We start from the raw sequence: 112,635 nt of genomic DNA, 5'->3' as shown, positions 1-112,635 counted from the left end.
ACGCATGGGGGAGCCGGCGGAGGAGTCCCGCGAGGCGTATGTCCGCAACCGCATCGACGGCGATGTCAGCGGGACGGTGGGACAGTTCGGAGACGTGCACGGAAACGTCTACCTGCCGGGCGTCAGCGACGCCCAGTTGTCCCGCCTCGCTCAGGAGATCGCTCACTCCTATGTCGCTGCCGAGGAGGCCAGAGCCTCCCAGGAGGCCGCGGAGGCCGCACGCAGGAGACGCAACGCCCAGCGAGCCGAATGGGAAGCGGCGCAGGAGGCCGAGAAGCAGAGGCGGGAGAAAAGGAGCGCCGCGGCCAAGACGGCCGGCAGTCTGCTGCTGGTCCCCGCCTACCTCGTCCTCTGCATCGTCAGCCAGGTGAATGCCCTCGTGACGTTCGTGGGCCTCGTTGCGGTTCTCGTCCTGCTCGTCGCGGTGGGGCGGCGCTGACCTGCGCCATCGTGCCAGTGGGGGATGTGTCGGAGTACTCAGCGGCGGGCTCGGGACCCGCGGAGCCGCGCTGCGTACCATGGCGGGGTCGGCGCGCACCTCGCTGAGGGCGCGACCCTCTCTCTCAGGAGCGTGACGCTGTGCTGCGCACGATGTTCAAGTCCAAGATCCATCGGGCCACGGTGACCGAGGCCGATCTGCACTACGTGGGGTCGGTGACCGTCGACGCCGCGCTGATGGAAGCCGCCGACCTGTTGCCCGGCGAGCTGGTCCATATCGTCGACATCGACAACGGGGCCCGCCTGGAGACGTATGTCATCGAGGGCGAGCGGGGCTCGGGTGTCATCGGTATCAACGGGGCGGCGGCGCATCTGGTGCACCCGGGGGATCTGGTCATCCTGATCAGCTATGCCCAGGTGGACGATGCGGAGGCCCGGGCGCTGCGTCCGAAGGTCGTACATGTCGATGCGGACAACCGGATCGTTGCCCTGGGCGATGACGCCTCCGAGCCGGTGCCCGGCAGCGGTACGTCGCGCAGCCCGAGGGCCGTGGTGGGCTGAGGCACCTGAGGCCGGCCCCGGGCCCTGGGGCCTGTCACCGGACCCACCGCGGACTACGTCAAGGAGGTCAAGGTCGAAAGCGGCGACACCCTCACGCTGGACGGCAACACCAGCACCGCGACCGTGAAGGACCCCGAGCACGGCGTTACGGGTGCCATGAACGTGAACAAGCTCGGCCCGGTGCAGAGCCGGATGGACCCGAACGGGACGTACACCCTCGTCCTGCCGAAGCCGGCGGCGCAGGCCGACGCCACGCCCAAGGTCGTCTACAAGCACGACGGCAAAACGGTGCAGACCTTCGCTCTCCCGCACGGCCCCGGCTGACGGCGGCCGACCGTCCCGGAACACCGGCGGCCCCCGGCTCCGCTCCGCGGCCGGGGGCCGCCTCGCCGTAGGGGCGGCCATATGCCGCGGCCGCCCCGTGCCCGTTGGCTATCGCGTCGACCGACCGAAGAACTCCAGCTCGGCGATGGCCACTTGCCGCTTGTCCGTGGCGCCGTACGCGGTGCGCAGCACCAGCCGTACGGTCATCGCATCCCGTACGGCCACGTCGATCTTCTGTACCCCGCCGTCATTGATCCGGGCGTGCGAGACGTGCTGCTCGCCCGCGGAGTCGGTCACGATCAGGTCGAACTCGCGCGGACGGGACGGGTCGGTGGCCTGCGGGGTGCGTGCGGAGGCCCCAGGGGTGATCAGAATGTTCAGCAGGTCGGTGGGCTGGCCGAAGCCGGCCTCCAGGTACTGGCCGTCGGAGTTGCCCGAATAGCCCGATCCCCACCAGGTGTTGGAGTAGCTGTCGAACGCCCGCTTCACCTCGTGCTTGGGGCCGGAGTGCGATGCCTTCCAGGTGGCGGCGGGTATGGGGACGCGCTTGGCGAAGTGGTCCTGTACGGCTCGCGCGGCCGGCGGCCCTCCGATGACTCCCCCGACCACGACGGCCGCGATCACCGCCGCCACCACCGCCCGCGCGATCCACCGGGTGCGGTCGCGGTTCAGCCGCGGCCGCTCTCCGGCGTACGGGCCTTCTGCGGTCTGGGGCGCGGTGTCGGTGAGGAGGCTGGCGCAGCTCCGGCAGAAGTGCCGGCGCGGCCCGTTGAGTGCTCCGCAGGCCGGGCACGGTGCCCCTTGCTCGGGGGTCGCCTGCGGGGTACGGACCTGGGGCCTGGCCACGTCGGGATGGCCCGGGAGCACGCTGCCGGGCGCCTCGGGAGGCGGGGTGGGGGAGGAGCCCGGAACGGGGACCAGAAGGGCGCGGATGCCGGTTTCGGAGACGCCCCCGGCGCCGGCCGGACGAGGGGCGGCCGGGCCGCCCTGGCTGTCCGGGCCGACCGGGGGCCGGCCCGCGTCCCCGTTGCTCGCGGCGGCCGGCGGGAGCGGGACGGTCGGGGCCGCGTCGGCGCCCCGCTGCGGCGCGGCGACCGAGTGGGCACCGCCCCCGGTTCCCGGAGCCGGAGCATGCGGAGGAGCAGGGGGAGCAGGGGGAGCAGGAGGGGCGGGGGGCTGCGCCGCGGGCCTGGCGGTGTCGGACGGCGCGGGGTGGGCCGGGGCGTTCGCGGCGGCAGGGCCCGTGGGAGTCGGCGGGCCCGCGGCGGGCGGGCGTCCCGGATCCGCCGTGGGCGACGGCGAGGACGGACGGTCCCAGCGCAGGAAGGCCCCGCAGGAGTCGCAGAAGGACTGGCCTGTCTGGGGGGCGGGGGCGCCGCAGTCGGGGCAGAGGGTGTGGTCGGTCGGCATGGGTCAGGTTCCTTCAGGGGTGGGCAGATGGGTCACCTCGGCCGCGAACGGGAGGTGTGCGGGGCGGGCCGCTGCGACGACGGCGTGCAGACGGTGCGGGTCGACGGTCGAGGGGTCATGGACCCGCAGGGTGACGCGCAGACCGGGGTGCGGTGAGCCCGGGAACGGGCCGAGGGGACGCCGGGACCAGGTCGCCCCGCCGCTCTCGATGATCTCCGGGCGCACGCCGAAGGCCAGGTGGACGGCCTCCGACAGACCGCGCCGGGTGCCGCGCACGCGGTGCAGCGAGACGGCCGTGGCCACCGCGCGGCGGCGGGTGGCGAGGGGTTCGGTCCCGTCGAGTTCGGTGCCGACCCAGGTGGTGAGCCAGTCGACGAAGTCCTCGGGTGCGAGGGCGGGCGTGAAGTAGCTCTCCAGGCAGTCCAGGACGTTGAAGAGAGGGGCCAGCACGACATCGAGGCCCTCGACGAAGCGCTGGGCGAAGTCGTCGTCGGCGTAGACCGCGGGGAGCTGCCCGCCCAGTGGGTGCGGGGAGGCCATCCCCGCGGGTGTGCCCCTCATCGGGCCTCGATCACGCGGACGCGGTGGTCGAAGGGGAACAGCAGCGCGGAACGGGCGAGTTCGATGCGGTCGGTGGCGTCCCCGCGGCGGCCGGTGAGCGGGTCGGCGGGGTGCAGCAGGACCTCGTCGACGAGCTCCACTCCGGGTACGCGCTGCAGGGCCGCGAAGATCTCCCCCGAGCGCAGCGGGCGGCCGAAGGGCCAGCCGTCGCCGTGGGCCCCGCCGGTCAGCGGGTCGAGGTAGGCGTAGAGCGCGTCCAGCGCCTCGGCGCGGACGCGATCGGCCTTCGCCGCCCGGAAGGAGTGCAGTGTCGCGACGACGGTGACGCCCTGGTAGAAGGGCGGGCCGACCGCGAGGCGGGTGCCCACCGGCCGACGCTCGTCGAGGAACTGCGTGACCCGGCCGAGGAGTTCCTCACCGGGCACCAGCTGCTCGAAGCGGAGCCGGCCGCCGAGGTCGGGGACGGCCTGGGGGACGACCAGGACCCGGACGGCGTTCTCGCCGGTCCGGTCGGTCCCCCCGGTCTGGCCGGTCTGGGCGCCCGCCGGGCTCACGGCGGCCGCGGCGGCCGTCGAGCGCTCGGCGGGATCGACCGCGAGGCAGGCGATCCGGGCCGCCTCGGGGGCCGCGCGCCGCGCCAGTTCCTCGTAGTCGCGGGCGGTCACGGCCCGTTCCTGCGCCCGGAGGGTGATCGGCGCGCGGACCTTCGCCTCCTGCACCGTCTCGCCGTCGACCCCGCCGCGCGCCGCCTCGCGGTTCTCCACCCGCGCCACGTACGGGATCGAGCTGCGCAGCGCCTGGATCGCACCGCGCGCGACATTGCCCGACCGGCCACCTCCGGTGCGGTAGTACGGGGCCCGGATCACCGAGCCCTTGGCCGGTACGGCCCCGAACTGCCGTACTGAACCGTCGGGTTGGCGCACCGACGGGCCGAAGGAGATCTCGCCGGTCGCCTCCTCCAGCGTGATGTGGCGGTCGTGCGGGCCGGAGGACGCGAAGTCGGGGACGACCTGCCACTCCTGCCAGCCGTCCCCGTCCGAGACCTGCAGCCGCAGCGGCGGGCGGTCGGCGACGACGGGCGCGTGCGCCAGCCGCATCCGCTGGCCGGGCACGCCCGCGGACTCGCCGAGCGGCTCGTCCTGGATCACGGTGGCGTGCACGACCCGCGTCGTTCCCCCGATGGTGAAGGCGGAGGCGGACCGTACGGTCGGTGAGGCGCTGTAGAACGGCTGGCCGGGTGCGGCCTCGACGACCCGGCAGCGCAGCCACGCGGCGTCCGTCCTGCCGACGCGGGAGACCGTGTGTCCGGCCGGGACGTGCAGTACGACCTCGCCGGGCCGGTTGAGGCCGCCGGTGGAGTCCTCCGAGACCTCGCACTCCGCCCATCCGTCGGCGGTCCATGCCTCCCAGCGCAGCGGCGGTTGGCGCGGGTCGACGCCGACGCCGTCCACCCGGCTGTCCAGCAGCAGTACGGCCGCACACCGCGGTACCGCCGCCGACAGCCCGAACAGCAGGGTGTCGCCCGGCTGCGGGGCGGCCGCGAAGACGGCCACATCGCTGCCGGCGAAGACGTCCTGGCTGCGGTCCTCGGGCGTGGTCCCGGCCTCCTGCCGCAGTACGGCGGTCAGTTCGCAGGGCACCACGGTCAGATCGTCCTCGGTGGCGAAGACCACCGACTCCTCCGTTTCGGTCCGGCCGGTGGCCACCTCCGTCCCGGCCGGCAGCACGACCGGCTCGGGCTGCGCGGCGGAGAGCCAGAAGGTGACGTCGGCGCGGGCGGCGGAGGGCGGGAAGAGGGTGACGCCCAGCAGGTCGAGGAAGGCCAGATGGTTCTTCTCCGGCACCCGGTTGAGCCGGTAGACGATCTGGTCGGCCATGTGCGCGACGGCCTCGATGAGGGTCACCCCAGGGTCCGAGACATTGTGGTCGGTCCACTCGGGGCAGCGCTGCTGGATATAGCGCTTGGCGTCGTCGACGAACTGCTGAAAGCGGCGGTCGTCGAGATGGGGTGCGGGCAGGGCCATCAGATTTCGCTCTCCGGGCTCTCCGTGGACGGGATCACATAGAAGGGGAAGACGAGGCTGCGCGGATTGTTGGTGCCGCGCACGCTGTAGCGCACGTCGATGAACAGCACGGACGGATCGTCGGGCGCCGGGCTGACCTCGACGTCCTGGACCTCGATACGGGGCTCCCAACGGTCCAGCGAGGACCGCACCTCGTAGCGGATGCGCCCGGCCGTCGCCTCGTTGACCGGAGCGAACACCATGTCGTGGACGGCACAGCCGAACTCCGGCCGCATCGGCCGCTCGCCGGGCGCGGTGGCGAGAACGAGCCGGATCGACTCCTCGACCTCGCGTTCGCGGCGGGCCAGCGCGATCCCGCCGCCCGCGTCGGTACGCAGCGGAAAGGCCCAGCCCGCGCCGACGAACTGTTCACTCATCTCCGGTGACCCCCTTGAAATGCATGTCCCTCAACTCCCTCAAGCCCCTAGAAAGGAATGCCGTTGCGCAGGACGGCCGGTGCGTTCAGGGTGACCGTGGCCGGCGAGTTGATGGCCGCCGCGGCGCCCGCGTTGACGGCCACCGCGCCGACCGCGCTGACGGAGACCGCGCCGACCGAGTTGACGGCCACCGCACCGGCCGACTTGAGGCTGATGGCGCCGGTCGCGTTGATGTCCGCCACGGCGCCCGCCGTGACGCCGAACTTCGCGCCGGCCTTGATGTCGACCATCCCGCCCGCGCTCATCGTCAGCGAACCCCCCGCGGTGAGCGACAGATTGCCGCCCGCCCTGATGCTCACGTTCCGGGTCCCGGTGATGGAGACGGAGCCGTCGCTGCGGATGGTGACCTGGGTGCGCGTCTGATCCATGTGGACGGTGAGCTTGCCGTTGCCGGTCTGCAGCCTGATGCCGCTCTTCATACGGGACTTGGCGTCGACGAGCTCGACGGTGTGACCGCTGCGCGAGGCGAGGGAGCGCCAGTTGACCCGGCCGCTGGTCGGGTCCACCGGCTGCAGCCCGTCCGTGTTGGGCGTCGGCTTGTCGATGCCGTTGTACAGCCCGGCCAGGACGTACGGATGCTCCAGCGAGCCCCGGTCGAAGGCGCACAGCACCTCGTCGCCGACCTCGGGCAGGATCAGCCCGCCACCGCGTACGCCGCCCAGCTGCGCGACCCGGCACCAGTCGCTCTCGTACGTGTCCGACAGCCAGGGGAAGCGAAGCCGGACCCGGCCCAGCTTCAGCGGGTCCTTGGCATTGCTGACCAGTGCCATCGCCACGCCCGGCATCGGCGGCGCCGGATCCACACCGCCGGACGCGAGCCCGTACAGCGACCGGAACTGCCGCCCCGAGACGGTCAGCCAGGTGGTGAACTGCCGCCCGGACTCGAAGACATGGCGGACGCCGGTCGCGGTGTACTTCCCCTCGAAGGGGAAGCCGGCGCCCTTGAGCGCGACGGGCCGGCCCGGCTTCAGCTGGGGATTGCCGGTCACCGCCACCTCCAGCTCCGCGAAGGAGCCCGCCACATCGTCGGCCAGCGCACGGGCGGCATGGGTGACCTGGGCCTGGGTGGTGAACGGCGTGTCGGTGGCGGTCAGTTCGGCCGCCCCGAAGGGCTTGCTGAGCGCCCCGGGCGCGATGTCCGCGACGATGTCCTTGCTCGCCGTGGCCGGGGACCGCGCGGACAGCGCACGCTTGGCCCGCATGTCCCAGCCGCGCGCGCCCGCCTTGTCGACCTGCCCGGCGGCGGTGACGGCGATCCGGCTGTGCAGCGCGTTGTGGCCGAACTCCAGGACGTACGGGCTCTGCGCGGCCGGTGTGGTGTCGGCGGGCGCCGAAGCGGCCGGGGCGAGCTTGCCGAACTGCAGCTTGCCCTTGGGGTCGAAGGAGAGATGGGCGTCGTTCTCCTGCGCAAGGCGGAGCAGAAAGTCCCAGTCGGTGATGTTGGGCTGGGTGGCCAGCTCATAGACGGTGCTGGTGGACTCCACCTTGCCGAGGGAGAGCTTGTTGAGGCCGGCCAGCCGGCGCACGATGTCGCTGGCGGTCATGTTGGGGTAGCCCGCGACGCGGCGGTTGCGCAGCAGCCGGTGCCCCGGGTCGTACCCCCGCACGACCAGCGACTTGCCGCTCGCGTCCGCGTCCACCTCAAGGGCGGTGACCTCGCCGGTCACCATCGGCGTACCGCGCTGCCCGTCCGTGAACGGCGACAGCACCGCCTTCGCGCCGACCTTCAGCTGCGGGAAGGTCTTGAGGATGTCCGACCCCGTGTCGCTGAAGGTGAGCTGGAAGGCGGACGGCACATTGACGCTCGCGTCCACCCAGCACGCGGTGAGCAGGGCGGCGAGCTTGTCGGGCAGAGGTGCGCCGCCGATCTCGGCGTGCACGACGCTGGTGTACGTCTTCTCACTCATCGTTCTCACTCATCGCAGGTTCTGGCTGATCATCGGGCGGCCTCGTGGGGTGTGGAGTTACCGGTGGGACCGTGTGCGGGACCGCTTGGGGGCGGTTCATCGGGGTGGCCTTCGTCGGCGGCGGGCAGCAGCAGCTCCGTGCCCGGCCGCAGCCGCATCGGATCGTCGATGTCGTTGGCCTCCGCGATCAGCCGCCAACGGGTGGCGTCCCCGTACTCCCGCCAGGCCAGCGAGGCGAGCGAGTCACCCGCGACCGTGCGGTGGATACGCCGTGCGGAGAGCGCGCCGGAGGTGGGGTTCTGCCCCTTGGTGGGCATGGCCACTTCGGTGAGGGACAGCGTGCAGGTGGCGCGGATCGGCTCGCCGGTGGGGTTGAAGAGCGTGTACGTGGCGCTGACGCTGGTCACATACGCCACGAACTGCACCGTGTTGAACGACCCCCAGGAGAACCGCACCCAAGGCGGCGACGGCCGCTTGGAGTTGACGCTCTGCGCCGTCACCTCGCAGCAGGACAGCAGCAGTTCGATCTGCTTCTGCACCTTGCCGGAATTCGGCGTCCCGGAGGCGTCCAGGAACACCTCCAGCTGGAGCGTGGCGGGCCGGGTGCCGGTGAACTTGGGCGGTGCGCCCCGCATATAGGCGACCGCGGCCTGGGTGTGCCACTCCGCCTCCCGCCCGAGTTGCAACTGGGTCGGATTGAACTGGAACTCCACCTCACCGATGCGGCCGCCGATGGAGCCGCCGAGGTCGGTGGGCGGCTGGTGGATCGCGAGGGCGGCCCGTACGAGGCTCGCGCCCGCCTTCCCGCCGGTCGGGGCGGCCACCTCAGGCACCTCCGGCGTCGGTGAATCCGTGGTGCGCGATCTCCAGCGTCTCGGTCGCCACGCCCGGGCTGGCCGGGTCCAGGCTCGGCCCCTGCCAGCGCACGGGCAGCACCTCCACCAGCCCCCACTGCGCGACGATCGAGCCGTCGGCGCGAAGGGCGGCGATCTGCGCGGTGGGCCTGCTGATGCCGGTGGCGAGGGACGAGATCCAGGCGGCCACCCGGGCGGTGTCGGCGGTGAGGGGGCGGGTGAGCCGGATCGTGGAGAACGTCACACGGGTGGGCAACTGCCAGACGAAGCCGTTGTTGCCGCCCTCCTGCCACTGCTCCACCTGCACCTCGGAGGCCAGGCCGTCGCAGCCGTTGAACAGGCCGAGGTCCTGGCCGTCGATGGTCAGCTTGAAGAAGACGGTGGAGCCGGGGTCCTGGGCCTGGGGCATGGTGGGTGGTCTTTCGGGTGAGGTGGTCGGGGTCTGCGTGGTCTGCGTGGTCTGCGGGTCGCCTGGGGGCCGGCGGGGGCGGACGGGTCAGCGGCCGTGATCGCGCAACCGGCCGATGCGCTCCCGGTCGCCGCGCAACTCGGCACGGAGCAGCCGCGAAAGCGGGGCGACCAGCCGGCGGGCGAGGGCGTCCAGCGCGGCGGGGTCGGTGGGGTGGTCGGCGGTGCGGTCGGTGGGGGTGGCGGTCGGGGTGGGCGTGGTGGGTGTGGGTGGGTTGGTTGGGGTGATGGGGGCTGTGGGGCGCGTTGAGGCCATTGGAGGAGTTGGGGTAGGCGGGGTACGCGGGGCGGGCTTTGGGGTGGCTCCTGCGGGCGTCGGGGGTGTGGAGGCGGTTGCGGGAGAAGTGGCTGCGCGCTGGACCGGGCGGGGGGCTCCCGTTCCTGTTGGGGTCGGCCCGGCGGGTGTGCCTGGTAGCGAATGCCTGGGCAGGCCGGCCGACGCGAGGGGCTGCGGGACGGCTGAGGCCGGGCCCGGGGTCGGGCCCGGGGTCGGGCCAGGGGCTGGGGCACCGGGAGCAGTGGGCGCATGCCGGACCACGGGCATGCCGGGGGTGGCCGGTGGGGCCTGGACGGTACGAGCCGGTGCGGTGTGGACGGTATGAGCCGGTGCGGTGGGGACCGTATGAGCCGGTGATGTCTGGACCGTACGAACCGGAGTGCGCGAGGGGTTCGGTGTCCGTGCCGGAGCCGAGCCGGGCTTGTGCAGGGCGACGGCCGGCACGCTCCCCGCTCGCCGGGCCACCGGCCCCGACGTGCCGGCCGTGTTCGCAGCGTCGGCCACGCTCGTGGTGCCGGCCGTGCTCCCAGCGCCGGCCGTGCTCGTGGTGCCGGCCGTGCTCGCCACTGGGCGGAGAGGTACGGCGGGTGCGGGGCCGTCGGCCTGCACGCTTGAGCGCTGCACCGCTGTCGGGCCGACGGGCTCCGGCCCCTGCTGCCCGGCGGGCCGCTGCCGGGCGCCCGGGGCCAGCGCACGTGCCGACGCGAGCGGCGCTCGGCGGGCGGCGCGGGGAGCGACGGGCGGAGGGAAGGCGGCGCTGGACGTCAGCACTCGGGTCGGCGGCGTAGGGGATTCCCCCGTGTGAGCTTCCGCTGTGCGGGGTGTCGGCGTGTGGCTCTCTGATGGGGCTGTGACCGGGACCGGGACCGGGACCGGGACCGGTCCCGGAGTCGGCGTCGGAGTCGGCGTCGGTGTTGGTGTCGGTGTTGGCGTTGGCGTCGGTGTCGGTATCGCTATGGGGGTATGTGCCGGCGCAGCATCCTGGCTACGGATCGCGGTGGACTCGGTAGGTGCGCCGATCAGCGGCTTCCGTTGGACCGCAGGTGGCGAGGGCCGCACGGGGCTCGGCGTACGGACGTCGTCAGTCGAAGGCCGGACCGGCTGTGCGTCGGCCGCAACGTCCTTGAGCGGGTGTGCGGCGCCCGCACCGGGCGACAGCGGAGCACCAAGTCCCAGACGCTGCCCACCCGTTCCACCCTTTCCGGCTGCTCTGCCTGTTCCACCCGTTCCTGTGGTCCGCCGCACGGGCCGGTCGGTAGCTCGTGCAGCTGCTCGCTGGACCGGCCGACGCGTTCGGTCGCCGTCGCTCGCGGCAGGGCTCGCGCTCGTTGCCGTGCCGGGAGCCGGCGGAGTCGCGTCAGCACTCGGCGCCGGGTCGGCACCAGCTGCCGCGTCCGTGCTCGGGGCGGCCTCCGGCGCGCTGTTCTGTTGCGGGGCGATCGGCTGGCGCGGGCCGGCCGCCCGCCGCTGTACGACCCGCTGGGGGAGGTCAGGCCGTACAGCGGCAGCGGCAGCGGCAGCGGCAGCGGCGGCAGAGGCTGGGGCCGGTGCCGACCTCTCGCTCGCCGTTTCGGCGGCAGGAGTGCGGGGTGGTGAGGGAGGAGAGACAGGAGGGCCAGGGATGCCAGTGGGGATAGCAGGGAGTGAAGGGAGTGAAGGTGTTAAAGGGGTTGAAGGGATCAAAGGGGTACGGGAGTCAGGGGACGCCGCTGCCGTATCCGTCGCTGCCGGATCCGCCGTGGCCGTGGACGACGCTGATGCTTCCGTGCGTTGCACAGGTGTGTCCGCGGGGGAGGGTGCGGTGTCGCTGCTCCGCGCACGCGATGAGGCCGCTGTCCGCAGCTGACGCGGCGGTATAGCGACCCTGCCGGCCGAGGTGAGCGGGGAGCGCGCGCCGACGGCCTTCCGCACCGGCCTGGCTACGGGCAGGGCTGAGGGACTGGGCGCGTCCTCGGCATCGGGCACGACCGCGCCGCCCGCACGCGCACCGTCAGCGGGCTGAAGAGGAGCGCCCAAGGCAGTCGTCGGGGTACGCGTCGCACCAGGTGCCGCCGCCCGCTGTACCGAGGCCGCACCTCGGGTGTCATTCCGTGCGGCGGCTCGGGCCTCGGCAGGAGCCGCACTCCGGTTCTCGGTACGCGCCCCCTCCCGGTTCTCGGTACGCGCCGCACCCCGGGTCTCCGTGCGCGCCCCCTCCCGGTTCTTGGTACGTGCGGCTCCCACCGCACCCGGACTCGCACCCGCGCTCACCTGCCGCGCGGCACCGAATGCGGAGGCCGACCGCGCGCCCGCGCTCTCGACCGCCGGCTCTTCCACCCGTCCCACGACGGGAAGCCGCAGGACCGGTAGCCCGAGGTCGACGGGGCGGCCGGCGAGGGGCACCAGCGCATCGCGCAGCACACCACCGGGTGCCGTGGCAAGGATGTCATGCCCCAGTTCCCCTCCGAAGGAGGGGCTGCGGTGTGCGCTCAGCGACGCGGCGAAGCCGGCCTCCGCGACGGTGCGCGGCGCTCCCAGGACCCGCTGGATGGGGGGCACGGCGGCCCAACCGCCCCCGCCCCCACCGTCCGCGCTCCCAGGAGAGGCAGCCGCAGTCGCGCCGACCTCAGACGCGTCGGCACGCTGCGTGCCCTGGGCATTGCGCGACCCCCGCCGCCACCTGAACAACCCCATCCTCAGTCACTGCTCCCGTTCAGCCCGCTCCACCAGGGCGGCGATCTGTGACACGTACGCGCGCCGGTCGGCGTGTTCGAGGTCGAGGATGTCGTCGACGCCCCAGTGGAAGTGGTAGGCGAGATAGGCGACTTCCTCCTCGATACGCCCGGTCGCGTACGTCACGATTCCCCCAGGCGGCTCCCGGCCAGTTCCACTTCGAAGGGCTCCTCGCAGTGCGGGCAGGACACCGCGGCGCGCGTGTGTCCCTCCGCGTTGATCTGCCGATAGAAGTCCTGCAGAAAGGCCAGATCGGAGGCGAACATGTTCTCCACCGTCCCGTCGTGCACGGATGCGAGCGTCCCGAGCCGTGTGATGACCCGGCCCAGCAGCACGACCGACAGATACGCCGGGTTCTCGCGCACACGCACATCCCGCAGCGGGATCAGTTCGTCGCGGGCCGTCGCGAGCCGCATCGCGCCGTTTCGGTGCACCGTCCCGGACTCGTCCACGAATCCGCGCGGCAACTCGAACTCGAATTCCGTACGCAGTGGCTCGCGTTGCTGCTGCGCCCCCGCCGGACCGTCGCGTCGCATTACTCGATGACCAGCTCTTCGAAGACGATGGTGACCTGCTCGGTCAGTGCGGCGGCGTCGCCTGCCTTGACCCCGCTGGTCTCGACCTTGCTGCACCAGGCATTGCGCATGTTGTAACGCTTCACCGGGTTGTTCTGGTAGTCCATCATCATGATCGTGGCGTTCTTGCGGGCCGAACCCATATCGCCCGCAATGGACTTGTTGATCCACTCGCTGAACGCACCGCTCTGCGTCATACCGCGGGTGACCGTGCATTCGCCGGCCTTCTTCGTGCCGGGCATCTTCTTCACGACGGGCTTTCCGTCCGCCGAGACCTGCTGGTACTCGATGACGTCCTGCTCCATGGTCAGACCGCTGACCTCCTGGAGGTATTCGACCATCACGCCGTCGATCTGCAGGCCGAAATTGTGTGAGGTGAGGGCATCACCGGGCTGAAGAGACAAGGTGGTTCACTCCTGTGAGAAGAATGGTGACGAGGAAGAGGAATGTAGGATGGGGGAGCGGCCGGAAAGGCCGGGAGGCGATGGGCCCGGAAATGCGACTGCCGGCTACTCCTCCAACTCCCCGCCGCCGCCCGAGAACTGGGCCAGCCGGAAGACCACGAATTCGGCGGGCTTGACGGGCGCGATACCGATTTCGCATACGACCCGTCCCACGTCGACGGACTCGACGGGGTTGGTCTCCGCGTCACACTTCACGTAGAACGCGTCCTCGGGCCGCTGCCCGAACAATGCGCCGGAGCGCCACTCGTTCACCAGGAACGCCGAGATGTTGCGTCGGATCCTGGCCCACAGCGCCTGGTCGTTCGGCTCGAACACCACCCACTGGGTGCCGATGAGAATCGACTCCTCCAGGTAGTTGAAGTAGCGCCGTACGTTCAGGTAGCGCCAGGCCGGATCGGAGGCCATGGTCCGCGCGCCCCACACCCGGATTCCGCGTCCGGGGAAGGCCCGGATGCAGTTCACGCCGATCGGGTTGAGCAGATCCTGCTCGCCGCGGGTGATCTGCAGCTCCAAGTCGACCGCCCCGCGGACGATCTCATTGGCCGGGGCCTTGTGGACACCGCGTTCGGTGTCGTTACGGGCCCACACACCGGCCATGTGTCCGGACGGCGGAATGGTGCGGGTCTGACCCGTGGCCGGGTCGAATGCCTTGATCCACGGGTAGTAGAGCGCGGCGTAGCGGGAGTCGTAGCCCGCGATCTCCTGGCGCCACTTGCGGATGTCGCGGGCGTTGAGCGCCGGCGGCGGGTCCAGGACCGCCATCCGGTCGCCCATCAGCTCGCAGTGCGCGATCAGGCCCAGCTGGACGGCCTTGACCTGTTCCAGGTCGATCAGTCCCTGCTGGTAGGCGGCCATCAGATCGGGTACGGCCACCATGTTGACCTCGTCGAGCGCCTCCAGCCCGCCGAAGCCGGTGCGGTCGGCGGAGTCGCCGACGAACTGGCCGGAGGCGAGCCGCTCGACGGGGCCGTTCCCGTTGGAGGCCGCGGGCGCCGGAGCGGGCGGGGCCAGCGTGACGGTCTGCGCGTCCGGCTTCGCCACCTGCCCGGCCGGGACGGCCTCCTCGATGGCTATCGCCTTGGAGCGCTGCTTCACCTGCGCCACGACATAGTTCCGCGAGCTCTTCTTCGCGCTGACGTCGAAGCTCTCGACAACCCTGTCGCCGTCCCTGACGACCAGCTTGAACCGGTCGGCGTTGCCCTCGCCCTCGACGTCCTGCACCTCGACGGTGAGCGCCCCGCCGTTGGCGGAGCCGGCCGCGATCGCCGAGACCTTGAAGGCCCCGAGCGCGGTCGGCTCCCCGGCCGTCAGCGCCCTCGGCGCCTCAGTGGCCACGGCGGCCCGGGACTCCGCATCGCCGGAACCGCCGACCCGCACGACATACGCGGCCGTGCCCCCGTTGTTGAAGAACCCGTACACGGAGTGCGCGAGGTAGTACCCCTCCGTGAACTCCCCGAAGGCGGCCACGTACTGGGACCAGTTCGTCACCAGCGTCGGCTCGTTGAGCGGACCGGTGGGAGCGAGCCCCACAAAGGCCGCCACCGACGTCCCGACCCCTTCGATGGGCCGCGATCCACTGGCGACTTCCTCGACATAGACGCCGGGGGAGAGATAGGTGGGCATGGACGTGCTCTCTTCCTGATGTGGAGGTTGATCCGCTGGTTGCGCAGAGAACTGAGACGTGCGGGGACGTCACCTTGATGAGAAAAGGCGGTCCGAATAGTTCTGTTCGGTGCCGGACTGAATGCCGAAGAGGTAGTCGTAGTAGTCGTACTCCATCCGGTCCACCACGCTGGAGATGGTGGCTCCGAATTCCCCCTCCATGACCGGCGTCGACCCGTGAGTCAACACAAGCCTGATGCTCTGTGCGACCCAGGTGTATCCGCTGTTTCCCTGGTACAGCTCCGCCCGCGCCACCAGCTCGGCTGGGTTGTCAGCGGTCACGTTGGCTTCGCAGTACTTCGCTATCCGGTTCTCCATCATGGTCATCTGGGTGTTCGAGTCGTACGTACCGGCGACCAGGTTTCCCAGTCGGTTGGCTCCGCCGAGCGCGCTGCCGACCAGGTGCAGCCACTCCCAGGTGGTCGTGTCGGCACCGGGGACTCCCACCGCCTTCGCGTAGTTGAGTGCCGAATGGCCACCCATGGCGGCCGACTGCGAAGGTGTGCGCGACCCCTTGATGCAGGGGCCTGTCATGGCGACGCGGGATTCGATGACCGGTGTGGCCGGGGGAGGCGGCAGGGGCCTTCCCGAGGGGGCCGCCGGATGGGGGCGTGGCCCCCGCATCGGCGCGGGCGGACCGTAATAGGTGAGATTCTCGTCCGCGAAGAGTTGGCCCCAGCCCTCATCCCGGAACATCTGCCGGAGGTCGGCCAGGAACGGCTCCTCCTGCGCCTGGGCGTGGGGCCGTGCCGGGAAAAGCTGGGCCCGCACATCCATTCCCCAGGCACGCAGGCCATGCCGTGCCGCCAATTTCTGGATGTCGTGATTGTCCGTGAAGACCACACCGCCACGGACGTCGGCCGCGCGGTGCCGCACATTGAAGCTGTTCGTCGGCCGGTTGGTCAGAACATTCAGGCGGTTCGTGGCGATCGCCAGCGCGTCTTCTCTGGTATGGCCGTTGAGTTCAACGGTGCAATCGTGGAGGCCGCCGTCGTGCAGGGCTTCCAGGTGCTGCATGACCCGCTCAAGTTGACCCTCTTCGTTGCACTCGCTGATGGCGATGCCGGGGGAGCGCGTACTGCTCTGGCCGAGTTTGAACGTGGGCGCCGCGGTGGGCCCCGCCGACGCTGTCGACGGGGCCATGCGCTGAACAGCCGGGCCGGCCGACGGCTGGGTGCCCCGCCGCTCCGAGTCGCCCCGCCGTTGCACGGGCGGTCCCGACACGGCCTGGCGAGCGGTCGCCTCCGCCTCCCTCTCGAACCGGTCGGACGGATGGCTCACCTTCGTCCCGTCGCCGCGGTCCGTGCCCGCGACCGGGCCGTTGCGCTGCTGGATGACGTGGGTCAGTTCGTGCGCGAGCATATGGCGGCCCGCCGCGGAGGAGGTGTCGTAGCGGCCGCGCTGGAAGACGATATGCGAACCGGACGTGTACGCATGGGCGTTGACGGACTCGGCCGATTCATGCGCGGAGTGGTCGGTGTGCACGCGCACATCGGAGAAGTCCGCGCCGAGGCGGGTCTCCATGTCGGTACGGACCGGCTCGTCGAGTGGGCGGCCCGGTGTGCGCAGGACATCTTGGACGGGCGAGCGCTGCACGGTGGGGGGCGCGGTGTGTCCGCAGCCGGCGCCGTGCCGGTGCTGCTCACCGCCGGCGAGGGCGGCGGAGAACGCGGCGTTGCCCACGGACCGTTGGAGGAGCGCGGCCGCCTCGGGGGTGAGGCGCTCCGCCTCGCCGGCCGCGGCCTGGCGGGCGGCATCGGAAGCAGGGGAGGACGCCGTACGGCCGGTGTGCGCCGCCCCCGAGCGGCCGCTCCCCGCGCCGGACGAGCCGGACTGCCGGTCCTGTGCCCGCACGATGTTCCTCCCCCGTCACCACTGCTGTTGCTGCTCCCTACGCTTTCGACCTTGGCGGACGGGCGGACCGGGCAGTAGAGACGAACGGGCCCCGCCGGGGGCAGCGCGCGCTGCCCGTTCGGTCACGTCGCCGACGCCGAGCGCTCCGCGTAGGCCAGGTTCTGGGCCCGGATGGCCGTGTCGAAGGACTGGTCGGTCCCGGCCCGGCCGTACAGCGCGAAGTAGCCGAGGGACTTGCCGTTCTGAAGCGCGCTACCGCGGTCGGCGGCCGCCTCGTACGTGAGGCTGTCGGGACCGTCGCGCAGGATGACGGCGGCAAAGTGGTTCGCCCAGCCGTCCGCAGCCGCCCCGGTCAGATCGACGAAGTGGTTCTCACCGACCGCGGGTGCGTCACGTCGCACGCTGAGGCCACCGTCCGGCGGGGTGCCGATGAGCTGGGCGGCCGCTGCCTTGCAGTCATTGGGGAGCGTGATCAGCAGCTCCTGCACCTGCGCCTCCTGGTTCTCGACGGCGGGGAGCCCGGCGAGGAAGTCGGCGGTCAGGCCCGGCATGATGGCGGCGAGGTCGGTCAGTCCCTCCCGGCCGGGGCGTTCGGGGTAGGGGAACCGTGCGGCGATCCAGCCACCGCCCATCGTGGCCATCGCCAGCTTCATGGCTTCGGACCGCAGGCCGTCGACCGCGGAGCTCCGTGGTTCGGCCCGCGCCTGGAGCGCTGTGACGATGCGCCCGGTGAGCGCGACGAGCTGCCGGACCTCCGGCGGGTCGGTCAGGGACCGCAGATAGGCGGCACGCTTGTCGCCGCGCTGTGCCGCACTGTCCCCGCGCAGGGGCTCGTGACCGGCCCCCTCCGGGCTCCGGCCGGCGGCGCGTACGGCGGCCGCCGCCCTGGCCGCGTCCTTGTACACCGGCAGCACCCGGTACAGGGTGCGCTCACCGACCTGCACCGCGGCCCCGCGTTCCAGGGTGATCGGCACCTGCTCCTGGGCGTCGAGGCGGTGCGCGGCGGTGGTGATCAGGTCGGCGTCGGCGTACGCCTCGTAGCGGCCCCGGAGGGCGACACCGCCGTGTGTGGAGACCTTGTCGAAGCCGTGGGCGGCCGCTCCCTCCGCGTACCGCTGAAGGGGCCGCGGGTCCTTGGCGTGCTCCGGCGCCGGGGCCAGCGCGCGGGCGACCGCGGCGTTGCCCGCTGTCCGCTGGAGGGTGCGCAGCGCCTCCGACCGGTGCGTGGACAGGCCCGAGGCGGGGGTGCGGGGGCGTTCGGGATCGCGGGGCGCGGTCCGTGGCGCCGATTCCCCTCCTCCGGCCTGCCGTTCGTGTGCGTGCACCATGGCTCCGTTCTGGCGGCCGGTGGTTCGTTGGTCCGTGGTCCGTCCTGGGCGGCCCCACCGCCGATTTTCGGCCGCAACGGGGAGCGCATCCAGAGGCGGAAGGGGAGCCGAACGGGCAGGACGGTTGCCCCGCCGAACACCGGTGCGCGTCTGCGAGCACCGGCTCAGCGCCCGCGTGAACGGGTGAGAAGCCCTGATGGCCGGAGAAATCGGCAGGATCCGGCGTTGGCCCACTATTGGACGTTTTCGGGGAATCGGTATCGGTGCGCTGAGTTACGTTCGATAGAGCTGGGGTATCGACGCAGGTCCGAAGGGACGGCGTGGCAGATCGACAGGGGCGGGGGAGCGGGCGGACAGTGCGCGGCGACGCGGACGGACCGGACGAGCTTGAGGGCGCGCAGGAGCCGAGCGGCCTTGACGGGGGCGACCGGCTGCGGTTTCAGGTGCTCGGTCCGGTGCGTGCCTGGCGGGGGGACCGTCCGCTGGACCTCGGCCCGCCACAGCAGCGCGCCATGCTGGGGGTGCTGCTTCTGCACGCCGGCCGTCCCGTGTCCGTACCGCAGTTGGTGGACGCGCTGTGGGGCGAGCGGCCGCCGCGGCGAGCGGTGGGCACCCTGCGGACGTACGCCTCTCGGCTGCGCGGCCTCCTGGAGCCGGAACGCAAGCCGCGGCAGCACGCCCGGCTGCTGGTGTCCTGCGGCAGCGGCTACGCCCTACGGGTGCCCGCCGCGGCACTGGACGCCGCCGGCTTCGAGGAACGGCTGATCAGGGCGCGCCGGTTGCGCGAGGAAGGCGACAGTGCGGGCGCGTACGAGCAGCTGAGGAGTGCGCTCGCGCTCCCGGAGGGTGTGGCACTGGCCGGGCTGCCCGGACCGTACGCACAGCGGCAGCGCGACCGGCTCACCGAACTGTGCGTCACCGCTCGGGAGGAGCTCTACGACTGCGCACTGAGATCGGGCGGGCACCCCGGCCCGATCTCCGACGCGATCGCCGGACTGCGCGCCTTCGCCGCCGAACATCCGCTGCGCGAACGGGCACAGGCCCTGCTGATGCTGGCCCTGCACCGCGCGGGCCGCCAGGCGGAGGCCCTTGAGGTGTACGCGACCACCCGCCGCACCCTCGACGCCGAACTCGGCATCGAGCCGGGCGGGGAACTCCGCGCCCTGTATGGGCAGTTGCGGGCCGGTTCGGGGGCCCGGCGGCCGGCTTCCGGCCCAGGGTCCCGGACCGGTGTCGGCCAAGCCGGTGACCGCATCCGCCCCGGCCGTGCCCCGGACCGCGACCGTGCGGGTGAGGGCCGCGACGGCCGTAACCCCTGGCCTCGCCCGCCCCGCCGTGCCCGGGACACCTCGGGCCTCGGCGCGTCACGGCCCGTACCGGCTCAGCTCCCGCGCGACCTCGCCGACTTCGTGGGGCGCGCCGAGACCGTCGCGCACCTGGCCGCGGCGCTGCGCGGGGCGGCCGGCGGACGGGCACCGGTGATGGCCACGCTCAACGGGCTCGGCGGGGTCGGCAAGACGGCGCTGGCTGTACATGTCGCGCAGTCCGTACGGGCCCATTTCCCCGACGGACAGCTGTATGTGGACCTCAAGGGCACCGGCCCGGCTCCGGTCGACAGCGGCGCCGTGCTGGCCCAGTTCCTGCGTGCCCTCGGCGTCGCGGAGAGCGCCGTACCGGACGGGGTGGAGCAGAAGGCCGCCCTGTACCGCTCGCTGATCGCCGACCGCGGGATCCTCGTACTGCTCGACAACGCCCGCGACAGCGCCCAGGTGCGGCCGCTGCTGCCCGGGGCACCGGGGTGCGCGGTGCTGGTCACCACCCGGGGGCGGACCCTCGCGCTGCCCGGCGCCCACCGAGTCGACGTGGAGATGATGGCCGAGGAGGACGCACTGGGGCTGCTCGGCGCGGTCGTGGGGGCGGAGCGGATGGCCGCCGAGCCGGATGCCGCGCGCGAACTGGTCGCCGCCTGCGGTGGATTGCCGCTCGCCGTGCGCATCGCGGCCGCCCGCCTGGCCTCCCGGCCGGGCCGGGCGCTGGCCGACCTCGTGGCCCGGCTGACCGATGAGCGGCGGCTCGATGAGCTGCGGGTGGGTGACCTGGGAGTGGAGGCGGCCTTCCGGGCCGACTACGAAGCACTGCGGCCCGACCTCGCCCACGCCTTCCGGGCCCTCGCCCTGTGCGGCCTGCCGACCTTCTGCCGCAGCACCGCGGCCGCGGTGCTGGACACCACCGAGGACGAGGCGGAGGCGGCGGTCGAGGCGCTGGTCGACGCCGGACTCGTGGAGCTGCACGGCGACGACCACTACCGGTATCACGATCTGGTCGGCCTCTTCGCTCGGCGGCTGGGCGAGCGGCAGGACAGCCCGGGGGAGCGGGAGGCGGCGCAGCATCGTTTCCTCGACCGTCTGCTGGCCACCGTCCAGAGCGTGGTGCGGCTGATCGGACCGCACGGCGCCCGGCCCGATCAGCCGGGCCGCCCGGACTCCCAGGGCCGGACGCCCGCCGATGTCGACACCGCGCGGGAGTGGCTGCACCTCGCGCACCCGCGGCTGTACGCGGCCGTGGAACGGGCCCTGGACGCGGCGCCCGGGCTGCTGGGGTCCGCTGTGGATCTCCTCACCGCGTGGTCGTACGCGCTCGGCGGCACCACGCGCCACCGCGACCTCGAACCACTCGTGCACCGCGCCGTGGACAGCGCCCGGCGGCACGGCGACGGCGAGGCCGCGGCACGCGCCCTGCACCTCCTGCCGGCACGGCGGCCCGCGCCGATGCGACGGAGCAGGCCGGGCCGCTGCGGAACGTCGCGCAGGCGCCGTTCCCGGATCCGCCCCCGCTCCGGACCGGGCCGCCGTGACGGTGGATCCCGTCCCCCGCGCCGCCGCCCGGAGGCCCGTGCCGCCGCGCCGGCCGCTCGTGCGGGCCCACGGGGCCGTCAGGAGCCTTATGGAGCCGTAAGGACATCAGGCTCTGCCCCCGGCTCTGCCCTTGCGCACGCTGACCGGGGCCCGGCGCCGGCGGTTGACTGCCCCGGTGAGCATGTGGACTTCACTGGAACCGGCCGCGATCACCGTCGACCCCGGTTCCGTCGCGAGGGTAAGGCTGCGGGTACGCAACACGGGCGACACCGTCGAGGAGTACCGGCTGCAACCGGTAGGCGCCGCGGCGGGCTGGGCACGGGTGGAGCCGAACGTGCTGCGGCTGTATCCCGGGGCCGAGGGCACGGCGGAGGTGGAATTCGCGCCCCCGCGCACGTCGGACGCCGTAGCCGGCCCCACGCCCTTCGGTATACGTGTCGAGCCGGCCGAGCACCCCGAGATCCGCGATGTGGTCGAGGGGCAGCTCACGGTGGGGCCGTTCACCGAACTCCGCTGTGAGCTGGTGCCCTTGGCCGTACGCGGCCGCTGGCGCGCCAAGGCGGCGGTCGCCGTCGACAACCTCGGCAACCAGCCGCTGACGGTCTCCCTCTCCGGCCGTGAGAACGGCGACGCCCTCACCGTCGAGCCCGAGCCGACATCGGTCCAGGTCGCGCCGGGCCGCGCGGGCTTCACCCAGCTCACCATCCGGCCCGGAACGGTGAGTTGGGTCGGCGGAACGAACAAGCACCCCTTCACCGTCTCCGTACTGCGAGCCGGAGCCCCGGAGCCGACCGAGCTGCGCGGCACCTACCTCCAGCCGTCCGTGCTGCCGCGCTGGGCGATGGCGGTGTGCTCACTGCTGCTCGTGGCGGTGCTGGCCTTCGTGGCGCTGTGGTTCAAGGCAGAGCCCAATGTGACCACGAGCGCACGGGAGAAGGCCGGCGTGGCCCGCAAACTCCCGGACAACCAGCCGAAGCCGCCCTCGCCACCGCCGCCACCGCCGTCCAAGGCCCCGGAGGAGGAGAAGAAGCCCGCGGAGCCTCAACCGGATCCCCCCAAGGAGGAGGGCCCGAAGGCGCAGACCATCCGGTCCAACGCCAACGGTGGCTGGTACCTCCAGGCCAACGGGGGCAGCCAGGTGGACGGTACGCAGATCGGCCAGAGCGCCAAGTGGACGGATGACCAGTTCGGCCGCAACCAGTGGTGGATCATCCACCACTACCCCGAGGACAACACGGTTTCCCTGGAGTCGGGCAGCGCCCCGGGCAGCGTGGCCCAGCTGAAGGAGAACACCAACGAGGTCGAGCTCTGGAAGGCCGACCCCGGACAGCTCAAGTCGGGCCAGCTGCCGCCACAGCAGAAGTGGCGGCTGGTGGACGCGGGCAACGGCCGCACCCGCATCGTGAACATGCGCAACCAGGAATGCCTGACCGACACGCAGAACGACAAGGGCGCGCTGTCCTGGCAGTGCTCCGAGGGGCCCAACGACGCGCAGGACTGGAAGATCGCCGAAGGGCCGTGAGGCCGACCGGGGCCGGTCGAGGAGATTCGATCGGCCCCGGACACATCAGGAGCTTCAGTCCCACAACGGCGACGCGTCCGGCACCAGCCGCCCCATCTTGCGGTACTCGCGCCGCGCCCCGGCCCGTACGTCCGCCGCCGTCACCGGCCCGCCGCGGCCCGCCGCGAGATAGCCGGCGGTCACCGCGGCCGAGCGGATCGCGCCGCCGGACAGCTCGAACTCGTCGGCGCAGCCATCGAGGTCGAGGTCCTTCGCGCAAGGCGTGGCGGCGAGGCAGGAACGCCACAAGGCGGTCCGCTGCCCGGCGTCCGGGAACGGGAAGTCGACCACCAGGTCCAACCGCCGGGTGAAGGCGTCGTCGATGTTGGCGCGCAGATTGGTGGTCAGTACGGCGATCCCGTCGAACGCCTCCAGCCGCTGGAGCAGATACGCGCTCTCCAGGTTCGCGTACCGGTCGTGCGAGCTCTTGACCTCGGAGCGTTTGCCGAAGACGGCGTCGGCCTCGTCGAAGAGCAGCACCGCGTCCGTGCGGTCGGCCTCGGAGAAGATCCGCTCCAGGTTCTTCTCCGTCTCCCCGATGTACTTGTCGACCACCGCCGACAGCTCCACCACATAGAGATCCAGCCCGAGTTCGCCGGCCACGGCCTCGGCGGACAGTGTCTTTCCGGTACCGGACTCCCCGGCGAACAGGGCCACCACGCCCCTGCCGCGCCCACCGCCGGTGCGCAGCCGCCACTCGCCCAGCACCTTCTCCCGATGCCGCGCCCGCTGCACCAGTTCGTGCAGCAGCGCCAGCGGTTCGGGCGGCAGGACCAGACCGTCGAAGCCGACGGCCGGCCGTACCCGCCGGGCGTGCCGGTCCAGCAGCGGCGCGGACTGCTGACGCGCGCTGTGCTGGATATGGGCCGCGGTCACCGGCGTCCCGTCGAAGGCGGCGAGGGCGGTGGCCGCACGGGCCGCCCGGTGGATCTGAGCGGCGCCCAGCCGGTACGGCGCAATGGCCTCGGCGAGGTCGAAGCGAGCGTCCACGGAGCCGAGTTCGTGGCTCCAGACCTCGCCCGCCGCCGCCCCGTCGTCCGGCGCGTCCAGCGCGAACAGCCCCGAATCCGGGGCCCAGCCCGGGTCGTACGGCTCGCTTCCGAAGCAGACCACCGGCACGTCCCCGCGCGCCAGCGACCTGACGAGCGCGCCGGGCCGCTCCGGCAGCGGCCCCACGACGACCGCGGCCCGCCGCAGCCGTGCCTCCCGCAACAGCGCACCCGCCGGGCCCGTACCGTCACCGCGCTCGCCATCCGGGCGATACCGCAGCACGGGCAGACCGGCGCGCCGCAGCCCGTCGGTCACCGCTTCGGCGGCGGTACCGGGCCGGTGCTCCCGCAGATATACGGCGAGCGGCCGCTCGCTCGCGAGCACGGCGAGCCGCCCGGCGAATGCCTGGGCCCCGGTGCGGCCCTCGCCGCCCGTATGGCCCGCGGATGGCTGCCCCGCTTCCAGCAACTCCACGTCACCGCCGCTGAGTTCGGGATCCAGGCCGTCGTCCCCCAGCAGATGGGCCACCACCCGTTCCGGCACCCGCAGCGCCCGTCCCGGCAGCGGCCGGTCCTCGTCCTCGACGACGAGCAGCCCACCGGAGCGCAGCGGCGCCGAAGGGTGGAAGCGGGCGCGGGCCGCGGGCTCGTACGGGCCGGTGCCCGCGAGGTCCAGCGCCAGAGAGACCGTGGCACGGCGACGCCCGACATCGTCGTTGAGGTAGCCGTAGAGCGGCTCGAAGCTCCGGTCCACATCCGGCGCGAGCGCGGCCAGGAGGACCTGTGTGTCCAGGCCCGACAACCCGAACCGCTCGGCCAGCGCGACCGCCCGATCCGATGGGTCCCAGGGGCCCGAGCCGTCACCCTCCAGTCCGTCCACGTAGGCCCCGCGTCCATGCGCCTCGCCCACGCCCTCCGACGGCGACCGCGCGGCCAGCCTTCTGGCCGTATCCGGGGTCACATACAGCCCGCGCAGCGGGTCGGCAGCCGTCGGATCGTCGGCGCTGCGCCGCTCGACCAGTCCGGCCACCCGCTCCCGCAGCGCCGCCAGCCGGCCGATCAGCGCACCACTGGAACTCTCGGTCACCGCACTGCCGCTCACCGCTCCTCCTCGCTGCCCCTTGCGGACGGCGGGGCACCTGGAGCGGACCGGAGCATCCGGGGCTCGGAGTCGCCGGGGACGCCATCGATGCCGCGGACGACCGCGACCGCGCCCTCCGTGACCGGCGGCGCCACCTCGTACGCGGGCGAGACCGGGAAGGGCACGGTGATCACCACGTCCAGGGACGGCTTGAGCTCGCCGCCCAGCGCCGACCAGATATCGGCGATCGAGCGGGATTCGGCGGGCGGCACCGCAACCGTGAGCGGGATGCTCACCTCCAGCGCGCGGAGCGCGTTCGGCAGCGCGGCCGCCGGCAGGATCTCGTGCGAGAGCAGGCACCCCAGCGCGGCGGAGAGCAGCCGGTGCTCGTCCTCCGGACGGGTGGTCCACGCCGTGACCAGGTACGACAGCCGGAACCAGCGCGGCGGCTGACGTCTGCGCACGACCACGCCATCGGCGCCGCGTTCCGCTATCGCGCCGCGCTCACGGCGTGCCACCTCCTCGCGGATGTCGTACAGATACGCATTGAGCGTGGGCGCGTTGCGCCGCGCCGCCCAGTCGCGGGTCGGCGCCTCGAACGCGACGTCCCCGGCGCCGTCCGGCAGCACTCCGCCGCGCAGCACGGACCGCATCGCCTCATCGACCTCGTGCATCACGCCCGTACTCCCGCCCGATGGCCCGCCACTGCCTGAACTTCTTCCACCCACTCCGTCACCGCTGCTTCGCCATCGGCTCTCGCATCGCTGCCTGTCTTTGCGCCCGCACCCGTTTGCGGGTCGGCTGCCGCCCCCCTCAATTGCCCCATCAGATGTATCCCTCTCGCAGCGCGTACGCGACGGCGTGCGCGCGGTTGTGCAACTGCAGTCGCGTCATCAGGGCATGCAGAATGTTCTTGACGGTGCGTTCGGAGTAGGCGAGCTTCTGGGAGATCTGCCGGGTGTCCATCCCCTCGGCGACCAGCCGCAGCACATCGACCTCGCGCGGCGCCATACCGAGCGTCGGTACGAGCCCGGCGGGGGTGGACGCCTCCATCGACCGCTGCAACTGCCCCACCTGTGTGAGCAGCCTGCTGATCAGGTCCGGCGGGAGGTCTCCCTCACCGCGCGCCGCGCTCTGCACCGCCCGCAACAGCCGCTGCGGGGTGGTCTGATGACGCCAGAGGATGGCCCGCACGGCCGTACTCCACCACCGCCATCAGGTCCGGCTCGCGCAGATCCCGGGCGATCAGCACCACCCGCTGCTCACCACCCCGTACGAGTCGTCTCAGCTCGGCCGCGGCGATCTCGTCGAACTGGTCGATGGGCATGATCGCGACGCTCCCGACCGCCTTCCCGCCGCCTTGCTTCTCCGGCCCCCGTACCGCCTGTTCCGCCCGCCCGGCCGCCGCGCCGCCCTGATCCTGGACGATCTCGACGGTGGGCTGGTGCTGTAAGTGACTGACGACCCCGGCCCGACTGAGCGGGTCGGCGGCGTGCACTGACACCGTGACACGTGTATCCAGCACTTATGTTCCTCGTCTCGCCCCCGTTGTACCGACTGCCGAAGAATGCGCGAAGGCAATCAACAGACGCTTACCGGGTGATCAACGCGAGTCCGAGCGGCCGTGCCCCCGCTTGTCGAAGGCCACGCACCGCAGGCCCCGTTCGGACAGCGGGAGCATCTGGAACTCCCATGAGCTGCTCCCGAGCCAGGCACCGGTCACGAACACCACCGGCCTGCCCTGCCCCCAGTCGGTGTAGAACAGGCTGGTCCCGCCGGAGCCCTCGAAGTCCGGCATGAGGGAGTCCTACCTAGTGCCGCATCAGACACCGTTCGCCCTGTCGACTACCTCGATCGAGTAGCGAGGTACCTCTGAGGATGATCCGCAGCAGGCGCCGTGCCTCGTCGTCATCGATATCGCGGAGCCTGCCGGGAGCACACCACCGCGCTACGGATGCCTCACTGCTCGCGCGTCGCGCGCATCTCCTGGAACAACTCGAACTCGCCATCGGGGGTGGCACTGAACCCCTGCCAGTGGAAAGAGGTCGGCGTGACGTCGGTGAACGTCCACCGCGAGCGCCTGCCGTCGGAGTCGGTTCCCTCCTGGATCATTCCACCGTCACCGTCAGGCCGACCGACCTGAGAGAAGTACGAAGGAAGCTTCGGTGAGATCCACGTAATCTGCCACAGCCCGGTCGTGACGTCGTACATGCGGACGGTGGTGCCGGGGAACCGGCCATGGAACTCCGGGCAAAAGAGCACATCCTGCACCACTCGCCCACCCAAGGCCCAGCCGAAACGCCACTCGCCCGCAGCGGCACGCCACTGCCCATCGGGGTACCGGTACCGGTTGCTGATGTTCCACGTTCCGACCAGACGGCCGTAGAGCATCATGGCCTCGACGTGGTCCGGATCCGGGCCGTCCGCTGAGAGCAGCTCCAACATCGAGTCACGAGACGACACATTCATCAGGGCCTCAAACCTCCGACTGACAGAACGCGGTTGACCGGCCAGAGGATAGCTCTCCGCCCGAGAGGGCGAACGTTGCCCTAGCTGGGTGACGAGGCGTCGTGTGGTGCAGCACTCTCGTCCAGGAGGCCAGGAGGCCAGGAGGCCAGGGGGTCAGCCGGTCAGGCCGAGGGACTTCTTGGCCAGGTCGAACGCCGGGAGCATCGCCTTGTGCTCGTCCGCGTCGAGCCCTCCGAGGTGGAGGACCACGCCACCGCGCTTGGTCATCACCGCCAGCGCGCGTTCGGGCCTGACCTCGCCGGCCGCCAGGTCGGTGACGGTGTAGTCGGCCTCGGTGGCGGACAGGCCACCGGCCTCGGCCTTGCGGAACGCGACGTGGCTCGCGAAGTGCTCAGCGGCGACGAACTCCTTCATCAGGGCGCGGGAAGTGCCACCGGGCGCGGCGGCGCCCTTGGTGCCGGACCACACGGTGAGGAAACCGATGTGCCCGGCGGGCTTGGCGTCGAGCTCGCAGGCCGGGGTGAGCGACCCCTGATGGCCGAGCGGGCCCATCTGCTCCACCGTCGCCCGCGTGATGGCCTCGGCCTTCCAGGACGTCGCGAGGGTGAAGTGCACCGGCAGTTCGCATGCCGTGCCCTTGTCGCCCAGCTTCTTCTCGGCGACCTTCTTCTTGCCGCCCTCGTCCTCGCCCCAGCCGAACGAGCAGCCGCTGAGCACGCTCATCGCGACCACCGCCCCCATCACGGCCTGCGATGCCTTGCGCATTCCGTACATCCCCCGCCCTTGAGCATGAAGTCTTCAAAAATCGCCGCAGCCTATACGACACGTTCGATCTCGGACCAGAGCTTTTCGCCTTCGCTCCTGACGCCCGGACACGAACGGCGTCAGGCCGGTGAACCGTCGTCCGGACCGCGGAGGGCCCGGATCACGGACCAGGCGACCGAGACCATGGGGACCGCCACGACAGCGCCGATGACCCCGGCGACGATGCTGCCGGCGATGACGCAGATGGCGACGACCACCGGATGGAGCCGCACCGCCCAGCTCAGTACGAGCGGGTGCAACACATGGCCTTCGAGCTGGCCGATGACGACGATGAGCGACAGTACGACCAGGGCGATGAACGGGCCGCGACCTGCCAGAGCCACCATGGTGGCCACCGCCAGCGCAATGGGCGAGCCGATCAGCGGGATGAAGGCGGCGAAGAATTCGAGCAGGGCCAGCGGCAGGGCCAGCGGCACCCGCAGCAGGAACAGCGCGAGTCCGACGAGCAGGGCGTTGGTGCCGGCCACGATGATGATGCCGCGGGTGTATCCGGCGAAGGTGTGCCACGCGGCCTGGCCGGCGCCGCGCCACCGGGAACGGGCGGTCTTCGGCAGCTGTGCGCAGGTCCATAGCCACAGTTGTTCGCCTGAGTAGACGAAGAACACCGAGCAGAAGAGAGCCAGCGCGCCCCCGGTGACCAGCTCGATGGCCCGGCCGGCCCCGCTCAGCGCGCCGCTGATCAGGGTGGCGCGGTGCGAGGCCAGGAACGAGGCGATCTTTCCCTGCAGGTCTGCCAGCGCACTGTGGCTGATGTGGAACGGGGAGCCTTCCAGCCATTGCTTCATCCGGCTGATGCCCCCGCCGAGCTCCTTCGCGAGCGGGCGCCATTCCCCGGCCACCGCGTCGCCCACCAGGGCCAGCAGGGCCGACACCACCAGGATGCTGCCCAGCACGGATACCACTACCGCCACCGCCCGAGGCAGTCGACGGCTCATCAGATCGGTCAGCGGCCGCAGCACCGAGGTGATCACCAGGGCGACGAACACCGCGACGGCGACGAGCTGGAAGCGCCCCAGCACCGTGAACGCCGCGTAGACCACTGCCCCGACGACCAGCACCCGCCAAGCAAAGGCGGCGGCCACCCGCAGCCCGGACGGGACCGAAGCGCCGACTGCGCGCGCCCGGGCGCCGGGTACGGCGGACAGCGATCGGGGCCGGCCCACCGCACCCGCCCGCCGGCTGCCCAGGACCACGTGCCGCGGCCGGCCGGGCCGCGGGCCACGCCTGTTGGGCCGCTGGGCAGGGCGGCCATACCTGTCGCTCACCTGGGCACTTCCTCCCGCGTCCCAGTGCGGTTCGCGCTGCTGGAGAGACGCCCGCCCGGGCAGATCGACATGAGCCAGCAAATGATCATTTATCCCGGAAGGTCCGAAGGGAAACCACCGCCGGCCCGTCCCGTTCGTGCCCCGCCAGGCGACGTGACGGACCTGGGAGAGGCTCGTCTCGACGAGGGTGTCGCCCGCGTACTGGTACTCCGCCCCCCTCCGGGCATCCGGGGCGAAGGGGCGGTCCCGCCGGCGCCGCGGTGCCGGTGAGCCGTTCGGTTACCCCGGGGCGCATCCGGCCTAATCGGGGAGGAACGGGCATGAGCGGTTCGGCCCGGCGGGAATCGGTCTGGGGGCGCCCGCAGCCCGCCACCGCGTCCCCCTTGGTGGACAGCCGTATCCACCCGGCTCGGACGCGACACCACAGGAGAAAGGAACGACACCCTATGCAGATCGCCTTTCTGGTAGCGCCCGAAGGTGTGGAGCAGATCGAACTGACCGAACCCTGGCAAGCGGTCCTGGACTCGGGTGATGTTCCACAGCTGGTGTCCACCAAGAGCGGACGGATTCAGGCGTTCCACCACTTGGACAAGGCCGATACCTTCCCCGTGGACCGTACGGTCGACGTGGCGGAAGTGACGGACTACGGCGGCCTGGTTCTGCCCGGCGGCGTCGCCAATCCCGATGCCCTGCGCATGAACAAAGACGCCGTCGCTTTCGTCAGGGGCTTCTTCGAGCGGGGCAGGCCGGTGGCGGCCATCTGCCACGCGCCGTGGACGCTGATCGAGGCCGACGTGGTGCGGGGGCGCACGCTCACTTCTTGGCCCAGCCTCCGGACCGATATCCGCAATGCCGGAGGCACCTGGGTGGACGAGCCGGTCAAGGTGTGCACCGCGGGCCACAACACGCTGATCACCAGCCGGAAGCCGGGGGATCTGAAGGCGTTCTGCGCGACCTTCGCCGCGGAGTTCGCCCAGGCGGGAAGGACGGCCTGACGGGGCGGCCAGGAAACGGGAACCGCCACCGAGCCCGCCACCTAGGGGGTGTCCGGCGGATCATGTGACTGTCGGATTGCTGGTTCGTTGATCCCGGCATGGGGCGGGGCGATCTGACGAATGCCGAGTGGGGCCGGTTGGTGCTGTACTTGCCGGCGTCCGGGCAGCGTGGCGGCCGGTGGAGCGATCACCGCAGAGTGATCAACGGGATCCTGTTCCGGGTGCGAACGGGCATACCGTGGCGGGACCTTCCGGAGCGTTTCGGCAGCTGGAAGACCGTCTACGAGCGGCACCGGCGTTGGTCCGCGGACGGCACGTGGGACCGGATCCTGCGTGCCGTCCAGGCGGACGCCGACCTTGCGGGCCGGATCGACTGGAGCATGGTCAGCGTCGATTCGACGTCCTGCCGTGCCCATCAGCATGCGGCCGGGGCCCGCAAGCGGAAGCCACGCATCCCGAAAAAGGACAACGCCCCGGCACCACCGCCCCGACGAAGGACTCGGACGGTCCCGGGGCGGTCTGACCTGCAAGATCCATCTCGCTGGTGAAGGCGGATGCCGGCCCATGGCCTTCCTGGTCACGCCTGGCCAGTGGGGCGACGCCCCGCAGATGATCGAGGTCCTCGAACGCATCGCCGTTCCCCGACCGGGGGGCGGACGGCCGCGCACCCGGCCCGACCACATCGGCGGCGATAAGGCGTACAGCTCACGCCGCAACCGCCACTACTTGCGAAGACGCCAGATCAAGCACACCATCGCCGAACCGAAGGACCAGCGCGCCAACCGCACAAGACGCGGAAGCGAGGGCGGCCGGCCCACCGGTTTCGACAGCAAGATCTACAAACGCCGCAACGAGGTCGAGCGCACGATCAACCGGCTCAAGAACTCCCGGGCCGTCGCCACCCGCTACGACAAGCGCGCCTACGTCTTCCACGGCACCGTCACCGTCGCCGCAATACGGCTCTGGCTCTGCCTGTGAGATACGCCCAGAACCTGGTCACGCCCAGAACTCCTTATCCGCCCGGAGCGTCGTCCCGTACAGTGCGGAAGGCATGACGGCACTTTCATCTTTCACCTTCGTGCGCCACATCGACGGGCTCCGCTACCACTTCGAACGCGCCGGCGAGTGCAACGGCCGCCCCGCCTACCGCCGAACGGACGGGAACGTGTGGTGTGTCTGGTCGCCGACCGACGGCTGGCACTGCGAGATCTCTGACGGCCTCGTAACCGCCCATCCCCTCAACAGCCACGCCGATGAACCCGAACCCCCGGCCACCGTCTGGCGCAGCTTCAAAAAGGACCGCTCCTACCTCTACGACCTCCGGCCCCTCGACCCCGAAGCATGATCCGCCGGACAGTGCCTAGCCCGTTCTCCGCCGGCGGAGACCGGCCGCTCCGAGTCGACGCCTCCCCGGCCGTCCAGTGGGCCTCAGGAGGCCCGGGTGTGGTGGTCCAGCAAGCGGGTGAGCAACTGCACGAACTGGTCGCGTTCGGCCGGGTCCAGCGGCGCGAGAAGCTCGTCGTGCAGCTCGTCCAGGACTTTGTCGACGCGCCGCAGTTGGCGGCGGCCTCGGGCGGAGATCGTGATGATGTTGCGGCGCCGGTCGTCGGGGTCCGGCGCCCGCTCGACGAGGTCACGCTCGGTCAGTTCATTGAGCACGCCGACCATGTCGCTGCGGTAGATGCCGGTGCGCGTGCTCAACGCGGCTTGGCTGCCCGGCCCGAAATCCTGCAGTGAGGCGAGCACGGCGTAGTGCCACTTGCGGGCGTCGACCCGGGCCAGCCCCTCGTTGATCAGCCGGTCCGACCGCGCGGTCAGCTGCGACAGCAGTCGGCTCGCCCGTCGGCGCAGCCTGTCGGGCGTCTTGGGCGCGCCGTCGTCGGGCAGGTCGGCGGCCTCGGCTCTGATCATGGCGCCCATTCTACCCATTGCGTTAGTGAGACTAACGATGTACGTTCACTCGCGCCGAGAACGTTAGTGAAACAAACGTTTCCTCGGCGAACTCCAAGGAAGGAAGACCCGACATTCCCACCGAGATCCAGTCGCTGCAGATTCCCACCCCCGACGGTCAGGCCGATGCCTTCGCCGCTTTCCCCGACGACGGCGAGCGGCACCCGGGGGTGCTGATGTACGCGGACGCCTTCGGCATCCGCCCCGTCGTGCGGGAGATGGCCCGCGAACTGGCCGGGCACGGCTACTACGTGCTCGTTCCCAACTTCCTCTACCGGCACGGCCCGACACCGGTGATCGAGCTTCCCGAGTTCATCGGAGAAGAGGCCCGGCCCGCGGTCATCGCCCAGGTGATGCCCCTGATCGAGGCGCACACCGCCGAACGTGTCCAGCGTGATGCCGACGCCTACCTCGCGTTCCTCACCACCCGGCCCGAGGTCGGCGCCGGACCGGTCGCGGTGACCGGCTACTGCATAGGCGGCCTCCTGGCCATGCGCACCGCCGCGGCCCACCCCGGCCAGGTGGCCGCCGTCGCCGCATTCCACGCGCCCGTGGGCGTCGACGGGCCGGACAGCTTCGCCAAGCTCACCGCCCAGGTCCACTTCGGCCACGCCGAAACCGACCTGACGCCCGAGGCCCTCGGCGAGCTCAACCAGGCCCTGGACGCCGCGGGTGTCGACCACACCTCCGAGATCTACCCCGGCACCGTCCACGGCTTCACCATGTCCGACACCGACGCTTTCAGCGCCTCCGGACTGAAGCTCCACTGGGACCGCCTGCTCCCGCTCCTGGACCGCACCCTGATCGACAGCTGAGGACCCGGCCCGGAAACCCAACCGCTCGGGGGTGGCAGGCGGCCGCCCCCGAGCGGTCGGCGGCAGCAGGCCGGATCCCGCCGACCGTGTGAGCCAAGCGTGGTCCATGTGGTTGAGCCGGCGGGAGATCGGTTAGTCATAGCCTCCGCGCAGGCGGCCGGACGAACGGCTGTCGGCCGCCTCGGCCGGAGGGCGCCCGGGCACGGCGTGACGTCACGGCGACCGCTGCGACGTCAGTCGGTCCGTTGTTCGGGAACCCGTGGCTACGTCAGTTCCCTGCAAACTACCGAGCCGAGGGCCGCCGGGGCGCGGCCCGGAGCTGTGTGGAGAGCAGGCGGGCCGCCGTGGACGCTGGAGGGCAAGAGGTACGTATGGCACGTCGACAGGCCGGGGGTACAGGGGCCGAGCAAGCGTCGAACGCCTTTCACCACTCGCGGATCGGGGCCCTGCGCAGGGCGCTGCAGGAATTCGGGGCGCCGGTGCTCTCGCGTGGCGGCGGGACCAGCCTCGCGGGTCGGTGCACCAACACCGCCGTGGTCATCGACTGGACGAAGTACTGCCACCGCCTGGTCTCGGTCGATTCCCTCGCGGCCCTGCCCGAGGGCGACAGCTGGCTGCTGGTGCAGTTCAGCGGCGACAGCCGGCGGGAGGTCGACGACAAGTGCCACGATCCGCTGCGGGCGCTGGGCCGGAGCGAGCGCGAGCGGACCGTGGCGTTCTCCGAACAAGGACGTCGCCTCCGACTTCTGCGAGATGGTGACCGTCCGCGAGCAGCTGCCGAACGCCATCGACCGGGCGATCCGTACCGCCTACGGCCGTCCCGGCCTGGTCGCCGGTGCGCTCTCGGCCGTCGACATCGCGCTGTGGGACCTCAAGGCACGGTTGCTGGAAGTGCCGCTCGTAGGGCTGCTCGGGGCGAGCGGCGCGGAGGTGCCCGTATACGGCAGCGGCGGTTTCCCTGCGTACGACGACCGGCAGCAAGACCGGCAGCTGCGCACCTGGGTCGAGGACCAGGGCATTGCGCGCGTGAAGATCAAGATCGGCGAGTCCTGGGGAACCGCGGAACAACACGACCGGCGGCGCATCGCGCTCGCTCGCCAGAGCATCGGCGACGCCACCGAGCTCTACGTCGACGCCAACGGCGCCTTCGCCCGCAAACAGGCCATCCGGCTCGGGCCACACCTCGACGCGCACGGCGTCACATGGTTCGAGGACCCGGTCTCCGCCGACGACCGGGCCGGTCCGGTGCAGGTCCTGGGCGGCTACGCGCTCCTCGCGGACGGCGAGCGCGGCGCCCTGGTCGGCCCGCGTGGCGAGATCTGCTGGTGGTGCGTGCCGCGCTGGCACGACGACGCCGTGTTCGCCGCGCTCATCGGGGGCGGCGGGCTGTATGCCGTCACCCCGGCGGAACGGTTCGTGCCGGGCGGCGCGTACGAGGACGGATCGCTGATCTGGCGCAGCCGGTGGGTGACGCGGAGCGGCATCGTCGAGTGCCGCGATGCGCTGGCCTTCCCCGGGGAGGCCGGACGGCTGGTGCTGCTGCGCCGCTTCGTGGCCCGCGAGGGGCCGGCCCGGGTGCGCGTGGTGCTCCATCCGATGGCGGGTTACCGGCGTGAGCCGATGCGCGAGGTGCGGCGCGGCGCGGCGGGCGAGCGGCGGCGCGATCTGGTGCTGGAGTTGGGCACCGGCCCCCTGCGGACGTCGGCAGTCGGAAGTGCCGCGGCCACCCCTCCCGACACCCAGGGGACCGCGGCGCGTCCTGACGACGCGAACAACGAATCGCTACCGGTCCGACACCGCCGGGAGGTACGTAAATGGAGCCCCACTCACAGCAGCCCGCACACGGCCGCCACGAGTCCGCGGAGGAGCGGGCCGATCGCCGGTGGTCGGAACTCCTCCAGGAAGTCCGGGTCACCCAGACCGGTGTGCAGATTCTGTTCGGCTTTCTCCTCACCGTTGTCTTCACACCGAAATTCGCCACCCTCTCCGAAACCGATCGAATGATCTACGTGGTGACCGCCCTGTTGGGAGCCGCCACCACCGGGTTGCTCATCGGGCCGGTGACCTTCCACCGGTTCGTCACCGGCCGCCACATCAAACCCGAGACGGTGATCTGGGCCTCGCGGTTGACCGTGCTGGGGGCCGTGTTCCTCCTGGCCACTGTCGCCTCCGCCCTGCTGCTCATCCTGCGGGTCGCCATGAAGGACAGCGTGGTGCCCTGGTTGGTCGGAGGACTGGTGGTGTGGTTCGCGCTGTGCTGGTTCGCGCTCCCTCTGTGGGCGCGCCACCACTACTACACCCGGAAGTAACACTCCCGTTCTGCTGACCCCCACGGCCTCTGGCCCAGGCTCAGCCGCAGGTGCGATGCCGTCCGCCGCGCGGCACAGTGAGAGAGGCGGCATCCGGAGAAAGGCGGGTGGGCCCGTGGGGAGCAGGAACGTATGCGCGGAGTGGGCCTGCGACGGCATGCGGCGCTGTCCGCGGTTCCGCGGGCTCCGCGCCGACAAGCGCCCCGAGGCCGTCGCTCGCGAACGCCCGGCGCCGGGCTGAACAAGAGCCTCGTCATGTCCGCCACCGCCCTCATCGTGATCGACATGGTCAACTCCTACGAGCACGAGGACGCCGAACTGCTGCTGCCCTCGGTGCGCACGGTCCTCCCGCACCTCACCTCTCTCATAGACCGGGCTCGGCGGAGCGATACCGAGGTCATCTACGTCAATGACAATTTCGGGCTGTGGCGCTCACACCATGACGAACTGCTGGAAACCGTGCTCAGCGGCCCCCACGCGGACCTTGTGGAGCCCGTCCGCCCGGACGATGATTCACTGTTCGTGATCAAGGCGCGACACTCGATCTTCTACCAGACGCCCCTGGAATATCTGCTGCGCCAGCACGGTATCGACAGGATCGTGCTCTGCGGTCAGGTCACCGAACAATGCGTGCTCTACTCGGCCCTCGACGCCCATATCCGGCATATCGGGGTCACCGTCGTCGAGGACGCCTGCGCGCATATCCACCAGGACCTCGCGGCGGCCGCCCTGCGCATGATGGAACGCAATATGCAGGCCCGTATCGTCAGATCCACCGCCGAGGAACTCTTCTGAACGGGCGGGTCGGCTCCGCTGCCGAGCGGCAGGACTCGTTCCTGCTCACCGCGTGGAACCGGCCACGGACTCATCGACCCGGAGTTGACGAGCCGCACGACCCGGAGTTGACAGGCCGCACGAGCCGCTCAGGGGTTCTTCGGATCCACACCGGTCTGCGCGTCGTCGTCCCGCGTTCCACTCGGCCGGCGCGACCGACCCTTGGGACCCGCCGACCGATCCGCATCCGGGTGGGGCGAAACCGAACAGCGCGCAACCCCGCCAGCGCGAGCATGCGCTACCGAAAGCACCGTGGTGATTGCTGTGCGTGCCGGGCAGACGAACAAGTCCTGCGCGCGCGAACCGAAGTCCGCCGCAGCGCGGCGGTATCCCGTCACTGCGTGTCCGGCCCAGTAGCTTTTCGTGTACAGGTCGAAATCTCTGGGCCGGAAAGCCGCTCGCCCGGCCTGCGGGGCCTGCTTTTCCGGGTCCCGGTGCTCGGAACGCCGTCCCTTACTCGGTGAGCAGGCGGTTGAAGAAGGCACGGTAATGACGCAGGGCCATGCGGAGGCCCTCGGTATCCACTTGCTCGCCGCGATTCCACTGCTTTTCCAGTTCCTGCTTGTGGTCGGCAAACGTCGTGGCAAGGCTCTGCATGACCTCTGCGACCAACTCATCAGCCCCTTGCACCGCTTCGCGCGGGTCGTCGACAAACCTGCTCTGGATCTCCTGCCAGCGGCCGCGGAACGCATCGGCATCCTCTGCCGAAAGGAGCTGCGGAGCCTCCTGCTCGTCATTGGGCGCTTGCTCAGCGCGCGGTGCCGTGGTCTGTGTTGCTACAGGGGCGGCTTCGCCAGGGCGGGTGGGCGCTTCGGCGGCGGGTTCCTCGTCCGGAGAAGTCTCGTCGGGCTTGGGCTGAGCCAGGTCTTCGGTGCTCAGGCCCCTCTGTGTGAGGCCGGAGTCGGGTGCTGGGTCGGGTTGCATGGTCGCGTCCCTCGGATGCGGTGAATGGCGTGGTCGCTCAGGCGGGGGCGTGTCGGGCCTGGCCGCCGTCGGAGAGCAGTTCGTCGAACAGGGCGCGGTAGTGCACCATGGCGCCCCGAAGCTGCTCGGTCGTGGCCTTGTGCTGGGTACCTAGAGCATCGACTTCGTGGGCGGCGCGGTAGTGCTCCAACGTACGGCCGTGCTCGACGGACAGGTCCCTGAGCTGCTGCTCGTAGTCTTCGGTTGGGTAGCCCCGCTCGTGCATCAGCGACGTCACCAGACGGTCCGCATCATGCACCGCCACCTCGGGGCGGTCGACGAACTCCTCCTGCACACCGGCCCAGTCGCGGCTGTAACGCTCTCGGCTGCTGCTCGGCAGGGGCTTGATCTCCAGCGAATCGTGGCGCCGCTCGCGTGATCTCAGTTCCCGCTCGCCGGCCAGCCGGCTGTTGGCGTCTGCAACGGTGCGTTCGTACTCCGGCCCGAAGCGTTGCCGCAAGCGGCGCCGCCGGCCTACGAAGAGTGTGATCCCGACGGCAAGTAGGCCAACTACCACCACGACGGGAATGATGATCGCCAGAAGGGTCCCTGTGGACATCGGGTGAACCTCCTTACAAAGGCTCTCTTCTCAGATTAGAACCCGGGTATTTGGTTGACAGGGCAACTGCGCTTCTCGGGCGGGCTGCCGCGCCTCCGGTGATGCTCAACCCGGCCTGAAATGCAGATGGCTCGGACCGCCCGCAGCCTCTGATGCCCGCCGGTCACGGACCAGTCATGTGCAGGACGAGGAGATCAACCTCTTCCCCCAGCTGCGCGCGGCCTGCTCCGCGGAGGCACTGGACACACTCGGTGACAAGATCCGTACGGCGAAGAAGGTGGCTCCCACCCGCCCGCACCCCTCAGCTCCCGTCACGCCGCCGGCGAACAAGATCCTCGCGCCGGGGGCCGGGCTGGCACCCGCCGCGCACAGCCCCGCCAGGCCGAGGGCCTTGCCCCGCACCGTACGGCCCCGCCCGCGTTGCACCCACGACCCCGTGTACAGGCCGACCGCCACCGCGGTCGACACGGCGTGCACCAGGCCGGTACGCAGCTGATCCTCGTGCCTGCCATCGTGCGGTCCCTCGTGCGCGCTCTGGCGGAGCCGGAGCCGGGACCTGCGAGCGACTCCTGCTCCCGCCGTACGACCAGTGGTGTCCCTCCGCGCGCCGACGGGTTAAGGGCTCTCCGTGTGCGGGAACCCGTGGTGCGGGCGCCGGGCCGGTCGGCCGCCCACCGCGGCAAGGAGGGATCACGTGAGCGGGCGAGGCCGGTGAGGCCGCCGAGGGCCGGACGCGGCGACGACTCCGACGGGCAGAAGGACGGCCCACACGACGGGAAGCAGTACGACGCCACCCCCTACCTGCCGCGGCGCGGCGGACTCGCGGCTCATCGGCGTGCGGCAGCGGACTGCCAGGGCTGTCCGCTGTTCCAGGGCGCGTCGGGGACCGTGTTCGGAGCGGGCAGTGCCTCGGCTCCCCTCATGCTCGTCGGCGAGCAGCCGGGCGATCAGGAGGACCGCCGGGGAGAACCGTTCGTCGGGCCGGCCGGCGGCCTTCTGCGGAAGGCGATGCGGGAAGCCGGCCTGGAGGAGGAGCAGAGTTACTTCACCAACGCGGTGAAGCACTTCAAGTTCACCACCGCGGCGAAGGGCAAGCGCCGGATCCACAAGCCCCCCAGTCTGCGGGAGATGACGGCTTGCCGCCCCTGGCTGACCGCCGAACTGCGCCTGGTCGATCCGGAGGTGGTGGTGGCACTCGGCGCGACCGCGGGCAAGGCCCTGCTGGGGCCTTCATTCCGCGTGACGCACGACCGGGGCACCCTCATCAGCGCGCCGGAAGAGGGGGCTCCCGGCGCGGCCGCCGGCGCCAGAGGCGTCATCGTCGCGACCCTCCACCCGGCAGCGATTCTGCGGGCCGAAGACCGCGAGGCACCCTACGCGGGACTCGTCTCGGACCTACGGGTCGCGGCCCGGGCCCTGAACGGAGGGCCGTAGAACCCAAGAAGGAGATCCGGAGGGAGCACCGTTCAGGACTGGCAGTGCGGGCACCAGACGGTGCGGCGTCCGGCGGTGCGACCGGAGCTGAGGGGACGTCCGCAGCGGGGGCACAGCGGCTCGCCGTCGTCGCGCCGGCCCGTGAGCCAGGAACGCCGCGGCGGTACGCGCCCGGCGCGCACGGCGGTGCCGAGCACCCGGCCCATCGCCGCGTGGAGGTCCCGGTACGTCCTTTCACTCAGGTCCCGCGCCGGAGTCCGCGGGGCGACCCGGGCCCGCCAGAGGATCTCGTCGCACAGCAGATTCCCCAGACCCGCGATGACGGACTGGTCCATCAGCGCACTCTTGACCGCACCTCGCCGCCCGGACAGCAGTTCCGTGAACTCCCTTCGGCTCACGACGAGGGCGTCGGGCCCGAGCCGGTCCAGGATCCGGTCGACGGCCTCCTCGTCGGCCAACTGCACGCCCTGGAGCTTGCGTTGATCGCGGTAGCGCAGGCTATGGGCATCGCCGAGGGTCAGCACAAGGCGGTCGTGTGCGGCGAGCGGTTCGTGGGGGGAGCAGCACCACAGCGATCCCGTCATGCCGAAATGAAAGACGACGGTGGGCCCACCGTCAGTGGGCGCGAACAACCACTTGCCGTGCCGCCACGCCTTCCCGAGTCGCCTTCCCCCGCACTCCTCGCGCAGCCGCTTCCCGGTGACACCCCGCAGCACCCCCGCGTCGCGTACCTCGATCTCCGTGATGATTTGCCGGCCACAGGAGGTCAGCACCCGACGGAATCCTTCGACATCCGGCAGTTCGGGCATCATCCCTCCGTGGCTCTGGGGCTCCGCGGCTCCGCGTCGTGCGGCCGGTCACGCCGGCACCGGCGTCAGGCCGCCTTCCGACGTCGTCGGCGCGTACGTGCGGCAAGCGATGCGATGAGCTCGTCGCGGTTCATCGAGGAACGTCCGCGGATACCGGCCTCCGCGGCACGCTCGTACAACTCGGACTTGCTCAGGCTTTCCAAGTCGCTCTTCCTGGTCGCAGTCCGGCTTTTCCCTCTACCGGGCCTGCGCTTCCCGCCTCCGCTCCGAGCGGATTCGACGCTTTCCTGTAGCAGGCTCATCAGATCCACGACATTGGTGGACTCGGGAGGTTCTTCCGCTTTTTCCACTCCCTCGCCTTTGCTCTTTGCCGCCACCAGCCGACGGACGCGTTCCTGATACTCGTCGTGGAAATCCTCCGGTGACCAGCGAGTGGTCAGCGCGTCGATGAGTTGTGTTGCGGTATGTACTTCCTTCTTCGTGACCTTGGTCTTACCGGGCAGGTCGCGCACCTCGCGGTGCGGGTCGCGGACCTCGTCGGCCCAGTGAAAGGTGCGCAGGGCCAGCACCTCCTCCTCGGCCTCACCGCGACGAGGTATTCACGGTTGCGCATCACGAACGTTGCCATGCCGGCCCAAGATAGTACTTCTGGTCGGGGACCTCTTTCCCCGTGCGCTCACTGATGCGCTTGATGCGGATCCGGTCGGCCGTCCCGCGCTGGAGCTGATGGAATCGGACGGTGTGGCTGTCGGTTGCCGAGTACATCCGTACGGGCAGGGTTATCTAGATCTGGATTGCGGGCGTGAGGTACGTGAGGTCAGGGCTCATTCGTCTGTGTGGCTGATGGGTATCTGAGAGGTCGCTGGGGTGTTTGGCCCGTTAGTCCATACGTGATCTATCGAGCTGAGAAGGCTGAAGTACCGGAGTCCTCAAGAGTCGCCTGGGTGGTCGTCGACGGGGTCTTCCGGCTGCATCGTGAGGCGACCGCGTTTTTGGACCAGGTTCGTGGTCTGGGCCGGTCGGTGAACACTGAGCGGAATTACGCGAGCCGGGTGGCTCTGTACCTGACCTGGTGTGACGAGCGTGGGCTGCGGTGGTCGGAGCCGGGTTTCGAGAACCTGCTGTGCTTCCGGGAGTGGCTGGTGAGCGTCCCTCTCCCGCCGCGGGGCCGCAAGAACCAGTCGGTGATCCGCTTCCGGCAGGACGGCAGTGCCAATGCGGTTCTGGGAACGATGACGCAGTTCCTGCTGTTCGGTGTCGGGCCTGGCTGGGTCTCCGAGCAGGTCGCCATGTCCTTGACCAAGCCGAAGTTCCTGCGATTCTTGCCGGACGGGGCCGCAGGCGAGGGCGGTGGCGCCAGGGTCGTTGCAGAGCGGACCCTGAAGTTCGCCACGACCGACCCGGGCATCGAGTACCTCACACCGGAGCAAGTCGACTTGATGATCCGGATGGCCCGGAATGCCCGTGACCGCTTCCTGATCGTGCTGATGAGGGCCACCGGCATGCGGATCGGCGAGACGTTGGGCATGCGGCGCGCTGACGTCCATCTCCTGGCCGACTCGCGTGATCTGGGCTGCCACGTCAGTGGCCCTCACGTGCATGTTCACCGGCGGCGCGACAATGCCAACAACGCGCTGGCGAAGTCCCGGAAGTCTCGGACGATTCCGGTGACCGCGGATGTCGCCGGCTACTACCGGGACTACCAGTGGGAGCGAGAGGCCGTCCCGGAGGCCGCCGACAGCGACATGGTGTTCGTGAACCTGTTCCGGGCACCGCTGGGGCGGGCGATGAGCTACCCGAATGCGAAGCAACTCTTCGACCGCCTGGCCAAGTGGGCCCAGATCGTGGCCCGGCCGCACATGCTCCGTCACACCGCCGCCACCGAGTGGATCAGGGCAGGGGTTCCCCGGGACGTGGTCCAGGAGTTGCTCGGGCACGAGTGGCCCGGGTCGCTCAAGCCCTATCTGCACACCACCGACCGGGATCGACGCGAGGCCGTCGAGCGAGTCGCGGCAGGTGTCCGATGACGACGCCTATCGTTCCGGCCGAGCGGACGGTCACGCCGATTGGTATCGACTGGGCAGGCTGGCAGAACTGGCTTGGTGAACACGTCGATCCGGCCTGGCGGCCGGGCGAGTGGGACCAGGATTGCTGGCTTTTCACGGGCGACCTGGACAGCCCGCGCACAGCGGCGGTGGGATGCGCAACCCCCGGTTGCCGGGCCATCCTCGCTTCCCGAGGCCGTTGCCGCACCTGCATGCGGGCACGGGAGATGCGAGGTCTGACCTGGGAGGAGTTCGATGTTCAGTTCGTTCCGTCCGCTCGTCCACGCGGGAGCGACCCAGCGCTATGTGCAGTTGTCCGCGGCTCGGTGAGATGCGGCCGGGTGGGCATCGGGGTGAAGCTCTGCCAGGGCCACGTCCGCAGCTGGCGGCGGCATTGCCGCCAGCAAGGTCGGCGGCTCCCCATCGACGAGTGGGTCGCCGCATTCAACGTCAAGCCGTTCCCCCAGCCTCCTGAGTGCTCGGTCGGCGGATGCCGGAACCGGCGCATCAGCGACAAGAGCCCGATCTGCGTCTACCACCAACGTCGATGGCTTGCAGCCGGCCACAAGGGCACCGCCAACACCCCACAACTCCGGCGCTGGGCGGCGGAACAGCCTCCACTGCTGACTGCGGCTCAGTTCTCCCTCGTGCAACTTCCGCTACCGCTTCGGCTGGAGCTGGCCTACGGAACCCAGCAGCGAGATGTGCTGGGATCGACCATGCAGCCCTTCGCCATGCGGGCAATCGTCAGTGCGGCACTGGGCACAGGGACGAGCCTGCTCCTGGCGACCGACACGCTGCAGAAAAGGATTCGGACCAGCAACGAGAGATCGGTCCTGCGTCAGCTGACCTGGTCGATTCAGCAGGGACATATCGCCTTCAGCGGGCACGATCCGCGGGGCGAGGATCACTTCGACCTGCGGGCGGCAGGGCTGAAGGGCGCCACCCGCTCCGGCCGACGCAAGCTGATTGGCAGCGTCGACCTGACGATCATCCCCCAGCCGTGGTTGCGCCGGATTCTCAAGCGTCGGGCCGAAGCCGAAAAACCCACCGGCCCTGCGTTCAGAAGGTGGTTGAAATCCTGCGTTATCGCAGGTCAGGGCATGAATCGTCTGCCCGGCGGAGGCATCGACACGGCCGCCTTGGATTTCGCGCACATGCAGGCTGCGTTTGACGAGATCGCCACCGCTGTCGACCAGGGCGGACACCTCTACGGCGCCGGATACCGCATTGATCTTTAGACCGCGTTCAGCCAGACAATCGACTTCGGGCGCCTGGCCGGCCTGCTCGACGCCCCTGGGTCCTTCATCCGCCGCCCCTCCCAGCGCATCCCGGACGAGGACACCAACGAGGACGAACTCGGCAAGGCGATCCCCGAGCACGTCATCCGCCAGCTCGACGCCCAGCTCGCCTCGCTCGGCACCAGTGTCACCTACGGGCCGATGGACCCCGCACACGTCAAAGCCATGTTCCAAACCGCCTACGTCGTCCTGCGAGACTCCGGCCGCCGCCCGCTGGAAGTCGTCTCCCTGCCCCGCAACTGCCTCGAACGCGAACGCGACGAAGTGTCCTTGATCTGGAACAACCACAAAGGCCGCCGCATGCGGCGACGTCTGCCCATCACCTCATCCACGGTCGCGGCGATCGAGAAGTGGCAGAATCTCCGCGACACCCTGCCTGACGCCCCGAGCGTCAGCGAGCCCTACCTGTTCCCGGCGATCACCTCCGCCGGAGGATCAGACCACCTCATGAGCAACAACTTCGGTGCCGGCATGCAGACCTGGGTGAACAACCTCGACACCCTGGGCAGTGACGCCATGGACTCCGAGGGCAACGTGATCCCCTTCGACCGGTCCCTGATCTATCCCTACGCCTTCCGGCACTCCTTCGCCCAACGGCATGCCGACGCGGGCACCCCACTTGACGTGCTCCGAGACCTCATGGACCACGATGATCCAAAAACGACCATGGGCTACTACCGGGTCTCTCTGGAACGCAAGCGCAAGGCCGTCAAGACCCTGAGCCTGATGGTCGCCGACCGACACGGGACCGCGACACCCTGCTCGCCGACTGCCTACGAACAGCGCTCAGTGGGCGTTCCGTTCGGCGGTTGCACCGAACCCACCAACGTCAAGGCCGGCGGACACGCATGCCCGATCCGCTTCCAATGCTCAGGCTGCGGCTTCTACCGTCCCGACCCGTCCTACCTGCCCGCGATCGAGGACCACGCCAACAGCCTACGAGCTGACCGCGAGAAGGCTCGGGCGATGGACGCAGCCGGCTTCGTCATCGACAACCTCACCGCTCAGATCAACTCCTACGAAGAAGTCGCGGCGACGATGCGCGAACGGATGGCAGCCCTGCCCAAGGACGATAGGGCCGAGTTGGAGGAGGCCGCCGCTGTCCTTCGCCGGGTCCGGGCCGGCGGCGACCACAAGCTCCTCCCCCTGACCGTCGCCGCCAAGAATGGCGCGTGAGATGACTACCCGAACCCCCGCTGACGTCCTCGCCGAATCCCGGCGACAGACCAGCCTCCTCAAACGCCAACGCGTGCTCGACGCCATTCGGCGCATGCTGGACGACGGCGAGCCGATCTCCTTCGCCGCCGTCGCCCGCACTGCGAAAGTGTCAACCTGGCTCGTCTACGCCGAAGGCATCCGCGAACACGTCCAAGCAGCCATCCAGCGGCAGGAACAGGCTCCCGTCACCGAAGCGGCCCAAGGCCGCCGGGCAAGCCCCGCCAGCCTCCACACCGACCTGGCCATGGCCCGCGAGGAGATCAAAGAACTCCGCACGGAACGTAATCAGCTCCGAGCCGCTATGCGGCAGCACCTCGGACATCAGCTCGATCAGATCAGCAATCGGAAGCTGACTGAGCGGATCACCGAACTTACGGAAGCCAACAGGAAGCTCGAACACGAGCTGGCCCAGCTCCGGCCACTAGCCGATCACGCCATGAGCTTCAGCAGGACCTTGCCGCGGCCCGCACGAGCCTCCGACAGATGATCCGGGACGGCAATCAGCACGAGCCAACCTGAGTGGGTGCTTTCGACCGCGGGGTGAATGGGCAATCCCGAAGGACCTGCTTGATCATTTGAGCGTCACCCCACGCGGCAGATGCATTCGGTTGCGGCGGGGCGTCGCGAAATGTCGGTGAGAAGTGACACCACCGGAGCCGCACTCGCGGGCGGGGTTGTGGCCTTCCAAGGGGCGGTCAGGGATGCACTCGCCCTTCCACACCGGGCTGGCCACCAGCACGGTGAACACGGTGCCCGAGGCGCCGCGCGAGCCCTGCCCTTCCTGTAAAGCAAGCTTGACAACCACTGAGGGGTGACAAGTAAGCTTTACACATGCGAAACAGCGTCAGGGAGCTGCGGTCGTCACGAGGACTCTCCCAGGGCCAGCTAGGCACAGCGCTCGGGGTCTCACGGCAAACGATCAACGCAATCGAGACCGAGCGGTACACACCTTCCCTGCCGCTCGCTTTGTCCATGGCCAGGTTCTTCGAGGTCAGCGTTGAGGAGATGTTCCATGTCGAAGAGAGCCCAGCAGATGACCAGTAACAGAGCCGGGCGGTCCGTCCCCGGCTTCTTCCTCGCCGTCGGAGGCGCCTGCCTCGTGGCCGCGACTTTCGGCGGCCGCCTCGCTCTCGGCCTGGTGACGTTCGGGATCCTGGCGGTCTGCAGTCTTGCCTTAGTGCTGCTGGGACGCCGGAGCGAGACCTATCAGGGCCTCACCGAGAAGGCTCCCGACGAGCGCTTCGCCCGGATCGGAGGGCGAGCCTGGGCTGGCACGGGCGTGGTGCTTACCGTGGCGAATCTCTACGCCTTCATCGGTGAACTGGCATCCGGAAGAAGCGGCGATCCGTACTTCTGGTTCGTGGCAACCGCCGCCATCGCCTACATCGCGTTCGTCGCCTTCTGGTCTCGGCATACCTGAGAAGCCATCGCCTCGAACGGCTCGCCAACGTAGGTCCGACCAGGCAACGCGATCAACCTGGTCACCTCGACCGCACCGCACTTGGCCACCAGCCGGTCGAAGATCCGCTTGATGCCGCTGCTTGCACGGCGCGTCCAGGTCCGAACTGGTCCTGCCGCTCGCCGACGTGCAGGGCACCTTCCTCGTCGGCGGGCTGCTGACCGTCGGAGCCTGCGCGGCCCTGCTCGGCGGGCGGCTACTGCCTGGGGCCCCTTCACGCTCCTGCGGCCAGCTCTCGGTTGACCGCCTGCGTTGACGAGACTGACCGTACGTCCCTCAGCCATTCACACTCATCTGACCTGGGCAGATAGGCACACGGTCTAGATAAGCAGCGTGACCAGTCCGAAGGTCAGGGCTCCGTTCCACACAGGTCGTGCCACGCCGAGACCACCTCCTTCCTTTTCATGACACCTTCGGGGCGCAGAGATCGCATGCCGTGGCCTGTTGCCGTGTTGCCCCCGGGACAGAGGCGGATCACAGTGTGAGTAGGGCGGCATCGCGGGACCGGTAGCTATGCGGATCAGGCGGGAGGGAAAAACCGTGACCAGAGTCCTTGATGACAGCGAGATCGAAGACCGGATGTCCGGCGCCGAAATGAGGGAATGGCGGCGCGACGGCAATGTGTTGCGACGCACCATCGAGGCACACGACTTCCCCACGGTCGTCCGCATGCTGGAGAGGATCGTGGTCGACACGCAGCGGCTGGACCGCCGTCCCGATATCGACATCCGTGGCGGCGTCGTGCAGTTCACGCTCCACAGCGCTACGGGGCTCACCGACGTCGACGTCGAATTGGCACACCGGATCGAGTTGGGCGCCGGGGCCTTCGTGCGTGGGCACGCCTGACCCTCTCCGTCCGCTGCCCAGGGCCGGTCCCCGCGTCCGGTTCGGCGGGCGCACGGCACTGCGCGCCGCCGCTGGGCCACGCACCGTGCCCCCCGTGTCCGCGAGGGAGAGCTGACGACCGAGGCACGCAAGAACAAGCGTCGGGGGCGGCTCTATCTGGACACGCAGCGCAATGCGTACACCCAGACCTCGGTGGCCCCTTACGCGGTCCGAGCCCGGCCTCATGCCCCGGTGGCCACGCCGCGGTACTGCTCCAGGGGCCCCGTGCTCTTGCCGGACACCATCGATGGCTCCCCTCGAATGAGGGCGGACAAATGCCGGATGTTCTCCCAACAGACGGTCCGCGGTCGAGTAAGGCCGCCTACTTGCACGATAGACACGTCCCCGTGGGAGCGCGCGGGAAGCCGCTCGACGCTCGATCCGCGGGAACCGAATCTTGTGATGCGGCGGTGCCCTGCGTGTTCTCGTGGCGGTGCGGTCTTCGGTGCGCAACCATACGGACGCCGACCCGGGCTCGATCACCGGCGTCGTGCGTGAGGGACGGTTCTCGCTGGCCGCTGGCCCGCGCCGAGTGCCGCGGAGCGAGCAGCCGGCTGAAGGAACACCGAGAGAGAAAGAAGGACGGAATATGTCCGGCAGTGAAAGCGAGAACCCAGTAATCGACTCCCCGGCCCCCTCTCCGACTCGGCCCAAGACGAACCGGGACTGGTGGCCCAATCAGCTGGACCTGCAGATTCTCCACCAGCACTCGTCGCGGTCCAATCCGATGGACAGGGACTTCTCCTACGCGGACGAGTTCGCGACCCTCGATGTCGACGCGCTGAAGCGGGACGTCTTCGAGGTCATGACGAATTCACAGGACTGGTGGCCGGCCGACTACGGACACTATGGGCCGCTTTTCATCCGGATGAGTTGGCATGCCGCGGGCACGTACCGCATCGACGACGGCCGGGGTGGTGGCGGCGCCGGCGCTCAGCGCTTCGCCCCCCTCAACAGTTGGCCGGACAACGCGAGTCTCGACAAGGCACGCCGGCTGCTCTGGCCGGTCAAGCAGAAGTACGGCCGGAAGATCTCCTGGGCCGATCTGCTGATCTTCGCGGGTAACTGCGCGATGGAATCCATGGGGTTCAAGACGTTCGGGTTCGGCTTCGGTCGAGAGGACATCTGGGAGCCCGAGGAGATCTTCTGGGGGCCAGAGGACACCTGGCTCGGAGACGAGCGCTACAGCGGCGACCGGGATCTCGCCACCCCTTTCGGCGCCGTGCAGATGGGACTGATCTACGTCAATCCGGAGGGGCCCAACGGAAACCCGGATCCGATGGCCGCCGCCAGGGACATCCGCGAGACCTTCGGGCGCATGGCGATGAACGACGAGGAGACCGTTGCGCTCATCATCGGCGGCCACACCTTCGGCAAGTGCCATGGCGCGGTCGATCCCTCGTACATCGGCCCGGAGCCCGAGGCGGCTCCCCTGGAGCAGCAGGGCCTCGGCTGGCGGAACACGTACGGCAGCGGCAAGGGCTCCGACGCGCTCACCAGCGGACTTGAGGGCGCATGGACGGCCGAGCCGACGAAGTGGGACCACGGCTACCTGGACAACCTGTTCAGGTACGACTGGGAGCTGACGACGAGCCCCGCCGGCGCGAAGCAGTGGACTCCCAAGGATCCGTCGGCCCAGGGCACCGTGCCCGATGCTCATGACCCCTCGAAGCGGCACGCTCCCATGATGCTGACGACGGACCTCGCGCTGAAGCTGGATCCGATCTACGGGCCGATCTCGAAGAGCTTCCACGAGAACCCGGACAAGCTCGCGGTGGCCTTCGCCAAGGCGTGGTACAAGCTGCTGCACCGCGACATGGGGCCCCTCTCGCGCTACCTCGGCCCGTGGGTCGCCGAGCCGCAGCTGTGGCAGGACCCCGTCCCCGAGGTCGATCACGACCTGGTCGCGGACGGGGACATCGCCGACCTCAAGGCCAGGATCCTTGCCTCGAAGCTGTCCGTCTCCCAGCTGGCCGGCACCGCCTGGGCCGCGGCGGCCAGCTTCCGCGGCACCGACAAGCGCGGCGGGGCCAACGGGGCACGGATCCGGCTGGCGCCGCAACGGGACTGGGAGGTCAACGCCCTGCCCGAGATCGCCGAGGTGGTGGAGACCCTCGACCGGATCCGGCAGGACTTCAACGGCTCGCAGACCGGCGGAACGAAGGTCTCGCTCGCCGACCTGATCGTCCTGGGCGGGTGCGCGGCCGTCGAGCAGGCCGCGAGGAACGCCGGACACGACATCACGGTCCCGTTCGCACCGGGGCGCACGGACGCCTCGCAGGAGCAGACCGACGTGGAGTCGTTCGGCGTGCTCGAACCCAGGGCCGACGGGTTCCGCAACTACCTCCGGGCGGGCGAGAAGTTGTCGCCGGAGACCCTCCTGCTGGACCGCGCCAACCTGCTGACGCTGACCGCTCCCGAGATGACGGTGCTGATCGGCGGGATGCGGGCCCTGAACACCAACTTCAAGGGCTCCCCGCACGGCGTCTTCACTCAGCGGCCGGAGACACTGACCAACGACTTCTTCGTCAACCTGCTCGACATGGGCACGGAGTGGAAGGCGTCGGCCTCCGCCGAGAACGTGTTCGACGGCTGCGATCGCACGACGGGCGAGGTCAAGTGGACCGCCACCGCCGTCGATCTCCTCTTCGGTTCGCACTCCCAGCTCCGAGCCGTCTCGGAGGTCTACGCGTCCGAGGACGCGACAGAGAAGTTCGTGCGCGACTTCGTGGCGGCGTGGGGCAAGGTGATGAATCTCGACCGGTTCGACCTGGCCTGAGCCCGACGGGGAGGCGTCCCCCAGGGGCGGCACCGGGAGGGTGCCGCCCCGCTCATCCGCCCGCAGGCAGCGTCTGCTCGCACCAGATGACCTTGCCGTGGGTGGTCTGCCGGGTACCCCAGCGCTCGGCGAGCTGTGCGACGAGCAGCAGGCCCCGGCCGCCCTCGTCGAACACGCGGGCCCGGCGCAGGTGGGGTGCGGTGTTGCTGCCGTCGGACACCTCGCAGATCAGCGCGCGGTCGCGGATCAGCCGCAGCCGGATCGGAGCGGCGCCGTACCGGACGGCGTTGGTGACGAGCTCGCTGACGACCAGTTCGGTGACGAAGGCGATGTCCTCCAAACCCCAGGCCGACAGCCGGCGGACGGCGTCCGCACGGACGCCGGCCACCGCCGCGGGGTCGGCGGGCACGTCCCAGGTCGCGACCCGCTCGGTGTCGAGGCGTTGGACACGGGCCAGCAGCAGGGCGGCGTCATCGGCGGGGCGGTCCGGAAGCAGGGTTTCCACGACTTTGTCGCACAGGGCGTCCAGCGAGCGGCCCGGAGCCGTCAGCGCCCGCTGCAGCGCGTCGAGCCCTGCGTCCATCCCACGCTCCCGGGACTCGACCAGGCCATCTGTGTAGAGGGCGAGCAGGCTCCCTTCGGGCAGTTCCGTCTCCATCGCTTCGAAGGGCAGCCCACCCAGCCCGAGCGGGGGCCCGGCCGGCAGGTCCAAGAGGGCGGCGGTGTCGTCCGGACGGGTCACCGCGGGTGCCGGGTGCCCGGCGCGGGCGAGGCAGCAGCGGCCCGACACCGGGTCGTAGACGGCATACAGGCAGGTGGCGCCGACGTCTCCCGGGGCGGCGAACTCCCCGTCGGACTCGGATTCGGCGGTCAGCCTGATGACGAGGTCGTCGAGCTGGGTGAGCAGCTCGTCGGGAGCCAGATCGACATCGGCGAGGGTCCGTACGGCGGAGCGCAGTCGGCCCATGGTCGCGGAGGCGTGAATACCGTGTCCGACCACATCACCGACGACGAGTGCCACCCGTGCGCCGGACAACGGGATCACGTCGAACCAGTCGCCGCCCACCCCCATCCGGGGATCGGCCGGAAGATACCGGAAGGCCGCCTCCACGGCCGACTGCTCCGGCAGCCGCCGTGGCAGCAGGCTGTGCTGCAAGGTGAGCGCCGCCGTGCGCTCGCGGTTGAAGCGCCAGGCGTTGTCCAGACAGACGGCGGTGCGGGCGACCAGCTCCTCGGCGAGGGCCAGATCGTCGGCCTCGAACGGCTCGGGGTGCCGGGACCGGGCGAAGTCCACCACTCCCAGCGTCGTACCCCGCGCGATCAACGGCACCTCGATCCACGAGTGGAATCCGTATGCGCGGCCTTTGGCCAAACGCGCGGGGTCCGCTGCCAGCCAGGCGTCGATGGCCGGATCCGCCACGCGATGCAGCTCCGACTGCCCGGTCGCCAGGCAGCGCGTCTGCGGTGAGTCCTCGGGGTAGAAGACGACGTCGCCCACCTCGACCAGGGCCTCCGGTGTGCCCTCCAGAACGGACCGGTGCGCCACCCGGCGCAGCTCGGCGCCGGTGATCGGTCCCGGGGGCAGCTCGTCTCCGGTCAGCAGGGTCTCCAACAGGTTGACGCTGACGAAGTCGGCGAGCCGGGGTACCGCCACGTCGGCCAGTTCCTGCGACGTGCGCCCCAGGTCGAGGGTGCTGCCGATGCGGGTGCTGCCCTCGTTCAGCAGCTTCAGCCGCTCCCGGGCCTCCTCGGCCCGGCCGGCCAGCGCACTCAGCTCGGTGGTGTCGCGCAGCGTGGCGACCCATCCGTCGGACCCGCCGTGCACGGCCGTGGGCCGGAGGTTGACGGCCAGCAGGCGGCTCCCGGACGGATGGACCTCGTCGGTCACGGTGCGCCCGGACCCCAGCAGCGCGGCCATCTCCGGGACCAGGCCCAGTGCGTCCAGAGGCAGCCCCTCCGCGCTCGCGCGCATGCCGAGCAGCTGCCGGGCCTCGTCGTTGGCCAGTATCAGCCGCTTCTCCGCGTCCAGGATCAGCACACCTTCCCGGACGGAGTGCAGGACGGCGTCGTGGTGCTCGTACATCCGGGTCATCTCGACGGGGCCCAGGCCGTGCGTCTGACGTTGCAGCCGCCTGCTGACCAGCGCCGCCCCGCCCGCGGCGAGGACCAGCGAGCCCGCCGCGACACCCACGAGGAGCGGCAACTGGCGGCTGACCGTGGCGCCGACATCCACGGTCTGCACGCCCGCGCTGACGATTCCGATCACCGTGCCGTCGGCGTCCGTGACGGGCACGAGGGCCCGGACCGCGCTCTGCGGCCTGCCCTTGAAGAGTTCGGTGAACGATCCGCCGGCCGCGGCACGGCCGATGTCGCCCTGGGCGCGTTGGCCGATCAGGCCGGGTGCGGGGTCGGTGTAGCGGATCCCGCTCTTGCTGAGCACGGAGACGAAACCCACGCCGGAACCCTTCCGGGCGGCCTCTGCGAGCGGCTGGAGTGCCGCCGTGGGATCGGGCGACTTCAGCGCCTGCACGACACCGGGGGAGTGGGCGAAGCCCTCCGCGACGGCGAGGGAGCGGTGGCGGGCATCGCCCTGGGCGTCGTTGGTGGTCTTGACCACCAGGGTCACCATCGCGGTGGCCGCGATCAGGATCAGGACCGTCAGCTGCCATACGAACGCCTGGCCGGCGACGGTCCGCAGGCTGCAGAGCGAGGTCAGGAACGCCTTCCAGGAACGGTCGGCGGCGCGACGCGCCACCGGGCCGGCTTCTGCGGCGTCGCGCCCAGGGCCGGGGGTCCGGTGACCTCGCTGGTGGCCTCGGCGTCTGTCGGCCCACAGGCGGCGCGGTGCGCGCCGGAGCGGACGCCCCAGTGCCGAGAGCCAGCCGAACCCGCGCATAGCACCATTTTCCATCACCCTCTGCCGGGGCGAGCGAACCCGGGCGCGCGAGGGGACGAACCGGCAGGATCTCGCCGCGGTGGCCGCCGACCGGGCCTGGAGCGGGCCGTACCGGGAGCGGGCCGTACCGGGAGCGGGCCGGGCCCGGCTACCTGCTTCTCGGTGCGGGGGTGCCGGTCACCGAGCGCGGCGGCCAGGACTGCGGGACGAGGATGCCGAGGGCGTAGGCGCGGGCGACCAGTGCGCATCTGTTGGGGGCGCCCAGGAGGTCCCGGAGGCGGCTGAGGTGGTAGTCGACGGTCTGGCGGGAGAGGTGCAGCGAGATGGCGATGTCCGCGTTGCTGCGGCCGACCGCCAGGAGCGACAGAATGCGTTCCTGACTTGCCGTCAGGGCCGGGTGGGACTCATGGGCGATGCCCTGGTGGGTGACGACCGCCCAGACGCTGGTGGCGCGGGCCGTGCCCCGGCCCACCGTCGTCAGGTGCAGCCGGGCCCGGCGCTGCCGGCCGTGGGCGTCGACGAGCACAGCGGAGGTCTGGATCCGCCGGCTGCGGCGGACTATCAGATCGCGCCAGCCGCGCCACAGCCCGGCTGATTCCGAGGCGGGTGCCAGCACGCTGTCGGCCCGGCGGCCGACCAGGTCGGACAGCCGGATCTGCAGTAGTTCGGCGGCCGCCGCGCTCGCCTGCTGGATCCGGCCGCCCGCGGAGATCAGTGCGCACGGCAGCCCACTGTGGTCGCGCAGCGCGCACAGGCTCTCCTCGGCCTCCCGACGCTGGTGGAGCGCGCGGGTGTAGTCGCTGATGTCGATGTAGATGCCGGCCACACAGGTCTCGGTGCCCTCCTGTACGGGGAAGCGGTGGCCGGCCGCCTGCCCGCTGCTGCCGTCCGGGCGGTGGTAGGTGAGGGTGTGCCGCACCGGCTTCCCGCGAGTGAGCACGTCCTTGTCGAGGGCGAGGATCCGCGCCGCGTCGACGGGGGAGTCGACCTCCGCGATGTGTTTGCCGATGACGTGCTCCGGTGTGGTGCCGTACAGGTGGGCGTAGGCGTGGTTCGCCCACAGGTGGCGGCCGTCGGAGTCCCGGATGAAGGCCGCGGCGGGGGCGAGGTCGGCGAAGGCGTCGTAGCGGCGGTGCGCGGCCGGGTCCCCGTCCACCTCCACGGCGAGCCCGCGGGAGCGGCCCTGCCGCGGTACGCCGGGACGCCAGTGCACGTCGAAGAGCCGGCCGTCGAACCGGGCCTGCCAGTGGCTTGCTCCGGAGGCGGGCGGGTCGGACAGCTCCTGGCGCACGGTGTCCAGGAAGCGCTGTGCGGTGCCCCGGTCGCCGAAGGCACCACCCCCGCTGTCGATCACCCGCAGTTCACCGTCGGCCTCCCACCAGGACACCGGAAGGTGTGCGAGCAGCGACTTCAGACCGGTCTCGTTCACAACGGCCCCTCTTTGGCGAAGAGTTCAACGAGTTCGACGACGGCGCGCAGGGTGCGCCACCGCCATGCGTATCCGGAGCCCCCCGGTCACATGCCCGCTTCTCGGCCGATCTGGGCGCGCGGGCCCCGGCCGCCGTACGTGCTCTCCTCACCGCCATACCGCATCACGAAATCTTCACCAGGTGACGGCGAACTCCACAACTCTGGCGTTTGCCTGAGTGAGTGAGGCCCTCAGCGGCGCATCCGGTGCCGCCCGGCTGCTTCTCTTGAAGTACGGCGAACGGACAGCGGATCCGGCGCCGTCGGCCGCCCCGGTCCACCGGTAGGAACGGCCCCCACCCCCGCCTGTAGAGGAGTCGAATTCCAGTGACCACGGTGCTGTTTGTGTATGCCAAGGGCGGTCCGCCCTTGGGGTATGCCCTGTCGCGGGTCGCCGCGCGGTCGGCAGTGCACCTGCTGGCGCTCAGCACGCTTCCCCCCAGCGCGGCCCCGGTCGCCGAGCGGCTGTGCGCCTCGGTGCTGACCCCCGCCGGGACGGAAGAGGACGACCTGGTTTCCCTGATCGTCTCCCGGGCCGAGGCCGTCGGCGCCGATGCGGTCATCAGCTTCTCCGAGTACGCCGTCGTCGCGGTCGCCGAGGCGTGTGTGAAACTCGGCCTCGCCGGGGCCGGCGGCTTCAGCGCGCTCGCCCGCGACAAGCGGCTGATGCGCCGCACCTGGATGCAGCGCGGCATCTCCCAGCCGCGGTTCCGTCCGGTGGCCGACGAGCAGGACCTCCGCGACGCGGCCGCCACGCTCCGCCTCCCCCTCCTGCTGAAGTCCGCCTGGAGCGCGGGCTCCACCGCACACCAGATCATCCGCTCCGCCGACGAGATACCGGCGGCCTGGGACCGGGCGGCTGCCGTGATGGCCGAATCCGCCGAGCTGGGCTACGCCGAGCTCCATGTGGCCGGAGCCGGCGGGGACTTCCTCGTCGAGGAGATCGTCCCCGGCACCGCCGACGGCTGGTTCGACCAGAGCGGCTGGGGCGACTACGTCAGCGTCGAGGGCGTCGTCGCCGACGGGGAGTTCCGCCCGGTGTGCCTCAGTGGCCGGATGCCGACCGTGGCGCCGTTCACCGAGCGCGCCGGTATCACCCCCGTGCCGCTGCCGGACGACACCCAGCGGCGCATCGTGGCCCTCGCGCGCGACGCCGTCGACGCGCTCGGCCTGGAGAACTGCGGTATCCACACGGAGATCAAGCTCGGTGCGGACGGCCGGATGTGGGTGATCGAGACCGCCGCACGGTTCGGCGGCGCGATGACCGTCCCCCAGATCGAGGAGGTCTTCGGGCTGGACCTCATCGGCATGCTCGTCGACCAGCTGCTGGGGCGGCCGGTCGAATGGCCCGCCCAGGCCCTCACCTCCCAGGACGCGTCCGGTGCGGCCGGCTCGCTCGTCGTCCTCGCCGTCGACGCCGCCGGTGACGCCTGGCCGGACCGCCGCCTCTGGGACTTCCCGACGGTACGGGACGCGGTGCCGCTCAGCGCCGGCAGCCGGCTGTCCGTGGTGGCCGAGAACTCGCTCCCCGACGGCGCCCCGGTGCCGGTGTACGACCCGACCGCGGGCGCCAACACGATGGCGGCGCTCTGCCTGCTGTCCGCCACCGACCCGGCGACCGTGCTCCACGACTTCCAGGCCCTTGTGCACGCCCTGCCGAAGGTCCTGCCCCTCACCGGCGCCACGGAGGCCCGCTCATGAACGCCACCCTCGTTCCGCCGGCCGCCGCTGCACGCCCCGTCGCCGATCGCACCGCCGTCGGCGCACACCTCGCGCTGCCGCTGTTCCGGAGCCTCGCCGGCTCCCTCGCCGGCCACCCGTACCTCAAGGTCGTGGTGGACCGCACCGAGGACACCTGGCATCTGCTCGACACCGCCGTCCACCCCTTCCACGTCGACTACATCGCCACCCGCGTCCTCGGCATGGAACCGGCCGAACTCGACTCCTGCCTGGACGCCTTCAACGCCTCGGTCTACATGGCCCCCGACCGCCGCTTCCTGCTCGGAGTGCTCTCCTTGCACACCGACCAGGACCCCCAGGACCCCCAGGGCCGCCCCCGGCCCTTCCTCGTCCTGGAGACGACCGAGGCCGACACGATGGACGGCTCGCTGCTGGAGGAGTTCTACACCTTCGTCCGCCACCGGCTCGACGGCCGGCTGTCGCTGCTGCTGAAGCCGGCGAACCACGGCCAGGAGCACGCTCTTGCCGCCATCAGCGACGTCCGGGTGCCGCGGATCCTCAGCCACGAGCTCTTCGGCCACCGCACCCGCACCCCGCTCAACCCCGGCGAAGCCGCCGGCCGCCTCCGCCACTTCCGTACCACCGAGGAGTACACGGCCGCGGCCGGCACCCTCGGCGGAGCCGACATCCTGGCCATGCCGTGCCTGCCGGACGATGTGCCGCGCGTCGCGGGCTTCATCAACACCGCGGCGACCACCCCGCTCTCCCACACCAACGTCCTCGCCGCAGGCTGGGGCATCCCCAACGCCATCGTCCGTGACCTGGACCGACTCATCGGGGCCGAGAGCCTGGACGGCGGCTGGGTCCAATACCGGGTGACCGAGGACGACATCAGCCTCGTCCCGCTCGCCGCGACGGCGGTGCCGCTCGCAGCTCCGGCCCGGACCCGGCAGCCGATCCGGCTGCGGACACCGCTGCTGGACGACATCTCGGCGCGGCCGCTGCACCGGCTGCGTCTCGCGGACCAGAACCGCTACGGCACCAAGGCGGCCCACCTCGGGGAACTCCACCACGTCCGGCACGCCCGCACCGCCGACCTCACCGCCTTCCACGGGAAGCCACGACCGCCCCGCCCCGACCTCTTCCGGCACCTGGCCGCCCGCCTCGGCACCCCGCACCCGGCGGCCCCCGGCGAACTCCGCACCGCGGCGGCCGACTTCGTCGCCGGCACCGTCGGCACGCCGGACGGCATCGCCCTCCCCTTCGGCCTCCAGCATCGCTTCCTGCGCTCCTCCCCGGCACTGCGACAGGGCATCCGCCGGCTCAAGGCGGTCCTCGACCACGGCGCCCCCGAGGCCCTGGAACCGCTCTGCCTGCGGCTGCAGCACCTCATCCGCACCACCGCCCTCCCCGCCGAGGTGGCCCGCGAAATCCTCCGGGCACTGCCCACCGGGCCGGCTGCCGGACGCCGTCTGGTGGTCCGCTCCTCCGCCAACGCCGAGGACCTGCCCGGCTTCTCCGCCGCGGGCGTCTACACCTCGGTCACCTCCGTGCACGGCGCGGACGACCTCCTCGCCGCCGTACGCGAGGTATGGGCCTCCCTGCTGTCGCCGCGCAGCGTCCGGCTCCGGCACCAGGCGGGCATCTCCCTCGACGACACCTACATGGGCGTGATCGTCCAGCCGTACCTGCCGGCCGCTCTCGGCGGAGTGCTGGTGACCTGCAATCCGACCAGGCGCTCGGACTTCCGCAACGTCTTCCTCAACTGCTCGCCCGGGTCACCGGAGGCCGTCGTCGACGGCACGGCGCCGCCCCTGCAGTACCTCTACAACACCGTCGAGGGCGGCGGCCGCACCGTCGCGGTCGGAGCGTCCGGCACGGACCTGCCCGCCGCCACGCGGGAGCGGCTGGCGGACCTGGCCCTGGCCGGCCGGCTGCTCCAGTCGCACTTCAGCGCACCGGACGTGGACCGCCCGCTCGACATCGAGTGGCTGATGACCGATCAGGGCGCGTTCCACCTGGTCCAGATCCGCCCCTACGCCCGATGAGCCGCCGCACCGCCCACCCGGGCGGCGCCGCTGCACCACGGACGGCTCCCCGCCCCCTGCCGCCACGCGCCCGCCGGATCATCCGCCTGAACAACGCCTTCCAGCTGCTGTTCAACCTCCTGTGGTGGATGCCGGTCTTCTACGCCTACCAACGGCAGGCGGGCCTCTCCGACGGACAGATCTTCGGCATCCAGAGCGTCTACTACATCGCCTTCTGCCTGTTCGAGATCCCGACCGGACTGGTGGCCGACCGCATCGGGGCCCGCAACTGCCTGCGCGCCGGCGCCGTGGTGATGACCGCGGCGAACCTGGCCCCCCTCCTCGCTCCCACCTACACCGGCTTTCTGGCGCACTTCCTGGCGATCGCCGCCGGTCGCTCCCTGACCTCCGGCGCCGCCAGCGCCTACCTCTACGACAGCCTGCGCGCCCAGGGCGCGGGCGAGCACTACCTGAAGGCCGAGGGACAGGCGAGGGCATGGGGCCTGGGCGCGAAGGTGCTGTGCTGGCCGCTGGTCGGCCCGCTCATGGCGCTCGCGCACGGCGCGCCCTACGCACTGAGCGCCGTCAGCGCCGCCGGCTCCCTCCTCTGCGCCCTGGTCCTGCCGGCCCAAGCCGCCCCCTCCCCGCCCGCGACCGGACCGCGCCGCCGGCTCGCGGCCCTGCACGACGCCACCGCCGCGCTGCGCACCGTACGCGCCACCCCGTGGCTCGCCCTGGTCATGGTGCAGGGCGTGGCCGTCTTCACCCTCTCCCGCATCTGCCAGGTCAACCTCTTCCAGCCGGTTCTGCTGGACCACGGCATCGGAGAGGGCTCGCACGGCGCGGTACTGGCCGCCATGACCGTCGCGGAGGCGGTGGCCTCGGCCCGCCCGCAGTGGCTCACCGCACGGCTGCGGCCGGCGTCATGGGTGACCCTGCTCAGCCTCGCGATGGCCGGGACACTGGCCGGTCTCGCCCTCGGCGGCCCATGGACCGTGATCGCTCTGCTCTGCCTGTTCGCCGCCGTCTGCGGCTTCGTCTACCCGCTCCAGCGCAAGCTGGTGAACGACGCCATTCCCCATGGCGCACCACGTGCCACCCTGCTCTCCGTCGAGAGCATCGTCGACCGCGCCGTGTGCGCACTGGCGGCGGTGGCCACGGGTGCCTACCTCGCGGCGGGCCGGCTGGACACCCTGCTGTGGCACAGCGCGCTGCTGACCGGCGCCCTGATGGCCGTCTGGCACCTGGCACTGCGACGCCCCCGGCCCCGCGCCCACCGCCACCCGCCGCTCCACCCCGTACGCCTAGGACCCGACCGCCCGGTCATGCGCGGAGTGGACGGCCGTGCGCAGCCCGCCGACGTCTAGGGCCTGTCCGATGGGTCGGGCCCGGCCAGGACCCATCGGACAGGCCCTAGGACGATCAGGAGAACGAAGGCGGCGAAGGCGGTGAGCGTGCGCATGTTGTTGAACAGTTCCCAGCGCCGCATATGCGTCGGCTCCGGTGCGTTGCCTTGGGGCGGATGAGTGGCCCGTGAGGTCGGTCCCGATAGGCGATGAGCGGGAGCCGGGGCCGGCTTCAAGGGTGGTGGGTTACCCGCCAGAAGTCCAAGATCCTTCACTTCTGGCACCCAGAACCGGCTGTTCTGGCGCGGCAGGACCGCCACCTCCACGCTCCGCCGGACTCCGGGCCGACCAGCGCATCGGGTGGTTTCGGCGGGCAGCCATCTGCTTGTATGCCCCCTGGGCAACATTCCAGGAGGTGACGGGCGCATGGTGTCCACGGAGAGCATCCTCGCGTTCGCGGCGATGTCGCTACTGGTGATCGTGATTCCGGGCCCGAGCGTGCTGTTCGTGATCGGCAGGGCCCTCGCGCACGGCCGCCGCACGGCGCTGGCAACGGTCCTCGGCAACCTGATCGGCTCGTACGGCCTGGTGATCGCGGTGGCCTGGGGCCTCGGGGCGCTGGTGGAGACCTCGGCGGCGGTGTTCATGGGGGTGAAGCTGGCGGGAGCGGCGTACCTCGTCTACCTCGGCGTGCAGGCATTCCGGCACCGCAAGGAGATGCGCGCGGCGGACATGGCGGCACCGGTCGCCGAGCGGCGCGGCGATCTGCGCACGATCCTGGACGGCATTCTCGTGGGCGTCACCAACCCGAAGGGCATCGTCTTCTTCGCGGCGGTGCTGCCGCAGTTCGTGAACCACGCAACGGGCCATGTCCCCCTCCAGATGATGCTGTTGGGCCTGGTCCCGGTCACCATCGGCATGGTCACCGACACCCTGTGGGGCCTGGGCGCCTCGGCGGCCCGCTCCTGGTTCGCCCGCTCGGACCGCCGCCTTTCGATGGTCGGCGGGGCGGGCGGCTTCGCGATGATCGGCCTGGGCGTCACGGTGGCGGCGACGGGCCGCGCCGACTAGGGCGTTTCTGGGCGGTGGCCTGGGCGGCTCCATGGCGACGTGTGCGCCGCGTGTAGGCATCGATGGCGCACCAGAGGGCTCGGCGATCGAACTCCGGCCACGGCGTGTCGAGGAACATCATCTCGGCGTAGGCGGTGTGCCACGGCAGGAAGTTGGAGAGGCGCTGCTCTCCGCCGGTACGGAGCAAGAGGTCGACGTCGGGCAGGCCGGCGAGGTGAAGGTAGGTGGTGAACTGCGCCTCGGACACCGTGCCCGGCTCGACGCGTCCGGCGATCGCATCCGCCGCGAGGCGGCTCGCGGCCGTGGTGATCTCCGCCCGGCCTCCGTAGTTCACACACAGCGTGAGCGTGAGTCGGGTGTTGTGGCGGGTCTGTTCGGTCAGGGACGTCAGGATGCTGACCATGTCGAGAGGCAGCCCGGCGCGCTGTCCGGTCCAGCGGATGCGGACGCCCTGCTCGTGCCAGACCGCGGCATGCTCTTGGAGCGTGTCGCGGGGCAGCGTGTGCAGGAGGGCGTTGACCTCGGCGGCGGGACGCTTCCAGTTCTCGGTGGAGAAGGCGTATACGGTCAGGTGGGCGAGTCCGATGTCGAGTGCTCCGTGGACCACGTCGTCGAGGGCTTTCATACCGGCCCGGTGTCCGTCGGTGCGCGGCCGGCCCTGGGCGGCGGCCCATCTGCCGTTGCCGTCCATGATGACGGCGACGTGGCGGGGAAGCAGGTGGGCGGGGAGGTCGGGCGCGGCCGGACTGGTGGACCGCGGGCCCCGCGGCTGGGGCGGGACCATCGGCTGGGACGCCGGGGTGTCGATGCCGGTGCGGGGAGGCGGAGCGGGAGCGCAGAACGACAGATCGCCGAGCGGAGACGGGAAGAGTGCCCAAGCGAGCGCGGTGGTTGTCCGCGCGGAGAGCAGCCGGCGTCGTGAGTGTCGCGGGCTGATCGTGATCCGATGGCGTGGGAGAGCGGCCGCCTGACGGTCGACGGCGTCCAGCAGCATGCGGTGAAGGTCGACGTAGCAGGTGAGGGCGGTGCCCATCGCGGGATGCAGGATGGGCGGCAGCTGTGGCGAGTTGTCGAACCACTGCCGTGCGGTGTCGGTGAGATGGTGGATCAAGTCCTCCAGACGGCGGGAACCGCGGCCCTCCAGCAGATCGTCGCGTCGCACACCGAAGCGGCCCATGACCTCGGCAGGCAGTCGGATACGGTCGCACGCACCGTCCTCCCCGAGATCGGCAAGAGTGTCAGTGAGGTTGATCGCCCGCGCCAGGTTCTGCCATACGTCCAGGGCCTCGGCCTCCTTGCGTAGACTTACGGACAGGCCGGCGTTCTGAACGAACATCGATGCCGTCTGGATCACGAAGGGCGCGTTGACCAGGGCGACGTAGTCGTACCAGTCGTCCCACGTGGCGAACTCCTGGCCGGCGGCGTCGGCGAGTTGTCCCTCGAAGACCGTTCGAAGGTAGTCGGGGGGCAGGTGCCAGGCACGCACGGTGTGAAGGAGCGCGGCACAGATCGGATCGTCGCTGCGACCCCGGTGCACGTCCTGCTCGAACGCCCGGATCCAGGTGGGCAGCCGCCGGGGCCCGCCCACACGGTTTGCGTCTTCCTCAGCAAGGTCGTCGATGGTGCGAGCCGCGCCGTACAGCGCCCAGATCGCGACCCGGAGTTCGCGGGGCAAGAGCAGGGTTGTCGCGTACTCGATCTCACCGGTCCGCCGAGTTGCCCTACGGCACCTCTCGAAGCCCTGCTGCGCCACCGGCTCGGTGATGCCCAGGCGCCGATAGCGCGCTGCGCGCATGCCGGTCTCCTCTCTTCGCCGCTTGGCTTCCCACGAGAGCCCCGAGGCGTGGCACGAGCAGGTTGCGCGCGGTCTGATAGCAGGCGTAGGCGGAAGCGGTGAACGGGACGTATCCGAGGTAGCCCGGCAGCGGCATTTGGAAGAGACGGGGGTGCGAGAGGAAATCCGGCAGGTGGTAGACCCAGTGCACCCCGGCGGTCCAGTAGTTCCAGAACTCCCAGAGGAACCCGCACGCCAGCCCCGTCGTAGCCAGCACGAACGGAAGTCGCCACCGGCCGTGGGCCGCCTCGTCCCAGATACTGGGCCAGCCCAGACGACCGTTGATCGGGTCGAGGATCATCAGCGGGAACATCCACACCATCGGGAACAGCTGGCGTGGAAACCACAGCATCATCACGAACCCGACGATGCCGAGTGCCGTCATCGACCACGACAACAGGGCGTTCCGCGGCAGACGCGGACCCCGCCAGGGACCGCGAAAGAGCCGCATGGACCGCAGCAGCTCCGCGGTTTCCAAGAGGGCGGGCACCACAGTGCTGAAACACAGCGAGAACAACAGCACGTGGCTGATCTGATTCTGCGGAACCGGATGCACGTAGGACCAGTTGTGCAGGCGCCAGTTACACCATTCGAACACCCACCAGAAGGGGACGGAGAAGACGAAGACGAGGACGAAGCAGGCCGGGCCCCGGTCGATGGGCGAGGTGTCGGTGCGCCGGTGGACCAGTCCGTCGACCGTGAGGATGTAGCCGAGCCACAGCCCGAAGAAGAACACTTCGGTCCAAGCCGTAGCAGCCGTCCAATACAGTGTCCAATTCACTGCCGTCAGGCCCAAACCCGCGAATATGCGGCGAGGGACCGGACCGGTGCTTAGATGCCTTGACGCAACTCCTCTACCACTGGGCATAACCCTCCCCGGCCTAGAACTTCCTCCGCGCAATCAGCACGGCCTTGTCGACGGCCGGTCGCTCACGCGGCAACTGATCGGAATTCACAGTTTCGCCGACCATGACGGAGCCCAAAAGGCGCAACCACCTCACAACGACGCACACACGATGCGCAATGTGCGCATCACGCTCCGAGCCCTGCGCCCTCACGCAACCCGTACGTCGCACACCCCCATACGCCCTGGTTGCGTTGTCCGTGCATACTTGACTGCGCTCTCGGGGGATGGATGGCCACGTCATTTCCGGTCCGCCGCCCAGGGGCGTCGGTCGACGCCCCGGTGAACCCGGGGTAGCCCGCTGGACCACCGCGATGTGGACCGGTTGTCACTGACGGCCTCTACGCTGCGAGCGAGCCACGAGCAGCTGACCGGGAGGCACGATGACCCACACCCCCAGACCGACGAGCGAACAGATACTCGCGGTGCTTCCCGAACTTGCCCCTCACGCGCGCGAGGCGGTCATACTTCACCCCGAGCGGGCAGAGCCGGACTGCCGGGACAGTTCCATCGGCGGACCACTGCTGTGGCCCGGTGACGAGCCGTGGCCCGAGTGCTCCTTGCCCGACGAGAACTGCCCTGACGGTGCGCCTGCCACGGCGATGGTGCCCGTCGCACAGATCTTCCGCCGCGATGTGCCGGGACCCTGGTGGCCCGTTGGTATCGACCTCCTTCAGATCCTTTGGTGCCCGAATGAACACGGGGATCCTCCGGCCCGGCAGGCCGACGACAGCCCTGTGGTCGAGGTGCGATGGCGTCGTGCCGCTGACGTGATCGGTCCGTTGACGACTCCGCCGTCGCCCTCGCGCTGGGAGGAGGACGGCTACCTACCGCAGCCGTGCGCCCTCACCCCTGAGCGCGTGACCGACTTCCCCTTCCGTGAGGAGCTGCCGGCGGAACTCCGTCCACGGCTTGCGGAGCTGGTCCGCGAGACCGGCGACGGCGGTGACGTCATCACCCGCCTCGCCGGCTGGAAACTCGGCGGCTGGCCTACCTGGCACCTGGCGCACCCCATGACCTTCGTCTGCGGTGACTGCGGGACGGACATGACCTTGCTGTTCACCGTGGCCAGCGACGACGAGACGGGGGTGATCGTCGGCCGCTGGGGAGATCTGCGCATCTTCACCTGCCCCGCAGACCACCGTCACGCCTACGAGATAGACCTGCACTGACCTGATGGACCTGCACCGACCTGCGGCTCTCGTCACTCGCGGTACGGCCCATCGGACAGGCCCTGGTGCCGGCGCCTGTTGTGGTCAGCAGGCCCGGCGGTGCTTGCGGGCGGACAGTGCCCGGGCGCTGGGGGCCGACACCGGCGAGGCGGCCGACAGCACCTCAGCCTGAGCTGCGGGCATCGCGGCTGTGGGTTCCGTAGGGCTTCAAAGGTCGAGCTGGTACTCCAGGGCCTTGCGTGTGGGGACGTACCCCAGCGCGTCATTGATGCGCCGCATGTGCGGGTTGCTGTCCGCCGTATCGGTGACCAGGCCGGCGAGTTCGGGGTGGTCGGTGCGGGCGAGGCGGATCGACTCGGCCTTCATCCAGCGCCCGAGGCCGTGGCCGCGGTGCTCGGGCAGTACGCCGGTGCCGTAGTGCAGCCCTTCGCCCTTGCCGTCGCCAGGCACCACGAGCTCCGAGAAGCCGACGATCGAGCCGTCCGACTCGTCGACGGCGGCCACCGTCGTGAGCAGCTCCCCGCGGTCGGCGACGGCCTTGGCAGCGGCCAGAACCCGCTCGACGTCCCAGGCCACGACACCGTAATCGGTGTCGTCCATCGGCATGTCGTCCATCGCGCGGCGCGAGTCGGCGAAAGTCTTGGCCAGCTCCTCGGGGACGGTGCCGCGCCATGACGCGAGACGGTAGCCAGGGTGCGGCCGCTCGACGATCGCGTCGATCCCGTCAACCTTGCTGCTGTCCCATCCGTCCAGAGCAAGTCGGGCATACGTCAGTGTCAGCACCCTGCGGAAGCCGTTTGCGGCAAGGAAGTGATCGCCGGGCGTGCCCGCGTCGGCCTGTGCGACCACCGAGCGCCTTCCCGCCTCCCGCGCGGCCGCCACCGCCGTCTCGACCAGCCGCGATCCGACCCGCCTGCGTCGCTCCGCCCTGTGCACGTTCAACTGCAGCTCGGCCAGGTGCTCCTGGCCCTCCCGGGTGAACACCCGTAGAAACGCACACCCGAGCGGATCGCCGTCATCCCCGCTGGCCAGCCACGCGAGGCGATAGCCGGACGAGGTGCGGTCGGGCTCGGTGAGGGCAGTGATGCGGAGGGACAAGGTGACTCCGGTGTGGTCAATGGGTTGCGTATGGCCATAGTTGATCACGCAGTCGGCTGCGTGGACAGGGAGTTCGGCGGACACTCTCCACAGCCGGACCGGACCGGACCGGACCGGACGTCGACGACGTCACGGTCCAACGCTGCAAGCCCCCTGACCGGCTACGGGACCGGAGCCATCCGCGCCTGGCTCAGTCTCCGGACCAACCCCAGAAGTAGATCTCCTGTGGCGTCCCGTGGTCGTCGTGCAGTACCGCGCAACGGCCGTACCCGCGCTCGCGAGCGAGGTCTTGGATCGCCGGCACGTGTGCGCGGGTCAGCCGTTCGGTGCCGGTGGACCTCCGGGCCTCCTCGACGGTCACCGGTTGTACCGCACAGATCTCGGGCTCCTCGTCTTCGCCCTGAACGTGGAAGACGTCGAGAATCGAGTGGGTGCCGGAGTGCTGTGTCCACTCGTCGGCCCACAGTTCGTCCAGGGTCGAAGGCCGCGGGCGGCGCTCCTCCTCGGGAAGCCAGTCGCCGCCGCGCACCCAGTAGTAGTCGCCGGCGAGGAACACCTCGTGCCGCAGCTTCTCCAGCGCGGCATCGAGATCCTCCTGGTACGGCGCGTAGTAGTCCCAGGCCGAAGCGCCCATCGTGCCCCCTCCGAGTCAGCTGCCAGCGCGGCAGCTACGTCACACGCACGTTAGCGGTGGCCTCTGACAGTCCGGAAAGGCGCCATCGACGAGACGAGGTCAGGATCTCGCTACCCCGCCCTGCCCCATCGTCCTGCGCCGGCCGCTCCGGCACGTCCAGGCCGCGGGGCTGCAGATGCACCGCCCCGCCGAGGCGTAGCGCGCCTCGGCGGGGCCGGGCCGGGTGCGTTGACTACTTGCGGTAGCCGAGAACCGTCATCATCCCGGATTCGGCGTGGTAGACGTTATGGCAGTGGATCATCCACAGCCCGGGGTTGTCGGCGTCGAAGTCGACGTCGAGGGTCTGTCCGGGCAGGACGATCGCGGTGTCCTTGCGCGGGCCGCCGTCACCCAGCGCGAAGGTGTGCCCGTGCAGATGCATGGGGTGCCACATCTGCGTGCCGTTGACGAACGACAGCCGTACGCGTTCGCCGGCACGGACCGGGTACCGCTGCGTGGGGTCGTACTTCTTGCCGTTGAGGGCCCAGTCGTACCTGGCCATGGAGCCGGTGAGCCTGAGCCTGACGGTGCGGTCGGGCCTGCCGGACTTCAGGCGGACCGAGTCGTCGGCCTTCAACTGCCCGGCCCGCAGCAGCTTTCCGTCCAGCTCCTTGGGGCGTGCGGACGGCTTGGGTGCGGCGCCGCCACCTGTCCGCAGAATCGCCCGCGCCGACCGCTTCTTGCCCTCGGCCAGGGCCGTCAGCGGGAAGGCGCCGTCCTTGGCGGTGACCAGCACGTCGTAGCGCTCGCCCATGCCCAGCAGCAGGGCGTCGGTCTCCGCGTGCTCGACGGGGAAGCCGTCGGTGTGGGTGACGGTCATCCGGTGGCCGCCGAGGGCCACGCGGAAGGCCGAGTCGCCGCCGGCGTTGATGAAGCGGATGCGGATACGGTCGCCGGGCTCGGCGCGGAAGGTCTGGGGATCGTCGGCCGTGCGGCCGTTGACCAGGTAGTACGGGTAGGCGACATCCCCGGCGTCGCCGCCGAGCAGGTCACTGGTGGCGCCCATCATCATCCGGGAGGGCCCGGCGGGACCGGAGTGCTCGGGCGAGGGGGACTCCTTCGCGGTCCTCTTGGCGGTCGTCTTGTTGGTCATCGACATCTGGGACATGCCATGGCCGCCGTGGTCCATACCGCCGGAGCCGCCCATGTCCATACCGTCGTGGTCCATACCGCCCATGCCCCTGCTCAGCTCGGCGAGGACCGTGTCGGGCGTGCTGCCGTCCACACCGTCGACCCAGTCGTCGAGGACGACCACCCACTCCTTGTCGTACGACAGGGGCTCCTTCGGGTCCTCGACGATCAGTGGCGCGTACAGCCCGCGGTCCTGCTGGACGCCGGAGTGCGGATGGAGCCAGTACGTGCCGGGGTGGGCGGCGGCGAAGCGGTACTCGAAGGACGCGCCGGCCTTGACCGGCTGCTGGGTGAGGCCGGGCACGCCGTCCATGTCGTTGCGCAGCGCCAGCCCGTGCCAGTGGAGGGAGGTGGGCTGCGGCAGGTGGTTGGCGAGGGTGAGGGCGAGGGTGTCGCCCGCGGTGACGCGGACCTCCTTGCCGGGCAGCGCGTCGCCATAGGCCCAGGAGCGCACCGTTCGGCCGCCGAGGTCGAGGCGGGTCGGGGTGGCGGTGAGCCTGACCTTGCGGACGGGACCGGGGCGCCGCTTCGCCTCCGCGGCGGCGACCTCCCTGCCGTCGGGCGAGACATAGCCCGCGGGTCCGGCCGGGGGCTTGTCGCCGTGGCCGGAGTGGTCCATTCCGGAACCCGAGCAGGCGGCGAGCAGTCCGCCGCCGGCGACGGCGATTCCGGTGCCGAGCACGGCGCGGCGGGTGGGTGTGCGCATGAGAGAGTGCACCTCGTCTTCGGTGGTGATGCGTAAGGGAGTTGGCACGATCCGCCGCTCCCGGGTGGGGGAACGGCAGGCGTGTGCTCCTAGATGCGCAACACCGACAACTGGGCGAGGAGCGTTCTGCGGCGGGGCGGCGGAATCGGCCGCAGGGCGTGCGGCAGTCGCGCCAGCGCGGTGGCCGGTACGTCCGCCGGCCCGCGGACGAAGGCCCCGCCGAGCAGCAGGATGAGGAACCCCGCGCCGAGCACGGCCAGGCAGACGGACATCGGGTCCGTCCCGCCGAGGGGGACCGGGTGATGAGCGCCGGGATCCGGCCGATGGGCTTGTTCCGCGTCGATTGCGGGCGCGGCGGCGTGATGGTGCGCGGGCGCGGCCGCGGTCATGACGGTGGTGTCGGACGCCTGGGGCATGCGGTGGTCGCCGAGGTGACCGAGGCTGTGCATGGTGACGATGCCGAAGAGCAGCGTGCTGAAGAGGAGCAGTCGACCGCACCAGGCGGTGAACCTCCGCTGCTGCCCGGACAACCGCGCACCTCCCACTTCCCACGCTCTCGATCGACGGTTCCGATGGTACCCATGGGGGGTATCGACCGTGGGCTGGGGGGGGGCGGATACCCACCCTGAATGCGAACCTCATATGCGTATTTGCTACCGTCGTGGCGTGCGGTTGACGAAGTTCACTGATCTGGCACTCCGCGGCGTGATGCGCCTGGCCGTCGCGGAGTCGGGCGCCCCGTTGACCACCCGCGAGGTGGCCGAGGCGATGGACGTGCCGTACACCCACATGGCGAAGGCGATCAGCCGGCTCCAGCATCTCGGCGTGGTCGAGGCCCGGCGGGGCCGCGGCGGCGGATTGGAGCTGACCGGTCTGGGGCACCAGGCGTCGGTGGGCTGGCTGGTGCGCGAGCTGGAGGGCGAGGACGAGGTCGTCGCCTGTGAGGGCGATCCTCCGTGCCCGCTGCGCGCGGCCTGCCGGCTCCGGCGGGCGCTGGCCGACGCTCAGGAGGCGTTCTACGCCACGCTCGACCCGCTGACGGTGTCCGAGGTGGTGGCGTCGCCCACCGGTCCGGTGCTGATCGGCCTCACCGGCCGGCGCCCCGACTGACCGATTCCTCGTGCCCTGCCCCGGGCCGCTCTCGGGGTGGTCTGTCTTACGCAAAAATTGGTAGATCAAATATGAGTTTAGAGGAGATGGGTTGTGCTCTCCGAGCAGTCCGCACCCGTCATCAAGGCAACCCTGCCGGTCGTCGGCGCCGCCATCGAGGAGATCACCGGACGCTTCTACCGGAAGCTGTTCGACGCCCGTCCGGAGCTGCTGCGCGACCTCTTCAACCGCGGCAATCAGGCCAACGGTGCGCAGCGGCAGGCCCTGGCGGGCTCCATCGCGGCCTTCGCCGGCATGCTGCTGGAGCACCCCGACACCCGCCCCGACGCGATGCTCGCCCGGATCGCGCACAAGCACGCCTCGCTCGGCGTCACCTCGGACCAGTACGAGATCGTCAACGAACATCTCCTCGCCGCGGTCGCCGACGTCCTCGGGGAAGCCGTCACCCCGCAGGTCGCGGCCGCCTGGGACGAGGTCTACTGGCTGATGGTCAACGCACTGACAGCTGTCGAGGCCCGCCTCTACGAGCGGCACGGCACCCCTGAGGGCGGGACGTGGCAGCCCATGACCGTCGTCGCGCGGCACGAGGAGGCCCCGCACACGCTCGCGCTCACCCTGCGCCCGGCCGACGGCTCCCCGGCCCGCGCCTTCCGCCCCGGCCAGTACGTCAGCGTGCAGGTCGAACTCCCCGACGGCGCACGGCAGATCCGCCAGTACAGCCTGTCCGCCGCTCCCGGAGCCCCGGAGTGGCGGATCACCGTCAAGCACGTCCGCGAAGGGGCCGGACCGGCCGGTGAGGTGTCCTCCTGGCTTCACGACCGGGCCCGCGTCGGCGAGGTGCTCTCCGTCTCCGCCCCGTTCGGCGATCTGACACTGCCGGACGGCGACGGTCCGCTGCTGCTGGCCTCCGCCGGCATCGGCGGCACCCCCATGCTCGCCATGCTCCACCACCTGGCCGATACCGGGTCGTCCCGACGGGTCGTCGTCGTCCACGCCGACCGCTCTCCGGCCGACCACGCGCACCGTGACGAACTGCGCCGCCTGGTGGGCGCGCTGCCGCACGCCTCGCTGCACCTCTGGTACGAGGAAGGGGGCCGGCACGCCTCCGCATCCGCGCCGGTGGCGGTCTCCGCGGGCCGTGCCGACATCGGCGGGCTGCCCCTGCCCGAGGGCGTCACCGCTTTCCTCTGCGGCCCCCTGCCGTTCATGCGCACCCTGCGTGGCGACCTGCTCGGCCGCGGCGTCCCGCCCCAGGCGATCCATTACGAGGTGTTCGGCCCCGACCTCTGGCTGGCGGAGCAGTAGGGCCTGGCCGTGGGAACCGTGCCTATGGGCGAACGGGAAGAGAGGCCGATGATCCTCGGCCGTTCCCGACGCCCTGAATGCTCTGCGAGCGAAGCGAAGGGTGCGAAGGGTGAGCGTTTTCGTCTTGATTCCCGGGGCCGGGGGAGCGGCCTGGTACTGGCATCGTGTGGTGCCCGAGCTGCGGGCCAGGGGGCACGAGGCGGTGGCTGTCGATCTGCCCGGCGCCGACGAGTCCGCGGGGCTGCCCGAGTACACCGACGCGGTGGTTGCCGCGGTCGGCGACCATGACGACGTGGTGTTGGTGGCCCAATCGATGGGCGGCTTCACCGCCCCGATGGTCTGCGCCCGCGTGCCGGTCCGTCTGCTGGTGCTGGTCAACGCGATGATCCCGCTACCGGGCGAGACGCCAGGACAGTGGTGGGGCGACACCGGAGCCCCGGCGGCCCGCGTCGCGGCAGCCGAAGCGGGCGGGTACACGGCGGAGTTCGACCTGGCGACCTACTTCCTGCACGATGTGCCGGCCGAGATCGCCGAGGCCGGCGCTGAGCATGAGCGGCCGGAGGCGGATGTGGCGTTCGGTCAGCCCTGCGACATCGAAAGATGGCCGGACGTGGCCACCCGCGTGCTCGCCGCGGCCGAGGACCCGTTCTTCCCGCCGGAGTTCCAGCGCAGAGTGGCCCGCGACCGCCTCGGGATCGACGCCGACGAGGTCCCCGGCGGCCACCTGGTTGCGCTGTCGCGCCCGGTCGACCTGGCCGACCGGCTGATCGAGTGTCTGCCCTGAGCGGTGAGGTACGAAAGCGCCCGTCAGATCGACCGCCTTCGCCTGTGGTGCACGTAGGCTGCCCGCGCTGACCATTCGTCACAAAAGGAGAGTTTTGTGGCCTCTCGTCTCAATCCGTACATCAGCTTCGCCGGGGTGGCGAAGGAAGCCATGGAGTTCTACAAGGAGGTCCTCGGCGGCAACCTGGCCGTCCACACCTACGGCGACTTCGGCTCCGAGACCCCGCCGGGATACGCGGACAAGGTCATGCACGGCACGCTCGAAACCCCCAGCGGATTCACACTGATGGGCGCCGACAATCCTCCGGGGATGGAACACAGACCCGGAAACAACATCTCGATGAGCCTGAGCGGCGACGACGCGGACGAGCTGCGCGGCTACTGGGGCAAGCTGTCCGACGGCGGCGCCGTGTCCGTACCCCTGGAAAAGCAGATGTGGGGCGATGTGTTTGGTATGTGCACGGACAAGTTCGGTATCACGTGGATGGTCAACATCAGCGAGCAGTAGCCGTGATCCGGACGTCGGCGCGTCGGCGGTTCCACAGGGGTCCGCCGACCGGCCGACATCCGCTCCGGCGCCGAGGGGGTCCTCGGCCGGAGGTTCGTCGCTTGGTGTGGGTCCTCCAGGTCCCGGGGCCCCGCCCGTGGCGTGGGCCTACCTGGCGAGGGGACGCGGTGGGGCGGGGGCAGGAGTCCCGTCAGTGGATGACGTCGAAGACGTTCTTCTGCAGGCCGTTGGCGTAGACCTCGTGCTCGACCAGCTTCAGCTTCTGGGTGTCCTTGTCCGTGGCGCTGAACAGGCGCTTTCCCGCGCCGAGCAGGAGCGGGAAGACGAGGAGGTGGTAGCGGTCGATCAGGCCGGCGTCCGAGAGGCCCTGGTTCAGGGTGGCGCTGCCGTGGACGATGATCGGGCCGCCCTCGGTCCCCTTCAGTGCGGCGACCTCGTCGAGCGAGCGCAGGATGGTGGTCGGGCCCCAGTCCGACACCAGGTCGTCCTCGGTGAGGCTGCTGGAGACGACGTACTTCGGCATGACCTTGTAGTCGGCGAACTCCTCCATGGCCGGCCACACCTGGCTGAACGCCTGGTAGCTGACCCGGCCCAGCAGCATCGCCGTGGCTTCCTTCTGCTCCCGGCCCTTGATGTCGAACGCTTCGGGCAGGAACTCGACGTCCTTGAAGGTCCAGCCGGAGTTCCGGTAACCGGGTTCGCCGCCCGGGGCCTCCACGACGCCGTCGAGCGAGATGAAGGCGGTGCTGATCAGGGTGCGCATCTTGAGGTCCTCGGTGTCTCGTGTCTGGTTGCGAGAAGGTTCAGCCGGTGCACGCCTCGATCGCACTCGCTGCTGCAGTGCACCCACCGTGGTCTTCGACTGCCGACCACGGAGAGACTCATCGGTCGTTCCCACCCCGAAAAGCGTCGGGCGGTCGGCGACCCCTTGCGTGCGGTGTCCACATGCGGAGGGTGTGGTGAGCCGAGCCCCCGAGTGATCACGCAGGAGTCTAGGCGACCTAAGTGGATGCTGTCCACATTGGAGTCGGCGGCCGTGATGCAGCGGAGAACCGCAAGTCGAGGCGCGGTACCGGCCCTCTGCGCGGCCTCCACCCCACCCGGGCTCTCTAGGGCCTGTCCGATGGGTCGGGGTCGGAAAGGCCCTAGGCGTCTCGGGCGGGCTGGTAAGTGAGGAAGACGAGGTCGTCGCCAAGGGTGCGGGTGCTGGTGAGGCGCAGGGGTTTCCTGTCGCTGATGTCGCCGAAGAGGTGCTTGCCGGCCCCGAGCACGACCGGAAACACGGTGAGCCGCAGCTCGTCGACGAGGTCGTGCTCCATCAGCAACTGCACGAGTTGGATGCTTGCGTAGACGACGATGTCGCCGTCCAGCTCCTGCTTCAGCTGCGAGACTTCGTCCACCACGTCGCCCTTGAGCACCCGGCCCTTCGCCGGCGTCGCACTGCTCCACACGGGCTCTTGGAGGGTGGAGGACACCACGTACTTGGGCATGCTGTTCAATCTGTCGGCCCACTCGCCGGTACGGGAGAGCCAGCGGGTGGCGAACCACGCGTCGCTCCGCCGGCCGAGCAGCAGGGCCGTGGCGCCCAGGGCCTCGTAGAGTTCGAGCTTGGCCCACGCTTCGCGGTCCTTGTCGCCCATTTGGAGGAACCAGCCGCCGCGGCTGAAGCCCTCCTCGCCGGTGGGGTCCTGGACGACACCGTCGAGCGAGACGTTCTCGCTGATGATGATCTTTCCCAACGTGCTCTCCTTGGCCGGCGTGGTCAGCTACCACTGAGGTAGATACCGCGGCGTCCCCAGGAGACCGCCGGTCCGGTGATCGAGTAGCTCGTCAGGCGCAACTGACGGTGGCGGTGCGCTCTCCTCCCGCCCGCGCTCTCCTCCCGCCCGCGCGGTCCGTATCGGCGCACCCTCGCCCGGCTGCTCAGACGACCGGTGGCCCCGCTTCGATGCGGCGCAATACCGGGGGCAGGCGGTCCAGGTCGGGGCCCTTCTGGAGCTGTCGCTCGTCCCACCAGGTGGCGCCGGCGTCGTGCAGCGGACCGATCACGTCCCTGGCCTTGGCCGCTTCCAGGGGAGTGGCACCGCCGAGCACGAACTCGAAGGGGTGCCCGGCCCGCTCGGCCTCGTCCGTACGGTGCTTGCGCACATAGTCGACCAGCTCCCGTACGTCTGCCGCATCCGGCACATGACCGTGCCGGGCCGTCTCGAAGAGCGGCACCGCGCCGTCCCACCGCGCTGCCCGCCGCATGGGCGGACGACTCGGCCAGAACCCGCCGATCCACACCGGCGGACCGGGCCGCTGCACGGTGGCGGGCAGCAGCGTCACATCCCGGGCCTCGTAGTGCCGTCCGTGGTGGTTCACCGGCTCGCCGGACCAGAACCGCCTCAACAGCTCCAGTCCCTCGTCCAGCCGCTCGGCGAGGACGCGCGGCTCGGCGGTGTCGCCGAAGCTGCGGTATTCGTCCTCGATCGGACCGCCCAGTCCCGCGCCGAAGATCGCCCGGCCGCCGCTGAGGTGGTCCAACGTGGCTACTTGGCGGGCGAGTTGCTGCGGACGGTAACGGGGGACCGGCGTCAGCAGGGTGCCCAGCCGGATCCGGGAGGTCGCCAGCGCGGCCGCGGTCAGCAGCATCCAGGGGTCGCCGAAGGGGCGCCCCTGGTGTTGCCGGTGCAGTACGTGGTCCCAGACGAAGAGCCCGTCCCAGCCGGCCTGTTCGGCGGCCACGGCCACGGTCGCGACGTTACGGGGGTCGGCGAAGTCACCAAAGTTGGGAACGTTGATGGAGAAGCGCATCACAGCAGGATGCGCAACCGGCCGGGACGGGGCAATGGGGCGTTGAGCCAGGCGCCTGCCGACGGCTCGGCGCAGCGTCATTTCACCGGCATTTCATTCGCCGTGGCCAGGGTTGACGGGTCAGTCGCTGAGACAGCGCGACCGGAGGCAGGTCTGTCAGGGAGAAAAGGGTGGACGGATTCGAGAACTCTCAGCCTGGCCGAGGAGACCTTTTGCCGGTCGCGGCCGGATCGTCCGCCCGTGTTGATCTGGAGGTGCTCACCATGAACGAGACACAGAACATCGAGACCGCTGACGTGTACGAGACCCCGCTGCTGACCGAGGTCGGCGACTTCGCCGACCTCACCCAGGGCAACACGGGGCTGTACCCCGAGGCGGGCGCCACCTGGTACGTCTGGTCGTGACCCGGTGTGCGGGTGCCGTTGCGTGACCGCCATGTGGCGCGGGCCGGCACCCGCACGTTCCGGTAGGGGCCTCGCGGGAGAGCCCCCAGCGGGGGGAATCCAGGGCCCGGCGGACCGGGCCGGAGCCCGTTCGCCGTTGCGGCGACCCGCCGGCCCAGGTCGGGGGTGCCAGGTAGTGGGCCGGTTGGCGCGAGGCGTTGAGGGGGCTGCTGAGTGAGTGACATGGTGGCGGGCTGGTTCGTGGCGTTCCCGGATCGGGACGCGGGGGCGCGAGGTGCGGCACGTTTGCGGGGGAGGGCCGTCGACGTGGTGTGTCATCCGTCGGGCCGGCCGTGGCTGATGGGGTCCTGGCAGCCGGAGCGGATGGTGCTGGCTTCGGAGGGCGGCCGGATGCTGGCGGTCGTGGGCACCTCGTCGACGACGCCTGCGGATCTGACGGCCCGTCTGAAGAGGGTCCGTACGGTCGCGGACGTCGAATCCGCGCTGCACGGGGTGCACGGCGGTTTCCATGTGGCCGCGTCCGTGGACGGCCACCTGTACGTGCGCGGGAGCGCCTTCGGGGCCCGGCGCCTGTACCGGGTGGCGGTCGAGGGAGTGACGGTGTGTGCGGACCGGGCCCGTACGCTGGCCCACCTCGCCGGCGCCGACCTTGATCCGGCCCGGGTCGCCGCCCGTCTTGCCGCGCCCTGCCTGCCGCACCCGTTGGCCGACGCCGGGATGTGGGCCGGGGTGGAGTCCGTCGAGCCCGGCCACGCGCTCCGCATCGCTCCTGACGGACGGACGAGCACCCTCGCCTGGTGGCGGCCACCGCCCGCGCACCTGCCCATGGCGGAGGCCGCGGGCCTGTTGCGTGAAGCGCTGCAAGCCGCCGTGGCGCTGCGTGTGCGTCCGGGCCGGGTGCTGGCCGCGGATCTGTCCGGCGGTATGGATTCCACTTCGCTGTGCTTCCTGGCCGCCGAGGCCGGCGCCCATCTGGTCACCTCGACCCAGCACTGGAACAGGCCCGGCAACCAGGACCACCACTACGCCCGTTTCGCCGCCGAGCACCTGCCCCACGTCGAACCCCTGGTCTTCGCCTCCGCCGAGCTGCCCGTGTGCTTCACCGGTCTCGACGAACGCCGCGAGCCCCTGGAGGAGCCCTCGGGGCTCCTGCGCGACCGGGCACGGCAGAGCCACACGGCCGACGCGCTGCGCGCCCGGGGAGCCGAACTGCGCCTGTCGGGACACGGAGGCGACCACGCCATCGTGCCCCCCGACGCCTACCTGCACGCCCTGTGGCGCCGCAGCCCGCTCACCGCGCTGCGGGTGACGAACGGATTCAAGGCCCGCGGCCGTTGGAGCCTGCCGGCCGCCGCGCGGACGCTGCTGGGCACCGGCTCCTACCCGGCTTGGCTGGCCGGCGCCGCCGCACGCCTGCGCGAGGGCGCCGGTACGCACCAGGGCCCCGCCCCGTGGGGGCCCCGGCCGGCCCTGCCGCCCTGGGCGAGCGACCAAGCCGTGGACCTGGTGGCCACGGCCCTGCGGGGCGCAGCCGAGCGCACCGAACCGCTGGATCCCGACGCCGGCCGGCACGCCTGGCTCCTCCAGATGCGTGAGGCCGCTCGCGGCGCCGCCCTCCTCCATGAGGCGTCCACCACTCACGGACTGCCGACGGACAGCCCCTTCTGCGACGACGCCGTCCTGACCGCCTGCCTGACCGCCCGCCCCCACGAAGCGGGCCACCCCTGGGCCTACAAACCCCTGCTGGCCGCCGCGATGAACGGCCTCGTGCCGGCACACATCCTGGAGCGCACCACCAAGGACCACTGCGGCCCCGACTGGTACCTCGGCCTGCGCACCCACCGCCGCCACCTGTCCGACCTCGCCGACAGCTCACACCTGGTCACCGCCGGCCTCGCCGACCGGGAACTCCTGCGCCGCGCCCTGATCAGCCCCGACCTGAACATCGGCGGCGCCCCGGAACTGGAGAACACGCTGGGCACCGAGGTATGGCTGCGCGACCTCGCCGCCCACCCCGACCCCGCCCACCTCGTCCCCCGCCACCACCCACACGAGGAGTACCCCGTTGACACGGCTGCGCACTGACGTCGCCTGCTGCCCCACCGACGAAGGCATGGTCCTGCTGGACGAACGCGACGGCCGCTACTGGCAACTCAACGCCACCGGCGCGACCGTCCTCCAGGCCCTCCTCGACGGTGCGAGCCCTCAGCAGATCGCCGACCGGCTCACCGCCACCCGCCCCGTCCCCCGCGATCGCGCCGCGGCCGACGTCGCCGCCCTGCTCGACCGTCTCATCCGCTGCGGACTGGTGGTCGACGCCCCGTGGGCCAGATCCTCGACACCGACCACAACCGGCCCCCGCTCGGCCGCCGAGCCGCCGCCCGCACCGCCGTCGTCGGCGCACGGCTACTGGCCCACCTGCCGCCCAGGCGGCTACAGGCCGTCCTGCGGGCCGCGCGCCATGGAGCGCGGCCCGCCGACCACGCCACGGCCCTGCGGGCCCGGCAGGATGTCACGGCCGTCAGCGTTCTGTGCTCCGGGCACTACTGCCTCCAACGCTCCCTCGCCACGGCCCTGTTGTGCCGCCTCGGCGGCACCTGGCCCACCTGGTCCACCGGAGTGCGCACCCCGCCCTTCGCCGCCCACGCCTGGGTCGAAGCCGAGGGTCGCCGCGTCGGCGAACCCGACGACGCCGCCACCTACCGCACTCTGCTCACCATCCCCCCGCTCAACGACCGCCGCCCGTAGCGCGAGGACTGCCACGCGGGGTGCGGTTCGACCGGCCGCAGCGCCGTCTTTGGAGTATTCCCGTTGGTCATAGACTCGGCGGGTGACTGCTGAAGATTCCGCATTCGCGGTGCTGGGTGTGCTGGGTGATCCCCTGCGGCGTCGGCTCTATCGACATGTTGCCGCCGCCCCGGACGAGGTGGGGCGCGATGCGGCCGCGGAGGCGGTCGGGGTCTCCCGATCGCTGGCCGCCTTCCATCTGGACAAGCTGGTCGAGGCGGGGCTGCTGGCGGTGTCCTTCCGGCGGCTGTCCGGGCGCACCGGCCCCGGGGCGGGGCGGCCGGCGAAGGTGTACCGGCGTGCCGAGGGCGAGCATGCGGTGTCCGTTCCGCCCCGGTCCTACGACGCGGCCGGTCGGCTCCTCGCCGAGGTGGTGGAGAACGCCGGACTGGACCGGGAACTGCAGGCCGCGGCGCAGGCTGCGGGTGCGGCACATCCGGATGCGACTGCCGATGACCTGGTCGAGGTGCTGCGGGCCCGCGGCTACCAGCCCTTCTGGGACGGGGAGACGCTGCGGCTGCGCAACTGCCCCTTTCACGCGCTGGCCGAGGAGTTCCCCGCCCTGGTCTGCGGGATGAACCTCGGGCTGCTCAAGGGCCTGGCCCCCGAGCGGTGGTCGCCGACGATGGACCCGTGTCCCGGCGGGTGTTGCGTGGCACTGTCTAAAACAAAGAGTCATTGACTATAGAAGCGAGGGCAGGCCATGCTGGGCTCATGACTGCCTTTCACCTCGCGCAGGTCAACATCGGCCGTATCGTCGCTCCGCTGGACGGCCCCGAGTTGGCCGGCTTCGTCGCCCAACTGCCCGAGATCAACGCGCTCGCCGAGCGCAGCCCCGGCTTCGTCTGGCGCATGGTCGACGAGGAGGGCGAGGACGCGACCGGTTTCCGCCCCGACGAGCACGACGACATGCTCCTGATCAACTGCTCGGTCTGGGAGTCGGTGGAAGCCCTGCGGAACTTCACCTACCACACCGATCACCTGCGCGTACTGAGCCGCCGCCGCGAGTGGTTCCACCGCATGGCCGAGGTGCACCAGGCCCTGTGGTGGATCCCGGCCGGACACCGCCCGAGCATCGCCGAGGCGATGGAGCGGGTCACGAGGGTCCGCGAACACGGCACCGGGCCCCTCGCGTTCACCTTCCGTGATCCCTACCCGGCGCCATCCGCGGCCGCGCAGGTCTAGGGCCTGTCCGATGGGTCGGGGTCGGAAAGGCCGCGGTGTCTGGTGCGCTGCATCGCAAGGCGCCGGAGCATCTCGATAGCGGAGCTATCGGGATGATTCGGCAACGCCGCGAGGTGCCGTGCCAGACGCCGCGGGCCCGGCCAGGACCCATCGGACAGGCCCTAGGGGGCGTCGCGGGCCGGACGAGGGCACGGCGGCGGTGTCGCGGCGGGCGCCTTTGCGCCGACGCCGAGCCGAGCGGCAGGGCAGGGCCGCCTCTCTGGCTGGCGTACCGGGATACTCCGGTGCAGGATGGTCAATTGATGGCCAATACCTCCTGGCCCGGCAGGAAGGAGGCGAGCCGTCGATGGTGGACATCAGGGCCGAGGACATCGAACGGCTGATATCACCGCTCCGGGTGCGGCCGGGATCGAGGGTCGACCTGCGCAAGGATTTCGACCCGCGCTACAAGGCCCACCTGAAGAAGAAGACCAGCGTCGAGCTGCTGAGAAGCGGGGTCGCGCTGCTCGCCGAGTACCAGGACCGGCTGGGACATCGACCCTCAGTACCCCGTGGTCGGCAAGGAAGCACACCGGGACCTGCTGGCCGCTCGACGTGAGCTGGTGGGCGAGGCGCCCGAAGGTGCCCTGGCCGATCCCTTCGCGGGCGCGCAGACCACCACCGGAAAGCGCCATGGGCGGGATCGGACCGATCGCAAGGCGCAGGACCCGCCGGCCGCGGCGCGACGGGCGAAGCGGCGCTAGCCTGGCCAGCGGGTGTCTACCGGATGAGATCGGGCCGAACGCGCTGCCTGAGAGAAGCCCGAGCCGGGGCGGCGCCGGTTCCGGCTGAACATCAGTCCCGCAGGGCGTGCCGGACGAGCCAGGCCCGGTTGGGTTCGTCGTCTCCGTCGGGCCAGGAGGCGACGAGGCCGCGCACGAGGTCGCGGTGCCGGTCGGTCAGGCGGCCGTGGGTGAGGCCGAGCGCGCCTTCGACCTGGACGGGCAGGACGCTGGAGTGGGCGGCGCGCAGGAGCACCGCGGTGACCTGCGGTCCGGGCACGTCGAACAGCGCGATGACGGCGAACGTGCGGTCGTCCATGGCAGTCGAGGGGTCGAAGGCGAGATCTTCCAGCGCGGCGACGACTCGGGCGTCCGGCTCCTCCCACCGGTCGAGGCAGTCCTGCGCCGCGCGGATCGCACGCTCGCGGACCAGCGCCTCGGCGTCGCGGCGACCGAGCGCGGCGGTGAGCAGCCTGGCGTCCTCGGGCTCGGCGAGCAGCGCCAGGACGTCCAGTGCGCTGGCGTGACTGGCTCCGGCGCCGGTCTCCGGGCCGGCGGCCGCTGACGGTGACAGCGTCAGGAGATGGCGAGCCAGCGCGAGGGCGTGGGGGCGCAGCGTCGCCACGTCCAGGTCGAACCGGGTGAGCCCCTCGTCGTCGCGGAAGTGGTCCAGCGCGATGGCCACCATCGGGACGAGCCCGCTGTACAGCATGGTGCGAAAGGCCCGCCGATGGGCTCGCCGACTGGTCGGGGCGCGCATCTCCCGGTGGGCTCGGAGCAACCCCGGGCTCGTTGGATCGACCGCCTGCCAGTAGGTGCTGTGCGGGCCGGGACCGAGGGCCCGGCGGACCTCACCCGCCGCGAAACCGCGCTCATCTTCCGGCCAGGAGGCGTCGAGATCCTCCAGCAGGGCGCGGTGGTCGTAGAACCGCTCACCGATCGACAACGCCCACGCCGCCTCCTGCTGGAAGCGGTAGTCGTCCTCGCCGGTCGCGCGCACCAGCAGCGCGGTCGCCTCGGCGCCGGTCGCGCCGCGCAGCGCGCTGAGCGCCGCACGCCGGTCGTCGATGTCCAGCGAGTGGTCGAACGCCAGCTCACCGATCAGCGCCACCAGCCGGGGATCGGGGGCCTCCGAGGCCGCAAGGGCGGTGCCCGCCGCGCTCAGGGCGTTGTACAGCAGTTCGCCGTCCGGGCGGCGCCGCAGCACGGTGCGGACGGCCTCGGCGTCCTCGGGCCCCGCGTCGTTCTTGAGGGCGAGCAGCGCGCTGGCGTGGTCAGCACCCTCGAAAGCGATGTCGTCGCCCGGCCGGGGCGGACGGCTGAGCATCTCGCGGGCGGTCGCGAGGACCTCCTCCCGGTAGGGCTCGAAGGGGTTGGCCTCGCCGAACCGGCTGGTGGCGGCGGCGCGGTCGAAGAAGTCCAGTGCGCTACCGCGGGCGACGACGTCCTTGCTGCGCAGCAGCACCAGGAACGCCCGCTGGAACTCGTCGGGTGTCGTCGCCGCGTCGGTGGCATCGAACGCGGCCTGCAGCTCGGCGTCGTCGAATGTGCAGTCCCAATACCAGGACGGGAACTCGCGCAGGAAGGTCGTCATGAACACCCGGGGATCAGAGCATCTCGCGGGCGATGTCTGCCAGTTCACGTCCCGTAAGAGAGCTTGCCGGTCGGCTGTGCGGGACGTGGGCCGGTGCGGGGGAGGGGGAGGTCGGACCTCATCGCGGCGTCGGTTCTCCGTCCCGAAGTCGACGCTCGTCCTCGCGCTGGGCATGTCCACGGACGAACTCCACCGCCGCCACCCGCTCTCGCGCAGCGCGGTCCAGCAGGACCACCGACGCCGCCTCCCGAACCGGGTCACGGCCCTGGGGCGCCCCATCGAGCCCGGACAGCGACCGCAGGAGCCGGTCGAGCCCCCTGCGGTGCCGGGCGAAGGCACTCCGCGGAGCCCATCGGCCCCGGGCCGCCTGGCCCGCCAATGCCTCGGCCATCCCGACGTCCAGGAGGACCAGATGCAGTTCGCGCCCCTGGAGCCCGGCCCTTCTGGCGAGCCAGCGGCGCATCCACGGCCGACCGCCGCAGTCGTGAACCAGCAGTGGCCCGCCGCCGCGTACTGCGGAACGCAGCCACCGGAAGTACCTCCACCGTGCCCAGGGCCGGTACACCGCGTACGGCAACCACGTCGGCATCACCGCCTCACAGGCGACATGGACCACCCGCGGATCAATGACCGACGCGGCTCCGGACCAGCGCCACAGCAGAGTGCTCTTGCCGCTCCCCGGCAATCCGGAGACCACCACCACCGCACCCACGGGATACGCCAACACGGCCGGCACGCCCCCCGAACCGCGCAGATCCACCCGCCCGCGCGGCCGTAGCACCGACCCCTCGTCCACGATGAAGGACGCCTCCGCCGTACGCGGCCCGACCGAACTGCTCACTACCCGCCCTCTGCCCCGACTGACCGCCCGCACCGCCGCGGCAAGCGAACGTGCCCTGGAACGCTCGCCCGATCTCGATCGAGGTGTCCTCGCCCAGGCGGCAGCCGGAACTTCTACTCTACTGTAGAGGTTGTTGGTGATCGGACTCCCTGCACCAGCGGGCGCACGGCGCGATCGGCCGTTCGGCCCTCCGCGGTGCCCGCCTTTCCACCGGCACCCTTTGCCATCTCTCCGGCCACCTCGCGGGCGGTCCTGGCGAAGGCCCCCACCGCGCCGGTGGTGTGTCCGGCCCGCCATACCGGGCCGTAGCCGGTCGGTTCCGCGTCGGCGAAGGGGACGTAGGCGACACCGGGGCGGGCGTAGTACGTCCCCGTGTGCGCGGGCGCGAGGAGCGCCCCCTTGCCGCCGGCGACCAGCATCAACGCCTCCTGCATATTGGTCATGCCGGGGCCGCGGGCGATCGGCCGACCGCTCGGTGTGCGGGCGGGGACGTGGTGTTCGAGCCAGTAGTCGGGTACGTCGCCGAGGAGCGTGAGCAGCGGTACGTCGGCCAGGTCCTCCAGGGACACCGCGTCGCGGGCGGCGAGCGGATGCGCCGAGTGGAGCGCGAGGATGCGCTCCTCCGCGAACAGCGCCGGACCCTCGCTCAGATCCTCCTCATGCACCGGGAGCTCGGTGATCTGGATGTCGAACTCGCCCTTGCGCAGCTGACCGTACGGATCGGCGAGCGGCACCTCACAGATCTCCACGGCGAGCCTGGGGTGGCTGACGCGCAGCGCCTCCGCCGCCTTCATGACGATCTCGCCGGTCAGCGGGTTCGAGAAGCCGACATGCAGCACGGTGTCGATACCGCGCGCGGTGGCGGCGGCCCGCTCCAGGGCGGCCTCGATCGCGCGGTGGTGCGGTGCGATATCGGCGCGCAGCTGCCGGCCGAGCGAGGTGAGGGCGACACGGCGACTGGTACGGGTGAACAGCGGGGCGCCGACGCGGCGTTCAAGGCGCTGTACGAGCTGGCTCACCCGGGCCCGGGAGAGCCGCATCCGGTCGGCCGTGCGGCCGAAGTGCAGCTCCTCGGCGAGGAGGAGAAAGCATTCCAGTTCATCGCGCTCCATCGACGTTCCCCAGGTCCATCGGATCGGTAAGCCTGGCTGAACGAACATTGCGATCTTCGCCGTTGTTCCCCGACCTGCCCTGATCGAGAGTGATCGAGCCGACAGCACCCCTACACCAGCAAGGAACTGACATGAGTTCACAGAGAGCCGCAAGTGCTCTGCGCGCACGCGACTGGGGCGTCCTGCTCGTCCTGTGCGGTGCGATCTTTCTGGAGGGCATCGATGTGGCCATGCTCAACGTGGCCCTGCCGTCCATCCGCGCCGACCTCGGACTGTCCACCGGCTCCCTGCAGTGGGTCATGAGTGCCTACGTCCTCGGATACGGCGGCTTCATGCTGCTGGGCGGACGCGCCGCGGACCTCTTCGGGCGCCGTCGGATGTTCGTGCTCTGGCTATCGGTCTTCCTGGCCTTCTCCGGCCTGGGGGGATTCGCCACCGACGGCTGGATGTTGATCGTCGCCCGGTTCGTCACCGGAGTCGCCGCCGCCTTCATGACCCCGGCCGGCCTCTCCCTCGTCACCACCAGCTTCGAAGAGGGCCCGCAGCGCAACAAGGCCCTGCTCTTCTACTCCGGCACCGCGGCCGGCGGCTTCTCGATCGGCCTGGTCGTCGGCGGGCTGCTCACCTCGGCCGGCTGGCGCTGGGTGTTCTTCGCGCCGGTCGTGCTCTCCGCGCTGATCCTGCTCGCGGCGCTCGCCTTCGTGCCCAAGCCGCCGCGTCCCGACCGCACCGGCCGGCGGATCGACCTGGCCGGCGGCCTCACCCTCACCGCCGCCGTCGTCCTGCTCGTCCTCGGCGTGGAACGCGCCATCCACACAAGCCTCCTCCAGACCCTCGGCACACTCGGCGCGGGCCTGGCCTTCCTCGCCGCGTTCATCGCCATGGAGCGCCGCTCGGCAGCCCCGCTGGTCCGCCTCGGCGTCTTCCGCAGCGGCGCGCTGGTCCGCGCGAATCTCGTCGGACTGCTCTTCGCGGCGGGCTTCTTCGGCTTCCAGTTCCTGGTGGTCCTCTACCTCCGGGAGCTGCGCGGCTGGTCGACCCTGCAGACCAGCTTCGCGATGATCGTCATCGGCGTCGACGCGATCCTCTCCCCGCTCCTCACCCCCAAGCTGGTCGACCGCTTCGGCAACGCCCGGGTGATCTTCGGCGGGCTGCTGCTGGCCTCGTTGTCGTACGCCCTGTTCCTGCCGGTCGGCGCCGACTGGACGTACCCGGCGATGTTTCCCAGCCTGATCACCCTCGGTATCGCCTTCTCCCTCGCCTACGGGCCGCTCACCCTCGTCGCCACCGAGGGCGTCCGGGAGGAGGAGCAGGGTCTCGCCGGCGGACTGCTCTACACCTCCTTCCAGTTCGGCGCCGCGATCGGCCTCTCCACGGTCACCGCCGTCAACGTCTCGGCCACCGCATCGACGTCTCCGGCCGCGCTGCTCGACGGCTATCAGGCGGCCCTGTGGGTCCCCCTCGCCGCGGCCCTGCTCGCCGCGCTGATCAGCGCCTTCGGGCTGCGCACCCGGCCGACGGCCACCGTGGTCGCAGCCGGTGAACCCGTCGACCACCTCGCCGATGAACTCCCGGCCCCGCACCTCGTGGAGCACCGGCGGACCACGACCAGCGGCGAGTAGGCCCGGGTCAGTACCAGATGGCCACCGGACGCCCGCCCGTATCGCGCTCGGGCGGATCCGGGAGGGAGCGCGCACGGCCGCAGGCGATCCGGTGGCCCGTCCACGCGGCGGCGGCCGCGTCCAGCACATCGTCCGGCGGGGTGCGCCCGGCGTCCCCGAGGTCGTCGGGGAGCACGATTCCGGCCGCGGCCAGGAGTGCGCGCCGCGCCGTCTGCCCCGCCCAGCTCTTCTTGCGCTCAAGCGGCGCCGCACCCGCCAGGGCCCAAAACGACACCTCGGGGTGCACTTCGAAGAGCCGGTCGCCCCCAGGCTCCGCCAAGCAGGCGTTCGCCTCACGGAGTTTGGGGGCGAGGCCCCAGCTCTGACGGCTCAGCCCGGCCCCGGTGAGTTCGCGGCACCGGCGCCGCGCGTCGTCATACGTCTCCTCCTGCCAAACGGCGCGCGGCGGCACCCGGAAGACGCTGCCCCTGCGCGGCCCCAGCAGGGCCGCCGCCTGCGCGTCCGCCCGCCGCCACCCGGTGCCGAGGAGCCCCAGCGGCATGTCCACGGTCACGACCGCGACGCCACCGGCCGGCGCGACCCCGGGCAGCAGGGAGCGCAGGGCGGTGACGACCCGTGCCTCCGTGAAGCGCCCGTCGCGCAGCTCGACCGCCAGCCATCCGCCCGGGCACGCGTCGACGCCGATGACGGTCACCATGTCGGCAAGTGTGTCAGCAGATGTCGTCGAACGGGGCCGTCGGGGGATAGCCGTGCTCGCCGTAGAGGCGGACGAAATGAGCGAGGGCGACGGTCCGCCGGTACATGAGTCCCCGGTCCGTCCGCTCGTACAGCTCGACCCGTTCCTGGCCGCCCGGCCCGATCGGCTGCACCAGACGGCCGCCCGCGCGCAGCTGCGCGGCCAGCGGCGGCGGCACCTCCGGGAACGCGGCGGAGACCACGATCGCGTCGAACGGACCCCGGTCCGCCGCGCCCAGGGTGCCGTCGCCGACGACGATCTCGACGTTCTTGATGCCCTGGCCGCCGAGGCGGGTCCGGGCCTGCTCGACCATGTCCGGGTACCGCTCGACGCCGACGACGTACCCCGCGAGCCGGCACAGCAGCGCGGTCTGGAAGCCGTAACCACTGCCGATCTCCAGCACCCGCTCGTCCCCTGTGAGGTCGAGAGCGTCGACCATCATCGCCACGAGAGAGGGCTGCGTCGTCACCTGGCCGTGGTCGATCGCCATCGGCACGTCCGCGTACGCCGATGCCCGGCAGGAGGCCGGTACGAAGGCCGAGCGCGGGGTCGCGCGAAGGGCGCCCAGCAGGCGCTCGTCCGTCACGCCGGCGGTCCGTGCGGCTGAGACCAGATTCTCGGGGCCCGGATGTCGAGCGCCCGGGTCGCGGCGGGGATGGGGCATCATGACCGGCCTCCCGCCGTCCAGGCTAATCGGCCGCCACGGGCCCCTCCAACCGTGGAGAGCCGGCCCCCTCCCAGCCGCTCGCCCGGACCCTGGGCGGGGTGGTTCCGGGGGCATCGACCTGCCCCACGGGGTCACCCTGAGGAGGCGACGGCGGTCTTCCTGCGTGCGCGGTAGGCGGCGGCCTTGATCTTGTTGCCGCAGGACTCCATGCCGCACCACTGGCGCCGGCTGCCGCGCGAGCGGTCGAGGTAGACGCGGGTGCACTCGGGGTTGCCGCACTCCTTGAGCAGCGGCACGTCCGGGCCGCTCAGCAACTCCACCGCATGCCGGGCGACGGTGGACAGCGCCTCTCGCTGGGTCGCCGTCGTCCAGCGGCCGGAGTGGGTCAACTGCGGTGCCGCGGGGGCCCGGCGCGCCGCGTCGTTGACCACGGCCAGCGCCTCGTCGTCGAAGTCCGAGCCGAGGCGCCGGGCCGTGATCAGCTGGTAGACGGCCTCCCGTACGGTCGTCGCCCGCTCCACGTCGGCCCGGCGGGCGGGCGAGACCGCGTCGACGACGCCGGACTCCTCGTACCACGCGTCCAGGCGGTCCGGTGCCGCGAACATCTCCCATCGCGCGGTGCGGCGTGCCCGCAGCGTGGCCGCGAAGTCCAGGGCCGGATTGCCGCACACAAAGACATGATCCAAGTTCACGTCACCATCCTGACAAGTGACTATGGCGCTCGCAAGGGTCGCCGGTCGTGGCCACGGGGCCCCCTCCGCGGCGCTCAGGCGTGTGGTGCCCCCGTCTCCGTCAGCTCGCCGTCGGCGACCCGCAGCCACCGGTCGACGCCGATCCGTTCCAGGAAGCGCTCGTCATGGCTGACCACCACGAACGCGCCGCGATAACACGTCAGGGCGCTCTCCAACTGACCCGCGCCGACCAGGTCGAGGTTGTTCGTCGGTTCGTCCAACAGCAGCAGCTGCGGGGCCGGTTCGGCACACAGGACGCAGGCGAGCGTGGCGCGCAGACGTTCGCCGCCGGAGAGCGCGCGCACGGGCAGGTGCGCCCGGGGGCCGCGGAACAGGAAGCGCGCGAGCAGGTTCATCCGCTCCGCCTCCGGCCGGTGCGGGGCGAACGCGGCGAAGTTCTCCGCCACGGTCCGGTCGCCGTCGAGCAGGTCCAGACGTTGCGACAGGGAGGCGATCCGCCCATCGGCACGCTTGATCCTCCCGCCGTCCAGGGCGAGGTCTCCGGAAACCAGCCTCAACAGGGTGCTCTTGCCCGCGCCGTTGGGGCCGGTGAGCGCGATGCGTTCGGGCCCGCGGATCGTCAGGTCGACGCCGTCCCCCGCGAACAGGTTCCGCTCGCCGTGGCGGATCTGCATCCCCTCGCCCAGGACGACGGTGCGCCCGGCGGGGACGTCGGTGTCGGGCAGCTCCAGGACGAGCCGCTGCTCGTCCCGCAGCGCGCGTCCCGCTTCGTCGAGTCGGGCCTGCGCCTCGTGGACGCGGGTGGTGTGCATCTGGCCCGCCCGGCCGGCCGACTCCTGGGCGCCGCGCTTCATGTTTCCGGCGAAGATGCGCGGCAGACCGGCGCTCTTGAGGTTGCGGGCGGCGTTGCTGGCGCGGCGCTCGGCCCGTTCGCGGGCCTGCTGCCGCTCGCGCTTCTCCCGCTTCAGCTCCTGCTCGGCGTTGCGCACGTTCTTCTCCGCGACCTCCTGCTCGGCCCTCACCGCCTCCTCGTACTGGGTGAAGTCGCCCCCGTAAAGCCGCAGTTCACCACGGTCGAGTTCGGCGATGCGCTCCATGCGGTCCAGCAGGGCCCGGTCGTGGCTGACGAGCAGCAGACTGCCGTTCCAGTCCGACAGCACGTCGTAGAGCGTGTGCCGGGCTTCGAGGTCGAGATTGTTGGTCGGTTCGTCCAGCAGCAGCACGTCGGGGCGCTTGAGCAGCTGCGCCGCCAGACCGAGGCTGACGATCTGGCCGCCGCTGAGCGTGCCCAGGGTCCGGTCGAGAGCGAGGTGGGCGAGGCCGAGCCGGTCGAGCTGGGCACGGGTGCGCTCCTCGATGTCCCAGTCGTCGCCGATGGCGGTGAAGTGCTCCTCGCTCACGTCGCCGGACTCGACGGCGTCGATGGCGCGGATCACCGTATCGACCCCGAGGACCTCGGCCACCGTCGGCTCACCGGTCAGGGGGAGGCTCTGCGGGAGATAGCCGATCGTGCCGTGCACGGCCAACGACCCTGCCGCAGGGCGCAGTTCACCGGCGATCAGCTTCAGCAGCGTGCTCTTGCCGGAGCCGTTGGGCGCCACGAGGCCCGTACGGCCGGGGCCGACGGTGAAGGACAGGCCCTCGAAGACGGGGGTGTCGTCGGGCCAGGAGAAGGACAGCTGGGAGCAGATGACACAAGCGTCGGACATGGGGATGACCTCATGAGGAAAAGAGGGCAGAGCGCTTCGCGGGGTCATCGCTGTACGGATCCACGGGAAGCCGTGGTGCGGAAACCGCCGCGCGAAGGGCCGCGAAGGGCACTGCGCCTGAGACAGGGAAAAGGGGACGACGAGATCACCACAACGGCGGCACGGCCAAGGGGCCAAAGGGGCAAGAGTGTGCCTGCCGGTGGTCGATCAGATCCGGGTATCACCCGGAGATGTCGTCGTCACCCGCCATGTCTGGACTCCTCTACGAAGGATCACTACCGCGGTCACCGTACCAGGCTCCGCGAGGCCGTCCGTCAACCTTTTCCGAGGAAGGTGCGCGTCAGAGCACCAGGTCCCACGCCAGACAGGTGAGGAGATTCCGCGCCCCGGGGTCGACGGTGTCTCGTTCCGGGTCCCTCGGCGTGGTCGCCTTCTCCTCGACCATGTCCTCGTAGGCGATCCGCTCGGGCAGTGCGCCGAACCGTGCCTGGCGCACCGCCGAGTCGCTGTCCTGTGTACTGCGGTCCCGCATCGTCATCCTCCCGCTCTCCTGCCTCTCCCGCTGGCTCGGTCATATCGCGCGCCGCCGGACTCTCGTACCGCGCCGCGCAGTTCAGTAGAGGTCCGCGTCCGCAACGTGGTTGATGAGATGAGCCCATCAGACTGTGACACAGGAACCCGTCACCGGTCAAACAGGTGATGCTCATCAAGTCATCGCATTCCAGCGGCGCTTGGACTGGTCGACGGGCAGGGGAGGGGGTGCCGGCGCCGGAGGCGGGAGGAATTGGTGACCACGGAGAGCGAGGAGAGGGCCATGGCGGCCGCGGCGATCATGGGGCTGAGGCGGATGCCCCACAGCGGGTACAGGGCGCCGGCGGCGAGCGGGATGCCGACGGCGTTGTAGATGAGGGCGAAGAACAGGTTCTGGCGGATGTTGCGCATGGTGGCGCGGGAGAGCTGGATGGCGGTGACGACGCCCAGGGAGCCGGAGATGAGGGTGATGTCGGCGGCTTCGATGGCCACGTCGGTTCCGGTGCCGATGGCCAGGGCCGACATCGGCGGCGGCCAGGGCCGGGGCGTCGTTGATGCCGTCGCCGACCATGCCCACGGTGCGCCCCTGGCGTTGCAGGCGGCGGATCTCGTCGGCCTTGTGCTCGGGCAGGACCTCGGCCAGTACGCGGTCGACGCCGACCTGACGGGCGATGGCCTCGGCGGTGCGGGTGTTGTCGCCGGTGAGGAGGACGACCTCCAGGCCGAGCCGGCGCAGTGCGGCGACGGTGGCGGCGGAGTCGTCCTTGACGGTGTCGGCGACGGCGAGGGGGCGGTGCGGGCCTGTAGGCCCAGCAGGGCGCGGATGGCCTCGCCGGTGCCGGCCTTGGCGCGGGCCTCCAGCAGCCGGCCGAGCAGGATCAGGGTGAGGATGACCCCGACGGCTTCGAAGCGCACCGCGCGTACCTCGCTCGGCAGCAGTCCGGGGGCGAGGGTGACGAGCAGGCTGTAGCCGTAGGCGGCCGTGGTGCCGAGGGTGATGAGGCTGTTCATGTCGGCGCCGCGGTGGCGCAGGGTCAGCCAGCCGGTGGAGTGGATCGGCACCACACGCGCCCCGACGACGCCGGCGGACAGAGCCCGGCGGCCGCACCCGGGAATCGCCGGGTGCGGCCGCCTCGTGCGAGCTTTCCTTCCTGCTGCCTTATGTGAAGCGCCGGAGCCGGAGGCTGTTGGTGACGACGAAGACCGAGGAGAAGGCCATCGCCGCTCCGGCGATCATCGGGTTGAGCATGCCGGCCGCCGCGAGGGGAAGGGCGGCGACGTTGTAGCCGAAGGCCCAGAAGAGGTTGCCCTTGATGGTGGCCAGGGTGCGGCGGGAGAGCCGGATGGCATCGGCGGCCACGAGGAGGTCGCCGCGGACGAGGGTGAGGTCGCCGGCCTCGATGGCCGCGTCGGTGCCGGTGCCCATGGCCAGGCCCAGGTCGGCGGTGGCCAGGGCGGCCGCGTCGTTGACGCCGTCGCCGACCATGGCGACCGTACGGCTCTCGGCCTGGAGGCGCTGGACGACGGCCACCTTGTCCTGCGGGAGGACCTCGGCGATCACCTCGTCGATGCCCACCTCGCGGGCGACGGACTCGGCGACGGCCTTGTTGTCGCCGGTCAGCAGGACCGGGGTCAGGCCGAGGCGGCGCAGTGCGGCGACGGCCTGCGCGCTGGTGTCCTTCACGGCGTCGGCGACGGTGAGGACGCCGCGGGCTTCTCCGTCCCAGGCGACGGCCACGGCGGTGCGGCCCTCGGCCTCGGCGGCCGCCTTGGCCGCGGCGAGTTCGGCGGGCAGCTCGATCGCCCACTCGCGCAGCAGCTTCTCCCGGCCGACGAGCACCGCGTGCCCGTCGACGACACCCTGCACGCCGAGCCCGGCGACGTTCTCGAAGCCCTCCGGTGCGGGCAGTGTGCCGGTGCGCTCGGCGGCGCCGTCGGCGAGGGCGCGGGCGATGGGGTGCTCCGAGGCGTGCTCCAGGGCGCCGGCCAGCCGCAGCAGCTCCCGGTCGGTCACGCCGGGGGCGGCGATGACGTCGTGGAGGGCCATCCGGCCGGTGGTGACGGTGCCGGTCTTGTCGAGGACGACGGTGTCGACGCGGCGGGTGGACTCCAGAACTTCGGGGCCCTTGATGAGGATGCCGAGCTGGGCGCCGCGGCCGGTGCCGACCATGAGGGCGGTGGGGGTGGCCAGACCCAGGGCGCAGGGGCAGGCGATGATCAGTACGGCCACCGCGGCGGTGAAGGCGGCGGCCGCGTCGCCGGTGGTCAGCAGCCAGGCGAGCAGGGTGCCGAGGGCGATGAGGAGGACGACCGGGACGAAGATCCCGGAGATCCGGTCGGCCAGGCGCTGCACGGCGGCCTTGCCGTTCTGGGCGTCTTCGACCAGCTTGGCCATACGGGCCAGTTGGGTGTCGGCGCCGACGCGGGTGGCCTCGACGACCAGTAGGCCCGAGGAGTTGACGGTCGCGCCGGTGACGGCGTCGCCCACGGTGACGTCCACCGGCACGGATTCGCCGGTGAGCATGGCGGCGTCGACGGCAGAGCTGCCCTCGACGACCGTACCGTCGGTGGCGATCTTCTCCCCCGGCCGTACGACGAATCGGTCGCCGACCGCCAACTCGGCCGTGGGGATACGGACTTCGCGCCCGTCGCGCAGCACGGCCACGTCCTTGGCGCCCAGTTCGAGCAGGGCGCGCAGGGCGGCGCCGGCCTTGCGCTTGGACTTCGCCTCCAGGTAGCGGCCGGCGAGGATGAACGTGGTCACCCCGGCCGCGGCCTCCAGGTAGATGGAGGAGGAGCCGTCGGCGCGGGAGACGGTGAAGTCGAAGCCGTGGCGCATGCCCGGCATGCCCGCGTGACCGAAGAACAGGGCCCACAGCGACCAGCCGAGCGCGGCGAGCGTGCCGATCGACACCAGCGTGTCCATGGTGGCGGCCCCGTGCCGGGCGTTGGTCCAGGCGGCCCGGTGGAACGGGAGGGCTCCCCAGACCACGACCGGTGCGGCCAGGGTCAGGGACAGCCACTGCCAGTTGTCGAACTGCAGGGCCGGGACCATGGCCATCAGCACCACAGGCGCCGAGAGCACGAGCGAGATCAGCAGCCGCTGCCGCAGCGCGCCGGCCTCCCCACCGTCCTCGTTCGGGGCCCCTGCCGGGGCGGCCGCTTCCTTGTCCGCCTGGGGCGTCGGCTTCGGCGGCTCCTGAGCGGTGTAGCCGGTCTTCTCGACGGTGGCGATGAGATCGGCGACCTCGACTCCGGTGCCGTAGGCGACCTTCGCCTTCTCGGTGGCGAAGTTGACGGTCGCGCTGACCCCGTCCATGCGGTTGAGCTTCTTCTCGATGCGCGCGGCGCAGGAGGCGCAGGTCATACCGCCGATGGAGAGCTCGATCTCGGCGGAGGGGAGGGCGGGTGCCGCCGTCTCTTCGGGGGCGATGCTGGTCATGCGGGTTCTCCCGGGAGGAGGGCCGGGGCGTACTGCGTCCATATCAGTGGAGCGGCAGGACCCGGCAGGGGTGTGTGGGGAGGGCTTGCCTCAGATGCGGCCGGCGAGCGCATAGCCCGCCTCGTCCACGGCGGCCCGGACGACCTCGTCGTCGAGCGGGCCGGTGGAGGTCACGGTGACCAGGCCGGTGGCGGCCACGGCCTGGACGGAGCTGACGCCGGATATCGCGGAGATCTCAGCGGAGACGGCGCCCTCGCAGTGGCCACAGGTCATGCCGGTCACCTTGTAGACGCTCGTCACGCCGGCCGGCACGTCGCCGGTGGCGGAGGTGCCGCGGGAGGCGTCCGGGGTGCAGCAGGAGCTGGGCTTCGTCTGGGTGGTCATGGCTGCTTCCTTCGGCTGTGGTGTGCGTACGAGCGGCTGTGGTGTGCGTATGGGCGATGCCTCGGTCGGGGGGCGAGCCGACCGTTCCGGCGCTCCCGACGAGAGAAACCATATACCCCTGGGGGGTATATACGGAAGGGGGGTATCGCGGCTCGGTGCGCCCAGGAGGCGGGGGTAGGCGTATCGGGGCGATCGGTGCGCCGGTCGGATGCCCGCGCGCGGCCGGGTGGTGGGCGAGCGCTGTCCGCCGACGGTGTCGGTCGACCTGACCCCTCCCGCGCCCGCGGACGCCGAGGAGATCGCCTCCCGGCTGGCCGCGGGGGAGTGGGTGGTGGACCTGCGCAACCGGGTCGCCTTCGCCCAGGGGCATGTGGCCGGATCCTTCAACTTCGAGGGCCGGGGCAAGCCGGCCACCTACCTGGCCTGGCTGCTCCCGTGGGGCAAGCCGGTCACCCTGCTGGCCGAGACGCCCGAACAAGTCGCCCACGCACAGCGGGAGTTGGTCCGGGTCGGCATCGACCGACCGGCCGCCGCCGCCACCGGCAACCCGGCCGCATGGATCCGCGACGGCGACCGTCTCGCCTCCTTCCCGCGCGCCCGCTTCACGGACCTCGCCGCCGTGCGCGAGCGGGGCGAGCAGGTGCTGGTGCTGGATGTGCGGCGCGATGCCGAGCGTGCGGGCGGGTTTATCGACGGTTCGGTCCACATCCCGATCCACGAGTTGGGCGGCCGCGTCCGCGAGGTGCCCGACGGGGTGGTGTGGGTGCACTGCGCCGGCGGGATGCGCGCGGCGATCGCCGCCTCCCTGCTCGATGCCGTCGGACGTGACGTGGTCGCCGTCGACGACGGCTTCGACGCCGCCGTCGCGGCAGGTCTCACCCTCGCCAGTCCCGACGGCGCCGACCGGATGACCGCTCGGACCCGCGCGGACCTGCCCGTCACCGGAGACCGCGGCCGCGGCGGTGGCATAGCGTGAGTGCGCTGATCCTGTCCCTGGCCACCGGCGCGGTGGTCGGGCTCGCGCTCGGCGCACTCGGCGGGGGCGGCAGTGTCCTGGCGGTGCCGGCGCTGATCTACCTGCTCGGCTTCACCCCGGCCGCCGCCACCACCGCGAGCCTGCTCATCGTCACCGCCACCTCACTCACCGCCCTGTACGCCCATGCCCGTACCGGCAATGTGCGCTGGAGGGCCGGGGCCCTGTTCGCCACGGCCGGGCTCCTGCCGGCCGCCGCGGCGGGCGCCGCCGCCGCTCGTCTGCCGCAGTCGGTACTGACCACCGCGTTCGCCGCCCTCGCCGTCCTCGCCGCCGTGCGCATGCTGCGCCCCGGCCGGGCGGGCCCCGGCCGTACGGCGGTGGTGCGGCCGGCGAAGGCAGCGGGAGCCGGTGCGGGACTGGGCGCGCTGACCGGGCTGCTCGGGGTCGGCGGAGGCTTCCTCGCCGTCCCCGCGCTGGTCACGGTGCTGGCGTTCGAGATGCCGGCCGCCGTCGGCACCAGCCTGCTGGTCATCTCGGCGAACTCGCTCGCCTCGCTCGCCACCCGCGGCGCCACCACGGCAGGCGTCGACTGGGCGTTGGTCGCCCCCTTCGCCGGGGCCGCGATCCTCGGTGCCTGGGACGGCAGACGCCTGGCCGCCAAGATCACCGGAAATGTGCTGCAGCGGACCTTCGCTGCCCTGCTGCTGGCTGTCGCCGCCTCCATGCTGATCGACGCACTCATATGAGCCGAGCCCCGTACGGCCGCCGGCGCCGGCCGCTCAGGCCAGCGACAGAAACAGCTTCTCCAGACGGGCGCGCATCTGCTCCCGGTCCTCCGGCGCGCCCATGTCCGCATCGGTCAGACAGCGCTGAAGACCGGTGGCGATGATCGCGAAACCCGCCTTGTCCAAGGCCCGGGAGGCGGCCGCCAGCTGCGTGACCACGTCCTCGCAGTCCCGCCCCTCCTCGATCATCCTGATCACACCGGCGATCTGGCCCTGCGCCCTGCGCAGCCGGTTGACCACCGTCTTCAGTTCCTCGGCCGCCATCGGCAGATCCACAGTCCACACTCCTTCGCGGGATACCCCCTTGGGTATCCTATCGAAGGGGTGACCACTGAAGAGCAAAGGAGAAATCCCCCGTGGCACCCACCGTCTCCCTCACCGCCGACCAGGCCCACGCCCGTCTCGCCGACCTGACCGTCATCGACGTACGCACCCCCGGCGAGTACGCCTCCGGCCATCTGCCCGGCGCCCACAACATCCCCCTGGACCACCTCGCTGCGGCCCTGCCCACCCTGAGGACCGTCGCCGGCCGTGGCGGCCTCCTCCTCGTGTGCGCCTCCGGCGCCCGCTCCGCCCAGGCCCGCGAGCACCTGGCCGAGTACGGCATCGCCGCCGCCGACCTGACCGGCGGCACCACCGCCTGGGTACAGCTCGGCCACGACGTCCAGCGCCCCGCCGGCACCCGCGCCGTCTGGGCGATGGAGCGTCAGGTCCGCCTCGCCGCCGGCTCCCTCGTCCTGGCCGGGCTGCTCACCGGCCGGCGCTGGCCCCGGGCCCGCCGGCTGTCCGTGGGCGTCGCCGGCGGCCTGGTCCTCTCCGCCCTCACCGACACCTGCGGCATGGCCAGGCTCCTGGCCAAACTCCCGCACAACCAGCCCAGGGCCACCGACCTCGACGCCACCCTCGCCGCCCTGGTCGACTGAGCCCGCCCGGCAGCGCGCCACCGGTGTCGGTCTCCGAAGTGGCCTGCACAGACCGCCGAAGTCGTCCGGGCCCAAGGGGTTCTGCCCCCCAACGGGCGTCGCTTCACACGTCAACCGGGAGTGTCGTGAAGTGCGCTGAGGAGACCCACCGTTGGCCGCCGTGGCCGGCGAGGGCCTCTATGAGTTCCGCCCGCTGCCGTTCCGTCATGGGGCCGAGGACGCACACCGGCACGCGCCGGCGAGCCGTGACCGTGTCCGACTGGGGATAGGGCCACCCTGCCGGGCGGAGCATGGTCGGCCTGCCGGCGCCGTGTTCCAGGTCGATGTGAATTCCGGTGCAGCGGTAGGGCGATGAGCCCTGGATCTCCTCGATACTGACGCGCCGGATCTGGCCCCATGGGATCTCTCGCCGTCCAGCGGCGCTGCCGGTTGCGATCCCCCGTGGATCGACGTGCAGCGCCCATCGGGATCTCGCCTTGCGCGCACCCGCATGCTTGGTGATCACGAACGTCCCCGTGAGCGCACTGGCAGTGGCCCCGAGCGCGATCAGCCCGCCCATGCCACCTCCGACCGACATGATGGCCAGCCAGCCATCCTGACCGGCGGTGGCTCCGGGCGTGACGAGCCCCAGATGGAGCGGGAAGTAGAAGCTGGCCACCGCGATCGCAGACGAGAGCAGTGCTGTGGTCCAGGAAGCCATCGTGCGCGGTCGGGCCGCATAGGCGGACAGCGGTTCCTGTCCGGTCCACGACATATCGAAGGAAGCGGGTGGCGCGGTGGGCGGCATCCGTACCGTCGTCTTCACCTGTGATGGAGCCGCCCGGCGCGCGAGTGACGTACGCATCGCACGGGCCATCCTGGTCAGAAGGACGGTGCGGGCTTCATGGCCCGATGGGGGTTCGGGCGCGGGAGCGCGGTCGAGTCGTCGTAGCGCCTGGGAGAGCTCGGCGGCATGCGAGTACCGCTGAGCGGGGTCCTTGTGCAGCAGGGTCAGCACGAGGTCGTCCCAGGCGGGTGGGGTGTCCGCGAACACCGAGCTGGGGGCGGGGGGTTCCTGGGTGAGGTGTGCCGTGAGGTAGCCCACGGTGTCGGGGGCCTGGAACGGCAGCCGGCCGGTGATCAGCTCGAACAGGAGGCAGCCGAGCGCGTACAGATCGCTGCACGGTTCGGCGAAACCCGAGTTGTCGCACCAACCGGTAACGGCCCCCGAGAAGTTGGTCTCGCACGGCTGCGCCTCCCCCGTTTCGAACATTTCTGTTCCTCCCGCCGGTGAACCAGCGCGATGGGGATCATGACGCGACCGCGTGGGCGACACACCCGTTATCCGGAAACCCGCCGAACGGCGGGGTGTTCGCCAGGACGGCCGCCCTGATCCGGAGTCAGCTTTCCCGCTCCGGCGCGTTCGATACCGCCCCGCGCCCGCCACCGCCCGACCAGCACCTGTCCTCCCGCTCGTGCGCTGACCGCTCGCCGCACTCGCCGCGGCGTACGGTCCGGAGCACCGGGCCGTGGACGGCGTGCACCCGACGCCGGCCGGTCACTCGGCACTCGCGTCGGCCTGGCTGCGCCTGGTCGCATGAACGTCGGCGCCACGGCTGGTCGCATGAACGTCGGCGCCACGGCGTGGGCCCGGTCGAGCTCGCCGACCGTCGCTCTCGCCCTCGCCGCGGTCCGGTCTGACGTGAGAGAAGACGGGATCGGTGTGAAACTGGGGACGGAAGGGGTGATCCCCTTGTCGGACCCACCGCACGCGTCCCCCGGTCCCGACACCGCCGTCGACGAGAATCGGCTGGAAGAGCTGATCATCGAGGCGCAGACGGCCCTGCCCTTCGAAATGCCCGCCCTGGCCAACCGGTGCGCCGCGGCCCTCGGCCTGGACTCCGCGCTGATCCACCTCGTCGATCTGCAACAACGGCTGCTCATCCCGCTCGACGAGTCCCTGGAAGCGCTGCCGGTGGATCGCTCCTTGGCCGGCTGGGCGTACCGTACGGTCTCCCCGCGGGTGGCCGAGGCCGACGACGGACTGATCGTCTGGATGCCGCTGGTCGACGGTGCGGAGCGGCTGGGCGTGCTGGAGGTGCGGACCGCCTCGCTCGACCGGGTACGGATGCGCCGGAGCCAGATCCTGGCCCATCTGTTCGCCATGCTGATCACCTCCAAGCGCGGCTACAGCGACTGGCTCGCCGCCCGCACCCGCACCGCGACCATGCAGTTGCCCGCCGAGATGCTGCGGGCCTTCCTGCCGCCCCACACCATCGGCAGCTGCAGGTGCGTCTCGACCGCGGTCCTGGAGCCGGCGTACGAGATCGCCGGCGACGCCTTCGACCACTCGGTGGTCAAGAACGTGCTGCACACCATGATCCTCGACGCCATGGGCCACGATCTGACCGCCGGGCTGACCACGTCGGTCGCCATGGCCGCGGCGCGCAACGCCCGCCGCGGCGGTGGCGACCCGGCCGACATCGTCGGCTCCGTCGACCAGGCGCTCGCCCAGTGGGTGCCCGACCAGTTCTGCACCGGCGTGCTGTGCCGGCTCGACGCCGAGACCGGGGTGCTGCACTGGGTCAATTGCGGTCACCCCCCACCGCTGCTGATCCGTGCCGAGCGGGTGCTCGCCGGGGCGCTGGACAGCCCCCCGCAGCCGCCGATCGGCCTGGCCGGCCCGCTCGCCCCGGCGGCCCGGAAGGTCCACGAGACGATGCTGGAACCGGGGGACTGCGTCCTGCTGTACACCGACGGTGTCGTGGAGGCCCGCGACGCGGACGGTGCGGAGTTCGGCCTCGACCGCTTCACCGACTTCATCATCCGCTCCAACGCCGCCGGTCAGCGCCCGGCCGAGGTGCTGCGGCTGCTCATCCACGCCATACTCGACTACCAGCGCAACCAACTGCGGGACGATGTGACCATCCTGCTCTTCGAATGGCGCCCGCAGCACCAGTGACGCGGTAGCGGTGTCCGGCGCAGCCGCCGCAGGTACCGGCGCGCCGACGTCGTCACGAGGCGTTGCGCGGGTGGTCGCGGAAGAAGCGGACCAAGTGGCGGACGACTGCTTCGGGTTGTTCCTCGGGGAGGTAGTGGCCGCTGCCGGAGACCTCGACGACTTCGAGGTCCGCGGCCTTGGGCGCAAGGACCGGTTCCACGATCGCGCGGCTGCCTGCACCACCGCCGAGCGCCAGCACGGGGGCGGTCAGCGGGGCGTACGCCTCGCCGTCGGCGATGTCCTGGGCCAGGGCCCGGTACCAGGCGTTGCCGGCGCGGATCGCCGCGTCGCCGGAGTAGGCGCGGGCGTACACCTCGCGGTCGTGGTCGGCGATGGCGGCCGGGTCTGCGGCGAGGTAGTCGATCATCCAGTCGACCAGCAGACGGCTACGGCCGGCCAGGAGGCGTTCGGGCAGGTCGGGGACCTGGTTGAAGGCGAACCACCACAGGAACCGGCCGGGGGCGGCGTGGATGTCGCCGTCGACTTGGTGGCGCCCGGGTACCGGCAGGAGGGAGTAGCCGAAGAACCGGTCGTCCGGCGGCGCTATGTCCAACAGGGCGACGCGACGCGTCACTTCGGGGTGGTTGGCGGCGAACGCGTACCCGACCATGCCCCCGATGTCATGCCCCGCGATATGCACGGCGTCGTATCCGAGGAGGTCGACCAGACCTCGGATGTCCGCGGCCATGGTCTTCTTGTCGTACCCGCCGACGGGTTTGTCCGAGCCGCCCATCCCGCGCAGGTCGACCGCGACGACCCGGAAGTGCTCGGCGAGCGCCGGCATGACCTTGTGGAACTGCCACCACGTCTGCGGCCACCCGCCCAACAGCAGCAGCGGATCGCCGTCGCCGCCCGCGACGTAGTGCAGGCGGACCCCATCGACCTCGGTGTGGGTGCTGACGAACTCGCCCTCCAGCGAACGCGCCAGCTCGGCGTCGGACAGCGTTCCGGACATGCGGCCTCCCGTGAAGTTCGAATGTACGAGAGATCCGTACAATAGTCGAAGCCGTGAGCGCTGTGCGGGGCCGCTTCGCCCGCACCGGAGCGCGCCGACGGCCGTTGTACGGATATGCCGTAGCCTCGGACCATGGCTCTGCTGCACCCGACCCGCGAACAGATCACGCTCGAAGACGTGCTGGCCGCGCTCGGCCACCCGGTGCGGATGACGATCGTCCGCGCTCTCGCCTCGGGGCAGGAGACGTACTGCGGCGCGATCGAGACCGGCGCTCCGAAGTCCACGCTGACCCACCACTGGCGGGTCCTGCGCGAAAGCGGCGTCATCCGTCTGCGTCACGAAGGCCGCAGAAACTACCTCACCCTGCGCGCCGACGATCTCGACGCACGCTTCCCCGGGCTCCTCACCGTCGTCTTCCAGGGCCCGAACGAACCATCCTGAACGGGCCGTTCAACCGCCTGGCAACAGGTCCCTCGCGTTCGGGTAGATTCGCCGAATGGAACCGTCTTCCCTTCTCCGTCATATGCGAGGTGAACTGGACGCCTTCCGGAACTGCCTCGACGGCGACCTGGCCGCGCCCGTCGAGCACTGCGGTGACTGGACGCTGCTCGACCTGGCCGAGCATGTGGGCAGTTCGAATCTCCGGGTGACCGCCGCCGTCGGCGAGCAGCGCGGCGATCAGGAACCCGCGGCGGCACCGCGCGAACGAGCCGCCCTCATACGGTGGTTCGACGATGCCTCGCAGGCCCTGTACGCGGCATTGGACACCGATCCGTCCACACCCGCCCGGACGTTCCATCCGCCGCACACCGTCGGGTTCTGGCAGCGGCGCCGCTGTATGGAGGCGCTGGTCCATCGCTGGGACGCCGAACTCGCCCTGGGCGCCTCCCCGGCACTCGACGCCGTGCTCGCGGGGGAGGGAGTGGCCGAGGTCCTGGACACGATGGCACCGCGGCAGATCGCCCGCGGCCGCACCCAGCCGCCCCGGGCCGCGCTGCGCCTGGAGGCCACCGACACGGGCGCATCGTGGACCTACGGCCCCGGCGCGCCGGTGGCCGCGCTGACCGCGCCTGCGGAATCCCTGCTGCTTCTGCTGTGGGGACGGATGCCGCTCGACGGCGGGGCGTTCGCCTGGGACGGCGATGAACGAGAGGGCCGTCGGATCCTGACGGGACCCTTGACCCCTTGACCCCTTGACCCCTTGACCCGTTGCCCCTTGACCTGATGACCCGGCCGACCCGGTCCCCTCCAGGAGAACATGGCATGACGAAAGTGCTGGACATCAATGCCCGCGGTAAGCGCGAGGCCATGCAGGCGCTCAGCCGCCTGGGGGAGTGAAGGCCCCGACACGGTCCGGCTCTGACGGGCCCGGCCGTGCTCACCGTGCTGCGGAATCGCCTCCGTCGTACGCGTCGCGGTGTTGGACGATCTCCGCCTGGTGGTCCTGCACCCATTGCACGACCTGGGTGACGGTGTCGCTCAACGACCGGCCCAGCGACGTGAGTTCGTACTCGACCCGAGGCGGCACCTCGGCGTAGGCCGTCCGCGTCACCAGGCCGTCACGGGTCAGCGCGCGCAGCGTCTGGCTCAGCATGCGCTGGGACACCCCGGCGATCCGCTCGTGGAGCGTCGTGAAGCGCAGCGGCCCATCGGCGAGTGCGGTGACGACCAGGACGGTCCACTTGTCCCCGACACGGGCGAGCACATCGCGTACGAGTTCAATGGTCGCCGCGCACTCGGAACTGACACCCGCGGCCTCCAGTTGCGTACGCAGCGCGACAGCCATGTGTGCGTTCCCTCCGAGTGCGTAGCTGACTTCAAAGTGCGTGAGCGCGAGGTCTTGATCGCAGTGGCCGCACCCCCGTTACATACGGATCGTAACCAACGGGCGTCCGCCCGATCCGCCGCGATGCCATGCGAGGGAAACATGACCCGGGGAGCCGCTGTACCGGATTCGGCCGCTGAGGGGCCCGTCGATGACGCGGCCCCGGGGGTGCGGCACGACACCTTCATCGTGGAGTCCCAGGTGGCCGCAACCCCGGGCACGGTCTTCGAGGCATTCGCCGACACTCCGGCGCGGCGCCGGTGGTTCAGGCTGCCGGGCCACCAGGTGTCGTACGACCACGACTTCACGGTGCACGGGGGCGAGAGCGCAACGAGCGTCTTCACGGTTGCGGGCGCCGCGCCGGAGCGGCTCGCCTACGCGTCCCGGTACCTCGACATCGTGGCGGGGGCGCGGATCGTCTACACCTACACCTCACGCGTGGACGACATCCCGCGATGGGCCTCGCTGGTGACCGTCGAACTGCACCCGCAGGCCGGCGGCACCCATCTGCGGTGGACCGAGCAAGCGGCCTTCCTGACCCCGTCCGCGGAGCCGGAACACGACCTTCCCCACCTGCGTGGTGCCACCCGCCTGCGATTGAACGGTCTCGCGGCGGCGTGCTAGCCGCCGCGATCGACCGCCCCGACATCGCCGGTGTGCAGCTGGTGGTGCCGTGGAAGGCGCTCGAAAGGAAGCAGGACCAGTACGACTTCTCGTCGATCGACCAGGCGCTGAAGTATCTGCGGGCCCGCCACAAGAAGCTGTTCATCCAGGTCCAGGACCGCTTCTTCGTGGCGCCGAGCAGGCTCCCGGGCTATCTGCTGTCCGACCCGAAGTACAAGGGAGGCGCGGCCCCGACGAAGAACGAGAGCGGCCTCGGCCCCGGCCGGCCCGGTACCGTCGCGGCGCAGTGGAATCCGGAGGTGCGGGGCCGCTTCCAGCATCTGCTGAAGGCGCTGGCGCAGCGGTTCGACGGCCGCCTCGCGGGGGTGAACCTCCCGGAGACCGCCACCGAGGTGGACAGGGAAAAGGACCACACCGGATACAGCGACGACGCCTACTTCTCCGCCGAGCTCGCCAATATGGCCTACGGCAAGAAGGTCTTCGCCAAGACGCCGTTCATCCAGTACGTCAACTTCTGGCCGGGCGAGTGGAACAACAGCCGCAACTATATGCAGCGCACCTTCGAGTTCGCCGCGTCGCACGGAATCGGCCTGGGCGGGCCCGACATCCTGCCGGACCGCCCGGCGCAGATGCAGAACTCGTACCCGTTCTTCAACAAATACCGCGGGAAGCTGCCTCTCGTGGCCATGGCCGTGCAGGAGCCCGACTTCCAGTACAAGAGCCCCAGGACGAAGAAGCCGTACACCCGGAAGGAGTTCATCGACTTCGGTAGGAACACCCTCGGCGTCGACGCCATCTTCTGGGCCACCAGCGCACCCTGGCTCCACCAACCGGCGACGCGATAGCGCAACGGCAGCCAGAACTGCTGGAGAGCGTGCTCGGTGCGGGCACGCTGCTCTCAGAAGCTGCGTCACCCCTCCGAAGCGTCGGAGCGCCGGCGCAGTGTCGCGGTGGCGAGGTCCAGGAATTCCCTTAAGCCGAGCTCAGCATCGAGGAGAGCGTTCCCGGGGTGGCGGAGACGATCGAGCGACACCAGGGGAAGCCTGGTCTCCACTTTCTTGATTACGAGGGGCAGGTCGTCCCCTGGTAGACCCGGGGTCCACCGCGAACACCCCTCTTCCGAAAGGGCGCCCCGCATGGGTGCGTTCGCACCGGTGCGGGGCCCTGTCGATCCAGTGGGAGAGTCAGTTCCCCTCGATTTCGAAGCTGCGCAGCAGATCGGCGGCAACGCTCACGGCGATGGTCGCGGGTTCCTTGCCGGTGATGTCGGCCAGCCCGATCGGGGTCTTGATCCGATCGATGGTGGCCTCGTCGTGACCGCCCTCGGTGGCGAGGCGTTTGCGGAACCGCGCCCACTTGGCCGCCGATCCGATCAGCCCGATGAAGCCGAGATGGGTGGTGCGCAGGGCGGCGTCGCACAGAGCGGCGTCCTCGGCGTGATCGTGGGTCATGATCAGGATGTGGGTGCCGCGCGGCAAGTCCGCCAGCACCTCCTCGGGCAGCAGCGGCGTGTGATGCACATGCACCTGCGCCACCGCGTCCGCCAGTACGTCGAGCCGCTCCTTGGTCAGGATGTCGGAGCGGCTGTCGATCAGGTGGAGGTCGAGGTCCTGACGTGCCAGGATGCGCGCCAGCTCCAGCCCGATGTGCCCGACGCCGAAGATCGCCACGGCCCTTGGGACGGGCAGCGGTTCGAGCAGCACCGAGACCGTGCCGCCGCAGCACTGCACGCCGTGCTGGTTGGTCACCTTGTCGTTGAGGGCGAAGTCGATCAGCTCCGGCTCCGGCTGGGACGCGGCGATCATGTCCCGGGCCCGATCGATCGCGACCGCCTCGACATTGCCCCCGCCGATCGAGCCCCATGTCTCGGTCTGCCCCACCACGAGTTTCGCACCGGCGTCGCGCGGGGCATGGCCGCGCACGGTCGCGACGGTCACCAGCACGCCGGGCTCCCGGCGTGCTCGCAACCGTGCCGCCGCGGTGAGCCACGTCATGTCAGGCACCGCTCAACGCGTCTGCGTCGCTTCGGATCCCGCCGGCGGCGGCGTGCTCGCTGCCGCTGTGGTCGTGGGCGGAGAACCCATTACCGGCGAACCTGTTGGCGGCGTGACCGTTCCGCGAGACATCGCCCTGGCGAGCCGCCTGGATCGCCCAGTACACCGCTTCCGGCGTGGCGGGCGAGGCCAATTCGACGCTGATCCCGCTCGGCCCGAACGCGGAGGCTGCCTGCCGCAGGGCTTCTCGCACCGAGAACGCCAGCATCAGCGGAGGTTCGCCCACCGCCTTGGATCCGTATACCGCGCCCTCTTCAGTGGCGTTCTGAAGAAGCGTGACGTGGAACTCCTCCGGCATCTCCGAGAAGCTCGGCAGTTTGTAGGTGCTCGCGGCCTGGGTCAGCAGCCGACCGCGGTTCGGTCCGTCGCTCGCGTCCCAGCGCAGGTCCTCAAGCGTCAGCCAGCCGGCGCCCTGCACGAAACCGCCCTCGACCTGACCGATGTCGATCATCGGGGACAGGCTGTCGCCGACATCGTGCACGATGTCCACCCGCCGGATGCGGTAGGCGCCGGTGAAGCCGTCCACCTCCACCTCGGCTGCGGCGGCGCCGTAGGCGAAGTACTTGAACGGCGAGCCCCGGAACGTCTTGGCGTCCCAGTGCAGCCCCTCGGTCCGGTAGAAGCCGGCCGCCGACAACTGAACGCGCTGGAAGTACGCGATGCGCACAAGGTCGTCCCAGGCCAGTTCCCTGTCGTTGCCCAGGGCGCGCGCGACGCCCTCGACGATGCGCACATCCGAGGCATGCGAACCCAACTGGGTGGCAGCCACCTGTAGCAGCCGCTCGCGCAACTGCTCGCAGGCGTTCTTCACCGCCGCACCGTTGAGATCCGCCCCGGCACTGGCGGCGGTGGCACTGGTGTTGGGGACCTTGTCGGTTCGCGTCGGGGCCAGCCGTACCTTGTGCAGGGGGATGCCCAGCGTGGTCGCGGCCACCTGCAGCATCTTGGTGTGCAGGCCCTGGCCCATCTCGGTGCCGCCGTGGTTGATCAGGACCGAGCCGTCCTTGTAGATCAGCACCAGCGCGCCGCCCTGGTTGAAGGCGGTGAGGTTGAACGAGATGCCGAACTTGATGCCGGTGATCGCAAGGGCCCGCTTGCTGTGCGGGTGCGCGGCGTTGAAGGCGGCGATCTCGCGCTTGCGGTCGGCGATGCCGGCGTTGTCCTGAACCTGCTGCCAGACGGTGGAGATCCGCTCGGGGTGGGCGACCGGCTGTCCGTACGGCGTGTACTGGCCCTGCCGGTAGAAGTTGCGCTCCCGCAGCTCCATCGGATCCAGGCCGAGCAGCGGCGCGCACCGACCCATGATGTCCTCGATGACCAGCATGCCCTGCGGTCCGCCGAAGCCGCGGAAGGCGGTGTTGGAGACCTTGTGGGTCTTGGCGATGCGACCGGCGATGCGCGCGTGGGGGATCCAGTAGGTGTTGTCGATATGGCACAGCGCGCGGGCCACCACCGGCTCGGAGAGGTCCAGGCTCCAGCCGCCGTCCGCGGTCAAGGTGGCATCCAGGGCCTGGATACGGCCGTCGGCGTCGAAGCCGATCTTCCACGTGGCGTGGAACCCGTGCCGCTTACCGGACATGGTCAGGTCCTGCGTCCGGTTGAGCCGCAGCCGGACCGGTCGGCCGGTCAGCTTGGCGCCGAGCGCGGCGACGGCCGCGAAACCGTGCGGCTGCATCTCCTTGCCGCCGAAGCCGCCACCCATCCGCAGACACTGCACGGTCACCTCGTGGCTGTGCAGTCCGAGCACATGCGCGACGATTTCCTGCGTCTCCGAAGGATGCTGGGTGCTGCTCTGGACGAACACCTGCTCGGCCTCGTCGACATAGGCCAGCGCCGCGTGCGTCTCCAGGTAGAAGTGTTCCTGATCCGAGAACTGCAACTCGCCGGTGAACACATGGGCGGAGTCGGCGAAGCCGGCGTCGACGTCGCCGGTCAGCATCACGGGCCGAGCGCCGTGAAAGCTGTCGGCCGCGATCGCGTCCTGCAGTGTGACCAGGGAGGGAAGGTCGTCGAGCGCCACCTCGACGGCCGCCGCACCGAGCCGGGCCGCCTCCAGGGTCTCGCCGAGCACCCAGGCGACCGCGTGGCCGTGGAACATGACCTCGTCGGGGAACAGCGGTTCGTCATGCTTCATCCCGGCATCGTTGACGCCGGGGACATCGGCACCGGTCAGTACGCGCACCACACCGGGCACGGCGAGCGCGGGCTCGGTGCGTATGGCGGTGATCCGGCCGTGCGCCTTCAGCACCTGGACCGGGTAGGCGTGCAGCACGTCCTTGGTGCGATGGACCAGGTCGTCGGTGTAGAGCGCGGCGCCTGTGACGTGCAGGTTTGCGCTCTCGTGCGGCATCGGGACACCGACGACGGGCCTTTCAGGACGCTCGGACAACTGGCTCATGACGGCACCGCCTCGGTGGTCTCGGCGTACAGCTTCAGCAGGCTCTGGCCGAGCATCGCGGAGCGGTACTCGGCGCTGGCACGGTGATCGTTCATCGGCGTGCCCTGGGACCGCAGGACCTCGGCCGCCGCCTCGACGGTCTGTGCCGCCCATGGCTTGCCCTCCAGGGCCGCCTCGGCGGCGAGGGCGCGGACCGGGGTGGCGGCCACACCGCCCAGGCCGATGCGTGCCCTGCGGACGATGCCGTCCTCGATGTCGAGCGCGAAGGCGACCGCCACGCTGGAGATGTCGTCGAAGCGCCGCTTGGCGATCTTGTGGAAGGCCACGACCGGCGACAGCGGCAGCGGGATGCGCACCGCGCGGATCAGCTCGCCGGGACGGCGCACGCTCTGACGGTAGCCGGTGAAGTACTCCGCCAGCGGGACCTCGCGCTCACCGTCGGCGTCGGCGAGCACCACCGACGCCTCCAGCGCGAGCAGCGCCGGTGGGCTGTCACCGATGGGGGAGCCGGTACCCAGGTTGCCGCCGAGCGTCGCCCCGTTGCGAATGAGCCGGGACGCGAACTGCGGAAACAGCTCTGCCAGCAGCGGGATGTCACCGTCGAGGCGGCGTTCGATCTCGGTGAGCGTCAGCGCCGCCCCGATCTCGATGTGGTCCGATGCGATGCGCAGCCCCCGCAGTTCGGCCAGCCGGTCGATGGCGACCACGCAATCCGCCCGGCGGGAGCGGATGTTCACCTCGACGCCCCAGTCGGTGGAGCCGGCGACCACCACCGCGTCGGGTCGCTCGCGCAGCACCCGCAGCGTTTCGGGCAGGGTGCTCTTGCGCAGGAACACCCTGTCGCCCCAGGTGTATTCGGTAGCGACCGGTGCGGGCGGGGACTGCTCGCGGCGCTGCGCCAGCGGGTCCGCTTCGGTGGGCGTACCGACGGCGAACGCGGCATCGCGGATCGGGCGATAGCCGGTGCAGCGGCACAGGTTTCCGCTCAGCGCATGCAGATCGAAACCGTTCGGCCCGTGCTCGGCGTCGGTGCTGTGGGCCGAGTCCGAGCCTGAGCCCGAGTGCGCGTCCGAGCCCGGTTCCGAGTCTGTGTGCGCGCAGCGGTCGGGCCGGTAGTACTCGGCGGCCATGCTGCAGATGAATCCCGGTGTGCAGTAGCCGCACTGGGAGCCGCCGCGGACCGCCATCTCCTCCTGCACCGGGTGCAGGCTGGGTGGCTTGCCGGGTCCGGCGTCGGTGGCCAGGCCCTCGGAGGTGATGATCTCCTGGCCGTCGAGCGCCGCGGCCGGGACCAGGCAGGCGTTGACCGCTACCCAGTCGGTGGGCTTGTTCACTCCGGGACGGGCCACCAGGACCGAACAGGCGCCGCATTCACCCTCGGCACAGCCCTCCTTGGTACCGGTGAGGCCACGCTCGCGCAGGAAATCCAGCGCAGTGGTGTGGGCCGCAGCCGGTGAAAGCGGTGTTTTCTTCCCGTTGACCGTGATCCGCACTTCTACCATGACGGGCCTTCATTCCGGTACGCGATCGGTCGGTTCATGATGTTCGCCAATTTCGGGCCGCTTTCTGTGTTCAGAGGCGCTACGTGCGAGGGACGGGCGCAAGGGCACGCGAGTGCGACGTGCCGGAAGGTGTGACGAGAAATCCGGAATGTGCCATCGGACGGGCACATCAGAACGGCGTGCTCAGCAGCCGTGCGCGATCCGACCCGGAACCCAGACCGTGCACTGGGCGAGGCGACCGAGATCGGAGCTGGTGTACATCCGCCGGTCGCCTCCTTTCGGGAATCATGGATCGAGTTCTCACGCAAAGTAGTGGCTGGGGCCACCGAGATCAAGAGGTTGCCCGTCCTCAGGGAGGTCGCCGGCGCGTTGCCGGAGCACGACGGGGGTACTGGCGCCCGGCTCGGCGCTCGGGGTGACCCGCTCCCGGTGCGTACCGGCTCGTGGGGGAGCCGAGCGCGGCCGTGCGGGGGCCCGGATCTCGCCCCATGCTGGAGATGAGGGGGACGAGGCGACGGAGGAAGTGGTGAGGATGCGGACCGTTGTGGACCTCACGCGCTGCCAGGGCTACGCACAGTGCGTGTTCCTCGCGCCGGAAGTGTTCCAGCTGCACGGGGAGGAGGGGCTGCTGTACGCCCCCGCCGTCCCCGACGACCAGGTCGAGCGCGTACGGCAGGCCGCGGCGGCATGCCCGGTACAGGCGATTCTCCTTGGCGAGGAGGTGAAGGCCGGTGTCCGGTGACCTCAGAGACGGCCATATCGTCATCGTCGGCGCGTCGCTGGCCGGGCTGAGGGCCGCGGAGGCGCTGCGCACGGAGGGCTTCACCGGCTCACTGACCGTGGTCGGGGACGAGCCCCACCCGCCCTACGACCGGCCGCCGCTGTCCAAACAGGTCCTCCTCGGCCAGGCGGCGGCGGACACCACCGCGCTGCCGATGCGGCGGGACCCCGACGCGGACTGGCGCCTGGGGATACGTGCCACGGGGCTGGACCCCCTCGGGAAGCGGGTCGTACTGGACAACGGCGAGTCGCTGCCCTTCGACCGGGTGCTGATCGCCACCGGGACCCGCGCGCGGCCCTGGCCCAACCCGGAGGAGGCCGCCCTGGACGGGGTGTTCACGCTGCGCACCCGGGACGAAGCCGGGAGCCTGGCCGAGCGAATGGCGGCCGGGCCGCAGCGGGTGCTGGTGATCGGTGCCGGATTCACCGGCTCGGAGATCGCCTCGGCCTGCCGGGAACGAGGACTGGAGGTCACGGTCGCCGAACGCGGCCCCGCACCCCTGGTGGGCGCGCTCGGCGGCACCCTGTCGAGACTCGCGGCCGTCATGCACCGCAGCCACGGCGTGGACCTGCGCTGCGGGGTGACGGTCACCGCCCTGCGCGGGGACGGGAACGGCCGGTTCACCGGTGCGGACCTGTCCGACGGCAGTCGCGTCGACGCGGACCTGTGCGTCGTGGCGCTGGGAGCCGTCCGCAACGTGGAGTGGCTCGCGGAATCCGGGCTGGCCGCGGGACCGCGCGGAATCGCCTGCGACGCCGGCTGCCGGGCCTTCAACATGTACGGGATCGTCACCGATGACGTCTTCGTGGCCGGCGACGTCTCCCGCTTCCCCCACCCGCTTTTCGGGTACCAGATGCTCGCCCTGGAGCACTGGGGCAACGCGGTCGCACAGGCCGAGGTGGCGGCGCACAACATGGTCAATCCGGGGCCGATGCAGCGCCCGCACCTCGCCATCCCGACCTTCTGGTCGACCCAGTTCGGATTCAACATCAAGTCGGTGGGGGTGCCCACCTACTCCGACCACGTGGTCATCGCCCAGGGCTCACTGGAGGCGCGCCGGCTGGCGATGGTCTACGGCTACGAGGGGCGGGTCACCGCCGCGGTCACCGTCGACATGGCCAAGTCGCTCGACTACTACCGGTACCTGATCGAGACGGCCGCTCCGTTCCCGCCCCCGTCCGGTGCGGCGGACCGCGCGATCGCGGCCGACGTCCCGATTCCGTCCGCCGTGCCTGATCCGAAGGGCCTGTCCCACGGCCCCACCGTGGCGCTCACCGGTTATCTGCCGGACCGCCGGCTGACCGTGGTGCAGCCCACCGGCTGAGCCACGTCCCGCCCAACCACGAGGAGCCACCATGGACTCCGACACCTTGCTGGCACGGATCACCGACTACGCCAGCCGCCCCAATCCCTACCCGCTGTACGCGGAACTCCGTGAGGCCGGTCCCGTGGTGCGGCAGGCGGACGGCAGCTTTCTGATCGGCACCTACCACGAGATCGCCGCCCTGCTCCACGACCCGCGGATGAGCGCCGATCCACGCTCGCGTGGCGAGACGATGCGCAAACCGCCGTTCCTCCGGCTCGACGACCCCGAACACCACAGGCTGCGCACCCTGGCCATGCGGCCGTTCGGCCCGCCGCACAGCCCGGGTCGGGTCGATGCCATGCGCGGCGAGATCGCCCGGCTCACCGACGAACTGATGGGGGCCTTCCAGACAGGGCGCCAGGTCGACATCGTCGACGATTTCGCCTACCCGCTGCCCGTCACTGTCATCTGCCGGCTGCTCGGCGTGCCCCGGCAGGACGAGGCACAGTTGCAGGAATGGTCCAACGCCCTGGTCGCAGCCGCCGACGTGCGGCCGGACGAGGACCCCACCGAGCGGGTCCGGGCGGGCAACCAGGCGCGGACCGAGATGGGCGGATACCTGGTCGACCTCGCCGAGCAGCGCCGTGGCCACCCGACCGACGACATGCTCTCCGCCTTCGTCAACGAACCGGATCCTGCTCTGCGGCTCACCCAGGAGGAACTCGCGGAAACCGCCATCCTGCTCTTCATCGCGGGACACGAGACCACGGTCAACCTCATCACCAACGGGGTGCTCACCCTGCTGCGCCACCCCGAGCAGTTGGACCACCTGCGACGTGATCCCGACCTGCTGCCGCGCGTGGTGGAGGAACTGCTGCGCTACGAACCTCCGGTCCACATCCGGGAGCGCATCCCCCACGCCGACATCGACGTCATCGGCACCACGATTCCCCAAGGCACCTCCGTCGTACTCGTGTTGGCCTCGGGAAACCGCGACCCCATGCGGTTCCACGAGCCCGATCGGTTCGATCCCACCCGCCCGGACAACGAGCACTTCGGCTTCGGCAGCGGTATCCACCTGTGCTACGGCGCACCCCTCGCCCGCATCGAAGCCCAGTCCGCGCTCGGTGCGTTGATCCCGTACCTCGATACGGCCCGCCTGGTCCAGGACCCGCCCCCCTACCGGCAGAACGCCATGCTCCGCGGACCCCGCCACCTGGCCGTCCGCCTCTGAGGCTCCGGGACCGCGCGCAGCACCTTCGAGGCCCTGCGCCGGGCGGACGGATCAGCGACGGGAGGCGGTGACGGGTACGAGGGGAGCGGTCAGGCGGTCGGCGCCGGGCGGGACGGGAACCCTTGCGAAGATCGCGTCCTGCTGCTCCTGGAGCTCCTTGGCGCGCTCGGGTGTCGTGCTGGGCAGCCGCTGCTCCTCGTACAGCTTGTGCGTCTCCTCCTGTGCCCACTTGCTGGTCGGCGTGTGGAACTGGATCTCGAACGGATGCCCGGAACGCGGTGCGCGCCAGCCGGTGTTGAGCCCCTTGTAGCCCTTCCCGCTGTTCCAGCGGTTGGTCCACTTGGTGCTGTTGTTGCCCCAGGCCGCGAGAGTGCGCGAGGCGATGGTGACACCGACGCGGTAGCGGCGGTCGGGCCACTGCAGCGTGTAGCGCACCGAGTCGCTGATCCTCGCCAGGGCCTCGCCGACGGGCTGGCCCGGGTTCTCCTTCATCGAGGTGGCGACCTTGCGCTTGAGCGAATCCGGGGACTTCAGACGGCGGTCGAAGCCGATGACCTCGGCGGCGCTGAGTGCCGCGGCCGCCCGCACCTGCGGGCTGATGGACCGCTCCGCCTTCTTGGCCTGCTTCAGATAGGCGTCCACACGCGCGTTGTCGGCAGGGTCCAACGACAGTCCGCCCTCACCCTGCCAACCTCCGTCCTCGGTGGCCGACCGGATACTGGGGTGGACCCTGCTGTCCTGCGCTGACGCGGTCTGCGCCCCGTTCGCCAGGCCCATCCCCACAATGGCGCTCAGAGCCAGCGCGGTGACGACCCGGGACACCTTGGCTGTGATCCTCATCGTCTGCTGCGTCCTTCCTGGAAACGGCACCTGTACGGCTGCCACGTGATCCGGAAAGGATCCTGGCTCTTCCAGGGCGGAGTGATGCCGCGCCCCGCGCAGAGTGTCTTGAATGCGCGATTATTCACCCGACTGGGGGCGCAGAGCCTGGTGTCCCACGCATCGTTCGTGCGCGGGACACCAGGCTCTCCTCGTTCAGTTACTGCCGGTGGCCGAGGCCCCGGTCAGCGGCCGCTCCGGGCCGGCAGTTGGCCGCAGTCGCCGCCGGCGCACTTGCTCAGCCAGTCGGCGAAGTCGGCGTCGTACTTGGTGCCGATGGTGTCGCGGAGCAGGCTGTGGGCGGCGTCGTACTCGCCTGCGCGGTAGTGGCCGAGCAGCGTGGTCACGTCCTCGGGGTGCGACTGGAGCATGTATCGGACGCCCAGGTAGCCCCACTGGTAGATACGGGTGGTGTCGGCGTTGTCGTAGGTGGTCTCGAAGAGCTGGCTGAGTTTGTAGGTGTTCTTGCCCGCTTCCTCGATCGCCCGGTCGTAGGTGACGCCGCGGTACGTGTAGGAGACGTACTCGGCGAAGCCCTCGACCCACATCACGGTCGGGGTGGTCTGCCCGGCCGCGAAGTCGCCGTGCATGTCGAAGCGGCCGTCGAGGTAGTGGGTGTACTCGTGGTTGAGGTTCCAGATCTGGAAGGCGCCGTCCTGGGCCGGCTGCTCGTAGGCGATGAACCGCGGCTGGTTGCCCTCGGCGGCCGGGTCGCCCTCCAGGTACATGCCGCCGTTGTTGGTGTCGATACCGAACACGACACCGGCGTAGGTCTTGTAGTCGGTACTGGAGTTGAAGGCGACGATCTCGATGTTGGTGTTGTTGTCGTCCTTGACCGGACCGTTGTCCTTGACGATGCCGTGGAAGACCGGGTCCTGCTTGAGGATGCTGTCGCAGGTGGCCGAGAGCTCGGCCTCGGTCAGCTCCTGCGCGAGGATCTTCGCGCTCGGACCGCATTCGTGCTTGATCTTCAGCACGGCGTCGCGCACGCGGTTTTGCAGGTCGCAGGTGTCGTAGTCGGCGCAGTTCGCCTTGTCGAACTGGTCCGTCATCTCGGCGAGGCCGACCCAGAGCGGCGCGGTGCGCCCGGTGATCTTGCTCCGGCCGAGCAGTTCCTTGACCAGCGGCTTGACGGTGTCCTTGA

102 protein-coding genes and 8 pseudogenes are annotated in these 112,635 nt (G+C 70.7%); 52 read left to right on the top strand and 58 right to left on the bottom strand.

All coding sequences use genetic code 11. The features are described 5' to 3' along the window. Positions 1-4: 4 nt before the first annotated feature. The 3 genes from ACZ4NB_RS08460 to ACZ4NB_RS08450 all read left to right on the top strand — a co-directional run bounded on the left by ACZ4NB_RS08460 (position 5) and on the right by ACZ4NB_RS08450 (position 1,323). A complete protein-coding gene (locus tag ACZ4NB_RS08460; protein WP_467659359.1) occupies positions 5-439 on the top strand; it encodes a hypothetical protein in 435 nt (144 codons plus the stop codon). Positions 440-579: 140 nt separating this feature from the next. After that, positions 580-999 carry an aspartate 1-decarboxylase gene (gene panD, locus ACZ4NB_RS08455; RefSeq protein ID WP_467659358.1) on the top strand — a complete coding sequence of 140 codons (420 nt, stop codon included), beginning with the start codon at positions 580-582 and terminating at the stop codon, positions 997-999. A 156-nt stretch (positions 1,000-1,155) separates the two neighbouring features. Then, on the top strand, positions 1,156-1,323 hold the full coding sequence (locus ACZ4NB_RS08450) for a hypothetical protein (protein WP_467659357.1): 168 nt from the start codon (positions 1,156-1,158) through the stop codon (positions 1,321-1,323). Positions 1,324-1,431: 108 nt separating this feature from the next. On the opposite strand, the gene ACZ4NB_RS08445 is transcribed toward ACZ4NB_RS08450, so the two are convergent. From ACZ4NB_RS08445 to ACZ4NB_RS08380, 14 genes are all read right to left on the bottom strand, one after another. Then, entirely contained in the window at positions 1,432-2,733 is a 1,302-nt protein-coding gene (locus ACZ4NB_RS08445; RefSeq protein ID WP_467659355.1) for an NADase-type glycan-binding domain-containing protein, read from the bottom strand. Positions 2,734-2,736: 3 nt separating this feature from the next. Then, positions 2,737-3,294, bottom strand: a complete 558-nt coding sequence (locus ACZ4NB_RS08440) for a phage tail protein (protein ID WP_467659353.1) — start codon at positions 3,292-3,294, stop codon at positions 2,737-2,739. Beyond that, entirely contained in the window at positions 3,291-5,318 is a 2,028-nt protein-coding gene (locus tag ACZ4NB_RS08435; protein ID WP_467659351.1) for a putative baseplate assembly protein, read from the bottom strand. The genes ACZ4NB_RS08440 and ACZ4NB_RS08435 overlap by 4 nt, the downstream gene beginning before the upstream one ends. Continuing rightward, entirely contained in the window at positions 5,318-5,734 is a 417-nt protein-coding gene (locus ACZ4NB_RS08430) for a GPW/gp25 family protein (protein ID WP_393497534.1), read from the bottom strand. The genes ACZ4NB_RS08435 and ACZ4NB_RS08430 overlap by 1 nt, the downstream gene beginning before the upstream one ends. A gap of 47 nt (positions 5,735-5,781) precedes the next feature. Beyond that, entirely contained in the window at positions 5,782-7,701 is a 1,920-nt protein-coding gene (locus tag ACZ4NB_RS08425; protein ID WP_467659350.1) for a VgrG-related protein, read from the bottom strand. Between the two features lie 29 nt (positions 7,702-7,730). After that, positions 7,731-8,525: a CIS tube protein gene (locus ACZ4NB_RS08420; RefSeq protein WP_467659348.1), complete on the bottom strand. Its 795-nt coding sequence runs from the start codon at positions 8,523-8,525 to the stop codon at positions 7,731-7,733. A gap of 1 nt (position 8,526) precedes the next feature. After that, entirely contained in the window at positions 8,527-8,964 is a 438-nt protein-coding gene (locus ACZ4NB_RS08415; protein ID WP_467659347.1) for a phage tail protein, read from the bottom strand. Positions 8,965-9,051: 87 nt separating this feature from the next. Beyond that, on the bottom strand, positions 9,052-9,279 hold the full coding sequence (locus ACZ4NB_RS08410) for a hypothetical protein (protein WP_467659345.1): 228 nt from the start codon (positions 9,277-9,279) through the stop codon (positions 9,052-9,054). Between the two features lie 2,700 nt (positions 9,280-11,979). Beyond that, the gene (locus ACZ4NB_RS08405; protein WP_018087542.1) at positions 11,980-12,138 is read right to left on the bottom strand and encodes a DUF6760 family protein; all 159 of its coding nucleotides are present in this window, start codon (positions 12,136-12,138) and stop codon (positions 11,980-11,982) included. Next, positions 12,135-12,548, bottom strand: a complete 414-nt coding sequence (locus ACZ4NB_RS08400) for a hypothetical protein (RefSeq protein ID WP_109888413.1) — start codon at positions 12,546-12,548, stop codon at positions 12,135-12,137. Before ACZ4NB_RS08400 ends, ACZ4NB_RS08405 begins: the two co-directional genes overlap by 4 nt. After that, the gene (locus ACZ4NB_RS08395; protein ID WP_018087540.1) at positions 12,548-12,991 is read right to left on the bottom strand and encodes a phage tail protein; all 444 of its coding nucleotides are present in this window, start codon (positions 12,989-12,991) and stop codon (positions 12,548-12,550) included. The genes ACZ4NB_RS08400 and ACZ4NB_RS08395 overlap by 1 nt, the downstream gene beginning before the upstream one ends. Before the next feature lie 105 nt (positions 12,992-13,096). Further along, on the bottom strand, positions 13,097-14,674 hold the full coding sequence (locus ACZ4NB_RS08390; RefSeq protein ID WP_467659342.1) for a phage tail sheath family protein: 1,578 nt from the start codon (positions 14,672-14,674) through the stop codon (positions 13,097-13,099). Positions 14,675-14,743: 69 nt separating this feature from the next. After that, positions 14,744-16,396, bottom strand: a complete 1,653-nt coding sequence (locus ACZ4NB_RS08385; RefSeq protein WP_467659340.1) for an eCIS core domain-containing protein — start codon at positions 16,394-16,396, stop codon at positions 14,744-14,746. A 293-nt stretch (positions 16,397-16,689) separates the two neighbouring features. Beyond that, positions 16,690-17,895 carry a hypothetical protein gene (locus tag ACZ4NB_RS08380; RefSeq protein WP_467659338.1) on the bottom strand — a complete coding sequence of 402 codons (1,206 nt, stop codon included), beginning with the start codon at positions 17,893-17,895 and terminating at the stop codon, positions 16,690-16,692. Between the two features lie 356 nt (positions 17,896-18,251). On the opposite strand from ACZ4NB_RS08380, the gene ACZ4NB_RS08375 reads away from it, so the two are divergent. Beyond that, positions 18,252-21,269 carry an AfsR/SARP family transcriptional regulator gene (locus ACZ4NB_RS08375; protein ID WP_467659336.1) on the top strand — a complete coding sequence of 1,006 codons (3,018 nt, stop codon included), beginning with the start codon at positions 18,252-18,254 and terminating at the stop codon, positions 21,267-21,269. Further along, entirely contained in the window at positions 21,220-22,272 is a 1,053-nt protein-coding gene (locus tag ACZ4NB_RS08370) for an RICIN domain-containing protein (RefSeq protein ID WP_467659334.1), read from the top strand. The genes ACZ4NB_RS08375 and ACZ4NB_RS08370 overlap by 50 nt, the downstream gene beginning before the upstream one ends. Before the next feature lie 54 nt (positions 22,273-22,326). Here ACZ4NB_RS08370 and ACZ4NB_RS08365 read toward each other — a convergent pair whose 3' ends face one another. From ACZ4NB_RS08365 to ACZ4NB_RS08335, 7 genes and pseudogenes are all read right to left on the bottom strand, one after another. Continuing rightward, positions 22,327-24,402, bottom strand: a complete 2,076-nt coding sequence (locus ACZ4NB_RS08365) for an ATP-binding protein (protein WP_467659332.1) — start codon at positions 24,400-24,402, stop codon at positions 22,327-22,329. Then, positions 24,399-25,058, bottom strand: coding sequence for a Pvc16 family protein (locus ACZ4NB_RS08360; protein WP_467659330.1), 660 nt, complete (start codon positions 25,056-25,058; stop codon positions 24,399-24,401). Before ACZ4NB_RS08360 ends, ACZ4NB_RS08365 begins: the two co-directional genes overlap by 4 nt. 148 nt (positions 25,059-25,206) lie before the next feature. Beyond that, positions 25,207-25,906, bottom strand: a pseudogene (locus ACZ4NB_RS08355) (response regulator transcription factor). Between the two features lie 78 nt (positions 25,907-25,984). Further along, complete coding sequence (locus tag ACZ4NB_RS08350; protein WP_467659328.1) at positions 25,985-26,179, bottom strand: alpha/beta fold hydrolase; 195 nt, start codon at positions 26,177-26,179, stop codon at positions 25,985-25,987. Between the two features lie 161 nt (positions 26,180-26,340). After that, positions 26,341-26,826 (bottom strand): hypothetical protein, encoded by a 486-nt coding sequence (locus ACZ4NB_RS08345; RefSeq protein ID WP_467659326.1) that lies wholly within the window; start codon positions 26,824-26,826, stop codon positions 26,341-26,343. 177 nt (positions 26,827-27,003) lie between these two features. Continuing rightward, complete coding sequence (locus ACZ4NB_RS08340; protein WP_467659324.1) at positions 27,004-27,615, bottom strand: lipoprotein; 612 nt, start codon at positions 27,613-27,615, stop codon at positions 27,004-27,006. A gap of 119 nt (positions 27,616-27,734) precedes the next feature. Continuing rightward, positions 27,735-28,940: an AI-2E family transporter gene (locus tag ACZ4NB_RS08335; protein WP_467659322.1), complete on the bottom strand. Its 1,206-nt coding sequence runs from the start codon at positions 28,938-28,940 to the stop codon at positions 27,735-27,737. Positions 28,941-29,386: 446 nt separating this feature from the next. Between ACZ4NB_RS08335 and ACZ4NB_RS08330 the strand changes: the two genes are divergently transcribed. The 3 genes from ACZ4NB_RS08330 to ACZ4NB_RS08320 all read left to right on the top strand — a co-directional run bounded on the left by ACZ4NB_RS08330 (position 29,387) and on the right by ACZ4NB_RS08320 (position 31,280). Then, positions 29,387-29,935, top strand: a complete 549-nt coding sequence (locus tag ACZ4NB_RS08330) for a type 1 glutamine amidotransferase domain-containing protein (RefSeq protein WP_467659320.1) — start codon at positions 29,387-29,389, stop codon at positions 29,933-29,935. A gap of 98 nt (positions 29,936-30,033) precedes the next feature. Next, positions 30,034-30,913 (top strand): IS5 family transposase gene (locus ACZ4NB_RS08325; RefSeq protein WP_467659319.1). Its coding sequence is split into 2 segments (ribosomal slippage): positions 30,034-30,395 and positions 30,394-30,913, totalling 882 coding nucleotides; the frame shifts between segments, so codons are not numbered across the junction. 73 nt (positions 30,914-30,986) lie between these two features. After that, on the top strand, positions 30,987-31,280 hold the full coding sequence (locus ACZ4NB_RS08320) for a hypothetical protein (protein WP_467659317.1): 294 nt from the start codon (positions 30,987-30,989) through the stop codon (positions 31,278-31,280). Between the two features lie 83 nt (positions 31,281-31,363). Here the strand turns inward: ACZ4NB_RS08320 and ACZ4NB_RS08315 are convergent, their stop codons facing one another. Then, complete coding sequence (locus tag ACZ4NB_RS08315) at positions 31,364-31,846, bottom strand: MarR family winged helix-turn-helix transcriptional regulator (RefSeq protein ID WP_467659315.1); 483 nt, start codon at positions 31,844-31,846, stop codon at positions 31,364-31,366. Positions 31,847-31,959: 113 nt separating this feature from the next. Between ACZ4NB_RS08315 and ACZ4NB_RS08310 the strand changes: the two genes are divergently transcribed. The 5 genes and pseudogenes from ACZ4NB_RS08310 (at position 31,960) to ACZ4NB_RS08290 (ending at position 35,804) form a co-directional block, all read left to right on the top strand. Continuing rightward, positions 31,960-32,700 carry a dienelactone hydrolase family protein gene (locus ACZ4NB_RS08310; protein ID WP_467659814.1) on the top strand — a complete coding sequence of 247 codons (741 nt, stop codon included), beginning with the start codon at positions 31,960-31,962 and terminating at the stop codon, positions 32,698-32,700. Positions 32,701-33,137: 437 nt separating this feature from the next. Further along, positions 33,138-33,284, top strand: a pseudogene (locus ACZ4NB_RS08305) (FAD-binding protein); the annotation flags it as partial. A gap of 169 nt (positions 33,285-33,453) precedes the next feature. After that, positions 33,454-34,296 (top strand): annotated as a pseudogene (locus tag ACZ4NB_RS08300) (enolase C-terminal domain-like protein); the annotation flags it as partial. Positions 34,297-34,514: 218 nt separating this feature from the next. After that, positions 34,515-35,009 (top strand): DUF6328 family protein, encoded by a 495-nt coding sequence (locus ACZ4NB_RS08295; protein WP_467659313.1) that lies wholly within the window; start codon positions 34,515-34,517, stop codon positions 35,007-35,009. A 255-nt stretch (positions 35,010-35,264) separates the two neighbouring features. Continuing rightward, the gene (locus tag ACZ4NB_RS08290; protein WP_467659312.1) at positions 35,265-35,804 is read left to right on the top strand and encodes a cysteine hydrolase family protein; all 540 of its coding nucleotides are present in this window, start codon (positions 35,265-35,267) and stop codon (positions 35,802-35,804) included. Positions 35,805-36,296: 492 nt separating this feature from the next. Here the strand turns inward: ACZ4NB_RS08290 and ACZ4NB_RS08285 are convergent, their stop codons facing one another. Together ACZ4NB_RS08285 and ACZ4NB_RS08280 are read right to left on the bottom strand one after the other, a co-directional pair. Then, the gene (locus ACZ4NB_RS08285; protein WP_467659310.1) at positions 36,297-36,767 is read right to left on the bottom strand and encodes a hypothetical protein; all 471 of its coding nucleotides are present in this window, start codon (positions 36,765-36,767) and stop codon (positions 36,297-36,299) included. Positions 36,768-36,804: 37 nt separating this feature from the next. Continuing rightward, entirely contained in the window at positions 36,805-37,365 is a 561-nt protein-coding gene (locus ACZ4NB_RS08280) for a hypothetical protein (protein ID WP_467659308.1), read from the bottom strand. A 172-nt stretch (positions 37,366-37,537) separates the two neighbouring features. Here ACZ4NB_RS08280 and ACZ4NB_RS08275 point away from each other — a divergent pair. Together ACZ4NB_RS08275 and ACZ4NB_RS08270 are read left to right on the top strand one after the other, a co-directional pair. Continuing rightward, positions 37,538-37,720: pseudogene (locus ACZ4NB_RS08275) on the top strand (hemerythrin domain-containing protein); the annotation flags it as partial. A 446-nt stretch (positions 37,721-38,166) separates the two neighbouring features. After that, on the top strand, positions 38,167-38,799 hold the full coding sequence (locus tag ACZ4NB_RS08270) for a UdgX family uracil-DNA binding protein (RefSeq protein ID WP_467659813.1): 633 nt from the start codon (positions 38,167-38,169) through the stop codon (positions 38,797-38,799). Between the two features lie 32 nt (positions 38,800-38,831). Here ACZ4NB_RS08270 and ACZ4NB_RS08265 read toward each other — a convergent pair whose 3' ends face one another. From ACZ4NB_RS08265 to ACZ4NB_RS08255, 3 genes are all read right to left on the bottom strand, one after another. Continuing rightward, complete coding sequence (locus tag ACZ4NB_RS08265) at positions 38,832-39,608, bottom strand: Fpg/Nei family DNA glycosylase (RefSeq protein ID WP_467659306.1); 777 nt, start codon at positions 39,606-39,608, stop codon at positions 38,832-38,834. Between the two features lie 65 nt (positions 39,609-39,673). Then, the gene (locus tag ACZ4NB_RS08260; RefSeq protein ID WP_467659304.1) at positions 39,674-40,177 is read right to left on the bottom strand and encodes a hypothetical protein; all 504 of its coding nucleotides are present in this window, start codon (positions 40,175-40,177) and stop codon (positions 39,674-39,676) included. 43 nt (positions 40,178-40,220) lie between these two features. Next, positions 40,221-40,373 carry a hypothetical protein gene (locus ACZ4NB_RS08255; RefSeq protein WP_467659302.1) on the bottom strand — a complete coding sequence of 51 codons (153 nt, stop codon included), beginning with the start codon at positions 40,371-40,373 and terminating at the stop codon, positions 40,221-40,223. Between the two features lie 179 nt (positions 40,374-40,552). Here ACZ4NB_RS08255 and ACZ4NB_RS08250 point away from each other — a divergent pair, with 179 nt between their 5' ends. The 9 genes and pseudogenes from ACZ4NB_RS08250 (at position 40,553) to katG (ending at position 49,295) form a co-directional block, all read left to right on the top strand. Further along, positions 40,553-41,635, top strand: a complete 1,083-nt coding sequence (locus ACZ4NB_RS08250; protein WP_467659301.1) for a tyrosine-type recombinase/integrase — start codon at positions 40,553-40,555, stop codon at positions 41,633-41,635. After that, complete coding sequence (locus ACZ4NB_RS08245; protein ID WP_467659299.1) at positions 41,632-42,894, top strand: hypothetical protein; 1,263 nt, start codon at positions 41,632-41,634, stop codon at positions 42,892-42,894. Before ACZ4NB_RS08250 ends, ACZ4NB_RS08245 begins: the two co-directional genes overlap by 4 nt. 201 nt (positions 42,895-43,095) lie before the next feature. Next, entirely contained in the window at positions 43,096-44,130 is a 1,035-nt protein-coding gene (locus ACZ4NB_RS08240; protein WP_467659298.1) for a tyrosine-type recombinase/integrase, read from the top strand. 1 nt (position 44,131) lies between these two features. Then, positions 44,132-44,659, top strand: coding sequence for a DUF6262 family protein (locus ACZ4NB_RS08235; protein WP_467659296.1), 528 nt, complete (start codon positions 44,132-44,134; stop codon positions 44,657-44,659). Between the two features lie 344 nt (positions 44,660-45,003). Then, positions 45,004-45,216: a helix-turn-helix transcriptional regulator gene (locus ACZ4NB_RS08230; RefSeq protein ID WP_328743602.1), complete on the top strand. Its 213-nt coding sequence runs from the start codon at positions 45,004-45,006 to the stop codon at positions 45,214-45,216. Then, complete coding sequence (locus ACZ4NB_RS08225; protein WP_467659294.1) at positions 45,185-45,592, top strand: hypothetical protein; 408 nt, start codon at positions 45,185-45,187, stop codon at positions 45,590-45,592. Before ACZ4NB_RS08230 ends, ACZ4NB_RS08225 begins: the two co-directional genes overlap by 32 nt. 579 nt (positions 45,593-46,171) lie before the next feature. Beyond that, positions 46,172-46,477 carry a 4a-hydroxytetrahydrobiopterin dehydratase gene (locus tag ACZ4NB_RS08220; protein ID WP_467659292.1) on the top strand — a complete coding sequence of 102 codons (306 nt, stop codon included), beginning with the start codon at positions 46,172-46,174 and terminating at the stop codon, positions 46,475-46,477. A 105-nt stretch (positions 46,478-46,582) separates the two neighbouring features. Beyond that, positions 46,583-46,720 (top strand): annotated as a pseudogene (gene ligD, locus ACZ4NB_RS08215) (non-homologous end-joining DNA ligase LigD); the annotation flags it as partial. A gap of 385 nt (positions 46,721-47,105) precedes the next feature. Continuing rightward, entirely contained in the window at positions 47,106-49,295 is a 2,190-nt protein-coding gene (katG, locus tag ACZ4NB_RS08210; protein ID WP_467659290.1) for a catalase/peroxidase HPI, read from the top strand. A 52-nt stretch (positions 49,296-49,347) separates the two neighbouring features. Here katG and ACZ4NB_RS08205 read toward each other — a convergent pair whose 3' ends face one another. Together ACZ4NB_RS08205 and ACZ4NB_RS08200 are read right to left on the bottom strand one after the other, a co-directional pair. Then, positions 49,348-52,191 (bottom strand): SpoIIE family protein phosphatase, encoded by a 2,844-nt coding sequence (locus ACZ4NB_RS08205; RefSeq protein ID WP_467659288.1) that lies wholly within the window; start codon positions 52,189-52,191, stop codon positions 49,348-49,350. A 148-nt stretch (positions 52,192-52,339) separates the two neighbouring features. Continuing rightward, positions 52,340-53,620 (bottom strand): helix-turn-helix transcriptional regulator, encoded by a 1,281-nt coding sequence (locus ACZ4NB_RS08200; RefSeq protein WP_467659286.1) that lies wholly within the window; start codon positions 53,618-53,620, stop codon positions 52,340-52,342. Positions 53,621-53,985: 365 nt separating this feature from the next. Here ACZ4NB_RS08200 and ACZ4NB_RS08195 point away from each other — a divergent pair, with 365 nt between their 5' ends. The 4 genes from ACZ4NB_RS08195 (at position 53,986) to ACZ4NB_RS08180 (ending at position 59,782) form a co-directional block, all read left to right on the top strand. Further along, positions 53,986-55,359, top strand: coding sequence for an ATP-grasp domain-containing protein (locus tag ACZ4NB_RS08195; protein ID WP_467659284.1), 1,374 nt, complete (start codon positions 53,986-53,988; stop codon positions 55,357-55,359). Next, positions 55,356-57,386 carry a PEP/pyruvate-binding domain-containing protein gene (locus ACZ4NB_RS08190; RefSeq protein WP_467659283.1) on the top strand — a complete coding sequence of 677 codons (2,031 nt, stop codon included), beginning with the start codon at positions 55,356-55,358 and terminating at the stop codon, positions 57,384-57,386. The genes ACZ4NB_RS08195 and ACZ4NB_RS08190 overlap by 4 nt, the downstream gene beginning before the upstream one ends. Next, the gene (locus ACZ4NB_RS08185) at positions 57,383-58,732 is read left to right on the top strand and encodes an MFS transporter (protein WP_467659281.1); all 1,350 of its coding nucleotides are present in this window, start codon (positions 57,383-57,385) and stop codon (positions 58,730-58,732) included. The genes ACZ4NB_RS08190 and ACZ4NB_RS08185 overlap by 4 nt, the downstream gene beginning before the upstream one ends. A 405-nt stretch (positions 58,733-59,137) precedes the next feature. Continuing rightward, on the top strand, positions 59,138-59,782 hold the full coding sequence (locus ACZ4NB_RS08180; protein WP_467659279.1) for a LysE family translocator: 645 nt from the start codon (positions 59,138-59,140) through the stop codon (positions 59,780-59,782). Here the strand turns inward: ACZ4NB_RS08180 and uppS are convergent. Together uppS and ACZ4NB_RS08170 are read right to left on the bottom strand one after the other, a co-directional pair. Further along, positions 59,751-61,577 carry a polyprenyl diphosphate synthase gene (uppS, locus tag ACZ4NB_RS08175; protein WP_467659277.1) on the bottom strand — a complete coding sequence of 609 codons (1,827 nt, stop codon included), beginning with the start codon at positions 61,575-61,577 and terminating at the stop codon, positions 59,751-59,753. The two genes, ACZ4NB_RS08180 and uppS, sit on opposite strands and share 32 nt — an antisense overlap. After that, positions 61,504-62,352 (bottom strand): hypothetical protein, encoded by an 849-nt coding sequence (locus ACZ4NB_RS08170; protein WP_467659276.1) that lies wholly within the window; start codon positions 62,350-62,352, stop codon positions 61,504-61,506. Before ACZ4NB_RS08170 ends, uppS begins: the two co-directional genes overlap by 74 nt. 950 nt (positions 62,353-63,302) lie before the next feature. On the opposite strand from ACZ4NB_RS08170, the gene ACZ4NB_RS08165 reads away from it, so the two are divergent. Then, positions 63,303-63,692, top strand: a complete 390-nt coding sequence (locus ACZ4NB_RS08165) for a YwqG family protein (RefSeq protein WP_467659274.1) — start codon at positions 63,303-63,305, stop codon at positions 63,690-63,692. A gap of 207 nt (positions 63,693-63,899) precedes the next feature. Here the strand turns inward: ACZ4NB_RS08165 and ACZ4NB_RS08160 are convergent, their stop codons facing one another. The 4 genes from ACZ4NB_RS08160 to ACZ4NB_RS08145 all read right to left on the bottom strand — a co-directional run bounded on the left by ACZ4NB_RS08160 (position 63,900) and on the right by ACZ4NB_RS08145 (position 67,830). Next, complete coding sequence (locus tag ACZ4NB_RS08160; protein ID WP_467659811.1) at positions 63,900-64,790, bottom strand: GNAT family N-acetyltransferase; 891 nt, start codon at positions 64,788-64,790, stop codon at positions 63,900-63,902. 190 nt (positions 64,791-64,980) lie between these two features. Continuing rightward, a complete protein-coding gene (locus tag ACZ4NB_RS08155; RefSeq protein ID WP_467659273.1) occupies positions 64,981-65,424 on the bottom strand; it encodes a hypothetical protein in 444 nt (147 codons plus the stop codon). Positions 65,425-65,656: 232 nt separating this feature from the next. Next, positions 65,657-67,300 (bottom strand): multicopper oxidase family protein, encoded by a 1,644-nt coding sequence (locus tag ACZ4NB_RS08150; RefSeq protein ID WP_467659271.1) that lies wholly within the window; start codon positions 67,298-67,300, stop codon positions 65,657-65,659. A gap of 89 nt (positions 67,301-67,389) precedes the next feature. After that, positions 67,390-67,830 carry a DUF6153 family protein gene (locus ACZ4NB_RS08145; protein WP_467659269.1) on the bottom strand — a complete coding sequence of 147 codons (441 nt, stop codon included), beginning with the start codon at positions 67,828-67,830 and terminating at the stop codon, positions 67,390-67,392. Between the two features lie 136 nt (positions 67,831-67,966). Here ACZ4NB_RS08145 and ACZ4NB_RS08140 point away from each other — a divergent pair, with 136 nt between their 5' ends. The 4 genes from ACZ4NB_RS08140 (at position 67,967) to ACZ4NB_RS08125 (ending at position 71,006) form a co-directional block, all read left to right on the top strand. Further along, the gene (locus tag ACZ4NB_RS08140) at positions 67,967-68,410 is read left to right on the top strand and encodes an RrF2 family transcriptional regulator (RefSeq protein WP_467659267.1); all 444 of its coding nucleotides are present in this window, start codon (positions 67,967-67,969) and stop codon (positions 68,408-68,410) included. A gap of 93 nt (positions 68,411-68,503) precedes the next feature. After that, a complete protein-coding gene (locus ACZ4NB_RS08135; protein ID WP_467659266.1) occupies positions 68,504-69,715 on the top strand; it encodes a globin domain-containing protein in 1,212 nt (403 codons plus the stop codon). A 109-nt stretch (positions 69,716-69,824) separates the two neighbouring features. Next, positions 69,825-70,499 (top strand): alpha/beta fold hydrolase, encoded by a 675-nt coding sequence (locus tag ACZ4NB_RS08130; protein ID WP_467659265.1) that lies wholly within the window; start codon positions 69,825-69,827, stop codon positions 70,497-70,499. Between the two features lie 96 nt (positions 70,500-70,595). Further along, positions 70,596-71,006 carry a VOC family protein gene (locus tag ACZ4NB_RS08125; RefSeq protein ID WP_467659263.1) on the top strand — a complete coding sequence of 137 codons (411 nt, stop codon included), beginning with the start codon at positions 70,596-70,598 and terminating at the stop codon, positions 71,004-71,006. Between the two features lie 190 nt (positions 71,007-71,196). On the opposite strand, the gene ACZ4NB_RS08120 is transcribed toward ACZ4NB_RS08125, so the two are convergent. The 3 genes from ACZ4NB_RS08120 to ACZ4NB_RS08110 form a co-directional block, all read right to left on the bottom strand. Beyond that, on the bottom strand, positions 71,197-71,769 hold the full coding sequence (locus tag ACZ4NB_RS08120) for a dihydrofolate reductase family protein (RefSeq protein ID WP_467659262.1): 573 nt from the start codon (positions 71,767-71,769) through the stop codon (positions 71,197-71,199). Positions 71,770-72,151: 382 nt separating this feature from the next. Further along, positions 72,152-72,745 (bottom strand): dihydrofolate reductase family protein, encoded by a 594-nt coding sequence (locus ACZ4NB_RS08115; RefSeq protein WP_467659261.1) that lies wholly within the window; start codon positions 72,743-72,745, stop codon positions 72,152-72,154. 184 nt (positions 72,746-72,929) lie between these two features. Then, complete coding sequence (locus tag ACZ4NB_RS08110; protein ID WP_467659259.1) at positions 72,930-73,802, bottom strand: LLM class flavin-dependent oxidoreductase; 873 nt, start codon at positions 73,800-73,802, stop codon at positions 72,930-72,932. Between the two features lie 263 nt (positions 73,803-74,065). On the opposite strand from ACZ4NB_RS08110, the gene ACZ4NB_RS08105 reads away from it, so the two are divergent. From ACZ4NB_RS08105 to ACZ4NB_RS08075, 7 genes and pseudogenes are all read left to right on the top strand, one after another. Continuing rightward, on the top strand, positions 74,066-74,206 hold the full coding sequence (locus tag ACZ4NB_RS08105; protein ID WP_467659257.1) for a lasso RiPP family leader peptide-containing protein: 141 nt from the start codon (positions 74,066-74,068) through the stop codon (positions 74,204-74,206). A 222-nt stretch (positions 74,207-74,428) separates the two neighbouring features. Beyond that, the gene (locus ACZ4NB_RS08100; protein WP_467659809.1) at positions 74,429-76,291 is read left to right on the top strand and encodes an asparagine synthase-related protein; all 1,863 of its coding nucleotides are present in this window, start codon (positions 74,429-74,431) and stop codon (positions 76,289-76,291) included. Positions 76,292-76,319: 28 nt separating this feature from the next. Further along, positions 76,320-76,505, top strand: a pseudogene (locus tag ACZ4NB_RS08095) (lasso peptide biosynthesis PqqD family chaperone); the annotation flags it as partial. 23 nt (positions 76,506-76,528) lie between these two features. Beyond that, complete coding sequence (locus tag ACZ4NB_RS08090; RefSeq protein WP_467659255.1) at positions 76,529-76,954, top strand: lasso peptide biosynthesis B2 protein; 426 nt, start codon at positions 76,529-76,531, stop codon at positions 76,952-76,954. Between the two features lie 82 nt (positions 76,955-77,036). Continuing rightward, entirely contained in the window at positions 77,037-77,675 is a 639-nt protein-coding gene (locus ACZ4NB_RS08085) for a helix-turn-helix transcriptional regulator (RefSeq protein WP_467659254.1), read from the top strand. 32 nt (positions 77,676-77,707) lie between these two features. After that, on the top strand, positions 77,708-78,178 hold the full coding sequence (locus ACZ4NB_RS08080; protein ID WP_467659252.1) for a DUF3291 domain-containing protein: 471 nt from the start codon (positions 77,708-77,710) through the stop codon (positions 78,176-78,178). Positions 78,179-78,524: 346 nt separating this feature from the next. Next, entirely contained in the window at positions 78,525-78,776 is a 252-nt protein-coding gene (locus ACZ4NB_RS08075; RefSeq protein ID WP_467659250.1) for a hypothetical protein, read from the top strand. A 236-nt stretch (positions 78,777-79,012) separates the two neighbouring features. Here the strand turns inward: ACZ4NB_RS08075 and ACZ4NB_RS08070 are convergent, their stop codons facing one another. The 3 genes from ACZ4NB_RS08070 to ACZ4NB_RS08060 form a co-directional block, all read right to left on the bottom strand. After that, positions 79,013-80,539, bottom strand: a complete 1,527-nt coding sequence (locus ACZ4NB_RS08070) for a hypothetical protein (protein ID WP_467659248.1) — start codon at positions 80,537-80,539, stop codon at positions 79,013-79,015. A gap of 112 nt (positions 80,540-80,651) precedes the next feature. Next, on the bottom strand, positions 80,652-81,374 hold the full coding sequence (locus tag ACZ4NB_RS08065) for an AAA family ATPase (RefSeq protein WP_467659247.1): 723 nt from the start codon (positions 81,372-81,374) through the stop codon (positions 80,652-80,654). A 113-nt stretch (positions 81,375-81,487) separates the two neighbouring features. Next, entirely contained in the window at positions 81,488-82,486 is a 999-nt protein-coding gene (locus ACZ4NB_RS08060; protein WP_467659245.1) for a LysR family transcriptional regulator, read from the bottom strand. Positions 82,487-82,617: 131 nt separating this feature from the next. On the opposite strand from ACZ4NB_RS08060, the gene ACZ4NB_RS08055 reads away from it, so the two are divergent. Then, positions 82,618-84,108, top strand: coding sequence for an MFS transporter (locus ACZ4NB_RS08055; RefSeq protein WP_467659244.1), 1,491 nt, complete (start codon positions 82,618-82,620; stop codon positions 84,106-84,108). A gap of 7 nt (positions 84,109-84,115) precedes the next feature. Here ACZ4NB_RS08055 and ACZ4NB_RS08050 read toward each other — a convergent pair whose 3' ends face one another. The 8 genes and pseudogenes from ACZ4NB_RS08050 to ACZ4NB_RS08015 all read right to left on the bottom strand — a co-directional run bounded on the left by ACZ4NB_RS08050 (position 84,116) and on the right by ACZ4NB_RS08015 (position 92,269). Beyond that, the gene (locus tag ACZ4NB_RS08050) at positions 84,116-84,805 is read right to left on the bottom strand and encodes a DUF429 domain-containing protein (RefSeq protein ID WP_467659243.1); all 690 of its coding nucleotides are present in this window, start codon (positions 84,803-84,805) and stop codon (positions 84,116-84,118) included. 13 nt (positions 84,806-84,818) lie between these two features. Beyond that, the gene (locus tag ACZ4NB_RS08045) at positions 84,819-85,508 is read right to left on the bottom strand and encodes a protein-L-isoaspartate(D-aspartate) O-methyltransferase (protein ID WP_467659807.1); all 690 of its coding nucleotides are present in this window, start codon (positions 85,506-85,508) and stop codon (positions 84,819-84,821) included. Positions 85,509-85,642: 134 nt separating this feature from the next. After that, complete coding sequence (locus ACZ4NB_RS08040) at positions 85,643-86,203, bottom strand: CGNR zinc finger domain-containing protein (protein ID WP_467659242.1); 561 nt, start codon at positions 86,201-86,203, stop codon at positions 85,643-85,645. 74 nt (positions 86,204-86,277) lie between these two features. Next, a complete protein-coding gene (locus ACZ4NB_RS08035; RefSeq protein WP_467659241.1) occupies positions 86,278-87,912 on the bottom strand; it encodes an ABC-F family ATP-binding cassette domain-containing protein in 1,635 nt (544 codons plus the stop codon). A gap of 340 nt (positions 87,913-88,252) precedes the next feature. Next, entirely contained in the window at positions 88,253-88,450 is a 198-nt protein-coding gene (locus ACZ4NB_RS08030; protein WP_467659240.1) for a hypothetical protein, read from the bottom strand. Positions 88,451-88,623: 173 nt separating this feature from the next. After that, positions 88,624-89,230, bottom strand: a pseudogene (locus tag ACZ4NB_RS08025) (HAD-IC family P-type ATPase); the annotation flags it as partial. A 372-nt stretch (positions 89,231-89,602) separates the two neighbouring features. Continuing rightward, entirely contained in the window at positions 89,603-91,885 is a 2,283-nt protein-coding gene (locus ACZ4NB_RS08020) for a heavy metal translocating P-type ATPase (RefSeq protein WP_467659238.1), read from the bottom strand. 90 nt (positions 91,886-91,975) lie between these two features. After that, a complete protein-coding gene (locus tag ACZ4NB_RS08015) occupies positions 91,976-92,269 on the bottom strand; it encodes a heavy-metal-associated domain-containing protein (RefSeq protein WP_467659236.1) in 294 nt (97 codons plus the stop codon). 259 nt (positions 92,270-92,528) lie between these two features. On the opposite strand from ACZ4NB_RS08015, the pseudogene ACZ4NB_RS08010 reads away from it, so the two are divergent. Continuing rightward, positions 92,529-93,245: pseudogene (locus ACZ4NB_RS08010) on the top strand (rhodanese-like domain-containing protein); the annotation flags it as partial. Beyond that, complete coding sequence (locus ACZ4NB_RS08005) at positions 93,242-93,991, top strand: sulfite exporter TauE/SafE family protein (RefSeq protein ID WP_467659234.1); 750 nt, start codon at positions 93,242-93,244, stop codon at positions 93,989-93,991. The pseudogene ACZ4NB_RS08010 and the gene ACZ4NB_RS08005, both read left to right, overlap by 4 nt. Positions 93,992-94,024: 33 nt before the next feature. On the opposite strand, the gene ACZ4NB_RS08000 is transcribed toward ACZ4NB_RS08005, so the two are convergent. Beyond that, complete coding sequence (locus ACZ4NB_RS08000) at positions 94,025-94,306, bottom strand: metal-sensitive transcriptional regulator (RefSeq protein ID WP_467659232.1); 282 nt, start codon at positions 94,304-94,306, stop codon at positions 94,025-94,027. Between the two features lie 80 nt (positions 94,307-94,386). Here ACZ4NB_RS08000 and ACZ4NB_RS07995 point away from each other — a divergent pair, with 80 nt between their 5' ends. Beyond that, the gene (locus ACZ4NB_RS07995) at positions 94,387-94,953 is read left to right on the top strand and encodes a rhodanese-like domain-containing protein (protein WP_467659230.1); all 567 of its coding nucleotides are present in this window, start codon (positions 94,387-94,389) and stop codon (positions 94,951-94,953) included. Between the two features lie 103 nt (positions 94,954-95,056). On the opposite strand, the gene ACZ4NB_RS07990 is transcribed toward ACZ4NB_RS07995, so the two are convergent. Then, the gene (locus ACZ4NB_RS07990; RefSeq protein WP_467659228.1) at positions 95,057-96,205 is read right to left on the bottom strand and encodes a PH domain-containing protein; all 1,149 of its coding nucleotides are present in this window, start codon (positions 96,203-96,205) and stop codon (positions 95,057-95,059) included. A gap of 471 nt (positions 96,206-96,676) precedes the next feature. On the opposite strand from ACZ4NB_RS07990, the gene ACZ4NB_RS07985 reads away from it, so the two are divergent. Next, positions 96,677-97,894, top strand: a complete 1,218-nt coding sequence (locus tag ACZ4NB_RS07985; RefSeq protein WP_467659227.1) for a PP2C family protein-serine/threonine phosphatase — start codon at positions 96,677-96,679, stop codon at positions 97,892-97,894. A gap of 52 nt (positions 97,895-97,946) precedes the next feature. On the opposite strand, the gene ACZ4NB_RS07980 is transcribed toward ACZ4NB_RS07985, so the two are convergent. Next, on the bottom strand, positions 97,947-98,888 hold the full coding sequence (locus tag ACZ4NB_RS07980; protein ID WP_467659225.1) for an alpha/beta fold hydrolase: 942 nt from the start codon (positions 98,886-98,888) through the stop codon (positions 97,947-97,949). A 132-nt stretch (positions 98,889-99,020) separates the two neighbouring features. Between ACZ4NB_RS07980 and ACZ4NB_RS07975 the strand changes: the two genes are divergently transcribed. Together ACZ4NB_RS07975 and ACZ4NB_RS07970 are read left to right on the top strand one after the other, a co-directional pair. Next, positions 99,021-99,329 (top strand): ArsR/SmtB family transcription factor, encoded by a 309-nt coding sequence (locus ACZ4NB_RS07975; protein ID WP_467659223.1) that lies wholly within the window; start codon positions 99,021-99,023, stop codon positions 99,327-99,329. A gap of 82 nt (positions 99,330-99,411) precedes the next feature. Next, on the top strand, positions 99,412-100,077 hold the full coding sequence (locus tag ACZ4NB_RS07970) for a maleylpyruvate isomerase family mycothiol-dependent enzyme (protein ID WP_467659221.1): 666 nt from the start codon (positions 99,412-99,414) through the stop codon (positions 100,075-100,077). 189 nt (positions 100,078-100,266) lie between these two features. Here ACZ4NB_RS07970 and ACZ4NB_RS07965 read toward each other — a convergent pair whose 3' ends face one another. Beyond that, complete coding sequence (locus ACZ4NB_RS07965; protein WP_467659219.1) at positions 100,267-100,674, bottom strand: winged helix-turn-helix transcriptional regulator; 408 nt, start codon at positions 100,672-100,674, stop codon at positions 100,267-100,269. A gap of 141 nt (positions 100,675-100,815) precedes the next feature. On the opposite strand from ACZ4NB_RS07965, the gene ACZ4NB_RS07960 reads away from it, so the two are divergent. After that, positions 100,816-101,337, top strand: a complete 522-nt coding sequence (locus ACZ4NB_RS07960; protein WP_467659217.1) for an SRPBCC domain-containing protein — start codon at positions 100,816-100,818, stop codon at positions 101,335-101,337. Beyond that, positions 101,331-102,182, top strand: coding sequence for a hypothetical protein (locus tag ACZ4NB_RS07955; protein WP_467659216.1), 852 nt, complete (start codon positions 101,331-101,333; stop codon positions 102,180-102,182). Before ACZ4NB_RS07960 ends, ACZ4NB_RS07955 begins: the two co-directional genes overlap by 7 nt. Positions 102,183-102,521: 339 nt before the next feature. Here ACZ4NB_RS07955 and xdhC read toward each other — a convergent pair whose 3' ends face one another. From xdhC to ACZ4NB_RS07940, 3 genes are read right to left on the bottom strand one after another with little or no spacing between them, the layout of a single operon-like run. After that, on the bottom strand, positions 102,522-103,331 hold the full coding sequence (gene xdhC / locus ACZ4NB_RS07950; RefSeq protein WP_467659215.1) for a xanthine dehydrogenase accessory protein XdhC: 810 nt from the start codon (positions 103,329-103,331) through the stop codon (positions 102,522-102,524). 1 nt (position 103,332) lies between these two features. Further along, positions 103,333-105,789 (bottom strand): xanthine dehydrogenase molybdopterin binding subunit, encoded by a 2,457-nt coding sequence (xdhB, locus tag ACZ4NB_RS07945; RefSeq protein ID WP_467659214.1) that lies wholly within the window; start codon positions 105,787-105,789, stop codon positions 103,333-103,335. Beyond that, positions 105,786-107,291, bottom strand: a complete 1,506-nt coding sequence (locus tag ACZ4NB_RS07940) for a xanthine dehydrogenase small subunit (protein WP_467659212.1) — start codon at positions 107,289-107,291, stop codon at positions 105,786-105,788. Before ACZ4NB_RS07940 ends, xdhB begins: the two co-directional genes overlap by 4 nt. A gap of 532 nt (positions 107,292-107,823) precedes the next feature. Here ACZ4NB_RS07940 and ACZ4NB_RS07935 point away from each other — a divergent pair. From ACZ4NB_RS07935 to ACZ4NB_RS07925, 3 genes are read left to right on the top strand one after another with little or no spacing between them, the layout of a single operon-like run. Continuing rightward, on the top strand, positions 107,824-108,033 hold the full coding sequence (locus ACZ4NB_RS07935; RefSeq protein WP_467659210.1) for a ferredoxin: 210 nt from the start codon (positions 107,824-107,826) through the stop codon (positions 108,031-108,033). Continuing rightward, positions 108,023-109,396, top strand: coding sequence for an NAD(P)/FAD-dependent oxidoreductase (locus ACZ4NB_RS07930; RefSeq protein ID WP_467659209.1), 1,374 nt, complete (start codon positions 108,023-108,025; stop codon positions 109,394-109,396). Before ACZ4NB_RS07935 ends, ACZ4NB_RS07930 begins: the two co-directional genes overlap by 11 nt. Positions 109,397-109,427: 31 nt before the next feature. Beyond that, complete coding sequence (locus ACZ4NB_RS07925) at positions 109,428-110,612, top strand: cytochrome P450 (RefSeq protein ID WP_467659207.1); 1,185 nt, start codon at positions 109,428-109,430, stop codon at positions 110,610-110,612. A gap of 51 nt (positions 110,613-110,663) precedes the next feature. Here ACZ4NB_RS07925 and ACZ4NB_RS07920 read toward each other — a convergent pair whose 3' ends face one another. After that, positions 110,664-111,452 (bottom strand): ATP nucleotide 3'-pyrophosphokinase, encoded by a 789-nt coding sequence (locus ACZ4NB_RS07920; protein ID WP_467659205.1) that lies wholly within the window; start codon positions 111,450-111,452, stop codon positions 110,664-110,666. Positions 111,453-111,676: 224 nt separating this feature from the next. Beyond that, on the bottom strand, positions 111,677-112,635 hold a 959-nt coding region (locus tag ACZ4NB_RS07915), incomplete at its 5' end, for a collagenase (RefSeq protein WP_467659203.1).

It is taken from the genome of Streptomyces sp. NPDC026575 (genome assembly GCF_055567415.1).
The sequence above is the reverse complement of the archived record's forward strand: the minus strand, read 5'-3'. Positions and strand labels throughout refer to the sequence as shown.

Coding starts and splice junctions, on each gene's coding strand:
- ACZ4NB_RS08460 (WP_467659359.1), top strand. CDS start 5: ATGGGGGAGCCGGCGGAGGAGTCCCGCGAGGCGTATGTCCGCAACCGC.
- ACZ4NB_RS08450 (WP_467659357.1), top strand. CDS start 1,156: ATGAACGTGAACAAGCTCGGCCCGGTGCAGAGCCGGATGGACCCGAAC.
- ACZ4NB_RS08445 (WP_467659355.1), bottom strand. CDS start 2,733: ATGCCGACCGACCACACCCTCTGCCCCGACTGCGGCGCCCCCGCCCCC.
- ACZ4NB_RS08440 (WP_467659353.1), bottom strand. CDS start 3,294: ATGAGGGGCACACCCGCGGGGATGGCCTCCCCGCACCCACTGGGCGGG.
- ACZ4NB_RS08435 (WP_467659351.1), bottom strand. CDS start 5,318: ATGGCCCTGCCCGCACCCCATCTCGACGACCGCCGCTTTCAGCAGTTC.
- ACZ4NB_RS08430 (WP_393497534.1), bottom strand. CDS start 5,734: ATGAGTGAACAGTTCGTCGGCGCGGGCTGGGCCTTTCCGCTGCGTACC.
- ACZ4NB_RS08425 (WP_467659350.1), bottom strand. CDS start 7,701: ATGAGTGAGAAGACGTACACCAGCGTCGTGCACGCCGAGATCGGCGGC.
- ACZ4NB_RS08415 (WP_467659347.1), bottom strand. CDS start 8,964: ATGCCCCAGGCCCAGGACCCCGGCTCCACCGTCTTCTTCAAGCTGACC.
- ACZ4NB_RS08410 (WP_467659345.1), bottom strand. CDS start 9,279: ATGGCCTCAACGCGCCCCACAGCCCCCATCACCCCAACCAACCCACCC.
- ACZ4NB_RS08400 (WP_109888413.1), bottom strand. CDS start 12,548: ATGCGACGCGACGGTCCGGCGGGGGCGCAGCAGCAACGCGAGCCACTG.
- ACZ4NB_RS08390 (WP_467659342.1), bottom strand. CDS start 14,674: ATGCCCACCTATCTCTCCCCCGGCGTCTATGTCGAGGAAGTCGCCAGT.
- ACZ4NB_RS08380 (WP_467659338.1), bottom strand. CDS start 17,895: ATGGTGCACGCACACGAACGGCAGGCCGGAGGAGGGGAATCGGCGCCA.
- ACZ4NB_RS08350 (WP_467659328.1), bottom strand. CDS start 26,179: ATGCCGGACTTCGAGGGCTCCGGCGGGACCAGCCTGTTCTACACCGAC.
- ACZ4NB_RS08345 (WP_467659326.1), bottom strand. CDS start 26,826: ATGTTGGAGCTGCTCTCAGCGGACGGCCCGGATCCGGACCACGTCGAG.
- ACZ4NB_RS08340 (WP_467659324.1), bottom strand. CDS start 27,615: ATGCGCAAGGCATCGCAGGCCGTGATGGGGGCGGTGGTCGCGATGAGC.
- ACZ4NB_RS08330 (WP_467659320.1), top strand. CDS start 29,387: ATGCAGATCGCCTTTCTGGTAGCGCCCGAAGGTGTGGAGCAGATCGAA.
- ACZ4NB_RS08320 (WP_467659317.1), top strand. CDS start 30,987: ATGACGGCACTTTCATCTTTCACCTTCGTGCGCCACATCGACGGGCTC.
- ACZ4NB_RS08315 (WP_467659315.1), bottom strand. CDS start 31,846: ATGATCAGAGCCGAGGCCGCCGACCTGCCCGACGACGGCGCGCCCAAG.
- ACZ4NB_RS08295 (WP_467659313.1), top strand. CDS start 34,515: ATGGAGCCCCACTCACAGCAGCCCGCACACGGCCGCCACGAGTCCGCG.
- ACZ4NB_RS08290 (WP_467659312.1), top strand. CDS start 35,265: ATGTCCGCCACCGCCCTCATCGTGATCGACATGGTCAACTCCTACGAG.
- ACZ4NB_RS08285 (WP_467659310.1), bottom strand. CDS start 36,767: ATGCAACCCGACCCAGCACCCGACTCCGGCCTCACACAGAGGGGCCTG.
- ACZ4NB_RS08280 (WP_467659308.1), bottom strand. CDS start 37,365: ATGTCCACAGGGACCCTTCTGGCGATCATCATTCCCGTCGTGGTGGTA.
- ACZ4NB_RS08265 (WP_467659306.1), bottom strand. CDS start 39,608: ATGCCCGAACTGCCGGATGTCGAAGGATTCCGTCGGGTGCTGACCTCC.
- ACZ4NB_RS08255 (WP_467659302.1), bottom strand. CDS start 40,373: ATGTACTCGGCAACCGACAGCCACACCGTCCGATTCCATCAGCTCCAG.
- ACZ4NB_RS08245 (WP_467659299.1), top strand. CDS start 41,632: ATGACGACGCCTATCGTTCCGGCCGAGCGGACGGTCACGCCGATTGGT.
- ACZ4NB_RS08240 (WP_467659298.1), top strand. CDS start 43,096: ATGGACCCCGCACACGTCAAAGCCATGTTCCAAACCGCCTACGTCGTC.
- ACZ4NB_RS08235 (WP_467659296.1), top strand. CDS start 44,132: ATGACTACCCGAACCCCCGCTGACGTCCTCGCCGAATCCCGGCGACAG.
- ACZ4NB_RS08230 (WP_328743602.1), top strand. CDS start 45,004: ATGCGAAACAGCGTCAGGGAGCTGCGGTCGTCACGAGGACTCTCCCAG.
- ACZ4NB_RS08225 (WP_467659294.1), top strand. CDS start 45,185: ATGTCGAAGAGAGCCCAGCAGATGACCAGTAACAGAGCCGGGCGGTCC.
- katG (WP_467659290.1), top strand. CDS start 47,106: ATGTCCGGCAGTGAAAGCGAGAACCCAGTAATCGACTCCCCGGCCCCC.
- ACZ4NB_RS08205 (WP_467659288.1), bottom strand. CDS start 52,191: ATGCGCGGGTTCGGCTGGCTCTCGGCACTGGGGCGTCCGCTCCGGCGC.
- ACZ4NB_RS08190 (WP_467659283.1), top strand. CDS start 55,356: ATGAACGCCACCCTCGTTCCGCCGGCCGCCGCTGCACGCCCCGTCGCC.
- ACZ4NB_RS08185 (WP_467659281.1), top strand. CDS start 57,383: ATGAGCCGCCGCACCGCCCACCCGGGCGGCGCCGCTGCACCACGGACG.
- ACZ4NB_RS08180 (WP_467659279.1), top strand. CDS start 59,138: ATGGTGTCCACGGAGAGCATCCTCGCGTTCGCGGCGATGTCGCTACTG.
- uppS (WP_467659277.1), bottom strand. CDS start 61,577: ATGCGCGCAGCGCGCTATCGGCGCCTGGGCATCACCGAGCCGGTGGCG.
- ACZ4NB_RS08155 (WP_467659273.1), bottom strand. CDS start 65,424: ATGGGCGCTTCGGCCTGGGACTACTACGCGCCGTACCAGGAGGATCTC.
- ACZ4NB_RS08150 (WP_467659271.1), bottom strand. CDS start 67,300: ATGCGCACACCCACCCGCCGCGCCGTGCTCGGCACCGGAATCGCCGTC.
- ACZ4NB_RS08120 (WP_467659262.1), bottom strand. CDS start 71,769: ATGCGCACCCTGATCAGCACCGCCTTCATCTCGCTCGACGGCGTCGTG.
- ACZ4NB_RS08110 (WP_467659259.1), bottom strand. CDS start 73,802: ATGCGCTTCTCCATCAACGTTCCCAACTTTGGTGACTTCGCCGACCCC.
- ACZ4NB_RS08105 (WP_467659257.1), top strand. CDS start 74,066: ATGAACGAGACACAGAACATCGAGACCGCTGACGTGTACGAGACCCCG.
- ACZ4NB_RS08100 (WP_467659809.1), top strand. CDS start 74,429: ATGGTGGCGGGCTGGTTCGTGGCGTTCCCGGATCGGGACGCGGGGGCG.
- ACZ4NB_RS08080 (WP_467659252.1), top strand. CDS start 77,708: ATGACTGCCTTTCACCTCGCGCAGGTCAACATCGGCCGTATCGTCGCT.
- ACZ4NB_RS08075 (WP_467659250.1), top strand. CDS start 78,525: ATGGTGGACATCAGGGCCGAGGACATCGAACGGCTGATATCACCGCTC.
- ACZ4NB_RS08060 (WP_467659245.1), bottom strand. CDS start 82,486: ATGGAGCGCGATGAACTGGAATGCTTTCTCCTCCTCGCCGAGGAGCTG.
- ACZ4NB_RS08055 (WP_467659244.1), top strand. CDS start 82,618: ATGAGTTCACAGAGAGCCGCAAGTGCTCTGCGCGCACGCGACTGGGGC.
- ACZ4NB_RS08050 (WP_467659243.1), bottom strand. CDS start 84,805: ATGGTGACCGTCATCGGCGTCGACGCGTGCCCGGGCGGATGGCTGGCG.
- ACZ4NB_RS08045 (WP_467659807.1), bottom strand. CDS start 85,508: ATGCCCCATCCCCGCCGCGACCCGGGCGCTCGACATCCGGGCCCCGAG.
- ACZ4NB_RS08035 (WP_467659241.1), bottom strand. CDS start 87,912: ATGTCCGACGCTTGTGTCATCTGCTCCCAGCTGTCCTTCTCCTGGCCC.
- ACZ4NB_RS08030 (WP_467659240.1), bottom strand. CDS start 88,450: ATGACGATGCGGGACCGCAGTACACAGGACAGCGACTCGGCGGTGCGC.
- ACZ4NB_RS08020 (WP_467659238.1), bottom strand. CDS start 91,885: ATGACCAGCATCGCCCCCGAAGAGACGGCGGCACCCGCCCTCCCCTCC.
- ACZ4NB_RS08015 (WP_467659236.1), bottom strand. CDS start 92,269: ATGACCACCCAGACGAAGCCCAGCTCCTGCTGCACCCCGGACGCCTCC.
- ACZ4NB_RS07990 (WP_467659228.1), bottom strand. CDS start 96,205: ATGTTCGAAACGGGGGAGGCGCAGCCGTGCGAGACCAACTTCTCGGGG.
- ACZ4NB_RS07980 (WP_467659225.1), bottom strand. CDS start 98,888: ATGTCCGGAACGCTGTCCGACGCCGAGCTGGCGCGTTCGCTGGAGGGC.
- ACZ4NB_RS07975 (WP_467659223.1), top strand. CDS start 99,021: ATGGCTCTGCTGCACCCGACCCGCGAACAGATCACGCTCGAAGACGTG.
- ACZ4NB_RS07970 (WP_467659221.1), top strand. CDS start 99,412: ATGCGAGGTGAACTGGACGCCTTCCGGAACTGCCTCGACGGCGACCTG.
- ACZ4NB_RS07965 (WP_467659219.1), bottom strand. CDS start 100,674: ATGGCTGTCGCGCTGCGTACGCAACTGGAGGCCGCGGGTGTCAGTTCC.
- ACZ4NB_RS07960 (WP_467659217.1), top strand. CDS start 100,816: ATGACCCGGGGAGCCGCTGTACCGGATTCGGCCGCTGAGGGGCCCGTC.
- xdhC (WP_467659215.1), bottom strand. CDS start 103,331: ATGACGTGGCTCACCGCGGCGGCACGGTTGCGAGCACGCCGGGAGCCC.
- xdhB (WP_467659214.1), bottom strand. CDS start 105,789: ATGAGCCAGTTGTCCGAGCGTCCTGAAAGGCCCGTCGTCGGTGTCCCG.
- ACZ4NB_RS07940 (WP_467659212.1), bottom strand. CDS start 107,291: ATGGTAGAAGTGCGGATCACGGTCAACGGGAAGAAAACACCGCTTTCA.
- ACZ4NB_RS07935 (WP_467659210.1), top strand. CDS start 107,824: ATGCGGACCGTTGTGGACCTCACGCGCTGCCAGGGCTACGCACAGTGC.
- ACZ4NB_RS07925 (WP_467659207.1), top strand. CDS start 109,428: ATGGACTCCGACACCTTGCTGGCACGGATCACCGACTACGCCAGCCGC.
- ACZ4NB_RS07920 (WP_467659205.1), bottom strand. CDS start 111,452: ATGAGGATCACAGCCAAGGTGTCCCGGGTCGTCACCGCGCTGGCTCTG.